Source organism: Pseudomonas sp. S31 (assembly GCF_016648105.1).
Taxonomy (GTDB): Bacteria; Pseudomonadota; Gammaproteobacteria; order Pseudomonadales; family Pseudomonadaceae; genus Aquipseudomonas.
The window spans coordinates 1-115,343 of the sequence record NZ_JACVVE010000003.1 but is presented as its reverse complement, the minus strand read 5'-3'; the positions used below and the strand labels follow the sequence as shown (position 1 = coordinate 115,343).

At 63.3% G+C, this 115,343-nt stretch carries 96 protein-coding genes, 2 tRNA genes, 2 pseudogenes and 1 riboswitch (1 of these 101 running past the window's edge); of the genes and pseudogenes, 37 read left to right on the top strand and 63 right to left on the bottom strand.

Annotated elements, in window-relative coordinates; translation table 11 throughout:
• A protein-coding gene (locus IAE37_RS04260; protein WP_201169699.1) for a DUF262 domain-containing protein crosses the window boundary here: on the top strand, positions 1–579 show its final stretch. 1,095 nt of this gene lie to the left of the window's left edge; only the last 579 of its 1,674 coding nucleotides appear in the window; its start codon lies beyond the left edge, outside the window; it ends in the stop codon at positions 577–579.
• Between the two features lie 185 nt (positions 580–764).
• Here the strand turns inward: IAE37_RS04260 and IAE37_RS29135 are convergent, their stop codons facing one another.
• Both IAE37_RS29135 and IAE37_RS04250 read right to left on the bottom strand, forming a co-directional pair.
• Positions 765–899, bottom strand: coding sequence for a type II toxin-antitoxin system Phd/YefM family antitoxin (locus IAE37_RS29135; protein WP_201169696.1), 135 nt, complete (start codon positions 897–899; stop codon positions 765–767).
• Between the two features lie 715 nt (positions 900–1,614).
• Positions 1,615–3,156 carry an AAA family ATPase gene (locus tag IAE37_RS04250; protein WP_201169676.1) on the bottom strand — a complete coding sequence of 514 codons (1,542 nt, stop codon included), beginning with the start codon at positions 3,154–3,156 and terminating at the stop codon, positions 1,615–1,617.
• A 481-nt stretch (positions 3,157–3,637) separates the two neighbouring features.
• Here IAE37_RS04250 and IAE37_RS04245 point away from each other — a divergent pair, with 481 nt between their 5' ends.
• Positions 3,638–4,456, top strand: a complete 819-nt coding sequence (locus IAE37_RS04245) for a hypothetical protein (RefSeq protein ID WP_201169663.1) — start codon at positions 3,638–3,640, stop codon at positions 4,454–4,456.
• 1 nt (position 4,457) lies between these two features.
• On the opposite strand, the gene IAE37_RS04240 is transcribed toward IAE37_RS04245, so the two are convergent.
• Positions 4,458–4,652: a hypothetical protein gene (locus IAE37_RS04240; RefSeq protein WP_201169661.1), complete on the bottom strand. Its 195-nt coding sequence runs from the start codon at positions 4,650–4,652 to the stop codon at positions 4,458–4,460.
• 432 nt (positions 4,653–5,084) lie between these two features.
• Between IAE37_RS04240 and IAE37_RS04235 the strand changes: the two genes are divergently transcribed.
• Genes IAE37_RS04235 through IAE37_RS04220 form a run of 4 tightly spaced genes read left to right on the top strand, consistent with a single transcriptional unit; the run spans position 5,085 to position 7,883 of the window.
• Complete coding sequence (locus IAE37_RS04235; protein WP_201169659.1) at positions 5,085–5,381, top strand: hypothetical protein; 297 nt, start codon at positions 5,085–5,087, stop codon at positions 5,379–5,381.
• Positions 5,378–5,968, top strand: coding sequence for a hypothetical protein (locus IAE37_RS04230; RefSeq protein WP_201169657.1), 591 nt, complete (start codon positions 5,378–5,380; stop codon positions 5,966–5,968). Before IAE37_RS04235 ends, IAE37_RS04230 begins: the two co-directional genes overlap by 4 nt.
• The gene (locus tag IAE37_RS04225; RefSeq protein ID WP_196169266.1) at positions 5,965–6,201 is read left to right on the top strand and encodes an ABC-three component system middle component 6; all 237 of its coding nucleotides are present in this window, start codon (positions 5,965–5,967) and stop codon (positions 6,199–6,201) included. The genes IAE37_RS04230 and IAE37_RS04225 overlap by 4 nt, the downstream gene beginning before the upstream one ends.
• On the top strand, positions 6,192–7,883 hold the full coding sequence (locus IAE37_RS04220; RefSeq protein ID WP_201169655.1) for a DUF2326 domain-containing protein: 1,692 nt from the start codon (positions 6,192–6,194) through the stop codon (positions 7,881–7,883). The genes IAE37_RS04225 and IAE37_RS04220 overlap by 10 nt, the downstream gene beginning before the upstream one ends.
• Positions 7,884–7,952: 69 nt before the next feature.
• Here the strand turns inward: IAE37_RS04220 and IAE37_RS04215 are convergent, their stop codons facing one another.
• Positions 7,953–9,584: an NAD+ synthase gene (locus IAE37_RS04215; protein WP_201169999.1), complete on the bottom strand. Its 1,632-nt coding sequence runs from the start codon at positions 9,582–9,584 to the stop codon at positions 7,953–7,955.
• 355 nt (positions 9,585–9,939) lie between these two features.
• Between IAE37_RS04215 and nadE the strand changes: the two are divergent.
• Positions 9,940–10,248: pseudogene (gene nadE / locus IAE37_RS04210) on the top strand (NAD(+) synthase); the annotation flags it as partial.
• Between the two features lie 115 nt (positions 10,249–10,363).
• On the opposite strand, the gene azu reads toward nadE, so the two are convergent.
• The gene (gene azu, locus IAE37_RS04205) at positions 10,364–10,813 is read right to left on the bottom strand and encodes an azurin (RefSeq protein ID WP_201169653.1); all 450 of its coding nucleotides are present in this window, start codon (positions 10,811–10,813) and stop codon (positions 10,364–10,366) included.
• A 350-nt stretch (positions 10,814–11,163) separates the two neighbouring features.
• Here azu and IAE37_RS04200 point away from each other — a divergent pair, with 350 nt between their 5' ends.
• Positions 11,164–11,751 carry a TIGR00730 family Rossman fold protein gene (locus tag IAE37_RS04200; RefSeq protein ID WP_201169650.1) on the top strand — a complete coding sequence of 196 codons (588 nt, stop codon included), beginning with the start codon at positions 11,164–11,166 and terminating at the stop codon, positions 11,749–11,751.
• 101 nt (positions 11,752–11,852) lie between these two features.
• Here IAE37_RS04200 and IAE37_RS04195 read toward each other — a convergent pair whose 3' ends face one another.
• The 8 genes from IAE37_RS04195 to rnr all read right to left on the bottom strand — a co-directional run bounded on the left by IAE37_RS04195 (position 11,853) and on the right by rnr (position 21,439).
• Positions 11,853–14,156, bottom strand: a complete 2,304-nt coding sequence (locus tag IAE37_RS04195; protein ID WP_201169648.1) for a YgiQ family radical SAM protein — start codon at positions 14,154–14,156, stop codon at positions 11,853–11,855.
• Between the two features lie 112 nt (positions 14,157–14,268).
• Positions 14,269–15,666 carry a replicative DNA helicase gene (gene dnaB / locus IAE37_RS04190; protein ID WP_201169645.1) on the bottom strand — a complete coding sequence of 466 codons (1,398 nt, stop codon included), beginning with the start codon at positions 15,664–15,666 and terminating at the stop codon, positions 14,269–14,271.
• A 113-nt stretch (positions 15,667–15,779) separates the two neighbouring features.
• Positions 15,780–16,226 (bottom strand): 50S ribosomal protein L9, encoded by a 447-nt coding sequence (gene rplI / locus IAE37_RS04185; protein WP_012316464.1) that lies wholly within the window; start codon positions 16,224–16,226, stop codon positions 15,780–15,782.
• 20 nt (positions 16,227–16,246) lie between these two features.
• On the bottom strand, positions 16,247–17,110 hold the full coding sequence (locus IAE37_RS04180; protein ID WP_201169642.1) for a hypothetical protein: 864 nt from the start codon (positions 17,108–17,110) through the stop codon (positions 16,247–16,249).
• A 33-nt stretch (positions 17,111–17,143) separates the two neighbouring features.
• The gene (gene rpsR, locus IAE37_RS04175) at positions 17,144–17,374 is read right to left on the bottom strand and encodes a 30S ribosomal protein S18 (RefSeq protein WP_003249563.1); all 231 of its coding nucleotides are present in this window, start codon (positions 17,372–17,374) and stop codon (positions 17,144–17,146) included.
• A gap of 28 nt (positions 17,375–17,402) precedes the next feature.
• Positions 17,403–17,828, bottom strand: a complete 426-nt coding sequence (gene rpsF / locus IAE37_RS04170; RefSeq protein ID WP_003249557.1) for a 30S ribosomal protein S6 — start codon at positions 17,826–17,828, stop codon at positions 17,403–17,405.
• A gap of 288 nt (positions 17,829–18,116) precedes the next feature.
• Positions 18,117–18,863, bottom strand: a complete 747-nt coding sequence (rlmB, locus tag IAE37_RS04165) for a 23S rRNA (guanosine(2251)-2'-O)-methyltransferase RlmB (RefSeq protein WP_201169639.1) — start codon at positions 18,861–18,863, stop codon at positions 18,117–18,119.
• Positions 18,860–21,439: a ribonuclease R gene (gene rnr, locus IAE37_RS04160; protein WP_201169637.1), complete on the bottom strand. Its 2,580-nt coding sequence runs from the start codon at positions 21,437–21,439 to the stop codon at positions 18,860–18,862. Before rnr ends, rlmB begins: the two co-directional genes overlap by 4 nt.
• A 273-nt stretch (positions 21,440–21,712) precedes the next feature.
• On the opposite strand from rnr, the gene IAE37_RS04155 reads away from it, so the two are divergent.
• The 4 genes from IAE37_RS04155 (at position 21,713) to IAE37_RS04140 (ending at position 24,804) form a co-directional block, all read left to right on the top strand.
• A tRNA-Leu gene (locus tag IAE37_RS04155) sits at positions 21,713–21,799 on the top strand.
• Between the two features lie 88 nt (positions 21,800–21,887).
• Positions 21,888–21,974, top strand: a tRNA-Leu gene (locus IAE37_RS04150).
• A gap of 251 nt (positions 21,975–22,225) precedes the next feature.
• Positions 22,226–23,239: an extracellular solute-binding protein gene (locus IAE37_RS04145; protein WP_201169635.1), complete on the top strand. Its 1,014-nt coding sequence runs from the start codon at positions 22,226–22,228 to the stop codon at positions 23,237–23,239.
• Positions 23,239–24,804, top strand: coding sequence for an ABC transporter permease (locus IAE37_RS04140; protein ID WP_201169625.1), 1,566 nt, complete (start codon positions 23,239–23,241; stop codon positions 24,802–24,804). The genes IAE37_RS04145 and IAE37_RS04140 overlap by 1 nt, the downstream gene beginning before the upstream one ends.
• Before the next feature lie 149 nt (positions 24,805–24,953).
• Here the strand turns inward: IAE37_RS04140 and IAE37_RS04135 are convergent, their stop codons facing one another.
• The 11 genes from IAE37_RS04135 to IAE37_RS04085 all read right to left on the bottom strand — a co-directional run bounded on the left by IAE37_RS04135 (position 24,954) and on the right by IAE37_RS04085 (position 37,234).
• Positions 24,954–26,246, bottom strand: coding sequence for an adenylosuccinate synthase (locus IAE37_RS04135; RefSeq protein WP_201169623.1), 1,293 nt, complete (start codon positions 26,244–26,246; stop codon positions 24,954–24,956).
• A gap of 55 nt (positions 26,247–26,301) precedes the next feature.
• Complete coding sequence (locus IAE37_RS04130) at positions 26,302–27,489, bottom strand: ATP phosphoribosyltransferase regulatory subunit (RefSeq protein ID WP_201169621.1); 1,188 nt, start codon at positions 27,487–27,489, stop codon at positions 26,302–26,304.
• Between the two features lie 290 nt (positions 27,490–27,779).
• On the bottom strand, positions 27,780–28,649 hold the full coding sequence (gene hflC / locus IAE37_RS04125) for a protease modulator HflC (protein ID WP_201169618.1): 870 nt from the start codon (positions 28,647–28,649) through the stop codon (positions 27,780–27,782).
• On the bottom strand, positions 28,649–29,827 hold the full coding sequence (gene hflK / locus IAE37_RS04120) for an FtsH protease activity modulator HflK (protein ID WP_201169616.1): 1,179 nt from the start codon (positions 29,825–29,827) through the stop codon (positions 28,649–28,651). Before hflK ends, hflC begins: the two co-directional genes overlap by 1 nt.
• 96 nt (positions 29,828–29,923) lie before the next feature.
• Entirely contained in the window at positions 29,924–31,225 is a 1,302-nt protein-coding gene (gene hflX, locus IAE37_RS04115) for a ribosome rescue GTPase HflX (protein WP_201169613.1), read from the bottom strand.
• A gap of 12 nt (positions 31,226–31,237) precedes the next feature.
• Complete coding sequence (gene hfq / locus IAE37_RS04110; protein WP_133324650.1) at positions 31,238–31,498, bottom strand: RNA chaperone Hfq; 261 nt, start codon at positions 31,496–31,498, stop codon at positions 31,238–31,240.
• Between the two features lie 95 nt (positions 31,499–31,593).
• Positions 31,594–32,565 (bottom strand): tRNA (adenosine(37)-N6)-dimethylallyltransferase MiaA, encoded by a 972-nt coding sequence (gene miaA, locus IAE37_RS04105; protein ID WP_201169997.1) that lies wholly within the window; start codon positions 32,563–32,565, stop codon positions 31,594–31,596.
• 1 nt (position 32,566) lies between these two features.
• Positions 32,567–34,471, bottom strand: a complete 1,905-nt coding sequence (mutL, locus tag IAE37_RS04100; protein ID WP_201169606.1) for a DNA mismatch repair endonuclease MutL — start codon at positions 34,469–34,471, stop codon at positions 32,567–32,569.
• Positions 34,468–35,901 carry an N-acetylmuramoyl-L-alanine amidase gene (locus tag IAE37_RS04095; protein WP_201169603.1) on the bottom strand — a complete coding sequence of 478 codons (1,434 nt, stop codon included), beginning with the start codon at positions 35,899–35,901 and terminating at the stop codon, positions 34,468–34,470. Before IAE37_RS04095 ends, mutL begins: the two co-directional genes overlap by 4 nt.
• Positions 35,902–35,912: 11 nt before the next feature.
• Positions 35,913–36,386 (bottom strand): tRNA (adenosine(37)-N6)-threonylcarbamoyltransferase complex ATPase subunit type 1 TsaE, encoded by a 474-nt coding sequence (gene tsaE / locus IAE37_RS04090; RefSeq protein ID WP_201169599.1) that lies wholly within the window; start codon positions 36,384–36,386, stop codon positions 35,913–35,915.
• Complete coding sequence (locus tag IAE37_RS04085) at positions 36,374–37,234, bottom strand: NAD(P)H-hydrate dehydratase (RefSeq protein WP_236409774.1); 861 nt, start codon at positions 37,232–37,234, stop codon at positions 36,374–36,376. The genes tsaE and IAE37_RS04085 overlap by 13 nt, the downstream gene beginning before the upstream one ends.
• A gap of 65 nt (positions 37,235–37,299) precedes the next feature.
• On the opposite strand from IAE37_RS04085, the gene queG reads away from it, so the two are divergent.
• Complete coding sequence (gene queG / locus IAE37_RS04080; protein ID WP_201169584.1) at positions 37,300–38,364, top strand: tRNA epoxyqueuosine(34) reductase QueG; 1,065 nt, start codon at positions 37,300–37,302, stop codon at positions 38,362–38,364.
• A gap of 114 nt (positions 38,365–38,478) precedes the next feature.
• On the opposite strand, the gene IAE37_RS04075 is transcribed toward queG, so the two are convergent.
• Both IAE37_RS04075 and orn read right to left on the bottom strand, forming a co-directional pair.
• A complete protein-coding gene (locus IAE37_RS04075; RefSeq protein ID WP_201169582.1) occupies positions 38,479–39,090 on the bottom strand; it encodes a trimeric intracellular cation channel family protein in 612 nt (203 codons plus the stop codon).
• Positions 39,091–39,181: 91 nt separating this feature from the next.
• Positions 39,182–39,724 (bottom strand): oligoribonuclease, encoded by a 543-nt coding sequence (orn, locus tag IAE37_RS04070; RefSeq protein WP_201169580.1) that lies wholly within the window; start codon positions 39,722–39,724, stop codon positions 39,182–39,184.
• A gap of 141 nt (positions 39,725–39,865) precedes the next feature.
• Between orn and rsgA the strand changes: the two genes are divergently transcribed.
• A complete protein-coding gene (gene rsgA / locus IAE37_RS04065; protein WP_201169578.1) occupies positions 39,866–40,897 on the top strand; it encodes a small ribosomal subunit biogenesis GTPase RsgA in 1,032 nt (343 codons plus the stop codon).
• Positions 40,898–40,936: 39 nt separating this feature from the next.
• Here the strand turns inward: rsgA and motB are convergent, their stop codons facing one another.
• Positions 40,937–41,980 carry a flagellar motor protein MotB gene (gene motB, locus IAE37_RS04060; RefSeq protein WP_201169576.1) on the bottom strand — a complete coding sequence of 348 codons (1,044 nt, stop codon included), beginning with the start codon at positions 41,978–41,980 and terminating at the stop codon, positions 40,937–40,939.
• 3 nt (positions 41,981–41,983) lie between these two features.
• Positions 41,984–42,835 (bottom strand): flagellar motor stator protein MotA, encoded by an 852-nt coding sequence (gene motA, locus IAE37_RS04055; RefSeq protein ID WP_201169574.1) that lies wholly within the window; start codon positions 42,833–42,835, stop codon positions 41,984–41,986.
• Between the two features lie 131 nt (positions 42,836–42,966).
• Between motA and IAE37_RS04050 the strand changes: the two genes are divergently transcribed.
• From IAE37_RS04050 to asd, 3 genes are read left to right on the top strand one after another with little or no spacing between them, the layout of a single operon-like run.
• The gene (locus tag IAE37_RS04050; RefSeq protein ID WP_201169572.1) at positions 42,967–44,502 is read left to right on the top strand and encodes an HDOD domain-containing protein; all 1,536 of its coding nucleotides are present in this window, start codon (positions 42,967–42,969) and stop codon (positions 44,500–44,502) included.
• Between the two features lie 44 nt (positions 44,503–44,546).
• On the top strand, positions 44,547–45,356 hold the full coding sequence (locus tag IAE37_RS04045) for a rhodanese-like domain-containing protein (RefSeq protein ID WP_201169571.1): 810 nt from the start codon (positions 44,547–44,549) through the stop codon (positions 45,354–45,356).
• A gap of 9 nt (positions 45,357–45,365) precedes the next feature.
• On the top strand, positions 45,366–46,229 hold the full coding sequence (gene asd / locus IAE37_RS04040) for an archaetidylserine decarboxylase (RefSeq protein WP_201169568.1): 864 nt from the start codon (positions 45,366–45,368) through the stop codon (positions 46,227–46,229).
• A 92-nt stretch (positions 46,230–46,321) separates the two neighbouring features.
• On the opposite strand, the gene serB is transcribed toward asd, so the two are convergent.
• Entirely contained in the window at positions 46,322–47,536 is a 1,215-nt protein-coding gene (gene serB, locus IAE37_RS04035; RefSeq protein ID WP_201169565.1) for a phosphoserine phosphatase SerB, read from the bottom strand.
• Between the two features lie 134 nt (positions 47,537–47,670).
• Between serB and IAE37_RS04030 the strand changes: the two genes are divergently transcribed.
• Complete coding sequence (locus IAE37_RS04030; protein ID WP_201169563.1) at positions 47,671–49,134, top strand: AhpA/YtjB family protein; 1,464 nt, start codon at positions 47,671–47,673, stop codon at positions 49,132–49,134.
• Between the two features lie 124 nt (positions 49,135–49,258).
• On the opposite strand, the gene IAE37_RS04025 is transcribed toward IAE37_RS04030, so the two are convergent.
• From IAE37_RS04025 to IAE37_RS03985, 9 genes are all read right to left on the bottom strand, one after another.
• On the bottom strand, positions 49,259–49,969 hold the full coding sequence (locus IAE37_RS04025) for a PqiC family protein (protein WP_201169560.1): 711 nt from the start codon (positions 49,967–49,969) through the stop codon (positions 49,259–49,261).
• Between the two features lie 176 nt (positions 49,970–50,145).
• Positions 50,146–52,404, bottom strand: coding sequence for a DNA topoisomerase IV subunit A (gene parC / locus IAE37_RS04020; protein WP_201169557.1), 2,259 nt, complete (start codon positions 52,402–52,404; stop codon positions 50,146–50,148).
• Between the two features lie 10 nt (positions 52,405–52,414).
• Positions 52,415–52,933: a retropepsin-like aspartic protease family protein gene (locus IAE37_RS04015; protein WP_201169554.1), complete on the bottom strand. Its 519-nt coding sequence runs from the start codon at positions 52,931–52,933 to the stop codon at positions 52,415–52,417.
• Complete coding sequence (locus IAE37_RS04010) at positions 52,930–53,916, bottom strand: esterase-like activity of phytase family protein (protein ID WP_201169551.1); 987 nt, start codon at positions 53,914–53,916, stop codon at positions 52,930–52,932. The genes IAE37_RS04015 and IAE37_RS04010 overlap by 4 nt, the downstream gene beginning before the upstream one ends.
• Entirely contained in the window at positions 53,913–55,817 is a 1,905-nt protein-coding gene (gene parE, locus IAE37_RS04005; RefSeq protein WP_136916861.1) for a DNA topoisomerase IV subunit B, read from the bottom strand. The genes IAE37_RS04010 and parE overlap by 4 nt, the downstream gene beginning before the upstream one ends.
• A 35-nt stretch (positions 55,818–55,852) precedes the next feature.
• On the bottom strand, positions 55,853–56,461 hold the full coding sequence (locus tag IAE37_RS04000; RefSeq protein ID WP_201169548.1) for a YqiA/YcfP family alpha/beta fold hydrolase: 609 nt from the start codon (positions 56,459–56,461) through the stop codon (positions 55,853–55,855).
• Between the two features lie 141 nt (positions 56,462–56,602).
• Positions 56,603–57,406, bottom strand: a complete 804-nt coding sequence (gene cpdA, locus IAE37_RS03995; protein ID WP_201169545.1) for a 3',5'-cyclic-AMP phosphodiesterase — start codon at positions 57,404–57,406, stop codon at positions 56,603–56,605.
• A 98-nt stretch (positions 57,407–57,504) separates the two neighbouring features.
• Complete coding sequence (locus IAE37_RS03990; protein WP_201169542.1) at positions 57,505–57,957, bottom strand: DUF1249 domain-containing protein; 453 nt, start codon at positions 57,955–57,957, stop codon at positions 57,505–57,507.
• The gene (locus IAE37_RS03985) at positions 57,948–58,565 is read right to left on the bottom strand and encodes an NUDIX domain-containing protein (protein WP_201169539.1); all 618 of its coding nucleotides are present in this window, start codon (positions 58,563–58,565) and stop codon (positions 57,948–57,950) included. The genes IAE37_RS03990 and IAE37_RS03985 overlap by 10 nt, the downstream gene beginning before the upstream one ends.
• Positions 58,566–58,749: 184 nt before the next feature.
• Between IAE37_RS03985 and IAE37_RS03980 the strand changes: the two genes are divergently transcribed.
• The gene (locus IAE37_RS03980; RefSeq protein WP_201169537.1) at positions 58,750–59,496 is read left to right on the top strand and encodes an RsiV family protein; all 747 of its coding nucleotides are present in this window, start codon (positions 58,750–58,752) and stop codon (positions 59,494–59,496) included.
• Here the strand turns inward: IAE37_RS03980 and cytX are convergent.
• Both cytX and thiC read right to left on the bottom strand, forming a co-directional pair.
• Positions 59,465–60,748 carry a putative hydroxymethylpyrimidine transporter CytX gene (gene cytX, locus IAE37_RS03975; protein ID WP_201169535.1) on the bottom strand — a complete coding sequence of 428 codons (1,284 nt, stop codon included), beginning with the start codon at positions 60,746–60,748 and terminating at the stop codon, positions 59,465–59,467. The genes IAE37_RS03980 and cytX overlap by 32 nt on opposite strands.
• A gap of 127 nt (positions 60,749–60,875) precedes the next feature.
• Complete coding sequence (gene thiC, locus IAE37_RS03970) at positions 60,876–62,756, bottom strand: phosphomethylpyrimidine synthase ThiC (protein WP_201169532.1); 1,881 nt, start codon at positions 62,754–62,756, stop codon at positions 60,876–60,878.
• Between the two features lie 157 nt (positions 62,757–62,913).
• Positions 62,914–63,020: riboswitch (TPP riboswitch) on the bottom strand.
• A gap of 160 nt (positions 63,021–63,180) precedes the next feature.
• Here thiC and IAE37_RS03965 point away from each other — a divergent pair.
• Positions 63,181–64,617: a TolC family outer membrane protein gene (locus IAE37_RS03965; protein ID WP_201169529.1), complete on the top strand. Its 1,437-nt coding sequence runs from the start codon at positions 63,181–63,183 to the stop codon at positions 64,615–64,617.
• Positions 64,618–64,647: 30 nt separating this feature from the next.
• On the opposite strand, the gene waaA is transcribed toward IAE37_RS03965, so the two are convergent.
• Positions 64,648–65,919 carry a lipid IV(A) 3-deoxy-D-manno-octulosonic acid transferase gene (waaA, locus tag IAE37_RS03960; protein ID WP_201169526.1) on the bottom strand — a complete coding sequence of 424 codons (1,272 nt, stop codon included), beginning with the start codon at positions 65,917–65,919 and terminating at the stop codon, positions 64,648–64,650.
• Positions 65,920–65,930: 11 nt separating this feature from the next.
• Complete coding sequence (locus IAE37_RS03955) at positions 65,931–66,821, bottom strand: LysR family transcriptional regulator (RefSeq protein WP_201169523.1); 891 nt, start codon at positions 66,819–66,821, stop codon at positions 65,931–65,933.
• 85 nt (positions 66,822–66,906) lie between these two features.
• On the opposite strand from IAE37_RS03955, the gene IAE37_RS03950 reads away from it, so the two are divergent.
• The 4 genes from IAE37_RS03950 (at position 66,907) to IAE37_RS03935 (ending at position 70,336) form a co-directional block, all read left to right on the top strand.
• Positions 66,907–67,239 (top strand): DMT family transporter, encoded by a 333-nt coding sequence (locus IAE37_RS03950; protein ID WP_201169520.1) that lies wholly within the window; start codon positions 66,907–66,909, stop codon positions 67,237–67,239.
• A 106-nt stretch (positions 67,240–67,345) separates the two neighbouring features.
• Positions 67,346–68,521, top strand: a complete 1,176-nt coding sequence (locus tag IAE37_RS03945; RefSeq protein WP_201169517.1) for an NAD(P)/FAD-dependent oxidoreductase — start codon at positions 67,346–67,348, stop codon at positions 68,519–68,521.
• Entirely contained in the window at positions 68,518–69,330 is an 813-nt protein-coding gene (locus tag IAE37_RS03940; RefSeq protein WP_201169514.1) for an aldo/keto reductase, read from the top strand. Before IAE37_RS03945 ends, IAE37_RS03940 begins: the two co-directional genes overlap by 4 nt.
• Before the next feature lie 37 nt (positions 69,331–69,367).
• Positions 69,368–70,336 carry a metal ABC transporter ATPase gene (locus tag IAE37_RS03935; RefSeq protein ID WP_201169511.1) on the top strand — a complete coding sequence of 323 codons (969 nt, stop codon included), beginning with the start codon at positions 69,368–69,370 and terminating at the stop codon, positions 70,334–70,336.
• A 30-nt stretch (positions 70,337–70,366) separates the two neighbouring features.
• Here IAE37_RS03935 and hldE read toward each other — a convergent pair whose 3' ends face one another.
• Both hldE and msbA read right to left on the bottom strand, forming a co-directional pair.
• The gene (gene hldE, locus IAE37_RS03930; protein ID WP_201169508.1) at positions 70,367–71,788 is read right to left on the bottom strand and encodes a bifunctional D-glycero-beta-D-manno-heptose-7-phosphate kinase/D-glycero-beta-D-manno-heptose 1-phosphate adenylyltransferase HldE; all 1,422 of its coding nucleotides are present in this window, start codon (positions 71,786–71,788) and stop codon (positions 70,367–70,369) included.
• 126 nt (positions 71,789–71,914) lie between these two features.
• Positions 71,915–73,723: a lipid A export permease/ATP-binding protein MsbA gene (gene msbA, locus IAE37_RS03925; RefSeq protein WP_201169500.1), complete on the bottom strand. Its 1,809-nt coding sequence runs from the start codon at positions 73,721–73,723 to the stop codon at positions 71,915–71,917.
• A gap of 174 nt (positions 73,724–73,897) precedes the next feature.
• Between msbA and IAE37_RS03920 the strand changes: the two genes are divergently transcribed.
• Positions 73,898–74,503: a toluene tolerance protein gene (locus IAE37_RS03920; RefSeq protein ID WP_201169497.1), complete on the top strand. Its 606-nt coding sequence runs from the start codon at positions 73,898–73,900 to the stop codon at positions 74,501–74,503.
• Between the two features lie 2 nt (positions 74,504–74,505).
• On the opposite strand, the gene IAE37_RS03915 is transcribed toward IAE37_RS03920, so the two are convergent.
• From IAE37_RS03915 to putP, 9 genes are all read right to left on the bottom strand, one after another.
• The gene (locus tag IAE37_RS03915) at positions 74,506–75,597 is read right to left on the bottom strand and encodes a glycosyltransferase (RefSeq protein WP_201169494.1); all 1,092 of its coding nucleotides are present in this window, start codon (positions 75,595–75,597) and stop codon (positions 74,506–74,508) included.
• Positions 75,598–75,642: 45 nt separating this feature from the next.
• A complete protein-coding gene (locus IAE37_RS03910) occupies positions 75,643–76,416 on the bottom strand; it encodes a glycosyltransferase family 2 protein (RefSeq protein WP_201169491.1) in 774 nt (257 codons plus the stop codon).
• A 64-nt stretch (positions 76,417–76,480) separates the two neighbouring features.
• The gene (locus IAE37_RS03905) at positions 76,481–77,437 is read right to left on the bottom strand and encodes a glycosyltransferase family protein (protein WP_201169487.1); all 957 of its coding nucleotides are present in this window, start codon (positions 77,435–77,437) and stop codon (positions 76,481–76,483) included.
• Positions 77,438–77,471: 34 nt separating this feature from the next.
• Positions 77,472–78,887, bottom strand: coding sequence for a PIG-L deacetylase family protein (locus IAE37_RS03900; RefSeq protein ID WP_201169995.1), 1,416 nt, complete (start codon positions 78,885–78,887; stop codon positions 77,472–77,474).
• The gene (locus IAE37_RS03895; RefSeq protein WP_201169483.1) at positions 78,884–79,780 is read right to left on the bottom strand and encodes an antimicrobial resistance protein Mig-14; all 897 of its coding nucleotides are present in this window, start codon (positions 79,778–79,780) and stop codon (positions 78,884–78,886) included. The genes IAE37_RS03900 and IAE37_RS03895 overlap by 4 nt, the downstream gene beginning before the upstream one ends.
• Positions 79,780–80,910 (bottom strand): glycosyltransferase, encoded by a 1,131-nt coding sequence (locus IAE37_RS03890; RefSeq protein WP_201169480.1) that lies wholly within the window; start codon positions 80,908–80,910, stop codon positions 79,780–79,782. Before IAE37_RS03890 ends, IAE37_RS03895 begins: the two co-directional genes overlap by 1 nt.
• The gene (locus IAE37_RS03885; protein WP_201169477.1) at positions 80,894–82,651 is read right to left on the bottom strand and encodes a carbamoyltransferase family protein; all 1,758 of its coding nucleotides are present in this window, start codon (positions 82,649–82,651) and stop codon (positions 80,894–80,896) included. Before IAE37_RS03885 ends, IAE37_RS03890 begins: the two co-directional genes overlap by 17 nt.
• A 121-nt stretch (positions 82,652–82,772) precedes the next feature.
• Entirely contained in the window at positions 82,773–83,609 is an 837-nt protein-coding gene (locus IAE37_RS03880; RefSeq protein WP_201169474.1) for a 23S rRNA (adenine(2030)-N(6))-methyltransferase RlmJ, read from the bottom strand.
• A gap of 185 nt (positions 83,610–83,794) precedes the next feature.
• Complete coding sequence (gene putP / locus IAE37_RS03875; RefSeq protein ID WP_201169470.1) at positions 83,795–85,273, bottom strand: sodium/proline symporter PutP; 1,479 nt, start codon at positions 85,271–85,273, stop codon at positions 83,795–83,797.
• Between the two features lie 354 nt (positions 85,274–85,627).
• Between putP and putA the strand changes: the two genes are divergently transcribed.
• Positions 85,628–89,581, top strand: coding sequence for a trifunctional transcriptional regulator/proline dehydrogenase/L-glutamate gamma-semialdehyde dehydrogenase (putA, locus tag IAE37_RS03870; RefSeq protein WP_201169468.1), 3,954 nt, complete (start codon positions 85,628–85,630; stop codon positions 89,579–89,581).
• Between the two features lie 148 nt (positions 89,582–89,729).
• Here the strand turns inward: putA and IAE37_RS03865 are convergent, their stop codons facing one another.
• A complete protein-coding gene (locus IAE37_RS03865) occupies positions 89,730–90,302 on the bottom strand; it encodes a hypothetical protein (protein WP_201169457.1) in 573 nt (190 codons plus the stop codon).
• A 214-nt stretch (positions 90,303–90,516) separates the two neighbouring features.
• Between IAE37_RS03865 and IAE37_RS03860 the strand changes: the two genes are divergently transcribed.
• The 8 genes from IAE37_RS03860 (at position 90,517) to IAE37_RS03825 (ending at position 102,238) form a co-directional block, all read left to right on the top strand.
• On the top strand, positions 90,517–92,319 hold the full coding sequence (locus tag IAE37_RS03860; protein WP_201169455.1) for an acyl-CoA dehydrogenase: 1,803 nt from the start codon (positions 90,517–90,519) through the stop codon (positions 92,317–92,319).
• Between the two features lie 32 nt (positions 92,320–92,351).
• Complete coding sequence (locus tag IAE37_RS03855; RefSeq protein WP_201169453.1) at positions 92,352–93,794, top strand: TldD/PmbA family protein; 1,443 nt, start codon at positions 92,352–92,354, stop codon at positions 93,792–93,794.
• Entirely contained in the window at positions 93,794–95,125 is a 1,332-nt protein-coding gene (locus tag IAE37_RS03850) for a TldD/PmbA family protein (RefSeq protein WP_201169451.1), read from the top strand. Before IAE37_RS03855 ends, IAE37_RS03850 begins: the two co-directional genes overlap by 1 nt.
• Positions 95,126–95,234: 109 nt before the next feature.
• Complete coding sequence (gene mdtD / locus IAE37_RS03845) at positions 95,235–96,662, top strand: multidrug transporter subunit MdtD (RefSeq protein WP_201169449.1); 1,428 nt, start codon at positions 95,235–95,237, stop codon at positions 96,660–96,662.
• 112 nt (positions 96,663–96,774) lie between these two features.
• The gene (gene dbpA, locus IAE37_RS03840) at positions 96,775–98,112 is read left to right on the top strand and encodes an ATP-dependent RNA helicase DbpA (protein ID WP_236409784.1); all 1,338 of its coding nucleotides are present in this window, start codon (positions 96,775–96,777) and stop codon (positions 98,110–98,112) included.
• A 130-nt stretch (positions 98,113–98,242) separates the two neighbouring features.
• Positions 98,243–99,424: an NAD(P)/FAD-dependent oxidoreductase gene (locus IAE37_RS03835; RefSeq protein WP_201169446.1), complete on the top strand. Its 1,182-nt coding sequence runs from the start codon at positions 98,243–98,245 to the stop codon at positions 99,422–99,424.
• Between the two features lie 83 nt (positions 99,425–99,507).
• On the top strand, positions 99,508–101,712 hold the full coding sequence (gene yccS, locus IAE37_RS03830; protein ID WP_201169444.1) for a YccS family putative transporter: 2,205 nt from the start codon (positions 99,508–99,510) through the stop codon (positions 101,710–101,712).
• Between the two features lie 73 nt (positions 101,713–101,785).
• Positions 101,786–102,238 carry a GNAT family N-acetyltransferase gene (locus IAE37_RS03825; protein ID WP_201169442.1) on the top strand — a complete coding sequence of 151 codons (453 nt, stop codon included), beginning with the start codon at positions 101,786–101,788 and terminating at the stop codon, positions 102,236–102,238.
• Between the two features lie 3 nt (positions 102,239–102,241).
• Here IAE37_RS03825 and IAE37_RS03820 read toward each other — a convergent pair whose 3' ends face one another.
• The 9 genes from IAE37_RS03820 to tkt form a co-directional block, all read right to left on the bottom strand.
• Positions 102,242–102,538 (bottom strand): winged helix-turn-helix domain-containing protein, encoded by a 297-nt coding sequence (locus IAE37_RS03820; protein ID WP_201169440.1) that lies wholly within the window; start codon positions 102,536–102,538, stop codon positions 102,242–102,244.
• Positions 102,539–102,550: 12 nt separating this feature from the next.
• Positions 102,551–103,051 (bottom strand): M48 metallopeptidase family protein, encoded by a 501-nt coding sequence (locus IAE37_RS03815; protein WP_201169438.1) that lies wholly within the window; start codon positions 103,049–103,051, stop codon positions 102,551–102,553.
• Positions 103,052–103,090: 39 nt separating this feature from the next.
• Positions 103,091–105,211 carry a putative bifunctional diguanylate cyclase/phosphodiesterase gene (locus IAE37_RS03810; RefSeq protein WP_201169435.1) on the bottom strand — a complete coding sequence of 707 codons (2,121 nt, stop codon included), beginning with the start codon at positions 105,209–105,211 and terminating at the stop codon, positions 103,091–103,093.
• Between the two features lie 223 nt (positions 105,212–105,434).
• Entirely contained in the window at positions 105,435–106,499 is a 1,065-nt protein-coding gene (gene fba / locus IAE37_RS03805; RefSeq protein ID WP_201169432.1) for a class II fructose-bisphosphate aldolase, read from the bottom strand.
• A 100-nt stretch (positions 106,500–106,599) separates the two neighbouring features.
• Positions 106,600–106,929 carry an MliC family protein gene (locus IAE37_RS03800; RefSeq protein ID WP_201169428.1) on the bottom strand — a complete coding sequence of 110 codons (330 nt, stop codon included), beginning with the start codon at positions 106,927–106,929 and terminating at the stop codon, positions 106,600–106,602.
• Positions 106,930–107,009: 80 nt separating this feature from the next.
• Positions 107,010–107,225 carry a hypothetical protein gene (locus tag IAE37_RS03795; RefSeq protein ID WP_201169425.1) on the bottom strand — a complete coding sequence of 72 codons (216 nt, stop codon included), beginning with the start codon at positions 107,223–107,225 and terminating at the stop codon, positions 107,010–107,012.
• 32 nt (positions 107,226–107,257) lie between these two features.
• Complete coding sequence (locus IAE37_RS03790; RefSeq protein ID WP_201169422.1) at positions 107,258–108,421, bottom strand: phosphoglycerate kinase; 1,164 nt, start codon at positions 108,419–108,421, stop codon at positions 107,258–107,260.
• Positions 108,422–108,433: 12 nt separating this feature from the next.
• Positions 108,434–109,495: an erythrose-4-phosphate dehydrogenase gene (epd, locus tag IAE37_RS03785; protein ID WP_201169419.1), complete on the bottom strand. Its 1,062-nt coding sequence runs from the start codon at positions 109,493–109,495 to the stop codon at positions 108,434–108,436.
• Positions 109,496–109,651: 156 nt separating this feature from the next.
• Positions 109,652–111,649 (bottom strand): transketolase, encoded by a 1,998-nt coding sequence (gene tkt / locus IAE37_RS03780; protein WP_201169416.1) that lies wholly within the window; start codon positions 111,647–111,649, stop codon positions 109,652–109,654.
• 280 nt (positions 111,650–111,929) lie between these two features.
• Here tkt and IAE37_RS03775 point away from each other — a divergent pair, with 280 nt between their 5' ends.
• From IAE37_RS03775 to IAE37_RS03765, 3 genes and pseudogenes are all read left to right on the top strand, one after another.
• On the top strand, positions 111,930–112,922 hold the full coding sequence (locus IAE37_RS03775; protein ID WP_201169414.1) for an ArsR/SmtB family transcription factor: 993 nt from the start codon (positions 111,930–111,932) through the stop codon (positions 112,920–112,922).
• 19 nt (positions 112,923–112,941) lie between these two features.
• Positions 112,942–114,132, top strand: a complete 1,191-nt coding sequence (gene metK, locus IAE37_RS03770) for a methionine adenosyltransferase (RefSeq protein WP_201169412.1) — start codon at positions 112,942–112,944, stop codon at positions 114,130–114,132.
• Positions 114,133–114,276: 144 nt separating this feature from the next.
• Positions 114,277–115,343: pseudogene (locus IAE37_RS03765) on the top strand (NAD-dependent DNA ligase LigB); the annotation flags it as partial.

The following is a 115,343-nucleotide window of genomic DNA, read 5'->3' as shown; positions in this document are numbered from 1 at the left end:
CGAGCAACGTTCAGAATCTACGAGCTGGCGGGCAGGGATAGCCGCCACAAGGTTGGGGAGTACATCCGTCTAGGTTATGAAATATACCGGAGCAATCTGGATAAAGATCAAATTCTCAGTGGACTAGAAAATCTTTCCAGGGGTTATTCGATTGACGAGGTTTTGAACAATATTGATTGGGTGAGCAGTTACGAAGGCTGGCAAAATCAGCTGCGCTATGTGATGTACCGTTATGACGAGCACCTAGCAAAGCTCGCGGGGCAGAAGCTCAATGAGAGTCAGTGGGGCAAGATATGGGAGCAGGATGCCGCTAACTCCATAGAACATATTGCGCCACAGAGCAGTGGAGTCGAGTGGACGCACCACCTCGGAAACCTGACGATGCTGCCGCCTGGAACAAATTCGTCACTCAAAGCGAAACCTCCGGTTGAAAAGCTCGACGTCTACCGAAGCTGCGGATTGATTGGGACGATTCATGTCGGCCACCAGATTCATGATGCTGGTTCTTGGACAGAAGATATGGTTTTAGCTCGAGCAAAAAGCATCGAGGATTTCATCAGGCTTGAATGGGCCGACTGATCAGGGTTTCTGTCACGTTAAAATAATGTTGAAGGCAATCGCTACTCCTATGTGGGGCTGCGTAAGCCGGACTGATAATAGGGAAATGTGTGGATGGATTTGAAGGTGGCCAGCATCTGCAGCCAGCCACCTCCATTTCAATTTTCGCCTCTCTACCTGGCTGGCGTACGAGCCACATCCTCGAGTCATTTGATTTCAAGCGGCTCAAGCTTGCAAACTGGCTTTCTATTCCTGGTGATCACGAACGAATTGCCTTGCTGCAGGAGCCTCATGAGCTGTCTGAAGCGCCTTCTCGCCTGCGTTAAGCTGACCACCTGCATCTCGACCTCTTCCTATTTATGCGTCCGTTCAGCGACATCTTGATCTCGAATGGCCGCTCACATAATGCGATCTCACAGTCATCGGCCTGTTACGCGTGTATCGTATGTGACCGCTCGGATATGCCCGCTGACGTGCTGAAGCGTCAGCCACTCAGGGAAGAAAGACATCGGCTGAGTGTGGCGTCGATAAACCTCGGGCTCATGCTGCTGTAGGTACACGGCAAGCAATTCTTCCGTCACCTCGAGTCGTAAACACGCCAACAAGCTTCGATGAGCCCCCTGTTTCGTCGAAGGTAATAGCGCCACAGCCAGCCGGGGTTCGGCGTCTCGCACTGAAAATTGGCCAGGGCAGGCGCTTCATCCAGCGATGCTTTGAACCCCTCTGCCCAGATCAGGAGCAGCAGCAGGGCCAGTCCTACTGCGGTCATCAAGGGCTTGTGATAGACCAATGAGTAGATCGCCGCCGGCGAAGCCCAGTCCCACATAATCCAGCCGAACAAGACGACGGGGATGAGGAAGAGCGGCGCCAGGAATAGACCTACCGCCAGGCCAAACCATGCACCAACAATTTCTGGCAGCTTCGATCAAACGTTCGGCATGTGCTTTCTCCGTCAATCACTCACTTCTGGACTTACGAGCGAATGGATCCCCTATCAAGCGGTCGCCCAGCTACTCCGGCGTGAACACGCTATACTCTTGAAGCTGGCCCGATTGTCTAAGGTAGCATGCCGGAGATAGTATCCTTCAACTCGTCAAACTCATCAGGGAAATTTCTATACACAACGCCGCACACAAGTATAAGGCATCGCTCCGGATCTAGATTTACTTGATCACTAAGTTCGGAAAACTCTTCATGCTTGCCCGCCTGCAATGCATACTCAACAATCGTCGCGGCGCGCTCAGGATCAACTCCTAGTGCCGCGCCTAGTTCTTCAGGCACTTCACCGCATTTTTGGAGAAGCCAAGCCTCCGGCCATGTATCTCCAGGGAGGTAACTTGTTCGAGCAAGTAGCCAATTGGTAATTTCTTCATCAATTCGCTCCGCCATGCTTTTTGCATGCTCAATATTTTTGGCTTGAAGCTTTCGTTGATCTGCATCGTAAACTGCTAATATGTTAGCATGTTCGTTTCTCAAAAAATTGGCCGCTAACTGTCTAGCCACAGCGGCAGCGGAGCCTATGCGGGTCAAGTTTATTCTGCTGCGAGTATTCCCATCCAAAACAGTTTCGATAATTACTTTTGCGACTGGATCTTCTACAAAAATTTCAAGCTCTTTTTCGCCAATTGCCCCCATCTTCGAGAAAGCAAACTCTGCTGAAACACCAGGCGTAATTTTAGTCTTACCTCCGTTTGACTCAATAAAAAACCTCGCATCGTCAGGAAGGCACTGAAATATCTGCTTTGAGTGGGTTGTGCATATGACTTGAGTGCCTGTACTCATGCACACTTCTTTTAGGCGCTCAATGAATAATCGCTGAGCCTTTGCATGAAGGCCAAGTTCAATTTCATCAAGGACTAACAAGGCGCCTTCACCAGAAGCATAAATAGTGGAGAAAATATCAAACAGGGCGTTTTCCCCAGCCCCCATATTAAAACCTGAATAAATCACATCGCCGACTTTCACAATTGGAAGTCCATACTTCCTGTATTCTAGCTGTCGATAGTCATCGTATCTTTTGCCAAGGACGTAGCCGACAGCGTCCTTAACCTTATTCTCCCATCCATGAACCCTCAAGTCCTTGAAGGAACGAGAATATGAACGGGACTGGCTGCGTTCAGCATGAGGAACGATACGCTCGATCCCTAAAAAGACCACCGTCCGCTTGATTCTGGTGTGATAGTCATTCCACTTGCCACCAGCCTTCTTCTTCCTTACTTGCGATGCAATCCCTATAGGGGAGCTTTTCCAATTATCATGAGCAAAGCTATACCAAATCTCCACCCCTGGCGGCGCAATTTCCTCAGAGTGCTGTACGAAAAAATCCGAAAAGGTATAGTAACTTCTGGTGCGTTTCGGAAGCTTGTAGCCGTCAGCCTTATTATGATAGGCGCATGAAGCAAGCGCCAACATTGTAGACTTTCCGGATCCATTGACTCCAGCAAAGGCTGTGATTGGATAATTAATATTAATTTTGAAGGAGGTCAGCCCGCGAATCCCACCCTTCGTGACGCTAATACTTCGAAGCAACGCCTTCGTATTGTCTTTACAAAACCACTTCCGCAATTTCTTATCGAGATTACTTTCCCTGTACTTCATTGGCTCTCCCAATGTGACTTTGCACTGACTGAAAAGCCAGGTGGCTTTTTGCTATACCTATCACATTTTCGGCAGACTATCGAGATGATGGCGATGCTTTCATTGATGCCCGGATCATAGGCCACGCGCCCAAAGAAAGGGCCCCAGAGGCGCGCTTGACGTTGCGGCAGACCATTCAGGTGATGTCTCAGATCAGAATCGCAAGCCGAGCACGCAATGCTAGACGCTGAGGATGGAAGCGCTCGGGCCTAAACCTGGCGCTGACAAGATTCGGTTCACGACAACCGTACTCCGAAGGCGAAAAGCAAAAAATACGCCCGATATAATGCCCTCATTTGGGAACATTAATCCTTTTATAGTCTTAATGTTCCCAAAAAAGGACGTTACGAGAAACAATGATTGGCAACACTAAAGATCAGACTGTCGCGCTCCACCTACAGCGGCCTACACTGAGGTTTTTGCTAAACCACAGGTAGCAACCATGTTAATTCTGGGCGAAATTCAACTGCGGGGATTTTTCAGTATTCAAACCGAGTTAGCGGAAAAAACTCTTAACTTCCGCCACCCGTATGATATTGATAGCAAGCGAAGTATGCGTCACGCCTGGCGAATGTTCGATGCATATATGACCCTTACCGGCTTCCACCCACACGCTATGTGCCTTGATGACCATGCAGGATTTAGAGGCTTTCTATGTAAAGCGCTCCAACTCACTGAAGATAATGCAAAGTCCTTCACTTGGCAGTTACTTCAAGATTTTGTTCTTGTGTGTTTTCTGGAAGAAAAAGAAGCCAACCTATTTCTGAGTATGCCTCAAGCTGAATGCAATGAAATATATCAAGAGCGAGAGCCTACCAAATGCCGCTTTTTACATTACCAATCCCTTTTCCCAACCTCGGATTCGAACGGTTTCATGTATGTAGATTTCGGATCTATAATGCACCTGCTCAGTAATGCCTTTTTCCATTGTCTAGGTAGGTTGCTTACTGAATACCTTGCACCGCTTCCTACTGTGCAGGCGGAGATAGATGCCCCGCTCATAATTGCTATAGCACAAGGCCTGCTATATGACCATCCCGGCGTAGACTTTTGTAAAATTCACCTTAACGCTACTGATTCTGCCGATTTCATTGGAAACGTCCGCGCCCATGCTGAATGGCGAATGCACAACGCAGGTTTCTTTCGTGGGGACGTTGCCATGAACTGGAAGTACCTATCGGCAGTGCTAATGAATTTCTTCGTGGCCAACAATATCTGCTGTCTCAATAAGGCTGGCCGCCGCATGCTTGCGCCCTACTAATTCAACGTTGCATTGCAATTCTACGCTTAGCGTCAACTGCTTTGATCAAATACTCAATGGCATTTGTTTGCAAACGTAGAGCCTTACGGCATCGTTCATGATCACGAGCGGAGCTAGCCGACAAGGCTTCAGCCTGCAAGGAATTGATTTCGAATTTGAGATGGGCAATGATTTTATTAACAAGACGTTCGCGCATATTACACCCCTTGATTGGTAATGGGTTACGTCACCCAGTGACTATGTAAGCTGAATCTAACAATGCAGTGTAGCTGCTGTAGACGATTGCGCTTGGCTTTAAGTGAGCTCGCCGGAAAACCCATAGGCCAGGAGCTCCATCTCGTCAGCAGCGCGATGTGGTGAGCCCCACCTATCCCGCCACTTGCTCCCCTGGCAAAGCGAATGGGTGTCCTGGCTCGAGCCGTCCCCTGCTCTGCTGAACCTCGATGCAGCCTTCAGGAAGGGCTTCAAGGCCTGATAGCCGCGTACGCAGGCCCTGGCCTCAGAAGCTGCATGATCCCGCATGCGCCGAGCCTTTGCGGCAGGAGCGCCTTGTGGAGCCGTAAGCGAAATCTGTAATATCACGCTGCTGGCACTCACTGACGAGTGACCGACTACCATGGAGAAAGGAATGTTCGGCTTCTTGAAGGTTATCGCAGGCGCAGGGGGAACATTCACAGCCCTAGGGGCGGCTATGTTCTACTCAATGTACGCCGGCTGGTTCAAGTCTGACTTGCTCAAGGGCCTGCCAAGCGAATCAATCTACAAGCTGTTCTTGTACTCCCTTGGAAGTTGTGTGTTCTGCTTTACTCTATTGGTGGCGCTGCAAGCGTTCAGCAGAAAACCGGCAATTTCAGCTTCGTCGGACAATAGTTCCACCACTGTTGTATCCACAGGTCGCGGCAGTGTAACTGTACATAAGCCATGAGCCTATTCACGCCGAATATTGACGCTCAGGCAACGAACGGTGGATTAACAGTTGTCAGCACGGGAAGCGGGGGTGTCACAGTAGCTGCATCCCCAGCGGCTATCTCCTCCCTACTAAATCCGCTTTTGATAAAAATCGTATCAACCCATACCCCGTATGATGAGATCGCCGACATCGAAATTGATTATCGTGGCATTGATGAAAAAATCGAGCACAACAATGTCACGGTTTATTCAGAAGTTATAATCGACAACGTGGGCTACATGGAGCTCATTGAAAGTCTGATTTTAACTATTGATAACGAAGATCCTGGCGCACAGAAGCGCTTCCTCTACGCCATCAATCAGAAGTACAAAATTGCGAGGCGCGAACTATTTATGCGCCAGAAAGAGAAGCCTGTTACTGATGAACAAAGGCTTAGTGCAGTCCGTCTAGGCTCGGACGAACTTATCTTGAAAGTATCCGAGCTCATTGTAGATATCAAGACAGGCTTTCACGGAATGCCATCCGAACTGGTCGAATGGGCCAGACAGCTGATTGTTTGCTACGGCTTCATTAACTGCAAGATTTTGGAGCCACCACAATGATTATTCAGAACACCAGTTCCCCGCTCAAAAGCCTTTACATTATTGGCGGTCGGATACTTATGGTTCTGAAATCTAGCGACCTTGGCGCCATGAGCCCCCTGGCACTCTTTGAAAGATACCAAGAAAAATTTGAGCGTGTTTCTTTTGCTTACATTCTGTACGCGCTCGACTGGCTTTACATCACTGGATGTGTAGAGCTGACGAAGCAAGGTGATATTTCTTTATGCAACTGATTAAGTTATCTGTATTTGATGGAAGCGAAGAAATACGTACCATTTCATTCAAGGAAGGAATGAATATAATTACCAACCTGGGCGAGACCGGAAATCAGATTGGTAAAAGTACGTCACTGCGCGCCCTCGCGTTTTGCTTAGGCAGTAAACCTGACCCTCTATGGAAAGATCCTGACAACAACAAGATCAACGAAAAAGTTAAAGAATTCCTTACCAAAGGGGACGTGAGGTTTGAGTTAGTGCTAAACATTTCGTCCATTAAGCACACTATTACTCGAGTCTTATCAAAAAAGATTGGTGCACGCGAGACCATCTCGGTTTCCAGCACCATTGATGGTATTGGGTACAAGAATGGCGCCTCTTTCGATAGAGAGCTGCCACGCTTGTTCGGTTACACAAGAGAACAACCAAAATTCGGATCAATTCGCAGCAAGTTTTTCAGAATCAACAGGCCGACAAGCAACAACTCGCTAAAATATTTGAACGTATTTACGAGCAACAACGAATACGACTTAATCTACGCATACCTTTTTGATTTCGAATTCATCGACTCCGTCCGGCAAATAAATTTGATTGAGCAACATATTCAGATTGAGGAAAGCCGAATTAAGACTCTTCTTGACGGAGCCGAACTTGAGTTCCGACTTGAAGAAATCAAAACAATTGAGCATAAGATAGCCGAATTGCAATCAAAGGAGGACGAATATGATCTTCTTGACTCTCAAAACTATGCCATTGCCGAACTCCGCGAATCACGCAGAAGTGTAGCAGCACTAACATCTCGAATCGTCAATCTGGAAACCAAGATCTACTACAACAACAAAACCATTGAACGATACAGAGACAATTCAGTAGAGATTAATGTAGGAGAAATAACCGCCCTATACAATGAAGCAAAATCTTTAGTACCAAACCTTAGCAAGACCCTAGAAGAGACCATTGAATTTCACAACTCAATAATGAGCCGTAAGGCAGCCTATGTTGAAGAGCTTTCTGCCGATACCGCCGATGAACTTGAGTCCCTAAGAAGCAGCCTGGCTCAACTGCTGATTGACGAAAAATCAATAGTTAAAGACCTTTCTAGGGATAGCCACTTCAGCGGTTTGATTTTGGCGGAGAAGCAACTGCAAGATTTACGCGAGGCCAAGGGGCGGCTCGCATACGTCACAAGTGAAATAGAGATCTCCACCAACAGAATTGCAGAACTGAAAAGCACAGTTGAAGACGTGAGACGAACTATTGCTGTGTACTATTCAGATCTGCATACCAAGCTTGAAATTTTCAATGAAGCATACACCGACATCACTGGAAGGCTTTTCATTAAACACCATAACGAGTTGGTAGTTAACGCCAGCCATAATGGCAAAGCGGACTTCACAATCGTGAACGAAGAAAAAAATACTGGCGACGGTGTTCCACGGGCTGCAGCAATGGCTTTTGACATGGCCTACGTGTATTTCGTTAATAAGTACAAATCAAAGCTGCTTGCCTTTACCGTCCAGGACTATCTAGAAGTGGTTGATGAGGACAAGCTCATCAAACTCTTCAGCTTCGCCAATGAGAAAAAAATTCAAACCATCGCCGCCATATTGAATGACAAACTTGATGGCTTTGACAAAAAATTCATTCAAGAGAATACCGTTCTTCGACTCACTAAAAACGAAAAATTCTTCAAGATTTAATTACACTGAACCGACGAGAAAAAGGGGCGCAAAGGCGCCCCTAGCATACCCAGTCAGCTGACTAAGGCATCAGTCTCCGATGCTCCAGCCAGAGGTGATTGGGTAACGCCGGTCACGACCGAAGCCACGCTCGGTGACACGCGGGCCCACAGCCGCCTGGCGCCGCTTGTATTCGTTCAGGTCGACCAAGCGAATTACCTTCCTCACAACCTCCTGATCGAAGCCCATCTCGGTGATGGCATCGGCAGACAAGTCCTGCTCGATGTACAAGCGAAGGATCTCATCGAGGACTGGGTATGGAGGCAAGGAATCCTCGTCCTTCTGGTCAGGAGCAAGCTCTGCAGAAGGTGGACGATCAATGACGCGCTGCGGAATGACGTAGCCCAGGGTGTTGCGGTATTCACAGAGGCGGAATACCAAGGTCTTTGGTACGTCCTTCAAGACGTCATAGCCACCCGCCATATCGCCATACAAGGTCGCATAACCGACCGCCATCTCACTCTTGTTGCCGGTCGTGAGAACGAGATAACGCTTCTTGTTGGAAATGGCCATGAGCATGGTGCCGCGACACCGGGCCTGGAGGTTTTCCTCGGTTGCGTCTTTGCCCAAACCCTCGAACATTGGCGCAAGCGTGGTCAGGAAGGCTTCTACCATGGATGCGATGGGCAGGACGCTGTACTTCACGCCCAGGATGTCGGCTTCCTCTTTCGCGTCGTCCTGGCTCATCTGGGCCGTGTAGTGATAAGGCATCATCACAGCTTCAACGTTTTCTGCACCCAGGGCATCCACAGCAACAGCTAGCACCAACGCCGAGTCGATGCCACCCGAAAGGCCGAGCACAACACCTTTGAAGCCGTTGCGCTGCACATAGTCCTTAACGCCAGCTACCAATGCCTGGTAGACGCTGGCCTCAAGGCTGAGAAGCTCGGTGGTCTGAGCCGGAACGGGCACCAAAGCGCCTTCCTTGATCTCAAACTCCGAAACGAAGAGGCCTTCCTCAAAAGCAGGGGCACGCTGAGTGACCTTTCCGTTCCCATCCACTACGAAGCTGTTGCCGTCGAATACCAGCTCGTCTTGGCCACCAACTTGGTTCACGTAAACCATAGGGATTGAGCATTCGCTGGCACGTGTCGCCAGGAGCTCCTCGCGTTCGGCCTGCTTTCCACGATGGAACGGCGAGGCGTTCAGGGTCAGCATGATCTGGGCGCCGGCATCACAAGCCTGCTTGAGAGGCTCAGAGAACCAGATATCCTCACAGATGGTAATACCGACCGGTACGCCGAAGAGATCAACTACGCACGGGCCACTGCCCGGCTCAAAATACCGTTTCTCATCGAAAACACGGTAATTAGGCAGGCGCTGCTTGTTATACCGGGCGAGCTCCTCGCCATCCGAAATCACGGCGCAGCTGTTGTAGCGAGCTCCGTCCTCAACCCAAGGGAAGCCAATTACGGTGACGATGCCTTTGACAGCTTCCTTGATATGCTGCAGGGCTTTTTCGATCCGGCTCTGCATGCTGGAGCGAAGGAGCAGATCCTCTGGTGGGTAGCCACAAAGGGTCAGCTCTGGAAACACGATGACCTGGGCTTTGAGGTCGTCGCGTGCCTTATGAACGGCTTCAATAACCTTCTCAACGTTGCCGTATACATCCCCGACGCGGATGTTCAGCTGGGCCATTACCACTCTCAAACGTTGCTCCATGGTTCCTCCAGAAATGCCTAGATCGAGATCGGCAAGATGCAACACTGTCCTGACATCTGCGATCAAGGAAGCACCATCTGAAGCTCCATGCTGAGCGCGGGGCTATCGGATTACTGCTAGCCATTACGGCTCATTGAACCTGGGTCAGGACTACCCGGAGGGTCGCGGGCATCTTGCGAACTAGGACATTATGCCCTAACCAAGCTCAGCCCCATCTAGCGAAACCGGAAGAAGCTCTAGGAGAGGACTCAATCCAGAATCCCCAGACTGTGCAGATACAGATTCTGCACAAGAGCCAAAATCGTCACTCACTGAGTCACTGCGCTGGATTGGGCACTATTTCGGGGGGAGGAATGTAACGGGCTTCTTTACCAAGTTCGGTGATGGCGCCTGCGACCTGGCCCCGCTGAGTGGGCTGGTGAAGAACCAGGTACGGGCGATCGCGCGCAGCTTCGGTGCGCCGGAGTCGCTGGTGGAAAAAGTACCGACCGCCGACCTCGAGGACCTCGAACCGGGCAAGCCGGACGAAGCTTCGCATGGCGTTACCTATGCGCAGATCGATGCGTTCCTGCATGGCCAGCCAGTTGACCAGGCAGCGTTCGACATCATCGTTGCTACCTACCGCAAGACCCAGCACAAGCGCGAACTGCCGTTCGCTCCTTGATCGGGCCTGTAGGAGCGGGTTCATCGGGGCGCCGAACCGCCGCGAATGCGATGGTAGATCCACCGACGCATTCGCGGGTAAACCCGCTCCTACAGGGGACGCCGTCGGGCTTGGATTACTTGACTACGACCTTGCCCTTCATCATCGAGATGTGGCCTGGGAAGGTGCAGAAGAAGCTGTAGTCACCACCGGCTTCCAGCTTGGAAGGGTCGAACTTCACTTCGGTTTCCTTCTCCGGCGCGCCGATCATCTTGGTGTGGGCGATGATCCCGGCGTTGTCGGCCTTGATGTAGTCCTTGTCCAGGCCCTGACCCATGCCTTCGGTGGCGATGCCCTGCATGTCGGCGGTCTTGCTGATGACCAGGTTGTGGCCCATCACGTTCTTCGGCAGGCTGCCGGAGTGGGTCAGTTTGACGGTGAATTCCTTGCAGCTCTTGTCGACGGTGATTTCCTTGGTGGTGTAGGACATCTGGTCGGTCGAGTCGACAGTTACCGAACACTCGGCTGCGAAGACGGAGGCGCTGGCGAGGGTCAGCAGGGATACCGCTACAGCTTTCGCAAACATCGTGAATCTCCTTGGCAGGGGTTTTTATCAATCGCAACACTGCCTGAAACCGCCACACCCCTGGGTGATGTGCATCAATGAGGTGTCAAGCGGCCAGCCAGTAGAATTGTTCAATCGATTGTATACAACCAATCTAAGGGCACATCATGCCCTTTTAATGGACGATGGGACAACCTCTCATTTAGGAGCAAGACCATGTCTCTGTCGAATTTCATGAACAGCCTGCTCGCTGCCTACGCCCATGGCACCACGGGTGCAAGCTGTGAATTTTCCCGCCCTGAGTGATATCCGCCCTTGGAAGCGAGGGGCATGCGCCGTACCCTGTCGCCCTGTGAGAAGGGAGATGAGCAATGCCTGTACGTTCCGTGTGTGTCTTCTGTGGCGCCAGCATCGGCGCCAACCCGGCCTACCGTGACGCCGCCGTCGCGCTTGGCCAGGCCATTGCCCGGCGTGGCCTGACCCTGGTCTACGGCGGTGGCGCGGTCGGCCTGATGGGCACCGTGGCCGACGCGGCGATGGCTGCCGGCGGCGAAGTGGTGGGGATCATCCCGCAAAGCCTGATGGACGCCGAGATCGGCCACAAAGGCCTGACCCGCCTCGAAGTGGTCGACGGCATGCACGCGCGCAAGGCGCGCATGGCCGAGCTCAGCGACGCCTTCATCGCCTTGCCGGGCGGCCTGGGTACGCTGGAAGAATTGTTCGAGGTGTGGACCTGGGGGCAACTCGGCTACCACGCCAAGCCGCTGGGATTGCTCGATGTGAATGGCTTCTACGAGAAGCTGGGTGGGTTCCTCGACCATATCGTCGAGGAAGGCTTCGTGCGGCCGCCGCACCGGGCGATGCTGTTGCTCGAGCAACAGGCCGATGCGCTGCTGGACGGGATGGACAGCTTTGTCGCGCCAGTGGCGCCGAAGTGGGTCGACAAGAAGCCGGATTGAACGCTGAGGAGCGGCCTCTGTAGGAGCGGGTCTACCCGCGAATGCGTCGTCGAATGCTACATCGCATTCGCGGGTAAACCCGCTCCTACAGGGTGCTCTATTCAGCGCGGGATGACTGGCTGGCGCGGCTTCTTGCCCTTGCCACCGCCACCCTTGGCCGCTTCCTTGCGCTCCTTGGCCGCCTGCTGGTTACGCGCAAACGCCTCGGCCTTGGCCTTCTCGCGCTTGTCCCATGGCTTGCTGCCATCGCTGGCACGCGGAGGCAGGCCGGTGTGCTGGGTGAGGATCTTCTGATCCTTGGCCACCTTGTGGCTACCGGCAGGCGTCGAGTTCTTGCGTCGTGCACTCTGGTACGTGTCGGTCTGCGGCTGGTGCAACGGAATCAGCTGGTGCTTGCCAGGCCCGATCAGGTCGGCACGGCCCATGCGCTGCAGCGCTTCACGCAGCATCGGCCAGCCCTTCGGATCGTGGTAGCGCAGGAACGCCTTGTGCAGGCGGCGCTGCTCGTCGCTCTTGACGATCTCCACCCCTTCGCTCTTGTAGGTGACCTTGCGCAGCGGGTTCTTGCCCGAGTGGTACATGGCCGTGGCCGAGGCCATCGGCGATGGATAGAACGCCTGCACCTGGTCGGCGCGGAAGCCGTTGCCCTTGAGCCACAGGGCCAGGTTCATCATGTCTTCGTCGGTGGTGCCTGGGTGCGCGGCGATGAAGTACGGGATCAGGTACTGCTCCTTGCCCGCCTCCTTGGAGAACTTCTCGAACATGCGCTTGAAGCGGTCGTAGGTCCCGATGCCCGGCTTCATCATCTTGTCCAGCGGGCCACGCTCGGTGTGCTCGGGGGCAATCTTGAGGTAACCGCCGACGTGGTGGGTGACCAGTTCCTTGACGTACTCAGGCGATTCCACCGCCAGGTCGTAGCGCAGGCCCGAAGCGATCAGGATCTTCTTCACCCCCGGCAGGGCACGGGCCTTGCGGTACAGCTCGATCAGCGAGCTGTGGTCGGTGTTGAGGTTCTCGCAGATGCCCGGGAACACGCACGATGGCTTACGGCAGTGCTTTTCGATGTCGTGGCTCTTGCAGGCGATGCGGTACATGTTGGCGGTCGGGCCACCCAGGTCGGAGACCACGCCGGTGAAGCCTGGCACCTTGTCACGCATCTCTTCGATCTCGTTCAGGATCGACTCGTGCGAGCGGTTCTGGATGATGCGGCCTTCGTGCTCGGTGATCGAGCAGAAGGTACAGCCACCGAAGCAGCCACGCATGATGTTCACCGAGAAACGGATCATCTCGTAGGCCGGGATGCGCTCCTTGCCGTAGGCCGGGTGCGGCACACGGGCGTAGGGCATGCCGAACACGTAGTCCATTTCCTCGGTGCTCATGGGAATGGGTGGCGGGTTGAACCACACATCCACCTCGCCATGCTTCTGCACCAGGGCGCGGGCGTTGCCGGGGTTGGTTTCCAGGTGCAGCACACGGTTGGCGTGGGCATACAGCACCGGGTCGTTGCGCACCTTCTCGAACGATGGCAGGCGGATCACCGACTTTTCCCGGGTCACTGCCGGGCTGTCGAGAATCTGCACGACCTTGGCTTCGTTCGGGTCCTCCACCTCGCCCTTGGCCTGCTCGATGGCGCAAGCCTGGGTGTCCTGGGTGTTGACGTACGGGTTGATGATCTTGTCGACACGGCCTGGGCGGTCGATACGGGTGGAGTCGATCTCGTACCAGCCTTGCGGGGTGTCACGGCGTACGAAGGCGGTGCCACGCACGTCGGTGATGGTCTCGATCCGCTCGCCGTTGGACAGGCGCTGGGCCACCTCGACCACCGCGCGCTCGGCGTTGCCGAACAGCAGGATGTCGGCGCTGGCATCGATCAGGATCGAATGGCGGACCTTGTCCTGCCAGTAGTCGTAGTGGGCGATCCGGCGCAGCGAGGCCTCGATGCCGCCCAGCACGATCGGCACATGCTTGTAGGCTTCCTTGCAGCGCTGGCTATAGACCAGGCTGGCTCGGTCAGGGCGCGAGCCGGCGAGGCCGCCGGGGGTGTAGGCGTCGTCGGAACGAACCTTCTTGTCGGCGGTGTAGCGGTTGATCATCGAGTCCATGTTGCCCGCCGCGACCCCGAAGAACAGGTTCGGCTCGCCGAGCTTCATGAAGTCGTCCTTCGACTGCCAGTTCGGCTGGGCGATGATGCCCACGCGGAAGCCCTGGGCTTCCAGCAGGCGGCCGATGATGGCCATGCCGAACGACGGGTGGTCGACGTAGGCGTCACCGGTCACGATGATGATGTCGCAGGAATCCCAGCCGAGCAGATCCATCTCCTCCCTGCTCATCGGCAGGAAAGGTGCTGGCCCGAAGCATTCGGCCCAGTACTTGGGATAGTCGTAGAGTGGTTTGGCTGCTTGCATGTCAGTGACCGGTTCTGGTGTGCAGGGAAATCGCGGGCGCGGAATATAGCACAAATTTTGACCAAATCCGACGATGGCGGTCGGATTCATGATGATCGACTGTAGGAGCGGATTATTCGTCGTCGTCGAAGTTGTACATGCCCGGCGCGAGGTTTTCGAAGCGGGTGTACTTGCCGATGAACGCCAGGCGCACGAAGCCGATGGGGCCGTTACGCTGCTTGCCGATGATGATTTCCGCCACGCCCTTGTGCTCGGTCTCGGGGTGGTATACCTCGTCACGGTAGACGAACATGATCACGTCGGCGTCCTGCTCGATCGCACCCGATTCACGCAAGTCGGAGTTCACCGGACGCTTGTTCGGGCGTTGCTCCAGCGAGCGGTTCAGCTGCGACAGGGCGATGACCGGGCAGTTGAATTCCTTGGCCAGAGCCTTGAGCGAGCGAGAAATCTCGGAAATCTCGTTGGTCCGGTTGTCACCGGCAGAACCCGGAATCTGCATCAGCTGCAGGTAGTCGACCATGATCATGGCGATATCGCCGTGCTCACGCGCCAGGCGGCGAGTACGCGCACGCATCTCCGAGGGGCTGATACCGGCAGTATCGTCGATGAACAGCTTGCGGTCGTTGAGCAGGTTGACCGCCGAGGTCAGGCGCGGCCAGTCGTCATCGTCGAGCTGACCGGAACGCACCTTGGTCTGGTCGATACGTCCCAGGGACGAGAGCATACGCATGATCAGCGATTCGCCTGGCATCTCGAGGGAGAACACCAGCACCGCCTTGTCGGTACGCAGCACGGCGTTTTCCACCAGGTTCATGGCGAAGGTGGTCTTGCCCATCGATGGACGACCCGCAACGATGATCAGGTCGGCGGCCTGCAGGCCGCTGGTCTTCTCGTCCAGGTCGGTGAAGCCGGTGGAAACCCCGGTGATGTCGCTATCGGAGTTGAACAGCGTGTCGATGCGGTCGATGGCCATGGTCAACAGTTCGTTGACCCCCACCGGGCCACCGGTCTTCGGCCGCGCCTCGGCGATCTGGAAGATCTGCCGCTCGGCATCGTCGAGGATTTCCTCGGCGTTGCGCCCCTGCGGGTTGAAGGCGTTGTCGGCGATATCGGTGCTGATGCTGATCAGTTGCCGCAGCGTGGCACGCTCGCGGATGATCGCGGCGTAGGCCTTGATGTTGGCCACCGACGGCGTGTTCTTGGCCAGTTCGGCCAGGTACGCCAAGCCGCCGACTTGGGTCGACAAGCCTTCCTTGTCCAGTTGCTCGTGCAGGGTGACGACGTCGAACGGCTGGTTGGCGTCGGCCAGCTTGTGCACGGCACGGAAGATCAGACGGTGGTCATGCCGATAGAAATCGCCGTCGGACACCTGGTCCAGCACCCGCTCCCAGGCGTTGTTGTCCAGCATCAGGCCACCGAGCACGGCCTGTTCGGCCTCGATGGAATGCGGCGGGACCTTGAGGGCGGCGGTCTGCAGGTCGAGTTGTTCGGGGTTGGTGATCTCGTTCATGGCCACGAAAGAATTCTGGAGGATGAAAAAGACAAAGGGCACGGCCTGCGAAAGACAGGACCGTGCCCGATGTTAACCGGCCAGGCCGCGAGCGGCCAGCCGATCAGCGCAGCTTAGGCAGCTACGACGACCACGCGTACGGTGGCTTCGACGTCGCTGTGCAGGTGCACGGCTACGTCGTATTCGCCAACCTGACGGATGGTGCCGTTCGGCAGACGAACTTCAGCCTTGGCCACTTCAACGCCGGAGGCGGTCAGGGCGTCAGCGATGTCGTGGGTGCCGATCGAACCGAACAGCTTGCCTTCGTCGCCAGCGGTGGCAGTGATGGTCACTTCCAGCTCGGCCAGTTGGGCAGCGCGGCTTTCAGCCGACGATTTACGGTCAGCAGCTGCTTTTTCCAGCTCGGCGCGACGCTCTTCGAACGCAGCCAGGTTGGCGGCGTTGGCAACGGTGGCCTTGCCGAATGGCAGCAGGAAGTTACGGCCGTAACCAGCCTTAACCTTAACTTTGTCGCCCAGGTTGCCCAGGTTAGCGACTTTTTCCAGCAGGATCAGTTCCATTTGGTAAAACCTCTTAACTTTTAACCTTCACCGTTCGCGGAGTCATTCCCCTCAGGGGACTTGCGACCGCGAAAATCAATCAGGCTGTCGACAATGGCCAGAACCACGAGCAACGGATAAATCAGCTGCATTACCAGCACCAGCGTCACGTACATGCCCACCAGCCAGAAACCGGCCAGTCGGCCCTGCGCCACCAGCCCGTGCATCAAAGCGACAGCGGCCAGGACGAGCACCAGGCTGGAAGCGGATGCCAGGACGATGAACTGCGGGCCGATGAACGGGCCCAACACCATCACTGCAACCAGGGCCAGCATGGCCACTCGCGGCAACTTCAGGGCGCGAAACTCGCGACCGAAGCCTCCAGGGTTGTACAACGCAGCTTGCCAATAACGCGCCAGCATCAACGCCAGCACGCTGAACAACTGCAACATCACCGCTGTGGAAGCGACCAGCACAGGGCCGATCAGCTCACCGGGAATCACCGGCTTGCCTTCGATCTGCGGCAGGGCTTTTACAAGCGCCTCGGCCAGCACCTCGAAGGTGTCGCGCAGCACCGTGTCCAGGATGAGGCTGTAGACCAACCCCAACACTACGCTGGACAACAACACCCGGCTCCAGGAATGCCCGGCTCGCAACAAGGCGGCCAGCCCCAGCGTACCGACGAACACCAGCAAGGTGCTCGGGTCGCCGAAGACCCAAATGGCCACCGCGGGCAAAAGCCCCCAGACGATGACCGTTGAAGCGTCCTTGAACCCGCGCCGCAGGAGCACGAGGCTCCCGGCAGCGGCACTCAACCAGAACAGCAGCGGTAATACCGCACTTGCAACCACCACCAGGGTGGCCTGCACACGACCGCGCATGATGAAATCAGCCAACGCTCGCATGCCTATCCCTTACTACTTGTCGACGACCCGGTCTCAGCGGCCGTGGCTGTCGGTGTAGGGCAGCAGGGCCAGGAAGCGGGCGCGCTTGATAGCGGTAGCCAGCTGACGCTGATAACGAGCTTTGGTACCGGTGATACGGCTTGGAACGATTTTGCCGGTTTCGGATACGTAAGCTTTCAGGGTGTTGAGATCTTTGAAGTCGATCTCTTTCACGTCTTCAGCAGTGAAGCGGCAGAATTTACGACGACGGAAGAAACGTGCCATGTAATAGGCTCCTCAAAAGGTCCGTGGATTACTCGTCAGCGTTATCGCTGGAGTCGCTGTCATTGCTGTCGTCGCCTTCGGCGGAGTCAGCATGCTCAGGACGCTCACGACGCTCACGGCGCTCGCTGCGGTTCTCTTCGGCCTTCAGCATCTCGGACTGACCGGTTACGGCTTCGTCGCGACGGATGACCAGGTTACGGATCACGGCATCGTTGTAGCGGAAGTTGTCTTCCAGCTCGGCCAGGGCCTTGCCGGTGCACTCAACGTTCAGCATCACGTAGTGAGCCTTGTGAACATTGTTGATTGCGTAGGCCAGTTGACGACGGCCCCAGTCTTCCAGACGGTGGATCTTGCCGCCGTCTTCTTCGATCAGCTTGGTGTAACGCTCAACCATGCCGCCGACTTGCTCGCTCTGGTCCGGGTGAACCAGGAAGATGATTTCGTAATGACGCATGAATGCTCCTTACGGGTTAGTAGTCTGCCAGCGAATCTGGTCAGACAAGGAGTGAATGACACTGTATGTCTTGCACGGAGGGGAGGCACATGTGCGCCTGCCAGCTCGGCAAGGGGCGCAATTGTAGAGAAGGCGGGACGGACAAGCAAGGTGATTGGCGATTATTTGAACAGCCGGAAACATATTCGCAAGCTTCCGGCCTTTTCGCGGGTAAACCCGCTCCTACAGGGGATTGCGTTCCCTTGTAGGAGCGGGTTTACCCGCGAAGAAGCCGGCACAGGCTATGGGTCAGCGCTTGGCCTGACGCTGGCGCACCGCCTCGAACAGGCACACGCCGGTGGCCACCGAGACGTTCAGGCTGCTGACGCTCCCGCCCATCGGCAGTTTCACCAGGAAATCGCAATGCTCGCGGGTCAGCCGGCGCATGCCCTTGCCTTCGGCGCCCATGATCATCACCAGTGGCCCGGTGAGGTCCTGCTGGTAGATCTCCTGCTCGGCCTCGCCGGCCGTGCCGACCACCCACAGGCCACGCTGCTGGAGTTTTTCCAGGGTACGCGCCAGGTTGGTCACGGCCACCAACGGAATCACCTCCGCCGCGCCGCAAGCCACCTTGCGCACCACCGGCGTCAGGGTCGCCGACTTGTCCTTGGGCACCACCACCGCCGTGGCACCGGCCGCATCGGCGGTGCGCAGGCAGGCACCGAGGTTGTGCGGGTCGGTGACCCCGTCGAGCACCAGGATCAGCGGCGGCGCCTCGGTGCGCTCCAGAAGCTCCTCGAGCATCAACTCACCCCATACCTGGCTCGGGCTGACCTCGGCGACCACGCCCTGGTGCACGCCTTCGACCCAGGCATCGAGTTCACGCCGTTCGGCCTGGCCGACCGCCACGCGATTCTCTGCAGCCAGTGCCAGCAACGCCTGGATACGCGGCTCGCTGCGCCCCTCCGACAACCAGATCTGCTTGACCCGTTTCGGATGGTGCTGCAGCAACGCCTGCACGGCGTGCACGCCGTAGATCTTTTCCAGCTGACTCATGGCTTGTTCTTGCTCTTGCGCGGCGCGCCGGATTTCGACGGGCCTTTACGGTGCTTGGTCGGCTTGGCGGACGACTTGCCAGCCTTGTCCGACTTGCTGCTGGCATGGCTACCGGTACGGGCCTCGCTCATCAGCGCTTTCTTCATTTCGCGACTCTTGCGCACTTCGGCATTGCGCTGCACGGCGTCCTTCGGGAAGTACGCCTCGGCGGTTTCGCTCTTGCGGCTGCGCGGCTTGGGTGTGGCCTTGGCCGGCACTTGCGGCGCGGGCTCGGCCTTTTCAGCGGCAGGCGCGGCACCACGCCCCTTGCGACCGACGGGTGCGGCAAGCTGCTTGTCGGATACTTCGAAGTCGATCTTGCGCTCGTCGAGGTCGACGCGCATGACCTTGACCTCGATGGTGTCGCCCAGGCGGAAGCTGCGGCCGGTACGCTCACCCGACAGGCGGTGATGCACCGGGTCGAAGTGGTAGTAGTCGCCCGGCAGCGCACTGACGTGCACCAGGCCCTCTACGTAGATGTCGGTGAGCTCGACGAACAGGCCGAAGCCGGTAACCGCGGTGATCACGCCTGGGAAGGTCTCGCCGACGCGATCCTTCATGAACTCGCACTTGAGCCAGTTGACCACGTCACGAGTGGCCTCGTCGGCGCGACGCTCGGTCATCGAGCATTGCTCGCCGAGCTGGTCGAGGGTGTTCACGTCGTACGGATAGATGCGCGCCTTGGGGATGCTCATCGCACCGGCACGCTTGACGTGCGGGGTATCGACCTTGGAACGGATGACGCTACGGATGGCGCGGTGCACCAGCAAGTCCGGGTAGCGACGGATCGGCGAGGTGAAGTGGGTGTACGCCTCGTAGTTCAAGCCGAAGTGGCCGTTGTTGTCGGTGCTGTACACCGCCTGGCTCAGCGAGCGCAGCATCACCGTCTGGATCAGGTGGAAGTCCGGGCGCCCGGCGATGCTCGCCAGCAAGGCCTGGTAATCCTTCGGCGACGGGTCTTTGCCCTTGTGCAGGGTCAGGCCCAGCTCACCGAGGAAGGCACGGAGTTTTTCCAGGCGCTCTGGCGGCGGGCCGTCGTGCACACGGTACAGCGAAGGCACACCGTGCTTCTGCAGGAATTCGGCGGTGGCGACGTTGGCCGCCAGCATGCATTCCTCGATCAGCTTGTGAGCGTCGTTGCGCACGGTCGGGCGGATTTCCGCGATCTTGCGCTGGTCGCCGAAGATGATGCGGGTTTCCTGGGTCTCGAAGTCGATCGCGCCACGGGCATGACGGGCATCGACAAGCACCTTGTACAGGTTGTACAGGTTCTTCAGGTCCGGCAGCACCGCGCTGTATTCCTCGCGCAGCGCCTTGCCCTCACGGGTGCGGGCGTGCTCGAGCATGCTGCTGACCTTGTTGTAGGTCAGCCGCGCATGGGAGTGGATCACACCTTCGTAGAACTGGTAGTCGACCATCTGGCCGGCCTTGTTCATGGTCATTTCGCAGACCATGGCCAGCCGGTCGACGTGCGGGTTCAGCGAGCAAAGGCCGTTGGACAGCTCCTCGGGGAGCATCGGCACCACGCGCTCGGGGAAGTACACCGAGTTGCCGCGTTGCTGGGCCTCGACGTCCAGGGCCGAACCCAGGCGCACGTAGCTGGAAACGTCGGCGATGGCCACGTACAGGCGCCAGCCACCGGAGAACAGGCGCAGCTTGCCCAGGGGTTCGCAGTACACCGCGTCGTCGAAGTCGCGGGCATCCTCGCCGTCGATGGTGACGAACGGCAGGTGACGCAGGTCGATGCGCTTTTCCTTGTCCTTCTCTTCGACTTCAGAGCGGAACTTGCGCGCTTCCTTGATCACGTCCTTGGGCCAGACATGCGGGATATCGTAGCTGCGCAGGGCGACGTCGATCTCCATGCCTGGGGCCATGTAGTTGCCGACCACCTCGACCACATCACCCTGCGGCTGGAAGCGCGGAGTCGGCCAGTGGGTGATCTTGATCTCAACGAACTGACCGATCTTGGCGCCGCCATTGCGGCCCGCAGTCACCAGCACTTCCTGCTGGATCTTCGGGTTGTCCGGGGTCACGTAGCCGATGCCGCCTTCCTCGAAGTAACGGCCGACCACGCTTTCATGGGCTCGGGAGATGACCTCGACCAGCACGCCTTCGCGGCGGCCACGGCGGTCGACGCCGGAGACCCGGGCCAGGGCACGGTCGCCGTCGAACACCAGGCGCATCTGCGACGGGCTGAGGAACAGGTCGTCGCTGCCGTCATCGGGGATGAGGAAGCCGAAGCCATCGCGGTGGCCGGAGACGCGGCCGCAGATCAGGTCCAGCTTGTCTACCGGGGCATAGGTGCCACGCCGGGTATAGATAAGCTGGCCATCGCGTTCCATGGCACGCAGGCGGCGGCGCAGGGCTTCGATCTGGTCTTCTTCGTGAAGACCGAACTCGGCCGCCAGCTCCTCGCGCGCGGCCGGTTCGCCACGGTCGGCGAGGCGCTGCAGGATCAGCTCACGGCTGGGGATGGGGTTGTCGTATTTTTCCGCTTCGCGAGCGGCCTCGGGATCGAGGGATTGCCAATCGGCCATCAGAAGGGGTTCACCTTGGGGTATATAGATAGGAATTCTGGCATAGACGTATTGAAACCGGAAATCTCGGCATTGGACAGCCCCTGAGGCATGTCCGGGCAGCGGCAATAGGCCTGTGGAATCAACAAGTTGAATTTTTTGAATTTTTTTTTGATCGGGGGCTTTACAGCCCTCGGGAGCGTCCGTATAGTGCGCACCACAACGACGGACAGCCGACGTTGTAGTTGAGATGAAACGCGATGTAAAGCATCATGTGACCTCGACGGAATGTGTGCCCAGGTGGCGGAATTGGTAGACGCGCTGGTTTCAGGTATCAGTGACTTAACGGTCGTGGAAGTTCGAGTCTTCTCCTGGGCACCAATGATTTTTCAAGTAATAGATGACCAAGGATCTATTACGACTGAGTGAAGCGAACGATAGTCGCCTTCTTCAGATGATGCAAAGCTTTGCCCAGGTGGCGGAATTGGTAGACGCGCTGGTTTCAGGTATCAGTGACTTAACGGTCGTGGAAGTTCGAGTCTTCTCCTGGGCACCATACAAAAACCCACTAGCTTGCTAGTGGGTTTTTCCTTGTCTGCGATTTTTATTCCCCCCTCCTGTGCCGGCCTTTTCGCGGGTAAACCCGCTCCTACATGCTCCTGTAGGAGCGGGTTTACCCGCGAAGGGACCAGTACAGGCTGCAACCCCTCGCTGCGCCCCATGAATTTCTCGTCACCCGGCCACTTGAGAACTGATTTCGTTTACCATTGTTGCCAAATATGTAGCCGTAAGCGAGGAAGTACCCGCATGACGATCCGCCCGCAACCGCTGATGCGCACCCTGGCCGCCGCTGTTCTGAGCCTGGTGATCGGCGCTCCGGCCGCCATGGCAGACGAGCCTGTCACGCTGACCATGTACAACGGCCAGCACAAGGAAATCGGCGAAGCCATCGCCAAGGCCTACGAGGCCAAGACCGGCATCCACATCAATATCCGCAAGGGCAGCAGCAACCAGCTCGCCAGCCAGATCATCGAGGAAGGCGATCGCTCGCCAGCCGACATCATCTATACCGAAGAATCGCCACCGCTGAACAACCTCGGCGAACTGGGCCTGCTGGCGAAGATCGACGACGCCACGCTGAACATGCTGCCCAAGGAATATGTAGCCGCCAACGGCACCTGGATGGGCGTGACCGCGCGGACCCGCGTGGTCGTGTTCAACCCGAAGAAGATCGACGAAAAAGACCTGCCAACCACGGTGATGGACTTCGCCAACCCTGAATGGGACGGCCGCGTCGGCTACGTACCCACCAGCGGCGCGTTCCAGGAGCAGGCCGTGGCCATCCTCAAGATGCACGGGCGCGAAGCCACCGAAGAATGGCTGACTGGCCTGAAAGCCTTCGGCAAGACCTACACCAACAACATGGTCGCCCTGAAGGCCGTGGAAAAAGGCGAAGTCGACGCGGTCCTGGTCAACAACTACTACTGGTACGCCCTGGAGCGCGAACGCGGCAAGCTCGACTCCAAACTGTACTACCTGGCCGATGGCGATGCCGGCAACCTGGTGACCATCTCCGGCGCCGCTGCGGTCAAGGCCAGCAAGCATCCGAAAGAAGCCCAGGCCCTGCTCAACTGGATGGCCAGCGAAGAAGGCCAGCGCGTGATCACCCAGACCACCGCCGAATACCCGCTGCACAAAGGCATGGTGTCCGACCGCGGCCTGAAGCCGTTCGAGGACCTGCGTCCGCCGAAGATCTCGCCTGCCGACCTGGGCAATGCCGAGGAAGCCGTGGAGCTTGAGCGCGAGGTCGGTCTGCTCTGATGACTGCCGCCCTGTCCGAACCGGTGCCGGTACGCTTCGTACCGCGCCGCAAGCGCCCCTCCATCTGGGTGGTGCTGCCCGTGCTGTTCCTGGTGGCAATGAGTGTGCTGCCGTTGCTGTACGTCGCCATGAAGGCCTGGGAAGCAGGCTGGCGCGAAGCGCTGCACCTGCTCTGGCGCCCGTTCGTATGGGGCCTGATGCGCAACACCCTGATGCTGATGGCCGGGGTGACGCTGACCTGCATGGTCGTCGGCCTGGCCCTGGCCTGGCTGCTCGAGCGCAGCAACCTGCCAGGCCGCCGACTCTGGGGCGTGGTGCTGTGCCTGCCGTTTGCCGTACCGTCGTTCGTCAGCAGCTTCACCTGGGTGTCGCTCAGTTCCGACTTCGAAGGTTTGGGCGGCGCGATCATGGTCATGGCGCTGTCCAAGTATCCACTGGTGTTCCTGCCGGTGGCGGCAACCCTGCGCAACCTCGACACGTCGCTCGAAGAGTCGGCGCGCACCCTCGGCTGCAGTCGCTGGGGCGTCTTCTACAAGATCACCCTGCCCCTGCTGTGGCCGTCGATGCTTGGCGGCGCCCTGCTGATCGCCTTGCACATGCTGGTCGAGTTCGGCGCATTGTCGATCCTCGGCCTGCAGACCTTCACCACGGCGATCTACCAGCAGTTCGAACTGGAGTTCAGCAACGCCAACGCGGCCATGCTCTCGGCCGTATTGCTGGCGCTGTGCTTGCTGATGCTGTGGCTGGAACTGCGCGTGCGCGGCAAGGCTCGCCACGTGCGGATCGGCCAAGGCGTGGCACGCCGCGGGCAACCGGTGCGCCTGCGCGGCTGGATGCCATTGGCGCAGCTGTTCTGCCTGGGCCTGGCGATCCTCGGCAGCGGTATTCCACTGGCCATGCTTGGCTACTGGCTTAGCGTTGGCTCGTCGGCCGCATTCCCCGTCGCGGCCATCGGCAAGGCATTGCTTACCTCGCTGTCAGTATCACTGGGCGGTGCCGGCTTCTGCGTGCTGCTGGCCCTGCCAGTCAGCTTCCTGGTGGTGCGCTACAAAGGCCGCCTGGCGATCTGGGCAGAGCGCCTGCCCTACCTGCTGCACGCCCTCCCCGGCCTGGTGATTGCACTGAGCCTGGTGGTGTTCTCCCTGCACTACGTACCCGCGCTGTACCAGACCACTGCGTTGCTGCTACTGGCCTATGCACTGCTGTTCCTGCCACTGGCCCAGGCACCGGTGCGCACGGCGCTGAACAAGGCTTCACCGACCCTCGAGGAGGCTGCCCGCACCCTAGGCGCCAACAGCTTCGCGGCATTCTGCCGAGTCACCCTGCCGATCATCTTCCCAGCTCTGGCGGCCGCCTTCGCCCTGGTGTTCCTCGACGCCATGAAGGAACTGACCGCCACCCTGCTGCTGAGCCCGACCGGCATGACGACCCTGGCCACCGAGGTCTGGGCGCACACCGCCAACGTCGAGTTCGCTGCGGCGGCGCCATATGCCGCGCTGCTGATCGTGGTCTCGGGATTGCCGGTTTATTTGCTGACTACGCGGATGTATTTGAACAAGGCGTGATGTGTTCGCCGCTGGTCATTTGGCGCCCATGATATCGAGCGCCGCGCGGGCGGCGCTCGATATCCGCCGCGCTGCAACCATCAAGGCGAGCCCAAAAAAAAGCCGCACCCCCTTGCAGGGACGCGGCGTCGGATCAGCCAGAGGGCAGATCAGGCAAACGGATGACGCAGCACGATAGTCTCGTTGCGGTCCGGGCCGGTGGAGATGATGTCGATCGGCGCGCCGATCAGCTGCTCGATGCGGGTGATATAGGCACGCGCATTGGCCGGCAGCTCTTCCAGGGTCTTGGCACCCAAGGTCGACTCGCTCCAGCCCGGCAGCTCTTCGTACACCGGCTGCAGGCCGATGTAGCTGTCGGCGTCGGTCGGTGCTTCGATCACTTCACCATTTTCATCTTTGTAGCCTACGCAGATGTTGATGGTTTCCAGGCCATCCAGCACGTCCAGCTTGGTCAGGCAGATGCCCGAGATGCTGTTGACGTCGATGGCGCGACGCAGGATCACGGCATCGAACCAGCCGCAACGGCGGGCACGCCCGGTGGTGGAACCGAACTCGTGGCCGCGCTTGGCCAGGGTGGCGCCGGTTTCATCGAACAGCTCGGTCGGGAACGGGCCGGAACCCACGCGGGTGGTGTAGGCCTTGGTGATGCCGAGGATGTAGTCGAGGTACATCGGGCCAACGCCGGAACCGGTGGAGATACCGCCAGCCGTGGTGTTGGAGCTGGTGACGTACGGGTAGGTACCGTGGTCGATGTCCAGCAGCGAGCCTTGGGCGCCTTCGAACATGATGTCCTTGCCGGCGCGACGCAGGTTGTGCAGCTCGGCGGTGACGTCGAGCATCATCGGCTTGAGCTGCTCGGCGTAGGCCATGCACTCATCCAGGGTCTGCTGGAAGTCGATGGCCGGCTCTTTGTAGTAGTTCACCAGCTGGAAGTTGTGGTAATCCAGCAGCTCGCCCAGCTTGGCGGCGAAACGCTCACGGTGGAACAGGTCGCCAATGCGCAGGCCACGACGCGCAACCTTGTCTTCGTAGGCTGGGCCGATACCACGGCCGGTGGTGCCGATCTTGGCTTCGCCACGGGCTTTTTCGCGAGCCTGGTCCAGAGCCACGTGGTACGACAGGATCAGCGGAGCCGCCGGGCTGATGCGCAGGCGCTCGCGCACCGGTACGCCCTTCTCTTCCAGCTTGGTGATTTCACGCATCAGCGCATCCGGGGCAACGACCACGCCGTTGCCGATCAGGCACTGCACGCCTTCACGCAGGATGCCGGACGGAATCAGGTGCAGAACGGTCTTCTCACCGTTGATCACCAGGGTGTGACCTGCGTTGTGGCCGCCCTGGTAGCGCACTACGGCGGCAGCATGTTCGGTCAGCAGATCGACGATCTTGCCTTTGCCCTCATCACCCCACTGGGTGCCCAGGACGACGACATTCTTACCCATAACACTTGTCCTCATTCACGCAAACTTGGTGCCGGCCTACTGCCGACGCAGAAACTCAATGGGTCAGCGGCAGAACTTGCCAGCGCCCGTCTTGCTGAATCAATTGCCGATCACAATCCGCCTCGAGAGCAGCACTCAACGGCTGGCCAGGCAAGGCCTGGACCACACGCTGGCCCTCGTTGCGCAACTGGCAGACCTGCTGCCAGAGGGCCGCGTCACCACTGTCGGGCATCCAGATGCCGCCAGTTGGCAATACGACCTCCGCTCGCCCCAGTGTGACCAGGGTCTTCAAATCCGTGGAGAAACCCGTGGCCGGGCGCGCCCGGCCGAAATCGGCGCCGATGTCATCGTAGCGACCGCCCTGGGCGATCGACTGGCCTTCACCCGGCACGAACACGGCGAACACCACGCCGGTGTGGTAGTGGTAACCGCGCAGCTCGCCGAGGTCGAAGTACAGGGGAAGATCCGGATAGCGCGACGCCAGGCGATCGGCGATCGCCAACAGGTCGTCCAGCGCCGCCAGCACGCTGGCCGGAGCACGCCCCAGGCGCACGCGGGCCTCGGCCAGCACTTCACGACCGCCGCACAGCTCGACCAGGGCGCGCAACATGTTGCCCAGGTCTTTCGGCAGGTCGGCGGTGAGCGCTTGCACTTCGTCGACCGACTTGCGCTGCAAGGCGTCGAACAGCTGCTGCTCGACTGCGCCGGAAAGGCCAGCGGCACGAGCCAGGCCGCGGTAGATACCGACGTGGCCGAGGTCCATGTGCACATCCGGCACGTCGGCCAGTTGCAGCGTGGCGAGCATCAGGCTGATGACTTCAACGTCGCTGGTGGGGCTGGCATCGCCGTACAACTCGGCACCCAACTGAATCGGGCTGCGCGAGGTGGACAGGGCGCGTGGCTGGGCGTGCAGCACGCTGCCGGCGTAGCACAGGCGGCTCGGGCCTTCACGGCGCAGGGTATGGGCGTCGATACGCGCCACCTGCGGCGTGAAGTCGGCGCGAAAGCCCATCAGACGGCCAGACTGCGGGTCGACCACCTTGAAGGTGCGCTGGTCCAGGTCCTGGCCAGCGCCGGTAAGCAGCGACTCCAGGTACTCGATATGCGGGGTGACGACCAGTTCGTAGCCCCAACTCTGGAACAGGTCCAACACCTGGCGGCGCGCGATCTCGATACGCGCAGCCTCCGGTGGCAGTACTTCCTCGATGCCATCTGGCAGCAGCCAGCGGTCTACCGTTGCCATTACGCCATTTCCCCTCTGGTCCGGGCGGCTTGCCAGCAGGCGAGCCGTCAGTAAAGCAGGCATTGGCGCACAGCAGCAGGCAGCACTGATCCCAGCGCCACCACCGTACCCAATACCCTCGAATTGCCTTGCGAGCTGACCAAACCGTCAACTGGCGGTTTGCCAATCAACCTTGCAGACGCAAAAAAGCCGGGAAATTTCCCGGCTGACTCATCATACACCCCTTTTCCTTCAGGATGCACCCCGCCTGGTGCATTAGCTGCCAGGCGGGGTGATTACCCTTCGGTCGGTCAGGGCTTGCTCTTGTCCATGAAGCGGAAGAACTCGTTCTTCGGATCCAGGACCAGCACGTCGCTCTTGCTGGAGAAGCTGTCGCGGTAGGCCTGCAGGCTACGGTAGAACGCATAGAAATCGGCGTCCTGGGTGTAGGCCTTGGCGTAGATGGCAGCCGCCTGGGCGTCGCCGTCACCGCGAGTCTCTTCCGCTTCGCGGTAGGCCTCGGCCAGCAGCACACGGCGCTGGCGGTCGGCGTCGGCACGAATACCTTCGGCCAACTCGTTACCTTTGGCGCGGTGCTCGCGGGCTTCACGCTCGCGCTCGGTGCTCATGCGGTCGAATACGCTGCGGTTGACTTCCTTCGGCAGGTCGATGGCCTTGACGCGTACGTCGATGACCTCGATACCCAGCTCCTTGTTGGCCATGCGGTTCAGCGAAGCGGTGATGTCAGCCATCAGCGCGTCACGCTCACCGGAAACCACCTCGTGCAGGGTGCGCTTGCCGAACTGGTCACGCAGGCCGCTTTCCAGACGACGCGAGAGGCGTTCGTCGGCGATCTGCTTGAGGCCGGACGTGGCGGTGTAGAAGCGCTCGGCATCCTGGACGCGCCACTTGGCGTAGGCGTCGACCATCACCGCTTTTTTCTCCAGGGTCAGGAACCGCTGGGTCGGGGCGTCGAGGGTCATCAGGCGGGCGTCGAACTTGCGCACCTGGTTCACGTAGGGAACCTTCACGTGCAGGCCCGGCTGGACATCGGCCTGGACCACACGGCCGAATTGCAGCAGCACCGCACGTTCGGTCTGGGACACGATGTAGAAGCTGTTCCAGGCCACGACGGCCAGCACCACTGCGGCGATCAGGGCGATCAGCGATTTATTGCTCATCAGCGGCTCTCCCTAGTACGCAGCGGCTGTTGCTGTTGCATGTCCTGCGCAGCACGAGCGGCCGCATCGTTGACCGATGGCGACACGCTGGCCGATGGCGTGGACGGGTTGCGGCTGCCTTCGACCATCTTGTCCAGCGGCAGGTAGAGCAGGTTGTTCTGCCCATCCTTGGTCGCCACCAGGACCTTGCTCGAATTGCTGTAGACCTCTTGCATGGTCTCCAGGTACAGGCGCTGACGGGTCACGTCAGGGGCCTTGCGGTACTCGCCGACCAGCTTGGTGAAGCGATCCGACTCACCCTTGGCGCGGGCGATGACTTCGTCGCGGTAGCCGTTGGCGTCCTCGATGATGCGCTGGGCCTGACCACGGGCCTCGGGCACCACGCCATTGGCGTAGGACTCGGCCTGGTTGCGGGCACGCTGCTCGTCTTCGCGGGCACGGATCACGTCGTCGAAGGCTTCCTGCACTTCACGCGGGGCTGCCGCGCTCTGTACGTTGACCTGGGTGACGGTGATACCGGTACGGTAGTTGTCGAGGAAGCGCTGCAGGCGTTCGCGGATATCCACGGCCATCTGCTCACGACCCTCGGTCAGTACCTGGTCCATCGAGGTGGAACCCACCACGTGGCGCAGGGCGCTATCGGTCGCATGCTGCAGGCTCACCTCTGGCTGGTCGACGTTGAGCACGAAGTCCTGCAGGTTGGTGATCTTGTACTGCACGGTCAGCGGCACCTCGACGATGTTCTCGTCTTCGGTGAGCATCTGCCCCTGCTTGGTGTAGGCACGCTCACGCGTGACGTTTTCCATGTACTTGCGATCGATCGGCGGGAAGTAGATGTTCAGGCCAGGACCGACCGTCTCATAGTACTTGCCGAAGCGCAGCACCACGGCCTGCTCCTGTTCGTCGACCACGTAAACGGCGCTGTACAGCCAGATCGCGGCCAGCACCGCCAGGCCTATGCCCAGCAGGCCGAAGCCACCGCCCCTGCCGACATTGCGGTCACCGCCGCCACGTTTCTTGCCACCACCGAACATGCCATTGAGGCTGTCCTGTAGTTTGCGGAAGGCCTCGTCCAGATCCGGCGGACCTTTCTTGTCACCACCGCCGCCGCCGCCACCACGGCGACCGCCCCAGGGATCCTGATTGTTCGAGTTGCCACCCGGCTCGTTCCAAGCCATAGCGCTCTCCATCTGATAAAGCAAAGACGCACCCACGGCGCGCCGTCCAATGCTACAGAATGCCTGTCACTGCTGCCCGGCCACCTCGCCGGGCATTTATTGCAAAGTGTGTTGCTGGACAAACACTTGCGGCTCCATGCCTTCGCGGCTGACCAGGCGATTCAGTTCGACCCTGGGCAGTCGCACGCTCAGCAGGCTGCGCCCTTCTTCGTCATGCTCTTCACTCTGCACCGCACCCAAAGCGAAGAATTGCGCGCGCAAGCGGGCAAAACGTTGCTCCAGGCACAAGGTGCCGACAAACAGATCATCCCCCAGCAACTCGGCGATCGCCTGGCCCACCAGCTCCAGGCCTCGACCATCGCGGGCCGAGACCCAGACCCGCTCCGGCTTGCCATCGGCATCGCGCTGGATCTGCGGCTCGACATCTTCGAGCAGGTCGAGTTTGTTATAGACCTCGAGGATCGGCAAGCCTTCGGCACCGATCTCGCTCAACACCGCCAGCACTTGCTCGATCTGTTCCATGCGCTCAGGCTCGTGAGCGTCGATCACATGCAGCAACAGATCGGCGTTACTGGACTCTTCGAGCGTAGCCCGAAATGCCTCGACCAGCTTGTGTGGCAGGTGGCGGATGAAGCCCACGGTGTCGGCCAGCACGATCGGGCCCAGGTCGTCGAGCTTGAGCCGGCGCAAGGTCGGGTCGAGGGTGGCGAACAGCTGATCGGCGGCATAGACCTCGGAGGTGGTCAGGGCGTTGAACAGGGTGGACTTGCCGGCGTTGGTGTAGCCCACCAGGGACACCGACGGGATCTCGGCGCGGCGACGGCCACGGCGGGCCTGCTCGCGTTGGCTGCGGACCTTCTCCAGGCGTGCCTTGATCTGGCGCAGGCGCACCCGCAGCAGGCGGCGGTCGGTTTCCAGCTGGGTCTCGCCCGGGCCGCGCAGGCCGATACCGCCCTTCTGCCGCTCGAGGTGGGTCCAGCCGCGCACCAGCCGCGTGCTCATGTGCTCGAGCTGGGCCAGTTCGACCTGCAGCTTGCCTTCATGGGTACGCGCCCGCTGGGCGAAGATATCGAGGATCAGCCCGGTGCGATCCAGCACGCGACACTCGAAGACACGCTCGAGGTTGCGCTCCTGGCTGGGCGTGAGGGTGTGATTGAAAATCACCAGGTCTACCTGTTCGGCATGGACCAGGTCATGCAGCTCATCGACCTTGCCACTGCCAATCAGGTATTTGGCGGAAGGCTGATGCCTCGTCACCGTGACCAGCGAAACGATGTCGGCACCGGCCGAGAATGCCAGTTCCTGAAACTCCTGCGGATCTTCGCGCGCCTCAGGGTTCTGACCTTCCAAGTGAACGAGCAGCGCCCGCTCACCACCACCGTGGCGCTCAAAGAACAATGCAGGCTCCTATCAGGCGTTGCCTGGCTCGCTGTCACCGCTGTCGGAATCGGACGGGCTTGGCAGGCGAACCGGACGGGCAGGAACCACGGTCGAAATGGCGTGCTTGTAGACCATCTGGCTGACGGTGTTCTTCAGCAGCACCACGAACTGGTCGAACGATTCGATCGAGCCCTGCAGCTTGATGCCGTTGACCAGGTAGATGGAAACCGGGACCTTTTCTTTTCTCAAAGTATTCAAGTAAGGGTCTTGTAGCGAATGCCCTTTTGACATATGCCGCACTCCTGTAAGGATCAATAGTAGAAATTCAAGGAAAATCGATAAATTAGGCCGCCCCTTCGCAAGAATAGACGGCAATCAGCAGGGACTCAGCTCAATATGGAGATGGCCCCAAGGTATTTCAAGGTGCGGGACAGATTGTCGCAGGCCAGGCTGTCGAGCCAGTAAGCGTCGGACCAACCACGCAACCAGGTGAACTGCCGCTTGGCCAACTGGCGAGTGGCAATGATACCGCGTTCTCGCATCTCATTCTCAGTCAGCTGGCCATCGAGGTAATCCCAGACCTGCCTGTACCCCACTGCCCGTATAGACGGCAGCGCGGCGTGCAAGTCACTTCTGGCGCGCAGTGATCGGACCTCGTCGACGAAGCCCTGTTCCAGCATCTGTGAAAATCGTAACGCAATTCGCTGATGCAAAATGTGACGATCTGTAGGAGCAATCGCCAAACTTGCGACAGTATAGGGCAAATGCCCGCCAGCGCCTGCGTCTGCGCCGCTACTTTCCGCGAATTGACGCCGGCGATGGGCTGTCATGCTCTGCCCGCTCACCCGGAACACCTCCAAGGCGCGGATCAGCCGCTGGGGGTCGTTGGGGTGGATGCGCGCCGCCGATTCCGGGTCGACCTCGGCCAGTTGCCGGTGCAATTCGCCCAGCCCCAGTGCCTCGGCCTCGGCTTCGAGTTCGGCGCGTACGGCCGGGTCGGCCGGCGGCATGTCCGCCAGGCCTTCGACCAGGGCCTTGTAGTACAGCATGGTGCCGCCCACCAACAGCGGAATGTTGCCGCGCGCGGTGATCTCGGCCATGGCCGCCAGGGCGTCCTTGCAGAACTGCGCCGCCGAATAGCTCTCGGCCGGGTCGAGGATGTCGACCAGCCGGTGCGGATGGGCGGCCAGCACCGCCTTGGACGGCTTGGCGGTACCGATGTCCATGCCCCGGTAGACCAGCGCCGAATCGACACTGATCAGCTCGCACGGCAAGGCCTTGGTCAGCTCGATGGCCAAGTCGGTCTTGCCGGCCGCCGTCGGGCCCATGAGGAATATCGCTGGAGGCTTGCCGCTCATTTCATCGACCGCGCAGGAAAAGTTTGTCCAGGTCATCCAGGCCCATCTGGGTCCAGGTCGGCCGACCGTGGTTGCATTGGCCGCTGCGCTCGGTGTTTTCCATGTCGCGCAGCAGCGCGTTCATCTCGGGGATGGCCAGGCGCCGGTTGGCACGCACCGCGCCATGGCAGGCCATGGTGCCGAGCAGCTCGTTGAGGTGCGCCTGGATGCGGTCGCTGGTGCCATATTCCATGAGGTCGGTCAGCACGTCCTGGACCAGGCGGTTGGCCTCGGCCTGCTTGAGCAGCGCGGGAATCTGGCGGATGGCCAGGGTTTCCGGGCCCAGGCGCTGCAGCTCGAAGCCCAGGCGCTGGAACCACTGGGCATGTTCCTCGGCGCAGTCGGCCTCACGCTGGCTCAGTGCCAGCGACTCGGGCACCAGCAGCGGCTGGCCGCTGAGGCCTTCGCTGGCCATGGCCACCTTGAGCCGCTCGTACATGATCCGTTCGTGGGCGGCATGCATATCGACCAGCACCAGGCCGACGGCATTCTCGGCAAGGATGTAGATGCCCTTGAGCTGGGCCAGCGCGTAGCCCAACGGCGGGATATCGCCCTGGCTTTCCGGCAGCGCCGTCGTGCCGGACCCCGTGGCGTCGTCGCCCAACGGTTTGTAGAACTCGCGGTAGACTGCCTGAGACTCGGCTGCCGGCAATGGCTGCGAAGGCCGCGGCGTGTACTGGTACTGATAGCCGGCGCCACTGCCAGCATTGGAAATGGCATGTTGCGGTGCTTGGGGCTGTTCGAGCACCGAGGCGGCCAGGCGCATCTCGCCCTGCGGCCCGAATTCACCGGCCTGCAAGCCGCTAGGCCTGACGATCTCGCTGGCTGCGGCAGGGGCTGCCAACTGGTCTTCCGGGCGCACGTCAGCCAGAGCGCGGTGCAAGGTACCGTAGAGGAAGTCGTGTACCGAGCGCCCCTCCCGGAAACGCACCTCGTGCTTGGTCGGGTGCACATTGACGTCGACGCCGGTGGGGTCGAGCTCGAGAAACAACACGAAGGTCGGATGCCGCCCATTGAACAGCACGTCACGGTAGGCCTGGCGCACCGCGTGGGCGACCAGCTTGTCCCGCACGGCGCGACCATTGACGAAGAAGTACTGCAGGTCCGCCTGACTGCGTGAGAACGTCGGCAGCCCAACCCAGCCCCACAAGCGCAGGCCGTTGCGCTCGACCTCGATCGGCAGCGCCTGCTCCATGAAACCGCCGCCACAGATGGCGCCGACACGCCGCGCCCGCGCCATGTCGTCGTGGGCCTCGTGCAAGCTGAGCACGGTCTTGCCGTTGTGGCGCAAATGAAACGCCACGTCGAAGCGGGCCAGCGCAAGGCGGCGGATCACTTCTTGCAGGTGATCGAATTCGGTTTTTTCAGCCTTGAGGAACTTGCGCCGCGCCGGGGTATTGAAGAACAAGTCGCGAACCTCGACCGAAGTCCCCACCGGGTGCGCCGCCGGCTGCACCCGCGGGGTCATGTCGCGGCCCTCGGTCTCCACCTGCCAGGCTTCGCTGGCGCTGGCGGTACGCGAGGTCAGGGTCAGGCGCGCCACCGAGCTGATCGAGGCCAGCGCCTCGCCACGAAAGCCGAGGCTCAATACGCCTTCCAGGTCTTCCAGCTCGCGAATCTTGCTGGTGGCGTGACGGGCCAGGGCCAGCGGCAGGTCGTCGGCGGAAATACCACCTCCGTCGTCCCGCACCCGCAGCAGCTTGACGCCGCCCTGCTCGACCTCGACATCGATGCGCCGGGCGCCGGAGTCCAGGCTGTTCTCCAACAACTCCTTGGCCACCGAGGCCGGACGCTCGACCACCTCGCCGGCGGCAATCTGGTTGGCCAGCCGCGGGGTCAGCAGCTGGATGCGCGCGCCACCACTCATTGCTGCGAGGCCAGGGTGGTGGCAGGAATATCCAGACGCTGGCCGACCTTGAGCTCGTCGCTCTTGAGGCTGTTGTTGCTGCGCAGGCTGGCCACGCTGACCTGGTAGCGCACGGCGAGCATTGCCAAGGTCTCGCCAGGGCGCACGGTGTGTTCACGCGGGCCCTGGGCGATCTTGCCACTGTCGCGCAGCCAGGCGATGTAGGTGCCCGGCGGCGGGTTCTGCTGGAAATACTGGCGAACGCCGGTATGGATCGAGCGAGCCAGCGCCTGCTGGTGGCTGCGGGTGGCCAGCTTGGCGGCCTCGGCGTTGTTCGAGATGAACCCGGTTTCGACGAGGATCGACGGGATGTCCGGGGATTTGAGCACCATGAAGCCGGCCTGCTCGACCCGCTGCTTGTGCAACGAGGTGATCCGGCCCATGTTGCCCAGTACCTTCTGCCCTACGTTCAGGCTCGAGCTCAGGGTCGCCGTCATCGACAGGTCCAGCAGCACGCCGGCGAGCATGCGGTCCTTGTCATCGAGGCTGACGTTGCCGGCCCCGCCGATCAGGTCGGAACGGTTTTCCGTGTCGGCCAGCCAGCGAGCGGTCTCGGACGTGGCGCCACGGTCGGACAAGGCGAACACCGAGGCACCGAACGCAGCGCGAGATGGTGCGGCGTCGGCATGGATCGAGATGAACAGGTCGGCGCCTTTCTTGCGGGCGATTTCGGTGCGCTTGCGCAGTGGGATGAAGTAATCGCCGGTACGGGTCAGCTCGGCGCGGAAGCCTTTCTCGGTGTTGATCTGGCGCTGCAGCTCCTTGGCGATCTGCAGCACGATGTCTTTTTCATGCTGGCCACGAGAGCCGGATGCGCCCGGGTCCTCGCCACCGTGGCCGGCATCGATGGCCACCACGATATCGCGCTTGCCGTTGGGCACCGGCGGCAATTTGATCGCCGGCTGGGCCGGCGTCACTGGCACCGCCGGGGTGGTCGCGGGCGTCTGCGTCGGCGTGGGTGCGGGCGTCGGGCTGCTGGCAGCGATGGCGTCGGCTTCCTGGTCGTACAGGTCGACCACCAGGCGATTACCATACTGGGCGTTGGGCGCCAGGGTGAAGCTCTTGGGCGTGACCGACTTCTTCAGGTCGACCACCACGCGCAGGTCGGTGGGCGTGCGCTGGGCAGAACGCACGCTGCTGATCGGGGTGTTGGAGGTGGAGACGTTCAGCGGCCCACCCAGGGTAGCGCCATTGATGTCGATCACCAGGCGATCGGGAGCCGTCAGGGTGAAGACACTGTGCTGCACCGGCCCTGACAGGTCGAAGACCAGCCGTGTGTTGTCCGGCGCCCGCCAAAGGCGCATGCTCTTGACTTGAGTGACGGCCAGAGCGTCAACGGTCACCGCTGTCAGCAGTAGCCCAACCACAGCGACCAGTGCGCGTATGCGCATACCTACCCCACTTACTGTTTATAGTATTCGGCCAGTGCCACGCACCAGGCTTCGCCGCGAGCCCCCTGCGGCGACAGGTTCAGCGAGCGTCCGCTCGCTTGGGGGCTTATGGTAATGGTCAGGTCGGGCTTTGGCAAAATGCCCGCACCCTTTTGTGGCCACTCGAACAGGCACAATGGGTCGCCTTCGAAATAATCACGGATGCCCATGAACTCCAGCTCCTCCGGATCGACCAGGCGATACAGGTCGAAGTGGAAGGCGCGAACGTCTCCGATCTCGTAGGGTTCTACCACGGTGAACGTCGGGCTTTTTACTGCACCAGTATGGCCCAGGCCGCGGATCAGGCCTCGCGAGAGCGTGGTCTTGCCCGCCCCCAGGTCGCCTTCCAGGAAAATCACGCCATGACCGCCGGTCACTTTGGCCATTTTATTGCCGAAGGCGACCGTGGCCGCTTCATCGGCCAGAAACAGGGTTAGCCCAGACACGCAGAATGCTCCTCCAACAACTCACGAATGATCGGCGCCAGGTCACCGGCTGCCAGCCCCCTACCCTTCACCCCCAACCGCTCGCCCGCGCAGGCGTGCAGCCATGTCCCCAGGCACGCTGCCGCCCAGGCATCCAGGCCCTGGGCCAGCAGTGCCGCCAGCACACCGGTCAGCACGTCGCCCAGGCCGGCACCGGCCATCGCCGGGTGCCCACGCTCGCACAGTGCCAGCTGGCCGCCGGGGTCGGCCACCAGGGTGCCCGCCCCCTTGAGCACGCAGACACTGGCATGGCGGCGCGCCAACTTGAGCGCCGCGCCCGCACGGTCGGCCTGCACCGCTTCGGTGGACACCCCGAGCAGGCGCGCCGCCTCTCCCGGATGCGGGGTGAGCACGCTGCCCGGCGGCAATGCCAGCGGTGTATGCGCCAGCAGGTTGAGCGCGTCGGCATCCCATACCTGCGGCCGTTCGGCGTCGGTCACCGCCGACAGCAGGCTGCGCCCCCAGGCCGCCTGGCCCAGGCCAGGGCCGACCACCAGCACCGTGGCACGCTCTAGCACGCCCATCAACTGATTGGCCGAGTCCACCCCCAGGCACATGGCTTCGGGCAGGCGCGCCAGGGCTGCGCCGACATGCTCGGGGCGTGTGGCCACGCTGACCAGGCCGGCGCCGCAACGCAACGCGGCCTCGGCACTGAGCAGCACCGCGCCGCCGGTCCCCAGGTCGCCGCCGACCACCAGCACATGGCCGAAATCGCCCTTGTGCGCGTCTACCGGGCGCGCCGCCAGGTGCGCAACGCTGAGGCTGCTGAGCAATCGTGGGGCGTGGCCGGGGTGTTTGGTCTGGGGCATAGGGTCAAAGGCTCCAATGTCTGGCAGAATTATACGCACCTGAGCCTGTATTGCCTTACCCATCCATGCCTGCTTGCACACCTGACCTCGCCAACCTGGCCCAATCGATCAAGGATTGGGGCCGAGAACTCGGTTTTGCCCACGTCGGCATCGCCGGGGTCGACCTTGGCGAGCACGAACACCACCTGCAACGCTGGCTCGACGCCGGCTACCAAGGCGAGATGGAGTACCTCGGCGCCCACGGCAGCAAGCGCGCGCACCCGGAACAGTTGATTCCCGGCACCCTGCGCGTGGTGTCGCTGCGCATGGACTACCTGCCTGGCGACACGCAGATGGCCCAGCGCCTGGCGCAACCAGAAAAGGCCTACGTCTCGCGCTACGCCCTGGGCCGCGACTACCACAAGCTGGTGCGCAAGCGCGTGCAGCACCTGGCCGACCGCATCCAGGAAGCCATCGGCCCGTTCGGCTACCGTGCCTTCGTCGACAGCGCCCCGGTACTGGAAAAGGCCCTGGCCGAACAGGCCGGGCTGGGCTGGATCGGCAAGAACACCCTGCTGCTCAACCGCAAGGCCGGCAGCTACTTCTTCCTTGCCGAACTGTTCGTCGACCTGCCGCTGCCACTGGACGAAGCCACCACCAGCGAGCACTGCGGGCGCTGCCAGGCATGCCTGGACATCTGCCCGACCCAGGCCTTCGTCGGCCCCTACGTGCTGGACGCCCGACGCTGCATCTCGTACCTCACCATCGAGCTCAAGGGCGCCATCCCGGTAGAGCTGCGCGCGATGATGGGCAACCGCGTGTTCGGCTGCGACGACTGCCAGATCGTCTGCCCATGGAACCGCTTCGCCAAGCACAGCAAGGAACAGGACTTCCAGCCGCGCCACGGGCTGGAGAATGCCGAACTGGCGGAGATGTTCCTGTGGGACGAGCGGACTTTCCTGCGCAAGACCGAAGGCGGGCCGCTGCGCCGGGCCGGCTATGAGCGCTGGCTGCGCAACCTGGCGGTGGGCTTGGGCAATGCGCCTTCGACGATACCGGTGGTGGAGGCTTTGAAGGCGCGGCGCGAGGATGCTTCGGAGCTGGTGCGTGAACACGTTGAATGGGCGCTGGCCCGGCATGGCCAGGTTTAGATCGCGCAGGTGCTGACAGGTGCTTGCCTCACATTTTTCAGCGCCCTTGAGATCGAGCGCCGCGCGGGCGGCGCTCGATCTCAAAACCAGCACAACACTTGAGGCGAAGCGCCCCTATTGCTGGTCGTTATAGTGAAACTTGGGCATTTCCCAATGGAAACGAATAGCCAGCAAGCGCAGCAGGAAGCCACCGAACAAGGTCAGCAGCATCGCCTGCTCCGCCGGCACCTTGAAATACACGCAGCCCAGGTAGAACCAAGCCGCCGCGAACGACACACTGGCGTACAGTTCGCGGCGAAACACCAGCGGAATATCGTTGCAGAAGATATCCCGGAGGATCCCCCCGAATACCCCGGTGATCACCCCGCTGAGCGAGGCCACCAGCATGCCCTGCCCCATTTCCAGCGCGGTCATGCAGCCGATCAGGGTGAAGGCCACCAACCCCAGGGCATCGAGCACCAGGAACAACGAACGCAGGCGGCGCATCATCGGCGCGATGAAGATCGTCAGCAGTGCCGCGCAACTGGTCAGCACCAGGTACTCGGGATGCTTCACCCAGGTCAGCGGGTAGTGCCCGAGCAGCACGTCACGCACCGAACCACCGCCCAGCGCGGTGATGCAGGCGATCAACACCACGCCGAACCAGTCCATGCCGCGACGCCCTGCGGACAAGGCACCGGTCATGGCTTCGGCGGTAATGGCGATGAGGTAGAGCATCAGCAACATGGCGCGGGTCCGTGCGGGAAAGGCGCGCAGTCTAACCAGTTGCCCCCGGCACCAAAAGGGGGCGCCAGCAGGAAAGCTGCGCCCTCTTGGGTCACACCTTGATGAAATGCTCGCGGTAGTGGCGCAACTCGGCGATCGACTCGCGGATGTCGTCCAGCGCCAGGTGGGTGCTGCCCTTCTTGAAGCTGTCACGCACCTCCGGCGCCCAGCGCGCAGCCAGCTCCTTGAGGGTGGAGACATCGAGGTTGCGGTAGTGGAAGTAGTTTTCCAGACCGCGCATGTGTCGGTAGAGGAAGCGGCGGTCCTGGCAGATGCTGTTGCCGCAGATCGGCGACTTGCCCTTCGGTACCCATTGCTCGAGGAAGGCGATGGTCTGCGCCTCGGCCTCGGCCATGCCGACCTGGCTTTCACGCACGCGCTGGGTCAGGCCCGAGGCACCGTGGGTGCGGGTGTTCCAGTCGTCCATGCGTGCCAGCACTTCGTCACTGTGGTGGATCGCGATCACCGGGCCTTCGGCCAAGGTGTTCAGCTCGCTGTCGGTGACGATGGTGGCCATCTCGATGATGACGTCGTGGTCCGGATCCAGGCCGGTCATTTCCAGATCGATCCAGATCAGGTTCTGTGGGTTCTGCATGAAGAGGCTCCTCGTATAGGCCGTCATATTAGCCTAGCGACGCCAGCCTGCGCATGCGCGGCGCAAAGGTAAGCAGAATGGTCGATGGGCTGGCGTGCTAAACTGCCTGCCGTTTTCAACTTGCCCCACCTTGGAAGGTCCATGGCCAAACGCCAGCTCAATCGTCGCCAGAACTGGCGTATCGAAAAAATCCAGAACGAACGCGCCGCTCGCGCCGCCAAACGCGAGCAGCACGTGCTGCAAGAGCTGGAGGGCGGCGACCTGGGGCCGGAGCAACTGGGCCTGGTGATCGCCCACTTCGGCGTGCAAGTGGAAGTCGAAGCCCAGGACGGCGAGTCGGCCGGCCAGGTTTTCCGCTGCCACCTGCGCGCCAACCTGCCGGCGCTGGTCACCGGCGACCGCGTGGTCTGGCGCGCCGGCAACCAGGGCATCGGCGTGATCGTCGCGCAGATGCCGCGCAGCACCGAACTGTGCCGGCCGAACAACCATGGCCAGCTCAAACCGGTCGCGGCCAACGTCGACTTGATCGTGATCGTCTTCGCCCCGGCCCCGGAGCCACACCCCAACCTGATCGACCGCTACCTGGTGGCAGCCGAGCACGCCGGCATCCGCCCGCTGCTGTTGCTGAACAAGGCCGACCTCATCGACGAGCAGAACGGCCCCGGCCTGCATGAACTGCTCGAAGTGTACCGCGAGCTGGGCTACCCGCTGCTGGAAGTCTCGGCTCACCAGGGCGATGGCATGCAACGCTTGCAGCAGATGCTCGATGGCCACATCAGCGTGTTCGTCGGGCAATCGGGGGTGGGCAAGTCGTCACTGGTCAACAGCCTGCTGCCCGAAGCGGGCACGCGGGTCGGCGACCTGTCCGAGTGGTCCGGCCAGGGCACCCACACCACCACGACCGCGCGCTTGTATCACTTCCCCAATGGCGGCGACCTGATCGACTCGCCGGGCATTCGCGAATTCGGCCTGGCCCACGTCAGCCGCGACGACGTCGAGGCTGGCTTCATCGAGTTCCGCGACCTGTTCGGCACCTGCCGCTTCCGCGACTGCAAGCATGACCGCGAGCCAGGCTGCGCCCTGCTCAAGGCCCTGGACGAGGGACGGATCAAACCGCAGCGCATGAACAGCTACCGTTCGATCATCGCCAGCCTTACGCAAGACAGCTACTGACGCAATTGGGGCGCGGAGCGGCCCCAATTATCACGTCTTCTACTGCCCCTTGGCCTCATCCATCTTCAACACGCCATCCTCGAAGATGTTCAGCTTCTGCCGCAGTTCGCGCGGCTGCATCGGCGTATCGCCCGCCCCTGGCGCCGCCGAGGCACCCGGTGCGGCAGGCGCCGCGGGGGGCGCGGCTGGCGGTGTCGCGCCAGGCGCTGCCGGCGACGGAGCCTGCGGAGTGCCTTGCTGGCCTTCGATATCGCGCTGGGCCTTCTTGGTCAGGACGATGATGTCGATGCGACGGTTCACCGGGTTGAACGGGTTCTTGCGGTCGAACAGCGACGACGAGGCGTAGCCGACCACCCGCGCCACCTGCTCGTCCGGGTAGCCCCCGGCAACCAGCGCGCGGCGCGCGGCGTTGGCACGGTTGGCCGACAGCTCCCAGTTGCCGAAGTCACCGGTACCGGAATACGGCTTGGCGTCGGTGTGACCACTGATGCTGATCTTGTTCGGCACCGCCTTGATGGTGTCGGCCATGGCCAGCAGGATGTCCTCGAAATACGGCTGCAGGCGCGCACTGCCGAGGTCGAACATCGGCCGGTTCTCGGCATCCATGATCTGGATGCGCAAGCCGTCCTGGGTGATCTCGAACAGGATCTGATCCTTGAACTTCTGCAGTTCAGGGTTTTCCTCGACCTTGTTCTGCAACTCCTGCAGCAACAACTCCAGGCGCTCGCGCTCGACCTGTTCGGCAAGGGTCTCGACCTGGTCCTTGTCCAGCTGCGTGCTGGTGTTGGGCGTAGGCTCGGACTTCTCTTCCGGGTTGATGGTCTTGTCCGGCGCAAGCTCGGGCGACCCACCCAGGTCGATGACGTAGGGCGTGCCGCTCTCGGAAAAGCCGATCGGGTCCTTGAAATAACCGGCAATGGCGATCTTCTGTTCAGGCGTTGCCGTGGACAGCAGCCACAGCACCAGGAAGAACGCCATCATCGCCGTGGCGAAGTCGGCGAAGGCGATCTTCCAGGCTCCGCCGTGATGGCTGGCGCCGAAGCGCTTGACGCGCTTGATGATTATCGGCTGATTGTTTTCCATGACTCAGCGACCACGAACCGCTTGTTCCAGCTCGGAGAAACTCGGGCGGTGCTTCGGGTACAGCACCTTGCGACCGAACTCGACGGCCAGCGATGGCGGCATGCCGGAAGCCGAGGCAACCAGCGAGGCCTTGATCGACTCGTAGAGGTTGATTTCTTCCTTGGCGTCGTGCTCCAGGCACTTGGCCAGCGGGCCGAAGAAGCCGTAGGCGGCGAGGATACCGAAGAAGGTACCGACCAGCGCCGCGCCCACGTGCAGGCCGATCGAGGCTTGGTCGCCATCGCCCAGCGAGGCCATGGTCACCACGATCCCCAGTACTGCCGCGACGATACCGAAGCCGGGCATGCCGTCGGCGATGCCATTGACCGCGTGCGACGGGTGCTCGAGCTCTTCCTTCATGTTCAACAGCTCCATGTCGAACAGGCCTTCGAGCTCGTGGGGCGCCATGTTGCCGGTGGACATGATGCGCAGGTAGTCGCAGATGAACGCGGTCATGCGCTCGTCGCCCAGTACCGCCGGGTACTTGGCGAAGATCGGGCTGGCCGCGGCGTCCTCGATATCGCTCTCGATCGCCATCATGCCTTCGCGACGGCTCTTGTTGAGAATCTCGTAGACCAGCCCCAGCACTTCCATGTAGTAGGTATGGGTGAAGCGCGAGCCGAACATCTTCATCGACTTCTTGATTACATGCATGGTCATGTAACCGGGGTTGGCCTGCAGGAATGCACCGAAGGCCGCACCGCCGATGATCAGCACTTCGAATGGCTGGATCAGCGCCGCAATCTTGCCGTGGGAAAGAACGTATCCGCCGAGCACGCTCGCGAATACGACGATGATGCCGATAATTTTAGCCATAGGTTCAAAGCACTTGCAGTCGTGGTCAGGGTCGGGGGACGGGAGCTTTAAAACTCTTCTTCTACTTATCGGCAGAACTGCGCCAGACTATAGCCACTAAAAGCGAAAAGCCAGTTCGGACTGATGTCAAAATGCCAATTGAAACCAAGGTACCTACTGAGACTCCGCGCACACTAAAGACCTGGATCACGGTACTCGACGGCATCCGCCTGCCGGTGCCGAAGTCCAGTTACGACCGGGTCATGGCGGCCATCAACGACAGCCGCCGCTCCCTGCGCGACATCGCCGAACTGATGCAGGACAGCCCAGCCCTGGTGCTCTCGGTGATGCGCGAGGCCAATCACCCCGGCAACCCGAGCCAGGCGGAGCCCGCCGAAAGCCTGGAAATCGCCCTGAACCGTCTTGGCCTGGCGCGCAGCCGCGAGCTGCTGATGCGCCTGCCCTCGGTGCCGGAAGACGACATACCGCCGGTGCTGCGCCAGTTCCTGCTGATCAGCCAACATGCCACGCAACAGGCCAACGGCCTGTTCGCCAGCCGCCTGGCACGCCTGTGGCAGGAAATCCACTGGGGCAGCCTGCTGTTCCTGGCGCCCCTGTGGCCGCTGGCCCAGGCCTACCCGAAACTGCTGGACGCCTGGGAGCTGCGAGTCATCCACAAGGGCGAGATCGCGGCAGACGTTGAGCAGGAGCTGTTCGGCGTGCGCATCTTCGCCCTGTGCCAGGCCGTGGCCGAGCATTGGCGCCTGCCACGCTGGGTGACCCAGGGCTACCGCCTGCTGCTCGAAGAGCGCGAGCAACTGGCCCTGGTGCTGAGCATCGCCCGCGACCAGGACCTGCTGAGCCAACAGCATCGCCTGGACGAAGAGCCGGGCCTGCGCCGCTGGTTCAACGAGCCGGCCAATACCGTGCTGCTGGCCAACAACCTGGCCCTGGCAGCCCAGGTGGGCTGGGACAACCCACACCTGCTGCGCTGGCAACTGCTGACCGCGCTGTACCTGCAGACCTCGCTGGAAGACGTGCAGCAACAGGTTCACCAACAAGCCGCGGCCAGCGCCCGGCGCCACGCCCGCCATGCCCTGTTCCACCCCGCCGAGGCATTGATCTGGCCCTGGGAGCAGCGCCGCCCGCACCCCGATATGCTCACCCCGCCGCCGCCCTCCAGCGAGGCGCTCGGCCGCTGGCGCAGGCTGTGCCAGGAACTGCTGTCCCAGCCCAGCCCGTTCGCCAACGTCGTGCACCTGGCCACCCATGCCCGCGAGGCCCTGGAAGCCTGTGGGATGCAGCGCATCATGCTGCTGAGCCTGGACAAGCCCAGCGATTACCTGCGCGTGCAGCAGATCGCCGGCCTGCCCAAGGAAGCGAGCAGCATCGCCCTGGACATCGAGCAGAACAAGCTGCTGCAGAAGCTGACGAGCAAGGCCGGCCAACTGCGCCTGACGCCCGACAACCACGCCCAGTTCTCGGCACTGCTGCCGGCCCCGCTGCGCGCGCTGTTCCACAGTGAGCACCTGTTGCTGCGCTCGCTCGCGGTCGGCGACCAGGTGCTGATGGTGGCGGTGGCCGACCAGGGCGGCAAACCGCTGGCCGATGTCAGCGTGCAGGCCTTCGGCAAAACGGTGCAATGCATCGAGCGGGCGCTGGCTGTGTTTGCCAACCGCAACGCCTGAGCCTTGCGCTACAATCGCCCCTCTTTCCACACTGGAGAACGTGGATGACTGATTTTTCCGGCCTGCCCCTGGTGATCGAGCCTGAGGACCTGCTGCCGCGCCTGGACTGCCCGCAGTTGATCCTGGTCGACCTGAGCAGCGCCAACCGCTATGTCAGCGGCCATATTCCCGGCGCCCGCTTCGTCGAAGGCAAACGCACCCAACTCGGCCAGCCCCCGGCCCCTGGGCTGCTGCCAGCACAGGCCGACCTGGAAAAACTGTTCAGCGAACTCGGCCACCGCGACGACGCCGTCTACGTGGTGTACGACGACGAAGGCGGCGGCTGGGCCGGGCGCTTCATCTGGCTGCTCGATGTCATCGGCCACAAGGCGCACCACTACCTCAATGGTGGCATCCAGGCCTGGCCAGCGGACAAACTCTCCACCGACGTCCCCGCCCCTGGCAGCGCCCCCGTTCACCTGCGCCTGCACAGCGAGCCAACCGCCACCCGCGAATACCTGCAAAGCCGCCTGGGCGCCACTGACCTGGTCATCTGGGATGCCCGTGGCCCGCAGGAGTACAACGGCGAAAAAGTCCTGGCCGCCAAGGCCGGTCACATCCCTGGCGCGGTCAACTTCGAGTGGACCGCCGGCATGGACCTCAACGACCACCTGCGCATTCGTGCGGACATCGCTGAAGTGCTCGAGCAACTGGGCATCACCCCCGACAAGGAAGTGATCACCCACTGCCAGACCCACCGCCGCTCCGGCTTCACCTACCTGGTGGCCAAGGCCCTCGGCTACCCACGGGTCAAAGCCTATGCCGGCTCGTGGAGCGAATGGGGCAACCACCCGGACACGCCTGTAGAAGTCTAAGGAACCTGAATGAAATCCCGTTTGTTCATCATCAGCCAGCACCTGCTGCCGCATCACCTGCTGTCGCGAATGGCCGGCTGCATCGCCGAGTGCCGGGCGCGCTGGTTCAAGAACGCCTTCACCGCCTGGTTCGCCAAGCGCTACCAGGTCAACATGAGCGAAGCGCTGGTCGAGGACCTCACCGCCTACGAGCACTTCAACGCCTTCTTCACCCGCGCCCTCAAGCCGGGCGCACGTCCGCTGGACGAAACCCCCGGGGCGATCCTCTGCCCAGCCGATGGCGCCATCAGCCAGCTCGGCGCAATCGAGCACGGCCGCATCTTCCAGGCCAAGGGCCACAGCTTCAGCGCCCAGGAGCTGCTGGGCGGTGACCCGGCCCTGGCCGCGCCGTTCATGGGTGGTGAGTTCGCCACCGTGTACCTGTCGCCCAAGGACTACCACCGCGTGCACATGCCGCTGGCCGGCACCCTGCGCGAGATGGTCTACGTGCCGGGCCGTCTGTTCTCGGTCAACCAGACCACTGCCGAAAACGTCCCAGAGCTGTTCGCCCGCAACGAGCGTGTGGTGTGCCTGTTCGATACCGAGCGCGGGCCGATGGCCGTGGTGCTGGTCGGCGCGATGATCGTCGCATCGATCGAGACCGTCTGGGCCGGCCTGGTTACGCCGCCCAAGCGCGAGATCAAGACCTTCCGTTACGACGAAGGCAGCCGCGCGCCCATCCACCTGGAAAAAGGCGCCGAGCTGGGCCGCTTCAAGCTGGGCTCCACGGCCATCGTGCTGTTCGGCCCGGAACAGGTGAAGTGGGCACAGACCCTGGGTGCAGGCTCGGCCGTGCGCATGGGTGAACTGCTGGCGACGCCTGAACAGGTCTGAGTGCTTGGCGTTGGCTTGCCTGCGCCTGTGAGACCGAGCGCCGCCCGCGCGGCGCTCGATATCATGCCCACCGACAACCCAGCGCCAAGCCCTTAAGCGCGCGCCTCGCGGTCGCGCAGGCCCAGCAGGTACAGCACGCCATCCAGGCCCAGGGTCGAGATCGCCTGCTTGGCCGATTGGCGCACCAGCGGCTTGGCCCGGAAGGCGACGCCCAGGCCGGCCAGTGCCAACATTGGCAGGTCGTTGGCACCATCGCCCACGGCAATGGTCTGCTCCAGCTGCAAACCCTCGTCGGCGGCCAGTTTCTGCAGCAGGTCGGCCTTGCGCTGGGCGTCCACGATGGGCTCCACAGCCACGCCGGTCACCTTGCCATCGACCACTTCCAGCTCGTTGGCGAACACGTAGTCGATACCCAGGCGCGCCTGCACCTGCTTGGCGAAGTAGGAGAAGCCACCGGACAGGATCGCGGTCTTGTAACCCAGGCGCTTGAGCTCGGCGAACAGGTTCTCGGCGCCCTCGGTCAGGCGCAGCGACGCCCCGATCTGGTCCAGCACGCCCACGTCCAGACCTTTGAGCAGCGCCATGCGCTCCTTGAAGCTGGCGCGGAAGTCGAGTTCACCACGCATCGCCCGCTCGGTGATGGCAGCGACTTGCTCGCCGACACCGGCGGCCTTGGCCAGCTCGTCGATGACCTCGGCCTCGATCAGCGTCGAGTCCATGTCGAATACCGCCAGGCGGCGGTTGCGGCGGAACAGGTCGTCCTTCTGGAAGGCGATGTCGATGCTCAGTGCTTCGGCCAGGGCGAAGAAGTCGCCACGCAGTGCCTGGGCGTCGCTCGGCACGCCGCGCACCGATATTTCCAGGGCGGCCTTGTTCGTCTCGGCGTGGCTATCCAGGGCGACACGGGCCGACAGGCGCTCGATGCGCTCGATGGTCAGGCCGTACTGGCTGATCACCGCACTCACCCGTTGCAGTTGCTCGGGGGTGATCTTGCGGCTGAGCAGGGTCACGATATGCCGCGCCTCGCCCTGGCCGTCGGCCCAGTGCTGGTAGTCGGCCTCGGAAATCGGTGTGTAGCGGGCCTGCAGGTTCAGCTCGTGGGCCTTGGCCTGCACGCTTTGCAGCAGCTGGGTGGCCACCTCGTTATCCGGGATGTCGACCAGGATGCCAAAGGACAAGGTGCCATGCATCACCGCCAGGCCGATGTCGAGGATGTTCACACCGCCCTGGAGCAGGACGCCGGTAAGGGCGGCAGTGAGACCGGGACGGTCCTCACCGGTGATGTTGATCAGGACGATTTCGCGCACAACCTGCTCCGACTTCGATGAAAAATGCGCATTCTACCGATTTTCCATGACCATCGGGCACCAACGATACTTTGCCGACAAATTCCGGCTCGCTATACTGCGCAACACTTTTCTGCCATTAAGAGCCGCGCTCTGTGAACCGGCCCACGCCCGTCAAGCCAGACAACTTCTTCCTAATGATCTTCCGTGCCCTGCGACAACGTCGTGTTCCCCTGGCACTGCGCATCGCCAGCACCAACATATTCCTGGTGGCGCTGGCGCTGGTGATCTATGCCTGCGTCATGGGCCTGCAGTTCAAGCAGGCCATGCATGAGCAGGCCGACGCCCTCGGCCAGAGCCTGACCACCCAGACCGCCACCTCGGCCACAGAACTGCTGGTGTCCAACGACATCCTCAGTCTCAACGTGCTGCTCGGCAACCTGGTGAAAAACCCCCTGGTGGCGCATGCGGCGATCTACAGCGTCGACAACCGCATTCTCGCCGAGGCCGGCCAGCGCCCGCGCAACAGCCTGCTGGGCGAGGCCGAAGGCCTGTACCAGACCAAGATCACCTTCCAGGACGTGACCGCCGGGCAACTGCGCATCAGCCTGGACATGAGCCAGTTCCAGCAACCGATGCTGATCAGCCTGCAGAGCATGGGCATTCTTGCCGCGATCCTGCTGGCCCTGGCCTTGAGCCTGAGCCTGCGCCAAGGTCGCCACATCACCACGCCGCTGCTGCAATTGCGCGTCTGGCTGCGCGACCCGCACCCTTACACCCCGGCCACCGACCGTCAGGACGAGATCGGCGACATCGCCCGCCAGTTGCACACGCGTCTCGCCCCGCCTCCACCACCGGAGCCAGAGCCGGAAGAGGAAGAATACGAAGACGACTTCGACGACCTGCACGACGACGCTCCCGCACCCAAGGCGGCGGCCCGGCCGAACACCGTTGCCCAGGCTGACGAGGACGACGACGAAGCCTTCGCCGGTTTGCTGGACAATGACGAACCCGCCGCCAAGACGGCCGTGGTCGAGTCGGACGAACCGCAGAACAGCGCCGTACTGGCCGTACAGCTGGGCTCCCAGGAGCAACTGCGGCGCCTGCCCCGCACCCGCCTGACCGAGCTGCTGGAGCGCTACCGCGACTGCCTGGAGCAGGCCGCCTCGCTGTACGACGGTGAAACCTACACGCTCAACGACGGCAGCACCCTGGTGCTGTTCCACAGCCGCGACAGTGGCGAGGACTACCTGACCAACGCCATCTGCTGCGGAGAGCTGCTGCGCGCCCTGGGCCACGCCCTGCAGATCGAGGTAGCCGACAGCGGCATCACCCTGCAACTGCAGCTGGGCCTGGTGCATGGCGACGACCTGCAGGGGCTGGAGCAGGTCGACCTGTTGATGACCGAGCAGGCCCAGGACGCTCTGGCCCTGTCGCAGCACAGCCGCAACCTGCTTCTGGTCGAGCGGCAGATCAGTGACGATAGCCTGATCCGCCAGCGCGCACGCATCCGGCCGATCGCCAGCCCCGAAGGCGCCTGCTGCGTGGAGCGGTTGATGGAGCCGTACCCATCGATGCTGGAACGGCAGCTGGCGCGGCTGGACGAGCGCCGGGCCTGACGTGGGGCCCTAGGGGCCGCTTTGCGCCGCATCCGGCCGGATGGGTTGCAAAGCAGCCCCAACTTTCACAGAACCCACAAAAAAGCCCGCGAATATGCGGGCTTTTTTGTGGGTAACGATTCGGTCAGAACCGATACACCTCCATGTCCGTACGAATCGGCGAAGCCATTGGAATCTTGGCCTTCTCCGGTTCCTTCTTCACCTGTTGCGGCGCTGCCGGCTTTTTCGGCGTTTCTTCAGCGATTGCCGGCTGGTTGGCCAGCGGCTTGACCGCAGTGCTCAACTGCTCGGCCAGCTTCTGCAGCAGTTGGCCCTGGGCCTGTACCTGCGACGATTCGCTGCCCTCGTGTTGCTGCTCGAGGTGCACGATACGGTTGTCACGCACGTGACCACGGCGATCGAGCAGACGCCACTGGGCATCGAGGATCGCAGGCTGGTTCTTGCCCGAGTCCAGGCGGGTGATCGACAGCAGGACTTGCACATCCGGGGTAAAGCCGGTGCTCGCCGGCGCCAGCACGACGCGCTGGCTGTCCAGGCGCCAAGCCAGTTGGCGCACCAGCAGCTGGTCGATATCCGACGACAGGCTACCCGCCCAGCGACCGTCGGTCGCCGAACTCAGGCTGCCATCGGCCTGACGCTGCAGGAAGGTTTCGCGTTGCAGGTAATCGGCAACCGAAACCGGGCCGAGCACCACGGCCATGCCAGCGCTTTGCGAAGGCTGGCCAGGATCACCGCTGTCGAGTTGGTACAGGGCGACCGGCTGATGCATGCTGCATCCGCCCAGCCCCAGCAAACCCGTCATCAACAGCGCAAATGGAAGGCGCAGGAATTTCATTCAACCCATCCAAGCGGTCGCCACCCGGCAAACCGCAGTGATACTAAATATCGATTCAATCGGGCACACGGCCACGCCGGCACCGCAAGGGCACTATCATCCGCGAAATAGCTGTCCGACTCCAGCATTTCCGCCTGGAACGACGCTGATATTGCCGTTCCAGGCGTTTGGCCAGATTACGCCGGGCCTTCCACCTGCAATCCATCGACCCGCTGGAAGCCGCGAGGCAGCTTGCTGCCGCGCCGACCCCGCTCGCCCTTGTAGTGCTCCAGGTCGTCGGGTTTCAGAGACAGCGTACGCTTACCGGCCTGCAATACAAGGGTCGCGCCCTCGCCGAGCACCGCCAGGTCGGTGACGTATTCCTCGCGGCTGGCGACCCGGTCGCCCGGCACGCCGATGATCTTGTTGCCCTTGCCCTTGCCCAGTTGCGGCAGATCACTGACCTTGAACACCAGCAGCCGGCCTTCGGTGGTGACCGCCGCCAGCCAATCCTGGTCACGGTTGGCCACCGGTCGGGGGGTGATGACCTTGGCGCCGTTGGGCAGGCTGAGCAGGCCCTTGCCGGCCTTGTTCTTGGCCTGCAGGTCCTCGCCCTTGACCACGAAGCCGTAGCCGGCATCGGATGCCACCACGTACAGCGCATCGTCTTCAGGCAGCAGCACGCATTCGAAGGTGGCCCCCGGCGGCGGCGCCAGGCGCCCAGTCAGCGGCTCGCCCTGGCCACGCGCCGAAGGCAGGCTGTGGGCTGCCAGCGAATAACTGCGACCGGTCGAGTCGATGAGTACGGCAAACTGGTTGGAACGCCCGGCAGCGGCGGCCTTGAAGCCGTCCCCGGCCTTGTAGGAGAGGCCGGTGGCGTCGATGTCGTGGCCTTTGGCGCAACGCACCCAGCCTTTTTCCGACAACACCACGGTCACCGGCTCGGTCGGCATCAGTTCGTTCTCGGACAGCGCCTTGGCCTCGGCACGCTCGACGATCGGCGAGCGACGGTCGTCGCCATAGGTCTCGGCGTCCTTGATCAGCTCGCTGCGCACCAGCTTGCGCAGCTTGGCGTCGCTGCCCAGCAGGGCGAGCAGCTTGGCCTGCTCCTTGAGCAGCTCGTCCTGCTCGCCGCGGATCTTCATCTCTTCCAGGCGGGCCAGTTGCCGCAGGCGGGTCTCGAGGATGTAGTCGGCCTGGATCTCGGTCAGGTCGAAACGGGCGATCAGGGCCTGCTTGGGATGCTCCTCGGTGCGGATGATGTGGATCACCTCGTCCAGGTTGAGGAACGCGGTGAGCAAGCCTTCCAACAGGTGCAGGCGCTTCTCGACCTTTTCCAGGCGGTGCTGAAGGCGGCGACGGACGGTACCGATACGGTACTGCAACCATTCCAGCAGCAAGGCCCGCAGGTTCTTCAACTGCGGCCGACCGTCGAGGCCGATGATGTTGACGTTGACCCGGTAGCTGCTTTCCAGGTCGGTAGTGGCGAACAGGTGCTGCATCAGCTCGTCGCCATCCACCCGGTTCGAGCGCGGGATGATGACGATGCGGCAAGGGTTCTCGTGATCCGACTCGTCGCGCAGGTCGGCGACCATCGGCAGCTTCTTGGCCTGCATCTGCGCGGCGATCTGTTCCAGCACCTTGGCCCCGGAGACCTGGTGCGGCAGCGCGGTGACGACGATGTCGCCGTCCTCGACGCGATACACGGCGCGCATGCGGATCGAGCCGCGTCCACTTTCGTAGATCTTGAGGATCTCCGCACGCGGGGTGATGATCTCGGCCTCGGTCGGGTAGTCCGGGCCCTGGATGTGCTCGCACAGTTGCTCGAGGGTGGCCTTGGGCTCGTCGAGCAGGCGCACGCAGGCGCTGGCCACCTCACGCAGGTTGTGCGGCGGCACGTCGGTGGCCATGCCCACGGCGATGCCGGTGGTGCCGTTGAGCAGGATGTTGGGCAGGCGCGCCGGCAACACGGCAGGCTCCTGCAGGGTGCCGTCGAAGTTCGGCACCCAGTCCACGGTGCCCTGGCCCAGCTCGCTGAGCAGCACTTCGGAGTAGCGCGACAGACGCGCTTCGGTGTAACGCATGGCGGCGAACGACTTCGGATCGTCCGGAGCACCCCAGTTGCCCTGGCCATCTACCAGGGTGTAGCGGTAGCTGAACGGCTGTGCCATCAGCACCATGGCCTCGTAGCAGGCCGAGTCGCCGTGGGGGTGGAACTTGCCGAGCACGTCGCCGACGGTACGCGCCGACTTCTTGTGCTTGGCATCGGCATCGAGCCCCAACTCGCTCATGGCGTAGACGATGCGTCGCTGCACCGGCTTGAGGCCGTCGCCGATATGCGGCAGGGCCCGGTCCATGATCACGTACATGGAATAGTTGAGGTAGGCCTGTTCGGTGAAGTCAGCCAGCGAGCGGCGTTCGACGCCGTCCAGGCTGAGTTCCAGTGAGTCGCTCATGCGGGCCTCGTCATTTCAGGTTCTGGCGCAGCAGCATGGTGCCGCCGCGCTGGGTAAATTCAAGTTGTTTCAGGGCGCTCATGCCCAGCAGCACGGTCTGCCCGTCCAGGCCGGGGACCACCAGGGCGCGCACGCCCTGCAGGTGGATATCGCCCAGTTGCAGGCTGTCCAGCCGCGTACGGTAGCCCTCGGTGCGGCCGTTGGCGGTACTCAGGATGACCGGGCTGCCACGCACCAGGTCCAGCTCGGCTGCCAGCTTCTCGGGGATGGCCACGTCGGTGGCACCGGTGTCGAGCATGAAGTGCACGACCTGGCCGTTGATCGCGCCGTCCAGCACGAAATGGCCCTGGCCATTGCCCAGCAGGCGCACCTCGATGAAGCCATCGCCATGCTCGGACTGCACCTGAGTATTGGGGTTGCGCTGGCGCTCTTCCCACTGGCCGAAAAAGCGCGTGGCGAGGAACAGCGCCGCCGCCCAGGCGACGATCATCAGTACCTTGCCGGCGCGCTTGCCTGCTGGCTGGGTCACGGCTCGGCGCTCCAACCACCCTCTGGCGCGGCAAAGCGCCAGACGATCGGCCGTGTCTCGCCGTCGGCGCGGTCGCCGTTGTTGTTGTCCAGGCCGATCCAGGCGCCCTTGGCATCGATCACCAGCGCCTCGGCCAGGCCGAACGGCACGTCGTAGCGGCGTTTGGGCACCAGGGCATCGGCGGCGTACGACCAGCAACGCTCCACCTTGCCGCTGTCGGCATCACGGCGGCAGACGCGAAAGGCGTTGCGCTCGAGGGTGAACAGCTTGCCCTCGAACCAGGCCAGGTCGGCGAAATCACGCGACAGCGCCCGTGGGTTGGGCATCTGCGGCGGCTGCATTTCGACACCGGCCTCGCTCAGCAGCACGCAGCTGCGCCCGCAGGTCCAGACCGACTGCTGGCGTTCGATCGCCACCAGCCCGCGCCGCTCACGCTCGGCCGCCAGCCACAGGCGGTCACCGGCCGGGTTGATGGCCAAGCCCTCGAACAGCGCGTTGAAGTTGAGCAACATGCCACTGGCACGTGCCTGACGCACCATCACCGGGTCGATCCTGAGCCAGTTGGGCTCGCCCTCGACCGGCAACTGCAGAACCGCCGCGTGGGCCTCGCTGACCAGGAAGATATTGCCCGCCTGGTCGCAGGTGATGCCTTCGAAGTCCAACTCACCGCCCCGCACGAACGCCGCGGCCCAATTGCGCACCTTCAGGCCCCACGGCAAGCCGCTCTCCGGCACCGGCGGCGAGGTGAAGGTCAAGGGCTGGGCACGCCATACCGCCGCCTGCTGGTCGAAGCGGTAGATGCGGTCGTCGTCGCGGTCGGACACGCCCCACAGGCCACCCCGGCACCAGGCCATGCCAGACAGGTTGCCGCCGCGCATGCCCTCGATGGGATGCTCGGCAGTGAGTTTGAGCTGCGGCCAATCGCCGGCTTGGCTGGTCAGCGCGACCAGGGCCAGGCAGAACGCGGACAACAGACGAATCAAACCAGGACCTCGGCCAGGTTGCCCTTGGTTTCCAGCCAGCTCTTGCGGTCACCGGCACGCTTCTTGGCCAACAGCATGTCCATGATCTCGGTGGTGCCCTGCAGGTCGTCCAGGGTGAGCTGGACCAGGCGCCGGGTGTTCGGGTCCATGGTGGTCTCGCGCAACTGTGGCGGGTTCATTTCGCCCAGGCCCTTGAAGCGGGTGACCTGCGGCTTGCCGCGTTTCTTCTCGGCCACCAGGCGATCGAGGATCCCATCGCGCTCGGCTTCGTCGAGCGCGTAGTAGATTTCCTTGCCCAGGTCGATGCGGTACAGCGGCGGCATGGCCACGTAGACGTGCCCGGCCTCGACCAGCGGGCGGAAATGCTGGACGAACAGCGCGCACAGCAGCGTGGCGATGTGCAGGCCGTCGGAGTCGGCGTCGGCGAGGATGCAGATCTTGCCGTAGCGCAGTTGCGACAGGTCGGTGGCGCCTGGGTCGACGCCGATGGCCACGGCGATGTTGTGCACCTCCTGGCTGGCCAGGACTTCACCGCCGTCCACCTCCCAGGTGTTGAGGATCTTGCCGCGCAGCGGCAGGATGGCCTGGAACTCCTTGTCCCGGGCCTGCTTGGCGGAACCGCCGGCAGAGTCACCTTCGACCAGGAACAGCTCGGCACGCATCGGGTCCTGCCCGGCGCAGTCGGCCAGCTTGCCGGGCAGCGCCGGGCCCTGGGTGACACGCTTGCGCTCGACCTTCTTGCTCGCCTTGAGGCGGCGCCCGGCGTTGCTGATGGCCAGCTCCGCCAGTTGCATGCCCAGTTCCGGGTGGGCATTGAGCCACAGGCTGAATGCGTCCTTGACCACGCCAGAGACGAACGCTGCGGCCTCGCGGGACGACAGTCGCTCCTTGGTCTGCCCTGAGAACTGCGGCTCCTGCATCTTCATCGACAGCACGAAAGTGATGCGCTCCCAGACGTCCTCGGGGGCCAGCTTGACCCCGCGCGGCAGCAGGTTGCGGAACTCGCAGAACTCGCGCATGGCATCGAGCAGCCCCTGGCGCAGGCCGTTGACATGGGTACCGCCCTGGGCGGTGGGAATCAGGTTGACGTAGCTTTCCTGGACGCTGTCGCCACCTTCGGGCAACCACAGCAGGGCCCAGTCGACAGCCTCCTTGTTACCGGCCAGGCTGCCGCAGAACGGCTCGTCGGGCAGGCGCTGGAACTCGCTGACCGAGTCGACCAGGTAGGAGCGCAGGCCGTCCTCGTAGTGCCACTCGACCTTCTCGCCGCTGGCCTTGTCCTCGAAGCTGACCAGCAACCCCGGGCACAACACGGCCTTGGCCTTGAGCACATGCTTGAGGCGGCTGATGGAGAACTTGGGCGAGTCGAAGTACTTCGGATCGGGGCTGAAGTACACGCTGGTGCCGGTGTTGCGCTTGCCGACCGAACCGACGACCTCCAGTTCGCTGGCCTTGAAGCCGTCGGCGAAGGTCATCTGGTATTCGTTGCCGTCGCGCTTGACGCGCACGCGTACCTGGGTCGACAAGGCGTTGACCACGGAAATACCGACGCCGTGCAAGCCGCCGGAGAACTGGTAGTTCTTGTTGGAGAACTTGCCGCCGGCGTGCAGCTTGGTGAGGATCAGCTCGACCCCCGAGACGCCCTCTTCGGGGTGGATGTCCACCGGCATGCCGCGGCCATCGTCGCTGACTTCCAGCGAGTGGTCGGCGTGGAGGATGACCTGCACCGAACGCGCGTGGCCAGCCAGGGCTTCGTCGACGCTGTTGTCGATGACTTCCTGGGCCAGGTGGTTGGGCCGGCTGGTATCGGTGTACATGCCCGGCCGCTTGCGGACCGGGTCGAGGCCGGAGAGGACTTCGATGGCGTCTGCGTTATAGGCGCTAGCGCTGGGATTGGCCATGGGTTCTCGTCGTCAGTCTGGTGAATGCAAAAGGGTCAAAATACAGAAAAATCGAGCGCCGCATACTGCCCGGGGGCAATGCCGGCAAAGGCCAGCAGCGCCGGCAGGCGTTCGGCGAAGCCCTGGAAACCATGATCGCCACCGGCCTGGATACGCAGGGCGCAACCGCGGTAGTACTGCTCGGCGTGGCGATAATCCAGGGTTTCATCCCCGGTCTGCAACCATACCTGGTAGCGGCTGGGGTCCGCAGGCGCCGCGACTTCGAGCTCGGCCAGGGCCTGCACGTGGTCCAGGGTCAGCTCCCAGGTTTCACCACTGTAGTGGTTGCGCTGGGTGCCGAGGTAGCCGTCGAAACGCTTGTGCGGGGTCACTGCCGGGTTGACCAGCAGGGCCTTGAGGCCATGGCGCTCGGCCAGATGGGTGGCATAGTAGCCGCCGAGCGAGCTGCCGACCAGCAAGGGCGCGTCGAGCTCGGCGATGCACGCCTCGAGCTGGGCGATGGCCTGGCGCGGGTGATGATGCAGCTCAGGCACACGCAACTGCCCGGCCAAGCCGAGCTGCTGCATCACCGCCGCGAGCTGGCGCGCCTTGGTCGACAACGGTGAGCTGTTGAAGCCATGGATATAGAGGATGGAACCCGACATGCTGCCCCCGGTGTCTGTGGCTTCGCGCCCCGACAGGCGGGCGCTGGGACGCGCAGTGTAGCGTGTTCACCGGGTTTTGAGGCCCGCTGGCCGATTTCGCAACAATTTCTTCAATGAACAGATATCCCGGTGGCAGCAGCTTCAATACCCTGGGCTGTTGAAGTCGAGCTTGAGCTCGAAGTCCCGGGCGCGCTCTATCCCGGTTTCCAGCCGACCATCGGCGTGCAGACGCAGCCAGCGATACCCCGGCAATTCCTCGCTCACCTTGAAGTCCTCGCTGCGCGGCGCGAACTGGATGCAGGTCGAGGGCGTAGCGAGCAATCTAACCCCCTCGCGCACTTCATCCCACTCCTGGTGGATATGCCCCCAGAGCAGTGCCTTGACCTGTGGATAACCCTTCAGGCGCGCCAGCAGTTGCTCGGCATTGCGCAGGCCAATCGGTGCGATCCAGGCGCAGCCGATGTCCACCGGCTGGTGATGGCAGCAGACCAGGCAATGGCGCCCACCTGCCGTGGCCAAGGCCTGGTCGAGCAGCGCCAGCTGGTCGGGTTGCAGCAGGCCGTGGGTGGCGCCGAGTACCGATGTGTCGAGCATCACCACACGCCAGGCGCCGATATCGGTGACCGCCTCGACCAGTTCCGGTGCGACCTCGGCCATGACCCTGGCCTCGTCGTGATTGCCCGGCAACCAGCGGGCCGGCGCCGCGAGTTCGCCGCTCAACTGGCGAAACGCCTCGTACGACGCCACGCTGCCATCCTGCGACAGGTCCCCGGTGCACAGCAGCAGGTCGATGCGCGGCTGCTCGCGTCGGACCTGGGCGACCACATGGCGCAGGCTTTCGCGGGTGTTGAGGCCAAGCAGGGTGCCGGCCGCATCGCCGAACAGGTGGGCGTCGGTCAGTTGCACGACGTGTACGGGGGCCTGGGATTGATCTGGTTGCGGCAACGGCCGTCTCCTCGAGCGGATTCAGCGGCAATTATGGCGAGGGAACGGTCTCCGGCAAACAGCCGGGGCCCCCTCTGTTACGAGTACGCCGTCACATTTCAGCGCACGCTTGCCAGTTCGTGACCACAGGCCAGGCAATGGCTCAGCCACTCGCCGAGGAACAGGTTGAGTTGGGCCTTCTCGTCGGGCTGGTGCATCGCATCATTGGGGTAGGGGTAGATACTGCGCAGGCGGCGGGCATGTTCGGCACCGACCACCTCGGCCATGCGTGCGTCATGGTACACCTGCACCTCCAGTTGCGGCACCGGCAGCCACGGCAGGCTGTGCTCCTGGCGCACGCGCAGGGTGGTGGTGTAGGGGCAGGCCAGCAGCACATCGAGCACCAGCACGCCGAGCATCTGGTCGCCCTGGGCCATGCCGATGCGCCGCGAGCTCTGGGTGGTACGCATGTCGGGGAGCAGGCGCATGAGCCGGGCATAGTTGGCCTCGCAGGCTGCTTGCAGCCCGGCCAGGTCGACCCGATAACGCTCACGCAGCAGGTTCACTTCCACATACCTCGGACTTCATCTTTGTTCAGCGCCAGCCACTGCAGGCCGATGATGGTCGCGGCGTTGCAGATGCGCCCATCACGTACCGCCTGCAGCGCGTCGTCGAACGACCACACGCGTACGCGGATGTCCTCGCCCTCTTCCTCCAGGCCATGCAGGCCGCCGGCGCCTTCGCTGCTGCAGCGGCCGAGGAACAGGTGCACGTATTCATCGCTGCCACCCGGCGAGGGGAAGTAGCGGGTCATCGGCCACAGGGCCGCGAAGGCCAGGCCGGCCTCTTCCTCGGCTTCACGGTGGGCGACTTCTTCCGGTTCCTCGTCCTTGTCGATCAGCCCGGCGACCATCTCGATCAGCCAGGGGTTGTCGACCTTGTCCATGGCGCCGACGCGAAACTGCTCGATCAGCACCACCTCATCGCGCAACGGGTCGTAGGGCAGCACGCACACCGCGTCGTGGCGCACGAACAACTCGCGGCTGATCTCGCGGCCCAGGCCGCCGGCGAACAGCTCATGGCGCAGGCGTACCTTGTCGAGCTTGTAGAAGCCCTGGAAGCAATTGGCCCGCTCGACGATCTCGACCGCCCTGGGCACCGAATTCAACGTATCCGACATGAAAATCCTCGCTACCTCGTTTACCGCATCGCGCCATCCTACTCTGCACGCTTTCACGTTTCACCCCCTTCGAGCAACCGTTCGCACGGTCGGGACAGCGCGCGTCTACTCTGTTAGCTTAGTGGCGAACTGAAGGCCGCGCAGACGGTCAAAGGCCGACTTTCCCTGTTCTGCAAGGATCATCATGACGCTCGTCAAACTGACTTCCGTGGCCGTGCTGGCACTGGCCCTGGGCGCCTGCCAGAGCCTGTTCACGCCCAATTACCGGGCCCCGCTCGAGGTCAAGCGCGACGCCTGGGAGCATGTCAAACCCGGCTGCAGCGAAAGCGACTGCCCGCTGGTGAACATCGACACCATCCACTTCCCGGCCCTGCCCAAACTCGACGGCATCGTCGAGAAGCGCCTGCTGCAACTGACCGAGGACAACCAGCACGGCACCACCCCGGCGACCCTGCAGGCCTACGAGCAGCAGTACCTGGCAAGCGCCGACAAGCGCAACAGCAGCTACCTGCAGGCCAAGGTACGCGAGCAGCATGACGGGCTGGTGATCATCGAGCTGTCCAGCTACCTCGACAGCGGCGGCGCCCACGGCATGCCCGGGCGTGGCTTCATCAACTATTCGCGCAAGCTGGACAAGGTGCTGACCCTGCAGGACATGCTGGTGCCCGGCCAGGAGGAGACCTTCTGGAAGACCGTCGAGGAGTCGCACAAGGCTTGGCTGATCAGCGTCGGCATGGACAAGGACGCCGAGTTCGTCAAGACCTGGCCATTCAAGCGCTCGCCGCACGTCGCCCTGACGTACGGCGCGGTGGTGGTCAAGTACGAAGTCTATGCCATCGCGCCCTACTCCATGGGCCACGTCGAGCTGAAGATTCCGTACCCGCGCCTCAACGGTGTGATCAAGCCCGAGCTGTTTCCCGGCCGCGGCTGACACTCAGTAACGCGTGCAGCACACCTGCCAGCAGCAAGGCTGGCAGGGTCGCACCGAAGTCCGGCGCCTGCGCGGCGATCAGGTGATACGCCGCCACCCCCACTGCCCAGGCCAGCAGCGCCGGCCAGTGCAGGCCCGCCACCTGTGCCGGCGCCCGACGTCGGCGCACCAGGTAATGGTCGACCAGTACCACGCCGAACAGCGGTGCGAACACCGAACCGATCAGCAGCAGGAAGTTCTCGTACTGGGCCAGCGGCGCCAGCAGGGCGATCAGGGTACACGACACACCGATCGCCAGGGCCAGGTGCTCGACCTTCAGACGTACCAGCAGCCCCGTGGAGACCGCCGCCGAGTGGATGTCGGCGAAGGCGTTCTCCGACTCGTCGAGCAGGATGAGCAGCAGCGGGATCCCCAGGCCGGCACCGGCCAAGGCCAGCAGCAGCGCATTGGTTTCGCCGTCTGCGGCGAAGGCCAGGGTGTAGGCCACGCCCAGGCTCATCAGCCAGGCATTGCCGATGAAGAAGCCCAGGGCAGTGCCACCGAACACTCGGCTGGCGCGCTGGCCGAAACGCGAGTAGTCGGCGATCAGCGGCAGCCAGGACAACGGCATGGCGATGACGATGTCGAAGCCTACCGCCAGCGACATCGAGCCATCCCCGGCGCGGTTCCACAGGGCGCTGAGATCGGCCTTGGCGAACAGGTTCCAGGTCAGCCACAGGCAGGCGCCGAGCAACAGCCAGATGCCCCATTTGCGCAGGACCTTGCGCACGAACGCCAGCGGTCCGCTGACCGCCAGCAGGGTGGCCAAGGCACCGAAGCACAGGGTCCACAGCAGCGGATTGCTCCAGGCACTGCCGTCGCCGAAGGCGCGCGCGCCCAGCAGGCTGGCGGCATCGCGCATGACGATGATCTCGAACGAACCCCAACCCACCAGTTGCAGCAGGTTGAGCAAGGCTGGCAGGCGTGCGCCATGGCTGCCCAGGGTCAGGCGCAAGGTGGCCATGGCCGACAGGCCGGTATCGCTGCCGACCACGCCGGCCGCGGCCAGCAGCAGCACGCCGACACCCGTGCCCAGGAGGATCGCCAGCAGCGCTCCGGAAAGGCCCAGGCCAGGCGCCAGCAAGGCACCGACCTGCAGGACCATGAGGCCGATGCCGAGGGAGAACCACAACGAGAACAGGTCGCGGGCGCCGAACAGGCGTTGGTCGGTGGGGACCGGGTGGTCGGGGGAGAAGTGGCTGGGGGTGGTCATCGGCGCGCTTACCAAAAGTCATTGTTGTTGGGAAAACCAGTAGGAGCGGGTTTACCCGCGAACGCGTCAGTGAATCCACCAACGCATTCGCGGGTAAACCCGCTCCTACAGGGGTAACGGTGACGCTTTACACTTTGTGGTAAAGCTGGCTGCCTTCCTGGCGGAACCGCTCGGCCTGCTCACGCATACCCTGCTCGGCCGTCACGTCCACGGTTTCGATCTTGGCGGCATACTCGCGCACTTCCTGGGTGATCTTCATCGAGCAGAACTTCGGCCCGCACATCGAGCAGAAGTGCGCGACCTTGGCCGATTCCTTGGGCAGCGTCTCGTCATGGAAGGCCCGCGCGGTGTCTGGGTCCAGGCCGAGGTTGAACTGGTCTTCCCAGCGGAATTCGAAGCGTGCCTTGGACAGCGCGTTGTCTCGAATCTGCGCGCCAGGATGCCCCTTGGCAAGGTCTGCTGCATGCGCAGCGATCTTGTAGGTGATGATGCCAGTCTTGACGTCGTCCTTGTTCGGCAGGCCCAGGTGTTCCTTGGGCGTGACGTAGCAGAGCATGGCGCAGCCGAACCAGCCGATCATCGCCGCACCGATGCCGGAGGTGATGTGGTCGTAGCCCGGGGCGATGTCGGTGGTCAGCGGGCCGAGGGTGTAGAACGGCGCCTCGTCGCAGCACTCGAGCTGCTTGTCCATGTTCTCCTTGATCAACTGCATCGGCACGTGGCCCGGGCCTTCGATCATGCACTGCACATCGTGCTTCCAGGCGATCTTGGTCAGCTCGCCGAGAGTTTCCAGTTCACCGAACTGGGCGGCGTCGTTGGCGTCGGCGATCGAGCCAGGGCGCAGGCCATCGCCCAGCGAGAAGCTCACGTCGTAGGCCTTCATGATTTCGCAGATCTCGTCGAAGTGCGTGTACAGGAAGTTTTCCTTGTGGTGCGCCAGGCACCACTTGGCCATGATCGAGCCGCCGCGGCTGACGATGCCAGTCACCCGCTTGGCGGTCAGCGGCACATAGCGCAGCAAGACGCCGGCGTGGATGGTGAAATAGTCCACGCCCTGCTCGGCCTGTTCGATCAGGGTGTCGCGGAACAGCTCCCAGGTCAGGTCTTCGGCGACGCCACCGACCTTCTCCAGGGCCTGGTAGATCGGCACGGTACCGATCGGTACCGGCGAGTTGCGGATGATCCACTCGCGGGTTTCGTGGATGTGCTTGCCGGTGGACAGGTCCATGACCGTGTCCGAGCCCCAGCGGGTGCCCCAGGTCAGCTTGGCCACTTCTTCCTCGATCGACGAGCCCAGGGCACTGTTGCCGATGTTGCCGTTGATCTTCACCAGGAAGTTGCGACCGATGATCATCGGCTCCACTTCCGGGTGGTTGATGTTGGCCGGGATGATCGCGCGGCCACGGGCGATTTCCTGGCGGACGAATTCGGGGGTGATTTCCTTCGGGATGTTGGCACCGAAGCTGTGGCCGGCATGCTGCTCGTTCAGCAGGCCGGCGGCGCGGGCCTCCTGCAGCTTCATGTTCTCGCGGATGGCCACGTACTCCATCTCGGCGGTGATGATGCCTTGGCGGGCATAGTGCATCTGCGAGACGTTGGCACCGGCCTTGGCACGACGCGGGTTGCGCACGTGAGCGAAGCGCAGCTTGGCGAGGTCGGCGTCGTTCAGGCGCTGCTGGCCGAAATTGGAACTCAGGCCGTCCAGGCGCTCGGTGTCGCCGCGGGCGTCGATCCACGCCGAACGCACGTCGGCCAGGCCCTTGCGCACGTCGATGATCACGTTGGGGTCGGTGTACGGGCCGGAAGTGTCGTAGACCAGCACAGGGGCATTGGACTCACCGCCAAAATCGGTCGGGGTGTCGTCCAGGCTGATTTCGCGCATGGGCACGCGGATGTCCGGGCGCGAGCCTTCGACATAGACCTTGCGCGAACGCGGGAACGGTTGCACGGATTGCTGATCGACTTGCGCCGACTCGCTGAGGTTGATCGTTTTTTCTTGTTTGCTCATCACAGGCTCTCCAGACAGCTTCCTAGCGGATGGAATGTCGGGGTGAACCTGAAAGGCACGAACGCACTCTGAGACGAGTGCAGTGCCGGATACGTGAAGTGCCTGAAGCTATTGAAAGCTGAGACATTCCCGGACCTGGCACAAGAGGCTCCCCGGGAAGGCGAGCAATCTTGTTCCCTACGCAGGCGCTAACCTGATCAGGTTCAACGGGATCCGCAACTTTGCGATCTCAGCCTTTGCTTCAAGGCACCCCGACAAGAACATGCGCAGTCTAGACTGGAGTGGTCGGCAAAGCCAAGCGGGTAAACCCGGCGCTGATGAATGGAACGCACTACGATTGTTGGCAACAGCACATGGCACTACACTGACCCGCTATTCCGTACTCAACAGTTCAGTAATTAAATTTCGTACAAGGATTGCCTCTATGCTGCGCAAACTTTCACTGGCGATAGCCGTGTCTTGTGCGTCCAATGGAATGGTCTGGGCAGCGGATGTGCCCACGACAGTCAAGACCGACCTGGTCAGCGTCTACCAGGAGGCTGTCGACAACAACGCCGACCTGGCGGCGGCTCGCGCCGACTATGGCGCCCGTCGCGAAGTGGTACCCCAGGCCAGGGCCGGCCTGCTGCCGAACCTGTCGGCCGGTGCCGAGATGATGAACACCCGCACCAAGCTCGACGAGCCGTCGATCACCTCCAACCGCAGTGGCAATTCATGGAGTGCGACCCTGTCGCAGCCGATCTTCCGTGCCGACCGCTGGTTCCAACTGCAAGCCGCCGAAGCGGTCAACGAACAGGCCGCACTGGAACTCTCGGCGACAGAACAGAACCTCATCCTGCAGACGGCGCAGAACTACTTCGCCGTGCTCCGCGCCCAGGACAACCTCGCCGCGACCAAAGCCGAGGAAGCGGCCTTCAAGCGTCAACTCGACCAGTCCAACGAACGCTTCGACGTGGGCCTTTCGGACAAGACCGATGTGCTGCAATCCCAGGCCAGCTACGACACCGCGCGGGCCAACCGGATCATCGCCGAACGCCAGGTGCAGGATGCCTTCGAGGCCTTGGTGACCCTGACCAACCGCGAGTACTCGGCGATCCAGGGCGTGGTCCACACCTTGCCGGTACAGGTGCCGACTCCCAATGATGCCAAGGCCTGGGTCGACACTGCGGCGCGGCAGAACCTCAATCTGCTGGCGACCAACCACGCCGTCGACGCCGCCGAGGAAACCCTGCGCCAGCGCAAGGCCGGCCATGCGCCGACGCTGGACGCCGTGGCGCGTTACCAGAAAGGCGACAACGACAGCCTCGGTTTCACCAACCCGGCACCGCAAACCGGCGTGCGCTATTCCGGCGACGTGGAGCAGACCAGCATCGGCCTGCAGCTGAACATCCCGATCTACAGCGGCGGGCTGACCAGCTCGCAGGTGCGCGAGGCCTACCAGCGCCTGAGCCAAAGCGAGCAGCAACGCGAAAGCCTGCGCCGCCAGGTGGTGGAGAACACCCGCAACCTGCACCGCGCCGTGAACACCGATGTGGAACAGGTGCAGGCGCGCAAGCAGTCGATCATCTCCAACCAGAGTGCGCTGGAGGCCACCGAGATCGGCTACCAGGTCGGTACCCGCAACATCGTCGACGTGCTCGATGCCCAGCGCCAGCTGTACACCTCGGTGCGCGACTATAACAACAGCCGCTACGACTACATCCTCGACAACCTGAGCCTCAAGCAGGCGGCGGGGACCTTGAGCCCACAAGACCTGCAGGACCTCAAGCGCTACCTGAAAGCGGACTACAACCCAGACAAGGATTTCCTGCCACCGGACCTGGCAGCAGCGGCGGCGAAGAATTTCGAGCGCAAGCCCTGAATGCAGCATTCGCTCCTACAGGAATCGCATTTAGGGCATCAATCGGCCCAGCCCATCCAGCAAGCGCTGCAACGCCCCCTGGTTGGCGCGCATCACCGCCCTGCCCGCCTCGCCCATGCGCCGCGCATCCTGCGGCAGCTCCACCAGCCGCCGCACAGCCTGGGCCAGGCCCTCGGCATCATCGATCTGCTGGAGTGCCCCCGCTTCACGCAACATCGCGCTGATTTCGAGGAAATTGAACACATGTGGCCCCATGATCACCGGCAACGCCAACGCCGCTGGCTCCAGCGGGTTATGGCCACCGGTGGCAACCAGGCTGCCGCCGACGAAGGCGATATCGGCCAGGGCATAGAGAAACAGCAGCTCGCCCATGGTGTCGCCGAGCAGCACCTGCGTCTGCGCATCCACCGCCGCACCCGAGGAGCGACGCACGGTGGCGAACTGATCGCAGCACAGGGTCTGCACCGCATCGAACCGTTCCGGATGGCGCGGCACCAGGATCAGCAGCGCATCGCCGTGCACCTGCAGCAACTGCCGGTGCGCTTGCAGGATCAGCGCATCCTCGCCCTCATGAGTACTGGCGGCGATCCACACCGGACGCTGGGTGGCGCCCCACTCCTCGCGCAGGGCGCGGGCACGGGGTAACAACTGCTCGTCGACCTTGAGGTCGAACTTGATCGAGCCGGTCACCTGCACGCACTCGGGCCGTGCCCCCAGGTCACGGAAGCGCTGGGCCTCGGTCTCGGTCTGCACCGCGATCAGGCTCATCTCGGCGAGCATCGGCCGGGTCAGCTTGGCGAAGCGCGCATAGCCGCGTGCCGAGCGCTCGGACAACCGGGCATTGGCCAAGGCCACCGGGATGCCGCGCTTGGCACATTGATGGATATGGTTGGGCCACAGCTCGGTTTCCATGATGATGCCCAGGCGCGGGCGGACATGGTCGAGAAAGCGCCCAGCGGCCCATGGCAAATCGTAGGGCAGGTAGCAGTGCTGGACCCGCGGCTCGTCGGCGAACATCGCGCGAATGCGCTCCGAGCCGGTCGGGGTCATGCAGGTCAAGGTGATCGGCAAGCCTGGGTAGGCCTTGAGCAGGGCGCGCACCATGGGCGCTGCGGCGATGCTCTCGCCCACCGACACGGCATGCACCCAGAGCCCTCCCTGCTGCATCGGCGGCAGGTTGCGGGCAAAGCGCTCGACGATGCGCTGGCGATAGGCCGGCGCCTTGCGCGCACGCAGGTAAAGGCGCAGCGCAACCAGCGGCAGGCCCAGATGGAAAAGCAGGGTATAGAGTGTTCTGTTCATGGCGGCGGAGTTTACCCGATCGCGCGCAGGTGCACCGCAAAGCGCTCGGCCAGCCACTGCGCGGCCGGCCCCAGCGGCTCGTCGCGGCGCCAGGCCAGCTCGACCACCAATGCCGGCGGGCGCCACTCGCAATCGAGCTCGACCATGTGCGCCTGGTAGGTGGGGTACTGCACCACATGGCGCGGCAACCAGGCCCAGCCCAGACCGCGCATCAGCAGCTCGGCCATGGCGTAGAAGCTGTCGGCGCGCCAGACCTGCGGGCTGGCCACCTCGCCGCCGGGGTAGCCGCTTTCCTGCGCGGTGACCAACAGCTGTCGATGCTGCGCCAACTGCTGGCAGCTGACCCGCCCACGCCCGGCAAGCGGGTGACCCACCGCGCAGACGGTGACCATTTCCACACTGCCCAGGGCACGCCGCTCCAGCGAGGCCGGCATGCGCTCGTGGTTGAAGAACAGCCCCAGGTCGGCACGGCGCTCCACCAGCTTGCGCGCGACATCGCCCTGGGCGCCGCTGGCCAGTTGCACTTGCAGGTAGGGATAACGGCTGGCCAGCTCGTCCAGGCTGTCGATCACCGGCTGGTAAGGCATGGCCTCGTCCTGGGCCACGCGCAGCAATGCTTCCTGGCCGCGCATCAAGGCCTGCGCCCGCCCTTCCATGCGCTCGCATTGGCGCAACAGTTCATGGGCATCCTCGAGCAGGGCGGCGCCGTTCTCGGTCAGTTTCGGTTGCCGTCCGCTGCTGCGCTCGAACAGGGCCACGCCGAGGTCCGCCTCGAGCAGGGCAATGGCATTGCTGATCGCCGACTGTGCCTTGCGCTGCTCACGGGCGACCGCCGAAAAAGAGCGCAGCTCTACGACACGCACGAAGGTACGCAACTGATCCAGATTCCACTGCTGAGGCATCGACCTATCTCCTATGCGGATAGGTAATGACTTTACCCCATCCGGGCAAGCGCTAGAATGCGCCCCAGTTACCGGAGATTCCATCATGAATGCCTACACCTACCTGGCCATCGCCATTTGCGCCGAAGTCATCGCCACTGCCTCCATGAAGGCGGTCAAGGGCCTGAGTACGCCGCTGCCGTTGCTGTTGATGGTGTGTGGCTATGCCATCGCCTTCTGGATGCTGACCTTGGTGGTGCGCAGTATTCCGGTGGGGATCGCCTACGCGATCTGGTCGGGACTGGGGATCGTGTTGATCAGCATCGCGGCGCTGGTGATCTACGGGCAGAAGCTGGACGTGCCGGCGATGCTGGGTATGGCGATGATCGTCGCTGGCGTGGTGGTGATTCAGTTGTTTTCCAAGACGGCGGGGCATTGAGGTCAGGGCCGCCAGGCGCTGCTTTGCGGCCCCAGATTGCTTAACTGACTGGCATTGGCCCCGACCCTGTATACTTGCCAGCTGTCCCAGTCTTCGAGGTACCCCCATGCCATCTGCCATTACCACCGACGTGCTGATCGTCGGCGCCGGCGTCGCAGGCCTCTGGCTCAACGCCCGGTTGCGCCGCCAGGGCTATTCGACAGTGCTGGTGGAACGCGCCAGCCTCGGTGGCGAACAGACGGTCAAGTCCCAGGGCATCATCCATGGCGGCACCAAGTACGCCCTGCATGGCGCCCTGACCGGTGCCTCGGAGGCCATCGCCGACATGCCGCGCCGCTGGCGCGAGGCCCTGGCCGGCAGTGGCGAACTGGACCTGCGCGGCACCCGGCTGCTGTCCGACGCCCACTACCTGTGGTCGCCCGGCACCCTGGCCGGCAACCTCACCAGCTTCTTCGCCAGCAAGGCCGTACGCAGCCGGGTCGAGCAGGTCAAGGGAGAACAACTGCCCCCCGCCCTGCAGGACCGCGCCTTCAAGGGCAAGGTCTATCGCCTTGCCGAGCTGGTGATCGACGTGCCCAGCCTGTTGGCCAACCTCGCCGACCTTGCCGGCGACAGCCTGCTGGCCGGCGAACACATCGAGCCACTGCGCGAAGACGACCAACTGGTCGGCTTGCACGTCGACGGCCGCGACATCCGCGCACAACGTGTCGTTCTGAGCGCCGGCGGCGGCACCGAAGACCTGCTGCACGCCCTGGGCTTGAGCCAGCCGGCCATGCAATTGCGCCCGCTGCACATGGTCATGGCCAAGGGACCGAACCTCAAGCCGTTGTACGCCCATTGCCTGGGCGGTGGGCCCAAACCCCGGGTGACCGTCACCACCCACCCGGCGGCCGATGGCCAATGGGTCTGGTACCTCGGCGGAGACCTCGCCGAGGCCGAGGGCGTGGCCCGTACGCCTGAGGCGCAGATCGCCGCCGCGCAAAAGGAAATCGCCAACCTGCTGCCATGGGTCGACCAGAGCCTGGTGCGCTGGGCCACCCTGCGGGTCGACCGCGCGGAGCCCGCGCAATCTGGCCTGGTGCGCCCGGACAACGCCTTCCTCGCCGAGCAGGGGCGCCTGCTGGTCGGCTGGCCGACCAAGCTGGCCCTGGCACCAGACTTCAGCGACCGCGTGCTGGCCAGCCTGGAGCGTGATGGTGTGCGCCCAGCCGCCCAGCCCGATCTCGGCGGCCTGCCGCGCCCGAGCCTCGGTGTGCCGGCCTGGGAGCAACTGCTGCCATGAGCCTGCCAACCCTGCACGACTTCCATCGGCCACTGGGCAGCACTGGCCTGGAGGTATCCCCGCTGGGCCTGGGCACGGTCAAGCTCGGCCGCGACCAGGGCGTGAAGTACCCCAACGGCTTCACCATCCCTGCCGATGACGAAGCGCGCCTGCTGCTCAACCAGGCCCGCGAGCTGGGCATCAACCTGATCGACACCGCCCCGGCCTATGGTCGCAGCGAAGAACGCCTGGGCCCGCTGCTGCGCGGCCAGCGCGAAGCCTGGGTGATCGTCAGCAAGGTGGGCGAGGAGTTCGAAGACGGCCATTCGCACTTCGACTTCAGCGCCGCCCACACTCGCCGCTCGGTCGAGCGCAGCCTGCGGCGGCTGGAAACCGACCGCATCGAACTGGTGCTGGTGCACTCCGACGGCAACGACCTGGCGATCCTCGAGCAGCAGGAGGTCTACCAGACCCTCGCCGAGCTCAAGCGCGAAGGCAAGATCCTCGGCTACGGGTTTTCCGGCAAGACCGCTGCCGGGGGCCTCAAGGCGCTGGAGCAGGGCGACTGCGCCATGGTCACCTACAACCTCAACGAGCAGGCCGAACGCCCGGTACTGGACTACGCCGCCGCGCACGGCAAGGCCATCCTGGTGAAAAAGGCCCTGGCCAGCGGGCACATCTGCCTGGCCCCCGGGGTCGATCCGGTGCAGGCCAGCTTCGAGTTGCTGTTCTCCCATCCGGGCGTCAGCAGTGCTATCGTCGGTACCATCAATCCGCTGCACCTGGCCCATAACGTGGCCACCGTCGCCCGTATCCTGGGCCAGCATTGATTCGCGCCCGCGGGCGCCCGACGCAAGGAGGAGCCTCGTGCCGCGAACGTTGATCCGCAAGAATCCGAGCAACTTCAAGACCTTGCCCCTGCACGTCGAGGCCACCCCCGAAGGGCTGGCCTACCAGAGCATCGGCATGCCGCTGAACTTCAGCCAGACCCAGCAACGCCGCCGCGCCATCGAACTGCCCGACGCGCAGCGGTTCGTTACCGAGCTGGCCAACCTCGGGGTTTCGGTCCGCCTGACCCTGCACTGGCAGAACCGCGACTACTGGGTGCTGGTGCGCCAGCGCCGCCAGGATCGCGGCGACGTGGTGCTGAAGCTGATTTCCGGCTATGTGCCCGCGCAGGAGTTGAACCTGCCGTTGCACACCGCAGTGCAGGAAGTCGCCGAGGAATGCCTGCTGGAAACCCCGGAAGGCTGGCTAGGCGGGCGCTTCAACGATACCTGGCTGCCGGCTCCGTATGCCGCTGCCCTGCATTACCGCGAGACGGCACCTTTCGTGCTGACGCCGCAGTCCGGCGCGGCGCGCCCCGTGCACTGCGCCAACCTGATGCTGCTGGAACGGCCACGAGCCTACGTGCACCTGCCGACGGCATCGCTGCAGCTGATCTACGACATGCGCTTGCAGGTGCCCCGGGAAGCCAAGAAGCTCAGCCTGTTCCATGTCGACGAACGCCTGGAAGGCGACCAACTGGTGGCACGGCTCAACCGCAAGCGCCCCGACCTGTACCTGATGCCCCTCCAGGACGGCCAACCGCTGGCCGAGCTGTACACCTTGCGCCAGGACGAACTGGTGCGCGCCAGCACGCGCGGGCTGTACCTGGCCGAAAGCTTCGCCCTGCAAGAAGGGTGGGTGGTGCGCGACGAGCGGGTGCGCTGGAAGGACTGGGTCAAGCAACAGGGACTGGAGGAGCACAAACCGGCCCGGGCCTCGCATCTGCAACGCTTCGGCGACAAGGCCCGGGCGCTGCTGGCGCGCGCGCGGACATCGCTGAACAAATGAACCTGGGGCGCGAAGCGGCCCCAGTCGTTATCAGTTCTTGCGAATTTTCTCGACGATGGCGGTGGTCGAGCTGTTCTCGACCAACCCCAGCACCTTCACGGTGCCGCCGTAGGACTTGACCAGATCGGCACCGACCACCTGCTCGATGCCGTAGTCGCCGCCCTTGACCAGCACGTCCGGCCTGACCTCGCCCAGCAGGTTTTCCGGAGTGTCCTCGGGGAAGCTGATGACCCAGTCGACCGCCCCCAGGCCGGCCAGCACGGCCATGCGCCGGTCGACGCTGTTGATCGGCCGGCCCGGCCCCTTGAGGCGGCTGACCGAGGCGTCGTCGTTGACCGCGACGATCAAGCGATCACCCTGGGCTCGGGCCTGCTCCAGATAGGTCACGTGCCCGGCGTGGAGGATGTCGAAGCAGCCGTTGGTGAAGACGATCTTCTCGTTGTGCGCACGCGCATCGTCGATCGCCAGCAGCAATTGCTCCAGGCCCAGCACCCCGCGCTCAGAGCCTTCCTCGCGCTGGATGGCCCGGCGCAGTTCCGGGGCGCTGATCGCGGCGGTCCCCAGCTTGCCGACCACGATGCCGGCGGCCAGGTTGGCCAGGGCCACGGCGTGTGGCAGGTCTTCACCGGCGGCGATGGCCACGGCCAGGGTGGAAATGACGGTATCGCCGGCACCGGTGACATCGAACACTTCACGGGCTCGCGCCGGCAGGTGCAGCGCCGGCTGGCCAGCACGCAGCAGGGTCATGCCGTGCTCGCCACGGGTCACCAGCAGCGCACCCAGGTCGAGGTCCTGCAGCAGTTGCAGCCCCTTGGCGACCAGCTCGGCCTCGTCGGCGCAACGGCCGACGATGGTTTCGAATTCGCTCAGGTTCGGGGTGATCAGGCTGGCGCCACGGTAGATGGTGAAATCCTTGCCCTTGGGGTCCGCCAGCACCGGAATGCCACGTGCCCGAGCAGCGCTGATCAGGCCCTGGGGGTCTTTCAGCGCGCCTTTGCCATAGTCGGACAGCACCAGCACCTTGACGCCCTCGAGCAGGCTGTCGACCTGGCTACCCAGCGACACCGCATCGGTGGCGAAAGGCTCTTCGAAGTCGATGCGCAGCAATTGCTGGTGACGGCTCATGACCCGCAGCTTGACGATGGTCGGCTGGTGCGCGATGCGCTGGAACAGCGAGCGTACGCCGGCGGCCTGCAGGCTGTTGGCCAGGCTCTCGGCGGCCTCGTCCTGGCCGGTGACGCCGACCAGCGATGCCGGCGCGCCCAGCGCGGCGATGTTCAAGGCAACGTTGGCCGCGCCGCCGGGGCGGTCCTCGATCTGATCGACCTTGACCACCGGCACCGGCGCTTCCGGCGAAATACGCGAAGTACCGCCATGCCAGTAGCGGTCGAGCATGACATCGCCGACCACCAGTACCGGGGCTTGATCGAAACGCGGCATGGACAACTTCATGGGCAACCCAAAAGAAATAATGAACAGGGGCAGGATATTAGCACAGGGCCGGGTAGGCCTTACGGCCAGATGGGCCCTGGCAAATTCCGGTGACAATCGGGGCCACACGGGCCCCGACTCGGTGCTTCAGGTGATGTCGGCCTTTTCCGGCTCGTCCAAGCCCATGGCGTGCAGGCGGGCGTAGTGACCGTTGGCCTGCAACAGCTCGGCATGGGTACCGCGCTCCACCAGGCGGCCCTGGTCCATGACCAGGATCTGGTCGGCCTTCTCGATGGTCGACAGGCGGTGGGCGATCACCAGCGTGGTACGGCCCTCCATCACGTGGTCCAGGGCGGCCTGGATATGCCGCTCTGACTCAGTGTCCAGGGCCGAGGTGGCCTCGTCGAGAATCAACAGCGGGGCGTTCTTCAGCAGCGCCCGAGCGATCGCCAGGCGCTGGCGCTGACCACCGGACAGCAGCACGCCGTTCTCGCCCACTTCGGTGTCGAAGCCCTTGGGCAGCTTGTCGACGAACTCCTTGGCATAGGCGTCGGCCGCTGCCGCTTCGATGTCCGCACGCGGGGCGCCAGCAAGATCGCCGTAGGCGATGTTGTTGGCCACGGTGTCGTTGAACAGGGTGACATGCTGAGTCACCTGGGACACATGGCGGCGCAGGTTGCGCAGGCGGTAGTCGGAAATTTCCAGGCCATCGAGCAGGATCTGGCCCTGGTCGTGATGGTAGAAGCGTGGAATCAATGCGGCCAGGGTCGACTTGCCACTGCCCGAGCGCCCCACCAGCGCGATCATCTGCCCAGGTTCGGCGACGAAGCTGATATCGCTCAGCACTTCACGGTCGGTGCCGGGGTAGCTGAAGCTCAGGTTGCGCACTTCCAGGCGGCCTTCCACACGCTCCTTCTCGACCGTACCGGTATCCACCTCGGGCGCCTCGTCGAGCTGCTCGAAGATGCTCTCGGCACCGGCCAGGCCCTTCTGGATGGTCGAACTGACCTCCGAAAGCTGGCGGATCGGCTTGGGCAGCAAGCCCGCGGCGGTGATGTAGGCCACTAACTCACCGGCCGACGAGTCGCCACGCATGAACAGCACCAGGAACATCAGCGCGGCCATGGCGGTGTAGATCACCAACTGCAGCATCGGCGTATAGAGCGCGCCGGTCTTGGTCATCTTGAGTTGCTTGTCGGTGTTGCTCTGGCTGGCACGCTGGAAGCGCTTCTGCTCGTAGGTTTCACCGCCGAAGCTGCGCACCACCCGGTAACCCTGGATGGTCTCGGAGGCGACATGGGTGACATCGCCCATGGCCACCTGGATTTTTTTGCTCTGCTTGCGGAATTTCTTGCTGGCCACGCTGACCATGATGGCGATGACCGGCAGGATGGCGAGCATCACCATGGTCAGCTGCCAGTTCATCCACACCAGGTAGCCAAACAGGAACACCACGGTCAGGCCTTCGCGGATGACCACCTTGATCGCATCGGTGGCTGCGCCGGTGACCATGGTCACGTTGAAGGTGATGCGCGAGATCAGGTGCCCGGAGTTGTGGTTGTCGAAGTAGCGGTTGGGCAGTACCAGCAGCTTGTTGAACAACTCCACGCGCAGGTCGTGCACCAGGCCAAGGGAGACCTTGGCCAGGAAGTAGTTACCCAGGAACGAGCCGAAGCCCTGCCAGGCGGCGATCAGGATGATCAGCAGCGGCACTGCCTGTAACAGCTGCAGGTCGCGCAGGTAAGGCACGTTGGGAAACAGGACCGCCTGCGGGTTGCTCAGGCCATCGACGAAATATTTGAGGATCCCGGCCAGCATCGGCTGGGTCGAGGCGAAGATCACGAAACCGACGATGCTCAGCAGGAAAATGCCGACATAGGGTTTCACGTAGCTCAGCAGCCGGAAATAGATCTTCAGGCTGGAGTTGTGCTCCGCCGGACGCGGTGTTTCGGCCATCATCGAGCTCGCTGTTCAGGTTGAACCGGAAATTTTACCACAGGCTTTCCCATCGGCACCCTTCCGACGGCATATCCGACCGTTAACGGTTCAGAGACGCTTTCATGGTACTGCGTCGTGATTTTCGGCATTATTGCCGGTCAATTCGCTTGCCAGACGACAAGGCCCCCATCCATGCAATGCTCCCGGCTACCTCAGGTCGACTTCGATCAGCTGACACTTGGCGCCCAGATTCTGGAGGCAGATAGTTACGGCGCCAAAGTCTACCTGCTTGGCGATGGCAATATCCTCAAGGTTTTTCGTCGCAAGCGCCTGTTTTCGTCCGCGCTGCTGCGCCCCTACTCGCAGCGGTTCATCGACAACGCCGCGCGCCTGGCGCAACTGGGCATTCCCACCCTCGAAGTCATCAGCCACCACAAGCTCGACCTGCCGGGCCGCACCGCGGTGCTGTACCGCCCGCTGCCAGGGCGGACACTGCTGCAGATGGCACGTGAAGAAAGTTTCAGCTGGGACGTCTATCTACCGCGGCTGATCGAGCTGATCCAGCACCTGCACCGCTCGGGGGTGTACTTCCGTTCGTTGCACCTGGGCAACGTGGTGGTGACGCCCGACGATCGCCTGGGCCTGATCGACGTCGCCGACATGCGCTTCCTGCGTGCGCCGTTGTCCGCCCGCATGATCCGGCGCAACGTGCAACACATGGTGCGCTACATCGAGCGGGAAAAACTCGGCGAGCGCTTTCCGCTCGCCGACTTCCAGGCAGCCCTGCTGGGCGTCTGAGGTCAATCGCGCAGCAGGCGTTCGGAACCTTCCTTGAAGGCTTGCCATGACTGCTCCGGCGCCAGGGCCTGGCGCTGCAGGCGCACCTGATCCTGGGGGATGAGGCCGACCGCACGCTGGATCTCACCGGCCCAGGCCTGGGCATCACCGATCGGCAGGTAACACCCAGCGTCCTGCAGTTGCTCGCGAAACACCGGCAATTCACTGCAGATCACCGGTACGTCGGCCAGCACCGCTTCCTGCACCACCAGGCCGAGGCCTTCGGCGCGGGACGGCACCAGCAACCAGTCGAAGGCGCGGTAGAGCTGCTGCATGTCCTTGCGGTGACCATGCAAGGTAATGCAGCCGGCCAGACCGCGCGCCTCGATGCACGCTTGCAGGCTGGCGCGCTCGCTGCCTTCGCCGAGCACGACCAGGCGAATTTCCGGATGCTGTGCATGGGCCAGGCCAAAAGCCTGGATCAGCATCTCGAAACCCTTGCTCTCGACCAGCCGGCCGACCGCACCGAACACCCGGCCACCTTCGAGGGGGAGCTCAAGCGCCTGGCGCGCCTGCTCGCGGCTCATCAGACTGGCGCCGAAGGCCCGCGGCTCGTGGGCCATGCGCAGGGTCTGCACCGGACGCTGCAGGAGTTCACCGAGATGCTCGGCCAGGGTCCGCGAAACCGCCGCCAGGGCCACGCGCTCCGCTGGCAGGCCGTCGATCAGGCGCACATCCCTGGCGCTCAGGCGCGTTTCACCATGGAACAGGACCTTGGCGCGCAGGTTCGGCAGGCGCTGCAACAGCGGCAGCACCATGCGCGCCACCCCCACGCCATCGATCAGCACCACATCGGCCTTGGCCTCGACCAGCGCCTTAAACAAGCGATGCCGCAGCCAGGGCCGCATCAGGCGCCACAGGCCGCGGCCCTTCAATGCCCGTTGCGGCATGCGCCATTCAAGCGTCGAGCCCAGGCCATGGCACAAGCCATGGCCGCTCAGCAGCCAGTTGCTGATCCGAGCGTCGGCGCCGACCAGCGACAGCACCTGCCGGTGCACCTTGTGCACGGACATGTACGGCGAGCCGCCCGCCCACATCACGTTGACTATGTTCATGGGGTCAGTGCCCCCTTCCCGCGCACGACAGGTGGGACAGCGTATTCATTGAACAAGAAGGGTGATTCCCGTACCGATCAGGGCGCCGACCACCAGCGTTGTCGCCAGTTTGATCCGATCGCGTTGACGCCGCTTGGTCTTGCGCTGGACTTCTTCCGGCAGGGTGACATGGCTGCCGAAACCAGTGTGCAACACCGCGTCACCTTCCAGGGTGACGGCCGTCAGCTGCAGCTCCGCATAACGGCGGGAGAGTGCCTTCTCTCCAGCATAGGCGGCAAATGGCGCGCAGCGCTGGTAATCACTCAAGCGGCGCAGGCCCGGGTTGAGCGAGAAGGCCTGCCATTCGGCCTTTTCGGAAAGCAGTGGGTAGCATGGCACGCCAGCGATGACCTGGCGGTCGCCCAGGTGGATGTAGGGGCTGTGCACCGCCAGGTCGTGGGCATAGCTGCGCAGCCAGACCTGCAGGAGGTTCGGGCTGGCCTCGAGAATCGCCCGCGAGTCCTCGACGAAAGCCTGGCGATAGAACTGCCAGTCATCCTCGCAATGGAAGATGTAGGGCGTCTTGACGTGGCTGTAGGCCAGGTCGATGGACGGCAGCTGGCCGAGCTTGGGGCGGTTGACGAAGACCGTGCAGTGGCCACGCCAGTGCTCGGGCACTGCCGCATGCACCGCATCGTCGCCAGAGTCCTCGGTGATGAACACCTCCCGCACGGGCGCCGTGTTGTAGCGATCGAAACTGGCCAAGGTCTCCTTGAGCAAGTCGAAACGGCCACAGCTGGTCACCACCAACGTGATGTCACTGTCATCAGAAAAACGCACGGACTCCCTCCGGTTACAGCAGGCGACTTTGTATACCCAGTCCATGGGCATCAAAGTACTGTTATCAGACCCCCAGGCGCAGGCGCAGCCGCTGCCAGGCCGAGAGTGGTGGATGCGGCCTCAGTTCAGGGCGCATGTGTTCGACGATGCTACGACCCACCTGGCCGAATGCAAACCGCGATACTGCCAAACGGCGACCGTTCTCTGCAATCTGCTGAGCCAGGTCTAAATCCGAACGGAGTGTACGAAGTTTCTGTTGTAGCGTCGGAATATCTTTGTAAAAAACGATGTTGTGCATGTCCTGCAAGCCCAGGGCACGGTTTTCCTCCTCGCCCTGGTCAAAGGCAAACAACACGCAACCGCAGGCCATGGCTTCGAAGTTCTTGATCATGTACTCGCCCATGCCGACGTCGGCACTGACGAAGAAGCGGATGCGGTTGAGGGTGTTGCAGTAGTCCTCGCCCGACTTGGTCTTGGTCACCACCAGGTTTTCCACGCGCCCCAGTTCATCGAGCAACGCCTTGCGGCCGCTGTAGGCGACGCTGCCGGTGCTGCCGACGAAGGCCAGTTCGATGTCGCGCTCGCGGCCCTGGTCAGCGAGCAGCTGTTCGTCGTAGCCCTTGGGCACGAACACCGCGTCGAAGCCCTCCTGGCGCAGGCGCTCGCTGACGTTGTAACCAGAGCTGATCACCCGCGCCCAGGGCATCTTGCGGTAGTGCGCGCTGAACTTGCCGGTGTACTTGCAAGGGATGTAGTTCTGATAGGCGTCGTGTTCGAGGATCACCAGGTTGGGTATGGTGCTGATGAACGACGCCTGGCGCATTTCCTTCTTGAACCGCAGGAAGAACAGGATGCGGTCGTAGCGCTCGACATCGACCTCGCGCTTGAAGTAGCGCCGTAGGTTGCGCTGGTCTTCATCGCTGACCCAGCGGATGTCGCACTCACAGTTGGCCGCGACGCCATCGTACAAACGGTCGAGGATCGCGCGTTGCTCCTCCTGCACCAGAAATAGGACTTTCATTGCGTTCCTTGGGCGCTCACGCCATCGCGGTCAATCAAAGATCGTTATTGAATTCACGGCGCCAGAAAAGTTCATGACGGCGTACAGCCTTGCGGAAAAATTCGTTCTCCCCGTAGGGCGACTGACGACGCCCAGCCAGCCAGCGCTGCAGCAGGCGGCGCAGGCGGCGCTTGAAGGGCGCCGGCGGCTGCAGGTCGTGCATCATGCCCAGGGCCATGGCCTTGTCGCGCTGGGTGGCGAGGTCCAGCACCAGGCTGCATGGCGCCCATGCCTGCGTGGCCTCGAGTTGCGGCGGCAAGGCCACGCCATCGCCGCTGTCGCCCATGGGCCAACGGTCGTTGTCGTGCAGGTGGTTGGCGTAGCACAACAGCGTTTGTGGCTGCCAGGCCAGGCCTTGCAAGGCCTCGAGCACCGCCGCCTGGGCGCAGATATGATCCGGGTGCGGGTCGAGTTGTGGGTGCGGCATCACCAGCACCTGCGGCTTGGCCAGCTCCAGCAGCGCCCGCAGGTCGGCCAGCAGGTTGTGCCAGGTGGGCGCTCCGTCGGCATCGCCTGGCAGCGGGAAGGGGTTGAACTGGCGGAACGTGCGGATATCGTCCAGCTCGGCCTCGCGAGAAGCGGCAGGCACATCGGGGGCCGCCTGCATCGCCGGCAGTTGCAGGCAGAAGTAGCCCAGCTGGATGCAGCGCGCCTCCGGCACACCGGCCCAGCGCGGCACCGCGATGCTATCCCAGGCGCGCAGGCGCCCCTTCAAGCGCGCAGCCTCGGCTCGCTCCAGTCCCATGTGCTGGTAGTGTTCGGCCTCGATTTCACCGGCAGTCAGGGTGACTACCCAGGTTTCCTCGGCCTGGCTGTACAGCCCATAAGCGGCCAGCTCGGCATCGTCGGCGTGCGGGGCGATGACCATTACCCGGCGGTGGCGCAGCTCGACGCTGGGCGTGACCCACAGGCGCGGCTCGCCGAGCAGGCGGCAATGGCGCCCCCGCAGGCGCAGCGCACCCGCCTGCAATGGCGCAGCCAGGCCGGTGAGGTTCAGGTAGCGCAGGCCATCGACGCCGCGTTCGAAGGTTTGCCGGTCGCCCTGGCCCCCGGCCAGCAGCTCGACCCGCGGGTCGAGAAAACGCCCCAGCCAATTGCTCTTCACCCGTAGCGCCAGGATCAGGGTCTCGTCGCCAGCGAGGGCCGCATCGGTCGTGAGCTTGCCATCACGCAGGCTCACGGCGGCTTCGACGCCGTGCTCGGCAAAGTCGTAGGCGTAGTCTTCGCCTGGCGCGTAGAACAGATGATCAGCGAACCAGGCCTCATGAGCGGCCCAGAGCACTGGCAGGAGCAACAATGGCAGCCACCACCAGCTGAACACGCCCAGCAGTACCAACGCCAGCAGGCCCGCGAGCAGGCCCAGGCGCTTGTTGCGCCGATGGCGCTTGAGCAATTGCTGCTTGCGGCTCACACCTGGAACACCGGCACGGGGTTGCACCAACGGTCCTTGTACTCGCGATCGGCACGGCCGAACGAGAACCGCAACGGCTTGCCGCGCGCCTGGGCATCCTCCCAGGCCGCCTGGGTATTGAGGAAGCTCAGCACGCTGCCAGGGCTGAAGGCCTTGGTTTCGGGGTCGACCCCGCCGTTGACGTACTCGACGCTGATCCACTCGGGCGCCTCGACCCGGTACACCAGCTGGATGGCAATGGCCTTGCCGTCGAGCAACAGCACCGAACCGATCAGCAATGAGCGCAGGCGCTCCAGCACCTCGGCCATGCGCTCAGCCCCGGTGGCCGGGAAGCCCCAGCGGCGCTGGAACAGGTCGCAGTACATCGCCGCGATCTCGGCGCTGGTGAAATCGCCGATGGGCTTGACCACCCCACCGGCTTCTTCCAGCAGGCGCAGTTCGCGGCGCTGGTTGTAGCGAAACTTCTTCGACAGGTCTTCATGGGCACGCGCCATGGCCAGTTGCTCGGCTTGCGGTTTGAGGCCGACGAAGCGCCCCTGGTTCAGCTCGGACAGGTAGCGCCCGGCATGGCGCAGCGGTGCGCCGGCCTGGGCGGCGGCAGGCAGGATGATCTCGGCATTGCCGAGGTCGAACAGGCCTTTCTTGCCAGCGCGCTTGAGCACCTCCTTGGACAGCGCCAGGTGGCGCCCCCAGGCGGGCAACGCGGCCTTGAGCTCGCCAGCCTGGTGCCAGCCCAGATAGCGCACCGGGATCTGGGCCAGGTCGGCCAACTGCTCTATGACCAGCGGATGGGTGGCAACACTGCCGCCAAACCTTGCCCAGGCATCGGCATAGGCTGGCGCATCGATCGGCGCCCAGCCCCGTTCGCGGAACGCTTGCAGACGATTGAGCATCAGGCCGGCTCCACCAGTGCGCGCACCTGCGGCAACTGCCAGAAGGCTTCGCGCACGGCGTTGTCGGAAAAACGCTCGTGCAGGCGCTGCAGCATGTGCTCGGCGCAGGCCTGGCGCTGCTCGGCATCCAGCCCGGCCATATGCGCCAGGCCCTGGGCCAGTTGCGCGGCATCGCCCAGCGGGAACAGCACACCAACACCTTCGACCACCTCGCGCGCACCGCCGCAGGCAGTTGCCAACAGCGGCACGCCGGCCACCATGGCTTCGAGCAGGACCATGCCGAACGGCTCATGGTCGGAGCTCAGGGCGAACACATCGAAGGCCCGGAAATAGCGCCGTGCATCCGCCACCTGGCCGAGGAAATCGACCTGGGCGGCAATCCCCAGTTCCGCGGCAAGGGCCTTGAGCTTGCCTTCCAGGCGCCCCTGCCCGAGTATCGCCAGGCGCGCGCCGGCCGGCAGCCCTGGGAGTGCCTGGGCAAAGCCGCGCAGCAAGGTGGCCTGGTCCTTGTCCGGATGCAATCGACCGACGTTGCCGACTACCCAGGCCTGCGCATCCAGGCCCAGGGCCTCCCGTGCCTCGGCACGGGGCACCAGGTTGGCCTGCAGCGCGGCGATGTCGATGCGGTTGTACAAGGTCTGGATACGCTCGCCAGGCCACTGCGGCAGGCAACGGCGCATGTCGTCACGCACCGCGTCCGACACACCGAGCAGGCTCAGGCGCTGGCGGAACAGATTGGCGAACAACCGGCGGCCCTTGCGCTGGTAGTCACCGAACGCATGATGCACGCCGATCACCGGCAGGCCGGTGGCCAGCAACGCCACGTAGATCGGCTTGAAGCGATGGGCGATGCAGAAGCTGAAATTTCGCTCGGCGGCGATCTTGCGCAGCGCGCGGATCGCCCCCAGCTTCAGGCCGCGAACGGCCTTGGAGCTGAACTCGAGGAACAGCACCTCGTCCGAGGCGCAGCCAGCGGCGACCTGCGGGTCGGCGGCGCCAGTGAGGAACACCGTGGTGACCTGGTAGCCGCTACCTTGGAACAGGCTGGCGTACTGACGGGCGCAGTCGAGGAAAGGCCCGTCATAGCCATGGCAGAACTGCAGGACGCTTGGCTCAGAGCGGCTGGTCATACAGGGCCGCGCCGTCCTTGACCACCAGGATGTCTTCCATGATCAGGTACTGCAGGTCCGAGCCGAAGAACATGTTCAGGGCATCGGTCGGCGAGCAGATCATCGGTTCACCACGACGGTTGAGCGAGGTGTTCAGCGACACGCCGTTGCCGGTCAGGTCCTCCAGCGCCTTCATCATGTCGTAGTAGCGCGGGTTGTACTCGCGCTTGAGCACCTGGGCGCGGGAAGTGCCGTCTTCGTGGACCACTTCCGGTACGCGGGTCTTCCACTCTTCGGCGACTTCGAAGGTGAAGGTCATGAACGGCGCTGGGTGGTCGACTTTGATCATCTGCGGCGCGACGGTATCGAGCATCGACGGGCAGAAAGGCCTCCAGCGCTCGCGGAACTTGATCTGCTCGTTGATACGGTCGGCCACGCCCGGCACGCTCGGGCAACCGATGATCGAGCGACCGCCGAGGGCGCGCGGACCGAACTCCATGCGGCCCTGGAACCAGGCCACCGGATTGCCGTCGACCATGATCTTGGCGATGCGCTGCGGGGTGTCGTCGAGCTTGCGCCATTTCGGCGCGTCCGGGTGACGGGCGCAGGCGGCGATCACATCTTCGTTGGAGTAGGCAGGGCCGAGGTAGACGTGCTCCATCTTCTCGACCGGCACGCCACGGGCGTGGGAAACGTAGGCCGCAGCACCGACCGCAGTACCGGCATCGCCGGACGCCGGCTGGACGAACAGCTCCTTCACGTCGTCACGGGCGATGATCTTCTGGTTGAGCTTGACGTTCAGCGCGCAGCCGCCAGCGAAGGCAAGCTTGCCGGTTTCACGCAGGGTGTCGCCCAGGTAGTGGTCGATCATCTGCAGCGCCAGCTTCTCGAACAGCGCCTGCATGCTGGCCGCGTAGTGGATGTACGGCTCGTCGGCGATGTCGCCTTCGCGCTTGGGGCCCAGCCACTCGATCAGCTTGGGCGAGAAGTAGAAGCCCTTGCCCTTCTCTTTATAGCGGCGCAGGCCGATGACGTTGGCGTACTCGGTGTTGATCACCAGCTCGCCGTTTTCGAAGCTGGCCAGGCGCGAGAAGTCGTACTTGCTGGCATCGCCGTACGGGGCCATGCCCATGACCTTGAACTCGCCATCGAGCATCTCGAAACCAAGGAACTCGGTGATCGCGCCGTACAGGCCGCCCAGCGAGTCCGGATCGAAGAACTCCTTGATCTTGTGGATCTTGCCGTTTTCGCCGTAGCCGAAGAAGGTGGTGGCGTACTCACCCTTGCCGTCGATGCCGAGGATCGCGGTCTTTTCCTGGAAGCCCGAGCAGTGGTAGGCGCTGGAGGCGTGGGCCAGGTGGTGCTCGACCGGCTCGATCTTGACCTTTTTCGGGTCGAAACCCAGTTGTTCCAGGCACCAGACGATCTTCTTGCGGTAGCGCTTGTAACGACGGTTGCCCATCAGGATGGCGTCGAGGGCGCGATCCGGGGCGTACCAGTAACGCTTGGCGTAGTGCCAGCGGGCCTTGCCGAACAGGCTGATCGGAGCGAACGGAATGGCCACCACGTCGACGTCGGACGGCTTGATGCCCGCCTGTTCCAGGCAGAACTTCGCCGACTCGTAGGGCATGCGGTTCTTCGCATGCTTGTCACGCACGAAGCGCTCTTCTTCGGCGGCGGCAATCAACTTGCCGTCGATGTACAGGGCCGCGGAAGGGTCATGGCTAAGGGCGCCGGACAGGCCAAGAATCGTCAATGCCAAGGGATGAGCCTCTTCATTCGGTAGAGATGCGCCAGCGGCCTCTTGGGCGGCCGGCGGCTAAAGAGCGGGATTATAACGCAAACAATGAGAGAGACACCGCATAACCTGTGGCAGCGCCGGGCTACTCGGCGATCAACCAGTCCATGCGGAAGCTGCCTGCGGTCTGCGCCAACTCCTTGGCCAGCCAAGGCAGCAGCTCACGCAGTTCTTCCTCCAGCCCCCAAGGCGGGTTGGCGATGGCCAGGCCGGAGCCGTTGAGGCCTTGCGGACTGTCCTGGTGGTGCACGTAGAGCTCGACCCGCAGCAGCTTGGGCGCACCGGTACTGGTCAGGTCCTGGTAGAAGCGGGTGAGCGTGCGCTGGTCCTTGATCGGGTACCAGATGGCCGCGACGGTCTGGCGCATGCGGCCGATCGCCTCCTTCATCGCCAGCGTGCAGCGCTTGAGCTCGTCGGCCTGCTCGAACGGCGGGTCGATGAGCATGATCGCGCGCTTCTCCTGCACGGGCAGCAGCGCCCGCGGCACGTGCCAACCCTCGCCCAGGTGCACGACCACGCGCGGATCCTTCTTCATGTTCTCCTTGAGCAGCGGCCCGTCCTCGGGGTGCTTCTCGTTGAGCAGTGCTCGGTCCTGCTGGCGCATCAGGCGCCGCGCAAGCTCCGGCGACCCTGGGTAGTAACGCAGCTCGCCATCGGCGTTCAGGCGCTTGATGATGCGCAGGTAGTCGGCGGTCATCGACGGCAGGTCATCGCGATTCCACAGGCGCGCTACGCCTTCGAGGTATTCGCCGGTACGAGTCGCCTGATCACCTTGCAGGTCGTACAGGCCAAGGCCGGCGTGAGTGTCGATGTAGGCGAACGGTTGTTCCTTGCGCGACATCAGGGCGATGAGGCGGGTCAGCACGATGTGCTTGAGGACGTCGGCGTGGTTGCCGGCGTGGAAGGCGTGACGATAGTTCATGGCAACTCCTGCGGGGAGGGCAAGTTTACCTTGCCTTGCCGGCGGAGTCAGGCCTGGCTGTCGACTGGCGGTGGCTTCTTCGCGGGCTTGCCCGCTCCCACAGGGATCGCACTAGCTTGAGCTTCAGTGCAAACCCTGTGAGAGCGGGCAAACCCGCGAAGCAGGCGCCACGGACTCAGCAGGTATTACTTGTCCGCGTGGTACGCCGCGTCAGCTTTTTCAAAGCGTTGCAGCATCGCCTGCGACGGGCTGCCCAGCTTGCTGACCAGCACGATGGCGATACTGGCGAGCAGGAAGCCTGGGATGATTTCGTACAAACCCCAGATATCGATCTGCTTCCACAGGATCACAGTCAACGCACCGATCACGATACCGGCCAGGGCACCGTTACGGGTCATGCCTTTCCACAGCACCGAGATCAGCACCACCGGGCCGAAGGCGGCACCGAAACCGGCCCAGGCATAGGCGACCAGGCCCAGCACACGGTTTTCCGGGTTGGCGGCCATGGCGATGGCGATCAGCGCAACGGCCAGCACCATCAGGCGACCGACCCACACCAGTTCGACCTGGGAGGCGTTCTTGCGCAGGAATGCCTTGTAGAAGTCCTCGGTCAGGGCGCTGGAGCACACCAGCAGTTGGCAGCTCAGGGTACTCATCACTGCGGCGAGGATGGCCGACAGCAGCACACCGGCGATCCACGGGTTGAACAGGATCTTCGCCAGTTCGATGAACACGCGCTCGTGGTTTTCGGTGACCGGCCCCGCCACCTCAGGGTGCGCGGAGAAGTAGGCGATACCGAAGAAGCCCACTGCACAGGTACCGGCCAGGCACAGGATCATCCAGGTCATGGAAATGCGACGGGCCTTGGCGATCGACTTGACCGAGTCGGCAGCCATGAAGCGCGCCAGGATGTGCGGCTGACCGAAGTAGCCAAGGCCCCAGCCCATCAACGAAATGATGCCGATGAAGGTCGCACCTTTGAGCATGTCGAAGTTCGCCGGGTTCTGCGCCTCGATCGCCAGGAAGGTGGTGTCGAAACCGCCAGTGGAGATCAGCACGATGATCGGGGTGAGAATCAGCGCGAAGATCATCAGCGACGCCTGCACGGTGTCGGTCCAGCTCACCGCCAGGAAACCACCGACGAAGGTGTAGGCGATGGTGGCTGCCGCGCCTGCCCACAGGGCCGTCTCGTACGGCATGTCGAAGGTGCTTTCGAACAGGCGCGCGCCGGCGACGATGCCAGAGGCGCAATAGATGGTGAAGAACACCAGGATGACGACGGCCGAAATGATCCGCAGCAGACCGCTGCTGTCTTCGAAACGGCTGGCGAAGTAGTCCGGCAGGGTCAGCGCGTCACCGTTGTGTTCAGTCTGCACGCGCAAGCGGCCGGCGACGAACAGCCAGTTCAGGTAGGCACCGACCGTCAGGCCGATGGCGATCCAGGCTTCAGACAGGCCGGAGAAGTAGATGGCGCCTGGCAGGCCCATCAGCAACCAGCCGCTCATGTCGGAAGCGCCGGCCGAAAGCGCCGTGACCACGCTACCGAGGCTACGACCACCCAGAATGTAGTCGGAAAGGTTCTTGGTGGAGCGATAGGCCGCGAAACCGATCAGCACCATTGCAGCGATGTAGATCACGAAGGTGATCGTCAGTGGATTGCCCATGCGTGTGCCCTGGCGTTTGTTTTTATCTCATGTGCAGCCGCGCGAGGCGGTTGCACCCAGGCGGCGCATCCTATGCAACAACTCAAATCTGGTGCAACCCTTTTTGAACCGTCAGTTGCACCATGCCGTGATTTTCCGAAATTACCTACTTTTTGCTCCTTAACGGAACAAAAAACACTTTTTTAAGAAAAAAACGCACTGAAATTGACCATTTCCAGGTTGTGGGTAAGTCGGCTGGACGAGTGAAACCCAGCCGATGAAAAATTCAGGTTGCACCTAGTTGCACCCGAAATCGCCTACAGCTAATCTTGGCGCCAGCTTAGGCCACAGCCGTGGCAATAACGAGGATAAGAAATGGCGACGACCACCCTGGGGGTCAAACTCGACGACCCGACCCGTGAGCGACTCAAGGCAGCTGCGCAGTCCATCGACCGCACGCCGCACTGGTTGATCAAGCAAGCGATCTTCAATTATCTGGAGAAGCTCGAGGGTGGTGCCACCCTGACCGAACTCAACGGTCATGCCAGCGCCCTGGCCGACGACGCCGGCGAAATCCAACCCGACCAAAGCCACCAGTGCTTCCTCGAATTCGCCGAAAGCATCCTGCCACAGTCCGTCCTGCGCTCGGCCATCACCGCCGCCTATCGCCGCCCCGAGCCTGAGGTGGTGCCGATGCTGCTGGAGCAGGCACGCCTGAGCGCACCGCTGGCCGAGGCCACCAACAAGCTGGCCGCCGGCATCGCCGAGAAGCTGCGCAACCAGAAGAGCGCCGGTGGGCGCGCCGGCATCGTCCAGGGTTTGCTGCAGGAGTTCTCGCTGTCGTCCCAGGAAGGCGTGGCCCTGATGTGCCTGGCCGAAGCCCTGCTGCGCATCCCCGACAAGGGCACCCGTGACGCCCTGATCCGCGACAAGATCAGCAACGGCAATTGGCAACCGCACCTGGGCAACAGCCCGTCGCTGTTCGTCAACGCCGCGACCTGGGGCCTGCTGCTGACCGGCAAGCTGGTCTCCACCCACAACGAAGCCGGCCTGACCTCCTCGCTCACCCGTATCATCGGCAAAAGCGGCGAGCCGATGATCCGCAAGGGCGTCGACATGGCCATGCGCCTGATGGGCGAGCAGTTCGTGACCGGCGAGACCATCGCCGAAGCCTTGGCCAACGCCAGCCGCTTCGAGTCCAAGGGCTTCCGCTATTCCTACGACATGCTCGGCGAAGCCGCACTGACCGAGCATGACGCGCAGAAGTACCTGGCGTCCTACGAACAGGCAATCCACTCGATCGGCAAGGCCTCCCATGGCCGTGGCATCTATGAAGGCCCGGGCATCTCCATCAAGCTTTCGGCACTGCATCCGCGCTACAGCCGCGCCCAGTACGAGCGCGTGATGGAAGAATTGTACCCGCGCCTGCTGTCGCTGACGCTGCTGGCCAAGCAATACGACATCGGCCTGAACATCGACGCCGAGGAAGCCGACCGCCTGGAGCTGTCCCTGGATCTGCTCGAGCGCCTGTGCTTCGAGCCATCACTGGCCGGTTGGAACGGCATCGGCTTCGTCATCCAGGCCTACCAGAAGCGCTGCCCTTACGTGATCGACTACGTCATCGACCTGGCCAAGCGCAGCCGCCACCGCCTGATGATCCGCCTGGTGAAAGGCGCCTACTGGGACAGCGAGATCAAGCGCGCCCAGGTCGAAGGCCTGGAAGGCTATCCGGTGTACACCCGCAAGGTGTATACCGACGTTTCCTACGTCGCCTGCGCACGCAAGCTGCTGGCAGTGCCAGAGGCCATCTACCCGCAGTTCGCCACCCACAACGCCCACACCCTTTCGGCCATTTATCATATCGCCGGGCAGAACTACTACCCCGGCCAGTACGAGTTCCAATGCCTGCACGGCATGGGCGAGCCTTTGTACGAACAGGTTGTCGGCAAGGTCTCCGAAGGCAAGCTGAACCGCCCCTGCCGCGTGTACGCCCCGGTCGGCACCCACGAAACGCTGCTGGCCTACCTGGTTCGTCGCCTGCTGGAAAACGGCGCCAACACCTCGTTCGTCAACCGCATCGCCGACCACTCGATCTCCATCCAGGAACTGGTCGCCGACCCGGTCGCCAGCATCGAGCGCATGGCCACCCAGGAAGGCGGCATCGGCCTGCCGCACCCACGCATCCCGCTGCCACGCGAGCTATACGGCAGCGAGCGAGCCAACTCGGCCGGCATCGACATGGCCAACGAACACCGTCTGGCGTCGCTGTCCTGCGCCATGCTGGCCACCGCTCACAACGACTGGAAAGCCGTCCCACTGCTGGCTTGCGCTGCTAGCGAAAGCGCCGCCGTGGCCGTGCTGAACCCGGCCGACCACCGCGACGTGGTCGGCCACGTGCAGGAAGCGACCGTGGCCGATGTCGACAACGCTATCCAGTGTGCCCTGAACGCTGCACCGATCTGGCAGGCCACGCCACCGGCCGAGCGCGCCGCCATTCTCGAGCGTACCGCCGACCTGATGGAAGCCGAGATCCAGCCGCTGATGGGCCTGCTCATCCGCGAGGCCGGCAAGACCTTCGCCAACGCCATCGCCGAGGTGCGCGAGGCGGTGGACTTCCTGCGTTACTACGCGGTACAGGCACGCAACGATTTCAGCAACGACGCCCACCGCCCACTGGGCCCGGTGGTGTGCATCAGCCCGTGGAACTTCCCGCTGGCGATCTTCACCGGCCAGGTCGCTGCCGCACTGGCCGCAGGCAACCCGGTGCTGGCCAAGCCGGCGGAACAGACTCCGCTGATCGCCGCCCAGGCCGTGCGCCTGCTGCTCGAGGCCGGTATCCCCGAAGGCGTGCTGCAACTGCTGCCAGGCCAGGGCGAAAGCGTCGGTGCCGGCCTGGTCGGTGACGAGCGCGTCAAGGGCGTCATGTTCACCGGCTCCACCGAAGTCGCGCGCCTACTGCAGCGCAATGTTGCCGGGCGCCTGGACAACCAAGGCCGGCCGATCCCGCTGATCGCCGAAACCGGTGGCCAGAACGCGATGATCGTCGACTCCTCGGCACTCACCGAGCAGGTGGTGATCGACGTGGTCTCGTCGGCCTTCGACAGCGCCGGCCAGCGTTGCTCGGCCCTGCGCGTGCTGTGCCTGCAGGAAGACTCGGCCGACCGCGTGATCGAGATGCTCAAGGGCGCCATGGCCGAAAGCCGCCTGGGTAATCCCGACCGCCTGGCCGTGGACATCGGCCCGGTGATCGACGCAGAAGCCAAGGCCGGCATCGAGAAGCACATCCAGGGCATGCGCGAGAAAGGTCGCTCGGTCTACCAGGTCGCCATTGCCGATGCCTCCGAGGTCAAACGCGGCACCTTCGTCATGCCGACCCTGATCGAGCTGGAGAGCTTCGACGAGCTCAAACGTGAGATCTTCGGCCCGGTACTGCACGTGGTGCGCTACAACCGTCGCAACCTCGACCAACTGATCGAGCAGATCAACGACTCAGGCTATGGCCTGACCCTCGGGGTGCACACCCGCATCGACGAGACCATCGCCAAGGTGGTGGAGAACGCCAACGTCGGCAACATGTACGTCAACCGTAACATCGTTGGCGCCGTGGTCGGGGTCCAGCCGTTCGGCGGTGAAGGCCTGTCCGGCACCGGCCCGAAAGCCGGAGGCCCGCTGTACCTGTATCGCCTGCTGTCGACCCGCCCGGCCGACGCGATCGGCCGTCACTTCCAGCAGCAGGATGGCGAAGGCCAGCCGGACCGTGCCCTGCATACCCAGCTGATCAAGCCACTGCACGACCTCAAGGCCTGGGCCCAAGGCAACCAGCAGACCGAGCTGGCCGAACTGTGCGAACAATTCGCCGGCCAGTCGCAGAGCGGCATCGCCCGCCTGCTGCCAGGCCCGACCGGCGAGCGCAACAGCTACACCATACTGCCGCGCGAGCACGTGCTGTGCCTGGCGGACAACGAGGCGGACCTGCTGGCGCAGCTTGCTGCGGTGCTGGCGGTGGGCAGTTCGGCGGTGTGGGTCGACGGCGAACTCGGCAAGGGCCTGCGCGGCCGTCTGCCGAAAGAGCTGCAGGCCAAGGTCAAGCTGGTCGCGGACTGGAACAAGGATGAAGTGGCGTTCGACGCCGTGATCCACCATGGCGACTCGGACCAGCTGCGCGACGTCTGCAAGCAGGTAGCCAAGCGTGCAGGCGCCATCGTCGGCGTGCACGGGCTGTCCAGCGGAGACCACCAGATCGCCCTGGAGCGCCTGGTGATCGAGCGTGCGGTGAGCGTGAATACCGCGGCAGCTGGCGGTAACGCGAGCTTGATGACTATCGGTTGATGGTTTGCGGTTGCTGACGGGAAAGGAGAGCTTCGGCTCTCCTTTTCTGTGGGCGCTCGCTTCAAGATATTCAGCGACAGTGCGATCAAGCCCCTCCCACGGCGCATTGCGGCCACGGATATCAAGGCCATGAATGCCCAGTCCGCATTCAAATGGTAACCAGATCGATACCCATCAAAAAAGCCAGAAGCGCGAGCATGACCATGCTTGGCCAAACCAGCAGGCCGCATGCCATCCACAGCCAGTTTGCAACAGTAAAATTTGAGTTTACCTTTCCGCTAACGTCTCCCTCTGAAGAGTTTATGGCCTTTTGCATGCTTACTACACACCAAGTATTCATTGCCGCCAAAAGAACCTGTAAAAATACGACAACAGGTAAATTGGGGTTAACAATCCCATGGGTCACATAAACAGGCAGCACGGCAGTAACTATCAAGCCCACGGTCAGTGCGAACGGCGACCAACGATACATGCATCCTGACTGCCGGAGCTTATTACCCACCCGCTTTAGCAGCGCGTACACAAAGAAAACAGCAAACAAAGCGCGCAGGATGGGCAACACACGCGCCCCCGCATATTTTCTTTGCAACACCCAACTTCGATAGAAGCAATAAAGCCAATACCACCCAAATGTAAAAAAGCTGACGACCGCAACTTTCCTCAAAGATACGACGAAAAACTGCTTTTGATCAGCATTCTGGAGCTGCTCTTGCTCTGACATCACGAACCACTCTTGTGTTAAAGAGCGTGACATTTAATAGCAACCGCCGCGGCAGAAATGCCATACCTTTCTGCGTCATAAGTCAGACTATTCTGATATCGGCACAATTCCGATACATGCAGGTCTGTGACCAGCCATCATCTGAATCAATAATGGTGTTGACGGCTGTGGCCCATACTTAGAATCAGCTAACGCCCGCCCCAGGACCGCCCCCATGCCCGAGACCCTACTCAGCCCCCGCAACCTCGCCTTCGAACTCTATGAAGTCCTCGACGCCGAGGCCCTGACCCAGCGCACGCGCTTCGCCGAGCACAGCCGCGAAACCTTCGACGCGGCGCTGACCACCGCACGCGCCATCGCTGAAAAACACTTCGCCCCGCACAACCGCAAGGCCGATGAAAACGAGCCGCGCTACGTCGATGGCCGCGCCGAGCTGATTCCCGAGGTAAAACCCGCCGTCGACGCCTTCCTCGCCGCCGGCTTCCTCAACGCCAACCGCGACTTCGAGGTCGGGGGCATGCAGTTGCCCAGCCTGGTGTCCCAGGCCTGCTTCGCCCACTTCCAGGCCGCCAACGCCGGCACCACAGCCTACCCGTTCCTTACCATGGGCGCGGCCAACCTGATCGAGAGCTTCGGCAGCGACGAGCAGAAACGCCTGTACCTGCAGCCGATGATCGAGGGCCGCTACTTCGGCACCATGGCCCTGACCGAACCCCACGCCGGTTCCTCCCTGGCCGATATCCGTACCCGCGCGGAGCCGGCCGATGACGGCAGCTACCGGCTCAAGGGCAACAAGATCTTCATCTCTGGCGGCGATCACGAGCTGTCGGAGAACATCGTGCATCTGGTGCTCGCCAAGCTGCCGAATGCACCCGCCGGAGTGAAAGGCATCTCGCTGTTCATCGTGCCCAAGTACCGGGTCAACCCCGATGGCAGCCTGGGCCGGCGCAACGACGTGCTGCTCGCCGGGCTGTTCCACAAGATGGGCTGGCGCGGCACCACCTCCACCGCGCTGAACTTCGGCGACAACGGCGACTGCGTCGGCTTTCTGGTCGGCCAGCCGCACCAGGGCCTGGCCTGCATGTTCCAGATGATGAACGAGGCCCGTATCGGCGTCGGCATGGGTGCGGTGATGCTCGGCTACGCCGGTTACCTCCACTCGCTGGACTACGCCCGCCAGCGGCCACAAGGCCGGCTGCCGGACAACAAGGACCCGCACAGCCCACCCGTGCCGATCAGCGAACATGCCGACGTCAAGCGCATGCTGCTGGCGCAGAAGGCCTACGTAGAAGGCGCCTTCGACCTGGGCCTGTACGCCGCACGGCTGTTCGACGACACCCACACCGCCGCGGAGCAGGCCGAGCGCCAGCAGGCCCAGGCGCTGCTCGACCTGCTGACCCCGATCGTCAAATCCTGGCCCTCGAAGTTCTGCCTCAAGGCCAACGAACTGGCCATCCAGATCCTCGGCGGCCACGGCTACACCCGCGAGTACCCGGTCGAGCAGTACTACCGCGACAATCGCCTGAACCCCATCCACGAGGGCACCGAAGGCATCCAGGCCCTCGACCTGCTCGGGCGCAAGCTGGCCCAGCACAACGGCGCAGGCCTCAAGCAGCTGATCCGCCTGATCGCCAGCACCGGCGAGCGCGCCAGCCATCACCCCAGCCTCGACGCCCTGCGCCAGCCGCTGGAGCAATTGGTCAACCGCCTGCAAGGCGTGACCCTGGCCCTGCTGGGCGACCTGGCCGAGGGCAAGGTCAGCGCGACGTTGGCCAATGCCAGCCTGTACCTCAACGCCTTCGGCCATTGCGTGATCGGCTGGCGCTGGCTACAGCAGGCGATTCACGCCGAACTCGGCCTGCTCGAGGGCAGCCCTGCTGATCGCGATTTCTACCTCGGCAAACTGCAAGCCGCGCGTTATTTCCTCACCTGGGAGGTGCCCGGCTGCCATAATGACCTGGCATTGCTCGAGGCTCGCGACGATACGTGCCTGGCCATGCAAGACGGGTGGTTCTAGGGGGGAGCCACCGTGTACTCGGAGATTCCCGCATGTTCGATTCCAGCGCCCTGCTGCGCCAGCGCTTCGCTGCGCTGCGCAGTACGGCCGATGTGTTTTCCCTGCGCCATGTGAAGCAGTCGCACCAGGCGTTGTGCGTGCGCCGCAATGTCGCCGAACCACCGATGTTCAGCCAGGACGAAGGCGCCATGCTGACCGCACGGGTCGCTGGCGTGGAGGCCTATGCGGCCACCGCCGACCTGTCGCAAGCTGGCCTGCAACGGGCGCTGGAGCAGGCCGAGGCACTGGCCCGGCAGATCGCCGCGCACAGTTTGCTCGACCTGCGCGCCCAGCCGGTGACCAGCGCTCGCCATGACCACCTCTCACCCAACCTCGACCAACCGCTGCCAAGCCTCGCCGATTGCCTCGGCCTGCTCGCCAGCGAGTCGGCCAGCGTACCCCGGGACAACCGCCTGGTAGATTGGCTGGCCAGCCTGGGCATGAGCCTGGTGGAACAGACCTACCTCAACTCGGCCGGTGCCGAACTGCGCCACGCCCAGCGCTTCCTCTACCCTGGGCTGAGCGTGACCGCCAGCGATGGCCAGGACAGCCAGAGCCGCAGCCTGGGCCTGAGCAATTTCGGCCAGCAAGGCGGCTTCGAGGTCGTCCAGCGTTGCGGCCTGGTCGGTGCCGCCGGGCGCATCGCCGACGAAGCCCTGCAGCTGCTGCTGGCGCCGAACACGCCCAGCGGCCCGCGCGACCTGCTGCTGATGCCCGACCAAATGATGCTGCAGATCCACGAGTCCATCGGCCACCCGCTGGAGATGGACCGGATCCTCGGCGACGAACGCAACTACGCCGGCACCAGCTTCGTCAAGGCCAGCGACTTCGGCCACCTGCGCTACGGCTCCGAGTTGCTCAACGTGACCTTCGATCCGACCCTCGAGGAAGAACTCGCCAGTTACAGTTTCGACGACGACGGCACGCCGGCCAGCAAGCAGTTCCTGATTCGCGACGGCCTGCTGGAGCGCCCGCTGGGCGGGACGCTGTCGCAGTACCGCTCGGGCCTGGGCGGCGTGGCCAACAGCCGTGCCTGCAGCTGGAACCGCGCGCCGATCGACCGCATGGCCAACCTCAACCTCGAACCCGGCGACCAGAGCCTGCAGCAACTGGTCGGGGGTATCGAGCATGGCATCCTGATGAGCAACAATCGCTCCTGGTCCATCGACGATGCGCGCAACAAGTTCCAGTTCGGCTGCGAGTGGGGCCAGCTGATCGAGGATGGCGAACTCAAGGGCATCGTCAAGAACCCCAACTACCGCGGCATCTCCGCGCAGTTCTGGCGCAACCTCGCCGCCGTCGGCGACCGCAGCACCTTCGAAGTGCTCGGCACGCCCAACTGCGGCAAGGGTGAACCCAACCAGGTGGTCCGTGTCGGCCATGCCTCGCCCGCCTGTGTGTTCCGCCAGATCGACGTATTCGGAGGAGACGCCTGATGAGCGCCACGCCACAACAATCCTTCGAGGCGATGGTCGAGGCCCTGCGCGCCGCCTTGCAGCCCGGAGAGCACTTCACCCTTGGCTACAGCGCCGAGCACTCGCAGTTCGTGCGTTTCAACCATGCCAAGGTGCGCCAGGCCGGCACGGTCGTGCAGGCCAGCGCGCAACTGCGGCTGGTACGGGACGGGCGCCAGGCGCAACAGCAGGTGACCCTGAGCGACGACGCGCAACTGGACGCGCAACGCCTCGATGACGCCTTGGCGCAATTGCGCCAGACCTTGCCGCTGCTGGCGCTCGACCCTTACCTGAGCCTGGACGACACCGCCTGGCACACCCATAGCCTGCAGCAACAGCCCTTGCCCGAACTGGACGAGGTACTGGCCTTGGTCGAGCGCGAGGCCGGTGACCTGGACCTGGTCGGCATCTATGCCGCCGGCCCGATCTGCCGCGGCTTCGCCAGCTCGTTCGGGGCCTTCGGCTGGCACCAGGCCAATAGTTTCAACTTCGACTGGAGCCTGTTCCACGACAACGGCCAGGCGGTCAAGGCCAACTATGCAGGCCAAGCCTGGAGCACCGAGGAGTTCACCGCGCGGCTGCGCCAGGCGCGCGAGCAACTGGGCTTCCTCGGTCGCCCCGCCATCACCCTGAAGCCCGGCAGCTACCGCGCCTACCTGGCGCCCGCGGCCATGGACGAAATCGCCGGCATGCTGTGCTGGGGCGCTTTCTCGGCACAAGCCTTGGCCACCGGTAACAGCGCCTTGCAGCGCCTGTACAATGGCGATGCCCGGCTCAGCCCCCTGGTCGGTTTCGCCGAGCAGGTCAGTGGCTCGTTGAGCCCGGCGTTTTCCGACGAGGGCTCGCCCCGTCTCGACGTGGCGCTGATCGACCAGGGCCAGGCCCGGGAAAAGCTGATCAGCGCCCGCAGCGCCGCCGAGTTCGCCCTCCAGGGCAATGGCGCCGACAGCTACGAATCGCCTTGTGCACTGAGCCTGGACGCAGGCAACCTGGCCAACGCGCAGATACTCGAACGGCTCGGTACCGGCCTTTACATCAGCAACCTCTGGTACCTCAACTACTCGGACCTGCCCGCCGCGCGCATGACCGGGCTGACCCGCTTCGCCACCTTCTGGGTGGAGAACGGCGAGATACAGGGGCCGGTGAGCACCATGCGTTTCGATGACAGCCTGTACAACCTGCTGGGCGGCGAGCTGGAAGACCTGACCCAGGAGCGCGAGATGATCCTGTCGACCAGCACCTATGGACAACGCAGTACCGGATCGAGTCATTTGCCGGGGGCGCTGGTCAAAGCGCTGACCCTGACATTGTGATTGGCATCGCTGGCCCTTTCGCGGCTAAAGCCGCTCCTACAGGATTTGTCCTGCTTCTGTAGGAGCGGCTTTAGCCGCGAATAAGCCGGCACCGACAAACGAGGACGTCATGCCTGAACGCACCCCGCTGGACCCTGTGACCGCCCGCTGGATCCCCTGGGTGGTCGCCATCGCCTTCTTCATGCAGTCCCTGGACGGTACCATCCTCAACACCGCGTTGCCGGCCATGGCCCGTTCGCTGGCAGAAGACCCGCTGCGCATGCAGGGCGTGATCATCGCCTACATGCTTACCGTGGCGCTGCTGATCCCGGCCTCGGGCTGGATCGCCGACCGCTTCGGCACCAAGCGCATCTTCTTCAGCGCCATCCTGCTGTTCAGCTTTGGCTCGCTGCTGTGTGCCGCCGCCAACAGCCTCGGTTTCCTGATCTTCGCGCGTATCGTGCAGGGCCTGGGCGGCGCGCTGATGCTGCCGGTCGGGCGCCTGGTAGTGCTACGCGCCTACCCGCGCACCGAACTGGTGCGGATCATGAGCTTCATCACCATCCCCGGTCTGCTCGGCCCACTGCTCGGCCCGACGGTGGGTGGCTGGCTGGTGGAGATCCTCAGCTGGCACTGGATCTTCCTGCTCAACCTGCCGGTGGGTGCCCTGGGCTGCTACGCCGTGTGGAAACTCATCCCCGACCTGCGCGGCGCCGAACGCACCACCTTCGATGGGCCGGGGTTCCTGCTGTTCGGTGCGGCGATGGTACTGATCACCATCGCCATGGAAGGCCTCGGGGAACTGCACCTGCCGCATCTGCGGGTGATGCTGCTGCTATTCGCCGGCATGGCCTGCCTGGCGGCCTACTGGCTACGCGCCGGGCGCGACCCCGAGCCCCTGTTCTCGCCCAGCCTGTTCCGCGTGCGCACCTTCGCCATCGGTATCCTCGGCAATCTGTTCGCGCGTCTGGGCAGCGGTGCCCTGCCCTTCCTCGTGCCGTTGCTGCTGCAGGTGGCACTGGGCTATTCGCCCGCCCAGGCCGGCATGAGCATGATTCCACTGGCGGCCGCCGCCATGCTTGCCAAATCCGTCGCCAGGCCGCTGATCGAGCGCTTCGGCTACCGCATCATCCTCACCACCAATACCCTGTTGCTGGGCCTGCTGTTGGCCAGCCTGGGGCTGGTGGACGAGCAGACCCCCTACGTCGTCCTGCTGATCCACCTGGGCTTGCTCGGGGCGGTCAACTCGATGCAGTTCACGGCCATGAACACCGTGACCCTGATCGACCTCGACGACGCCAGCGCCAGCAGCGGCAACAGCCTGCTGTCGGTGGTCGCCCAGTTGGCCCTGAGCCTCGGCGTGGCCTGTGCCGGGGCCCTGCTCGGCGGTTTCACCGCAGCGGGCGCCGCCGAGGGTGTAGAGACCACCCTGGGCGCATTCCAGCTGACGTTCGTGACCATCGGCATCATGGCGATGCTGGCGGCGGCGATCTTCCTGCAGCTTTCGCCGACAGACGGAAGGCGTGCCCGTCGTCCGGAAGCGCACATCGAATCGTAGGGCGAATGGCCATGAGGCTGGTAGACTGTGCGGCATTTTTCGCTTCGCACCGCAGGCCCGCCTCGTGACCACCGATTCCACCGCCTTTGCCACCCTGCCGCTGTCCGCTGCCATGCTGGCCAACCTGGACGCCCTCGGCTATGCCTCGATGACGCCGATCCAGGCCCAGAGCCTGCCGGTCATCCTAAAGGGCCAGGACCTGATCGCCCAGGCCAAGACCGGCAGCGGCAAGACCGCAGCCTTCGGCATCGGCCTACTCAACCCCATCAACCCGCGCTACTTCGGCTGCCAGGCCCTGGTCCTGTGCCCCACCCGCGAGCTCGCCGACCAAGTGGCCAAGGAGCTGCGCCGGTTGGCCCGCGCCGAGGACAACATCAAGATCCTGACGCTGTGCGGCGGTGTGTCGCTCGGTCCGCAGATCGCCTCGCTGGAGCACGGCGCGCATATCATCGTCGGCACCCCTGGGCGCATCCAGCAGCATCTGGACAAAGGCACCCTGGTGCTCGACGGGCTCAACACCCTGGTGCTCGACGAAGCCGACCGCATGCTCGACATGGGCTTCTTCGATGCCATCGCCAGCATCATCGGCAAGACCCCGTCGCGCCGCCAGACCCTGCTGTTCTCGGCCACCTACCCGGCCGGCATCGAGCAACTGGCCGCCGACTTCATGCGCAAGCCGCAGCAGGTCAAGGTCGAGAGCCTGCACACCGACAACCAGATCGAACAGCGCTTCATCGAGATCGACCCGCAACAGCGCCTCGAGGCGGTCACCCGCGTGCTCGGCCACTACCGCCCGCAATCCTGCGTGGCGTTCTGCTTCACCAAGCAGCAGTGCGAGGATGTGGTCGCCCACCTGACGGCCAAGGGCATCGTCGCCCAGGCCCTGCATGGCGACCTGGAGCAACGTGATCGCGACCAGGTGCTGACGATGTTCGCCAACCGCAGCAGCTCGGTGCTGGTGGCCACCGACGTGGCCGCCCGCGGCCTGGACATCGATGGCCTGGACATGGTCATCAACGTCGAGCTCGCCCGTGATGCCGAGATCCACGTGCACCGTGTCGGGCGTACTGGCCGTGCGGGCGAGAAAGGCATCGCCATCAGCCTGGTGGCCCCGGCCGAAGGGCACCGTGCCCAGGCCATCGAGGCCCTGCAGAAGAGCCCGTTGCGCTGGGACCAGTTGGACAGCCTGAAGAACAAAGGTGGCGAGCCGCTGCTGCCGGTCATGAGCACCCTGTGCATCGCCGCCGGGCGCAAGGACAAGCTGCGCCCGGGCGACATCCTCGGCGCGCTGACCGGCGATGCCGGGATCCCCGGCAAGCAGGTGGGCAAGATCGCCATCTTCGACTTCCAGGCCTTCGTCGCCGTCGAGCGCGCCTTGGCCAAGCAGGCCATGCAGCGTCTGAACAGCGGCAAGATCAAAGGCCGGGCGCTGAAAGTCCGTATCGTCTGACGCCTGGACAACATCCCTGTAGGAGCGGGTTCACCCGCGAATACGATGGTGCATCCGCGACCGTATTCGCGGGTAAACCCGCTCCTACAGGTTCGGCGTTCCAATTTTGAATCCAAACAGGTTTAACACCGTGCACACCACCGACGTGATCATCATCGGCGCCGGCGCCGCCGGCCTGATGTGCGCCCAGCTCAGCGCCCGCCGTGGCCGCCGGGTGCTGCTGCTCGACCACGCCAACAAACCCGGCAAGAAAATCCTCATGTCCGGCGGCGGGCGCTGCAACTTCACCAACCTGTACACCGAGCCCAGCAACTTCCTCTCGCACAACGCGCACTTCTGCAAGTCGGCGCTGGCCCGCTACACCCAGTGGGACTTCATCGAGCTGGTGGCCAAGCACGGCGTGCCCTACCACGAGAAGAAGCTCGGCCAGCTGTTTTGCGACAACAAGGCCAGCGACATCCTCGACATGCTCCTGGCCGAGTGCGACGAGGCCGGCGCCGAGCTGCGCATGCACACCAGCATCGAGCACATCGAGAAGACCGAGGCCGGCTACCTGTTGCAGACCAGCGCCGGCCCGTTCGCCTGCCAATCGCTGGTGATCGCCACCGGCGGCCTGTCGATCCCGACCCTGGGCGCCACCGGCTTCGGCTACCAGGTGGCCCGCCAGTTCGGCCACACGCTGCTGGCGACCCGCGCCGGCCTGGTGCCGTTCACCATCACCGAGCCCCAACTCAAGGCATTGTGCACCGAGCTCTCCGGCACCTCGCTGGACTGCATCGCCAGTTGCAACGGGAGCAGTTTCCGGGAAAACCTGCTGTTCACCCACCGCGGCCTGAGCGGCCCGGCGATCCTGCAGATCTCGTCGTTCTGGGAAGCGGGCGATACCCTGGAGATCAACCTGCTGCCCGACCGCGACGCGCTGCAGTGGCTGCAGCAGCAACAGGCCGAACGCGCCAACAGCGAGCTGAAGACCGTGCTCGGCGAGGTGTTCACCCGCAAGCTGGCCAACCTGCTGGCCGAGCAGTGGTTCGACTCGCGCCCGATGAAGCAGTACACACCGGCGGAACTGGCGCAGATCGCCAACCGACTGGCGGCGTGGCAACTGGTGCCGGCCGGCACCGAGGGCTACCGCACCGCCGAGGTGACCCTGGGCGGGGTCGATACCCGCGAGGTGTCGTCCAAGACCATGGAATCGCTGAAGAGCCCAGGCCTGTACTTCATCGGCGAGGTACTGGACGTCACCGGCCACCTTGGCGGCTTCAACTTCCAGTGGGCCTGGGCATCGGCCAACGCCGCCGCGCAGTTCGTGTAGAGTAGGATCATCGAGCAGCACGGAACGCTTCTTGCTGGTCCGTGCGCTCATGCATTCCATCGATCACTGCCCAGCAGGCCATCATGTCATCGAGCTCGTTCCGTCAGTCACTGCGTCGCCTGTGGGGCCAAGACAAGTTCAGCTACAGCATCCGGGTGACCATCGCCCTCACCGGCAGCCTGGCCCTGTGCTGGTACCAGGACGAGATGGCCCTGCTGATCCCGCTGTTTCTCGGCATCATCGCCAGTGCCCTGGCCGAGACCGACGACAGCTGGCAGGGCCGTCTCAGCGCCCTGGCCGTCACCCTGGTGTGTTTCGCCATCGCCGCCTTGGCCGTGGAGCTGTTGTTCCCCTACCCCTGGATCTTCGCCATCGCCTTGGCCCTGGCGGCCTTCGGCCTGACCATGCTCGGGGCGCTGGGCGAGCGCTACGGGGCGATCGCCTCGGCCACCCTGATCACCGCGGTGTACACCATGATCGGCGTGGACCAACGCGGCGGCCAGGTCACCGACTTCTGGCATGAACCGATGCTGCTGGTGGCCGGAGCCGCCTGGTATGGCCTGCTGTCGGTGCTGTGGCAGCTGCTGTTCTCCAACCAGCCAGTACAGCAGAGCCTGGCCAGGCTGTTCTACGAGCTGGGTAGCTACCTGAAGCTCAAGGCCAGCCTGTTCGAACCGATCCGCAACCTCGACGTCGAGGCCCGGCGCCTGGAGCTGGCGCAGCAGAACGGCAAGGTGGTGGCGGCGCTGAACGCTGCCAAGGAAATCATCCTGCACCGGGTCGGCAACAGCCAGCCGAACTCCAAGGTCAGCCGTTACCTCAAGCTGTACTTCCTGGCCCAGGACATCCATGAGCGGGTCAGCGCCTCGCACTACCCCTACAACGCCTTGACCGAAGCCTTCTTCCACAGCGATGTGATGTTCCGCTGCCAACGCCTGCTGCGCAAGCAAGGCGCCTCGTGCCAGGAATTGGCCCGCTCTATCCGCCTGCGCCAGCCCTTCGTACTGGCCAGCGGTTTCGCCGAAGCGCTGGAAGACCTGGACGCGTCGCTGGAGCACCTGCGCCTGCAGAACAACCCAGCCTGGCGAGGGCTGCTGCGCTCGCTGCGCGCGCTGGCCGCCAACCTGGCCACCCTTGACCGCCTGCTCGGCGCCGCCAGCAATCCCGACAGCCTCGCCGACGCCAGCGACAGCAGCCTGCTGGACCGCTCGCCGCGCAACTTCAAGGATGTCTGGACGCGCCTGCGCACCCAGCTCACGCCAACCTCGTTGCTGTTCCGCCACGCTTTGCGCCTGCCGCTGGCGCTGTCGATCGGCTACGGCATGGTGCACCTGATCCACCCCACCCAGGGCTACTGGATCATCCTCACCACACTGTTCGTCTGCCAGCCGAACTACGGTGCGACCCGGCGCAAGCTGGTGCAGCGGGTATTTGGCACGGCCATCGGCCTGACCGTGGGCTGGGCGCTGTTCGACCTGTTCCCCAACCCGATCATCCAATCGCTGTTCGCCGTGATCGCCGGGGTGCTGTTCTTCGTCAACCGCACCACCCGCTACACCCTGGCCACCGCCGCGATCACTCTGATGGTGCTGTTCTGCTTCAACCAGATCGGCGACGGCTACGGCCTGTTCCTGCCGCGCCTGTTCGATACGTTGGTGGGCAGCCTGATCGCCATCCTCGCGGTATTCCTGTTCCTGCCCGACTGGCAGGGACGGCGCCTGAACAAGGCCCTGGCCAATACCCTGGCCTGCGCCAGCGTGTACCTGCGCCAGATCATGCAGCAGTACGCCCATGGCAAGCGCGACGACCTGGCCTACCGCCTGGCCCGGCGCAACGCCCACAACGCCGACGCTGCGCTCTCCACCACCCTGGCCAACATGCTCATGGAGCCCGGGCACTTTCGCAAGGAAGCCGACGTGGGCTTCCGCTTCCTGGTGCTGTCGCACACCTTGCTGAGCTACCTCTCGGGCCTCGGCGCGCACCGCGACACGGCGCTGCCGGCCGAGGTCCAGGAACAGTTGATCGAGGGTGCCGGGCAGAGCCTGGCCAACAGCCTGGACGAGATCGCCAATGGCCTGGCGGCGCGCTTGCCGGTGGCCATCCACAGCGATGCCGAGGAAACCCTGGCCAACGAACTGGAGCAGATGCCCGAGGAACTCGACGAGCACCAGCGCCTGGTGCAGACCCAACTGGCGCTGATCTGCCGGCAGCTGGCACCGTTGCGAACCATGGCCGCGCACCTGATAAAAGAAAGCGCGCCGGCTGGCGCCGAACCTCGCACGACATGACATGACGCATTGATCCGCTCGTCGCCGTCGCACCGATTTGCGATGATCGATTATCTTTTCAGGAGCCACGCCAATGTCCGCCGACTGGATCTGCAAGCACCACACCGACCTGAGCAAGGAACAGCTCTATGCCATCCTGCAGTTGCGCACCGAAGTGTTCGTGGTCGAGCAACATTGCGCCTACCAGGAAGTCGACGGCCAGGACCTGACCGGCGACACCCTGCACCTGATGGGCTGGCAGGACGACCAGTTGGTGGCCTACCTGCGCCTGCTCGACCCGCAGTCCCAGGGCGGCGACGTGGTCATTGGCCGGGTGGTGACCTCACCCCAGGCGCGCGGCGCGAAACTCGGCCACCCGCTCTTGCTCAAGGGCCTGGAGGCCGCCGAACACTGCTGGCCCGGCACGCCGGTGTACCTGTCGGCGCAAGCACACCTGCAAGGCTTCTATGCCCAGCACGGTTTCGAAGTGGCCGGCGAGCAATACCTCGAGGACGGCATTCCCCATATCGGCATGCGCAAAGGCTGAGAATCAGGGATACCCCAGCACCTCGCGGATCTGCCGCAGGTGCTGGATGATCCACTGCTTGTCGATCGCCCCCCAGTCATGGATGCGGTAGTGCCCGGCATGGTTGCGCGCGCCTTCCTGCTGCTCGAATTCGCAGGCGATGTCCAGGTCGGCCAGTGCCAGGATGGTGTCCTGAGCGGTGCGCCGCGGCATGCCGGTGGCCTCCATCAGCGCCGGGACACTGGTGGCGGTCTGGCTGTCGATCAGCCAAGCCACGTACAGGCGCCGATAGAAACTGCTCTTGGTCTTGCTCACTTCCATGCTGCATGGTCCTCAAGCGTTGCCCGGCAACTCCCGATAGGTCAGGTAGACGCGCAGGTCGAATTCCAGTTGGTGGTAGTCCGGCTCCATGTGCTGGCAGAGCTGGTAGAACGCCTTGTTGTGGTCTCGCTCGCGCAGGTGGGCCAGTTCGTGCACCACGATCATGCGCAGGAACTGCGGCGCGGCGTCCTTGAACAGCGAGGCGATGCGGATTTCCTTCTTGGCCTTGAGCTTGCCCCCCTGCACGCGTGACACCGCGGTGTTCAGGCCGAGGGCGCGGTGGGTAAGGTCCAGGCGGTTGTCGAACAGCACCTTGTCGAGGCTTGGCGCACTGCGCAGGTACTGCTGGCGCAGGCACTGGGCGTAGTCGTACAGCGCCCTGTCGCTCTGCACCTCATGGCGTTCGGAATACCGACGTTGCAGGTACTCGCCCAGGCGATCGCTGTCGATCATCTGGCGGACCTGCTCCTGGAGGTGCGGCGGGTAGGCTTGCAGGTAGCGTAAGACGGTCATGGCCTGGGATTCGTCGATAACAGACGCGAGTTTATCCAACTACAGGGCCGGCCAGGAGAAAATCGGCGCAAAGGCACCGGCGTCGGTCGCGGTCATCGGGTGGGCCACCAGAAACCCTTGTACATAGCCACAGCCATTGGCCTTGAGCCAAGCAGCCTGGGCCAGGGATTCCACACCCTCGGCGATCACCGTGATGCGGTACTCGTCGCACAGGGCAATGACGCTGCGCAGCAACGCCGCGTCCGGCGCCGAGTCCGGCAATCGCTCCACCAGGTGGCGGTCGAGCTTGAGGGTATCGATGGGCAGGTCGCGGATCATCCGCAACGAACAGTCGCCCGCGCCAAAATCATCCAGCGCCACGCGCACACCCAGCGCACGCAGGCGATGCACCTGCTTCACTGCGGCATCGATGTTGTACATCAGCGAGGTCTCGGCAATCTCCACTTCCAGTTGCGCCGGCACCAACCCGCAAGCCTCGATCACCTGGCGCAGTTCCTCGGCCAGGTTGGGCATGGTGAATTGCGCCCGACTCAGGCTTATCCCCAGCACCAGATCCGCGGGGAAACGCTCGCACCAGGCCTGGCGCTGCGCCGCGCCCTGCCGGTAGATCCAGCTGGCCAGGCGGCTGATCAGCCGCGCCTCTTCCAACAAGGGGATGAACAAACCAGGCGGCACGTCGCCGACACTGGGGTGGTTCCAACGCAACAGGGCCTCGAAGCCACGCACGCGACCATCGGCAAAGCCCACCTGCGGTTGATAGACCAGGCTGAACTCGCGCTGCTCGATGGCACTGCGCACGCTGGTCTCGAGCATCAGCCGAGAGCGGGCCCGGCCGTTGAGCTCCTGGTCATAGAAGCGGTACTGCTGGCGCCCAGCCTGCTTGGCGGCGTACATGGCAGCATCCGCGGCGCGCAGCAGGCCTTCGACAGTGGCGCCGCAATCAGGATAGGTGGCGATGCCGATACTGACCCCAAGGCTCAGGTCCAGGCCATTGACCTGTTGGCACACCGACATGCGCTCGAGCAGTTTTTCGGCAAAACGCCCGGCCTGTTCGGGATAAGGCAGGCCGTCGAACAACGCGGTGAACTCATCACCGCCCATGCGCGCCAGCAACGCCTCGCTGCCGAGGCAATCCTTGAGCTGTCCGGCCACCCAGCGCAACACGTGGTCGCCGGTCTCGTGGCCTAGCGAGTCATTGATCCGCTTGAAGCCGTCCAGGTCCATGTACATCAGTGCCTGGGCCTTCTCCGAACGTTCGTTGCGCAGCAGCACGCTTTCGGCTGCCTGGTAGAAACCGCGTCGATTGAGCAGGCCAGTCAGGGGGTCGGTCACCGCCTGGTATTCCAGCTGCTGGTGCAGGTTGCGCACCGCCGACATATCGAGCACGGTGACCACCATGGCGCGCTGCTCGGCCGGCAAAGGCGCGCAAGAGAGCGCCACCGGCACCAGTTGGCCGCCATGGGTGCGAAAGTGGGCGTCGTGCACACGGAAAATCTGCCTGGCCTGGTAGGCGCCATGGAAATCCGACTCGCTCCACGAGCCACCGCCGGGCACCGGCAACAGGTCCAGCAGTTGGGCGCCCTGGAGCTGCTCCACGGGCGTTTCCAGCAACCTGCAGATCGCCGGATTGGCAAAGCCGATGACACCTTGCTCATCGACCACCAGAATACCTTCGGCGGCGTTCTCCAGGATCGACGCATTGAAGGCCCGCGCCGCCTCCAGCTCACGGGTCAGCCGCTGCAGCCTGCGCCGGTTGCGCTGCTGGTCGAGCAGGGCCTGGACCTTGGGCTTGAGGATCTGCGGATCGAACGGCTTGAACAGGTAGTCCACCGCGCCACTGGCGTAGCCCTTGAGCACGGCGGCGTCGGATTGCTCGTTGGCGGTGAGGAAAATGATCGGGGTGAGCTGGGTGCGCTGGCTGCCGCGCATCAACCGGGCGACCTCGAAGCCGTCCATCTCCGGCATCTGTACGTCCAGCAATACCAGGTCGACCTCAAATTCGAGCAGCGCGCTCAGCGCTTCCATCCCCGAGCTTGCGGTGACGACCTGCCAATCCTGACGAGCCAACAGGGCCCGCATGCTGATGAGATTCTCGGGGTAATCGTCCACCACCAGAAGGACCGAGCGGTTTTCCGGGGGGAGAGAGTTGGCGCCATCCATGCTGCATCTCTTGTTAGATCGACTTCGACTTGCAATTGGATCCGATTGATTACTCTAGCGCTGGCCAGGAAACTCGCAACGCAAAGAAGTGGCCATCAGCCATCAATCATGAAACTAGCCGACTAACGGTCGAGTTGCCAACCCATGTGCACCCGACAGCTTCTTGCGGGCGAAAAAAACCCGCATCGCTGCGGGTTTTCTTGGGTTCGAGCGGCAACGCCGATCAGTTGACCTTGGCGGCCAGCTCACCCTTGGCGTAACGCTGGAACATGCCTTCCAGGGAGATCGGCTTGATCTTCGAGGCATTGCCGGCGGTGCCGAAGGCTTCGTAACGGGCGATGCACACGTCACGCATGGCCTTCACGGTCTCGGCGAAGAACTTGCGTGGGTCGAACTCGCTCGGGTGCTGGGCCATGTAGCGGCGGATGGCACCGGTCGAGGCCAGGCGCAGGTCGGTATCGATGTTGACCTTGCGCACGCCGTACTTGATGCCTTCGACGATTTCTTCGACCGGCACGCCGTAGGTTTCCTTGATCTGGCCACCGTACTCGTTGATGATCGCCAGCCAGTCCTGCGGCACCGAGGACGAACCGTGCATCACCAGATGGGTGTCGGGGATGCGCTTGTGGATTTCCTTGATACGGTCGATCGCCAGGATGTCACCGGTTGGCGGCTTGGTGAACTTGTAGGCGCCGTGGCTAGTGCCGATGGCGATAGCCAGGGCGTCGACCTGGGTCTTCTTGACGAAGTCGGCGGCCTCTTCCGGGTCGGTCAGCATCTGGCTGTGATCCAGGATGCCTTCGGCGCCGACGCCGTCTTCTTCGCCAGCCTGGCCGGTTTCCAGGCTACCCAGGCAGCCCAGCTCGCCTTCCACCGATACGCCGCAGGCGTGGGCGAATGCCACGGTCTGCTGGGTCACGCGGACGTTGTAGTCGTAGTCGGACGGGGTCTTGCCGTCCTCTTTCAGCGAGCCGTCCATCATCACCGAGCTGAAGCCCAGCTGGATGGAACGCTGGCACACGTCAGGGCTGGTGCCGTGGTCCTGGTGCATGCACACCGGGATGTGCGGGAATTCCTCGATGGCCGCCAGGATCAGGTGGCGCAGGAACGGCGCGCCGGCGTATTTGCGCGCACCGGCCGAGGCCTGGACGATGACCGGGGAGTCGGTCTTGTCGGCGGCTTCCATGATGGCGCGCATTTGCTCGAGGTTGTTGACGTTGAAAGCTGGAACGCCGTAACCGAACTCGGCGGCGTGGTCCAGCATCTGGCGCATGCTAATGAGTGCCATTGTGTATCTCTCTCCCGACAAGCGTCGTTTGTTTCGTGCAAGCCTGCCGCAGGGGCGGTTGCTGTTCAAGTAGTGTGGGCCATCAACGCGGCCCGGCCAGTCACGGTGCCTTGCAGCCCCGCCCAATCAGATCGTTGGTCGCCACCCAGTAGACCAGGCCTTCCTCACCCTTGGTGTGGAAGGCCAGCACGCCGTCGCTGTAAAGCGCGCCGGAAGCGCCCGGCTCGGCCTTGAGCCGATAGACCTGGTCGCCGCCGCCAAGGCGGACATCGACTGCGTCACGTTGCGTATCGGCGAAACGCCAGAGCACTTCGGCCTGGCTGTCGCAGACCCAGCGGGTCCAGTCGTCAGCCGGGGCTTCTGGCGCCGGCTGCAGCAGCGAGCATCCTGCCAGTGTCGCCAGGGCCATGGAGGCCATCAGCGCTTTCATCACATTACTCCGCTGGGGGGCTGAGGTGCGGCCCCTGTGTTCAAGACCACCAAATGCCGATTAGGTTGCCCGATTACCGATCAAGGGCAACCTGGGGCCTGCCGCTGGTGTTCTTCGTCGTACTTTTCCAGGCCCTCCGGGCCCACGCGCTTGTTGATCACCGGCACCGTCTCGGCCTGCCACTGCGACTGGTAGCAGCCCCCCTTGGGCGGCTGCGCCGGGTCGTCGGCGGAAGGGCTGCTGGAGCAGGCGCCCAGCAGACCGGCGGTGATCATCAAAGGCAATAGCTTGACCATCAGGTCGCTCCGTTTGCCAGGCGCTGTCATTTTCAGGCCTTGGCCCGCTCTTCCAGGATTGCCACGGCTGGCAGGACCTTGCCCTCGACGAATTCGAGGAACGCACCACCACCGGTAGAAATGTAGGAGATATCCTTGCCAACGCCATACTTGTCGATGGCAGCCAGGGTATCGCCACCACCGGCAATGGAGAACGCGGCGCTGTCGGCGATGGCCTTGGCCAGCACTTTGGTACCGTTGCCGAACTGATCGAACTCGAACACGCCGACCGGGCCGTTCCACAGGATGGTCTTCGACGACTTCAACAGTTCGGCGAAGTTGGCCGCGGTCTGCGGGCCGATGTCGAGGATCATGTCGTCATCCGCGACGTCGGCGATGGCCTTGACGGTCGCTGCGGCGCTCTCGGCGAATTCCTTGGCCACCACCACGTCGACCGGCAGCGGCACGCTGACCTTGGCGGCGATGGCCTTGGCGGTATCGACCAGGTCGGCTTCGTACAGCGACTTGCCGACCGGGTGACCGGCTGCGGCGAGGAAGGTGTTGGCGATACCGCCGCCGACGATCAGCTGGTCACACACCGAGCTCAGGCTGTTCAGCACATCCAGCTTGGTCGACACCTTGGAGCCGGCGACGATGGCCGCCATCGGCTTGGCCGGTGCCTTCAGGGCCTTGCCCAGGGCATCCAGCTCGGCAGCCAGCAGCGGGCCAGCAGCAGCGACCTTGGCGAACTTGGCGACACCATGGGTCGAGCCTTCGGCGCGGTGGGCGGTACCGAAGGCGTCCATGACGAACACATCGCACAGGCCGGCATACTGCTGCGCCAGCTCATCGGCGTTCTTCTTCTCGCCCTTGTTGAAACGCACGTTCTCGAACAGCACCAGGTCACCGGCCTTGACCTCGACACCGCTGAGGTAGTCCTGGATCAGCGGTACGTCGCGGCCCAGGGCCTTGCTCAGGTACTCGGCCACCGGCTTGAGGCTGTTCTCGGCCGAGAACTCGCCTTCGGTCGGGCGACCCAGGTGCGAGCAGACCATGACCGCCGCGCCCTTTTCCAGGGCCAGCTTGATGGTCGGCAGCGCGGCCAGGATACGCGCGTCGCTGGCGACCACGCCGTCCTTCACAGGTACGTTGAGGTCTTCGCGAATCAGTACGCGCTTACCTTGCAGGTCGAGGTCGGTCATCTTCAACACGGTCATGAATGCAGTCCTTCAGGGCTGTTTGGTGCGGGTTGGGTGAACGACGTGCAGGTAGTGCTGTGCAACGTCGAGCATACGGTTGGCGAACCCCCATTCGTTGTCGAACCAGGCCAGCAGGTTCACCAGGCGAGGGCCGGAAACGCGGGTCTGGCTGGCATCGACGATCGCCGAATGCGGGTCGTGGTTGAAATCACAGCTGGCATGCGGCAGCTCGGTATAGGCCAGCAGGCCTTTCAGCGGACCTTCCAGCGCAGCCTCGCGCAAGACCTGGTTCACTTCAGCGGCGTTGGTGTCGCGTGCGGTTTGCAGGGTGATGTCCAGGCACGAGACGTTGACGGTCGGCACGCGTACCGCTTTGGCCTGGATTCGCCCGGCAAGTTCCGGAAGCAGCCGTTCGATGCCGCGCGCCAGCCCCGTCGACACCGGTATCACCGACTGGAAGGCCGAGCGCGTGCGGCGTAGGTCTTCGTGGTGGTAGGCGTCGATCACCGGCTGGTCGTTCATGGCCGAGTGGATGGTGGTGATCTGCACGTATTCGATGCCGAACGCCTGATCCAGCACGCGCAACAGGGGCACGCCACAGTTGGTGGTGCAAGAGGCGTTGGACACCAGGCGCTCGCTGCCGCTCAGGCAATCCTGGTTGATGCCGTAGACCACCGTGGCGTCTACATCGGCCTCGCTGGCCATCGGCTGCGAGAACAGCACCCGCGGTGCGCCGGCATCGAGGAAGCGCTGGCCATCGGCACGGGTGTGGTAGGCGCCGGAGCACTCCAGCACCAGGTCGATGTCCAGGGCGGCCCAGTCGACGCCCTCAGGGGTGGCACTGCGCAACACCTTCACGCAGTCGCCATTGATGTGCAGGCAGTCGCCATCGACCTTCACCTCACCGGGAAAGCGCCCGTGGGTGGAGTCGAAGCGGGTCAGGTATTCGATGCTGGCCTGATCGGCCAGGTCATTCAATGCGACGATCTCGAAACCGGCCTTCGCCCCTCGCTCGAACAGTGCGCGCAGGACACAGCGGCCGATGCGGCCGTAACCGTTGAGTGCAACTTTGTAGGGACGCGGGTGGGGCATTCGGCGCTCACGAATCAGATCTATTGTCGTCAGCCTGCGATAGTGGAGGCGCCGCCCCTATTCGCGGGCAAGCCCGCTCCCACAGGGCCGCATGCAACCTCTGTGGGAGCGGGCTTGCCCGCGAATCAGGGACGACACCGCCCGCAGATCTTTACATCAGTCTTCCAGCAGCTCTTCGGCAGTACCCAGGATGTTCTCCAGGGTGAAGCCGAATTCCTCGAACAGCGCAGCGGCCGGAGCCGACTCACCGTAGGTGGTCATGCCGATGATACGACCTTCGAGGCCGACGTACTTGTACCAGAAGTCGGCATGGGCCGCTTCGATGGCGATGCGCGCACCGACTTCGACCGGCAGCACGGACTGCTTGTAGCCGGCGTCCTGGGCGTCGAACACGCTGGTGCATGGCATCGACACCACGCGGACCTTGCGGCCCTGCTCGGTCAGCTGGGCTTGCGCCTGAATGGCCAGGCCCACTTCGGAGCCGGTGGCGATCAGGATCAGCTCAGGCTCGCCAGCGCAGTCCTTGAGCACGTAGCCGCCGCGCTCGATGTCGGCGATCTGCTGGGCGTCGCGTGGCTGATGCTGCAGGTTCTGGCGCGAGAAGATCAGCGCCGATGGGCCGTCCTTGCGCTCCAGGGCATGCTTCCAGGACACGGCCGACTCGACCGCGTCGGCTGGGCGCCAGGTGTCCAGGTTCGGGGTGCTGCGCAGGCTGGTCAGCTGCTCGATCGGCTGGTGGGTCGGGCCGTCTTCGCCCAGGCCGATGGAGTCGTGGGTGTAGACGTGGATCACCCGCTGCTTCATCAGTGCCGACATGCGCACGGCGTTGCGGGCGTACTCCATGAACATCAGGAAGGTGGCGCCGTAAGGCACCAGGCCGCCGTGCAGAGCCACGCCGTTCATGATCGCGGTCATACCGAACTCACGCACGCCGTAGAACACGTAGTTGCCGCTGGCGTCATTGGCTTCGACGCCCTTGCAGCCTTTCCACAGGGTCAGGTTGGAACCTGCCAGGTCGGCCGAGCCGCCAAGGAACTCGGGCAGCATCGGGCCGAAGGCGTTCAGGGTGTTCTGGCTGGCCTTGCGGCTGGCGATGGTCTCACCCTTGGCGGCGACCTCATTGATGTAGGCCTGGGCCTTCTCGCTGAAGTCGGCCGGCAGCTCGCCGCTGTCACGGCGCTTGAATTCGGCAGCCAGCTCCGGGTAGGCCTTGGCGTAGGCTTCGAAACGCTGGTTCCAGTCGGCTTCGGCCTTGGCACCGGCGGCCTTGGCGTCCCACTCGGCGTAGATCTCGGCAGGCACTTCGAACGGGCCGTAGTTCCAGTTCAGTTCCTTGCGTGCCAGGGCGATTTCGTCGTTGCCCAGCGGCGCGCCGTGGCAGTCTTCCTTGCCCTGCTTGTTCGGCGAGCCGAAACCGATGATGGTCTTGCAGCAGATCAGGGTCGGACGGTCGCTCTTGCGCGCCGTCTCGATGGCCATCTTGATCTCGTCGGCATCGTGGCCGTTGACGTTGCGGATCACCTGCCAGTTGTAGGCTTCGAAACGCGCCGGGGTGTTGTCGGTGAACCAGCCGTGCACTTCGCCGTCGATGGAGATGCCGTTGTCGTCGTAGAAAGCGATCAGCTTGTTCAGGCCCAGGGTGCCGGCCAGCGAGGCGACTTCGTGGGAGATGCCTTCCATCATGCAGCCGTCGCCGAGGAACACGTAGGTGTTGTGGTCGACGATGGTGTGGCCTTCACGGTTGAACTGGGCCGCCAGGACCTTTTCCGCCAAGGCGAAGCCCACGGCGTTGGCGATACCCTGGCCGAGCGGGCCGGTGGTGGTCTCGACGCCTGGGGTGTAGCCGTATTCCGGGTGGCCCGGGGTGCGGCTGTGCAGTTGGCGGAACGCCTTGAGGTCGTCGATCGACAGGTCGTAGCCAGTCAGGTGCAGCAGCGAGTAGATCAGCATCGAGCCGTGGCCGTTGGACAGCACGAAGCGGTCGCGGTCGGCGAAATCGGGGTTGCTCGGGTTGTGCTTCAGATAGTCGCGCCAAAGCACTTCGGCGATATCCGCCATGCCCATGGGGGCACCTGGGTGGCCGCTGTTGGCCTTTTGCACGGCATCCATGCTGAGGGCACGAATGGCGTTGGCACGCTCACGACGGCTGGGCATCGCTAATCTCCTGGGGCTTGAATAGGTGGTGATACGAAAAAAGGCGGCCATTTTCGCCCACAGGCGGGCCTCTGGGCAATGACGTATGGTCGCAGTCGGGGGATTTTCCTGTGTTTCACGCACATTTCGACACAAAACCGCAAGGATCGTGCGGTTTTATCGCGTGCCAGAACCGCATTCGAGGCCAACCCTGTTTCGTTCGCTCCATTGATCGCCCAATATCAAAACTTTTTGATATTGGCCTTGCCGGGGGCACGTTGCCTGTCTAGACTGCCGCGTCATGAACCTCCGTGCGCAACCCGTCCTCCAGCAAAGCGACGCACTGGCCGCCCTGTGCAAGGCCAGTGGCGACGAGTTGCGCCTGAATGTCCTGCGCGCCCTGGCCAGCGACTCGTTCGGCGTGCTGGAGCTGGCGCAGATCTTCGACGTCGGCCAGTCGGGCATGAGCCACCACCTCAAGGTGCTGGCCCAGGCCGAGCTGGTGGCCACCCGCCGCGAGGGCAACGCCATCTTCTACCGCCGCGCCCTGCCCGACAGCCTGCGCCTGGGCGGCCGCCTGCACGCGGCGCTGCTCGAGGAAGTCGACGAACTGGCCCTGGCGGAAGACGTCCAGGCGCGGATCGCCCAGGTGCAGCAGCGCCGTGCCGCCACCAGCCAGGACTTTTTCCTGCGCGTCGAGGAAAAGTTCCGCGCCCAGCAAGACCTGATCGCCGGCCTCCCGCAATACCGCGAGAGCCTCCTGGCCCTGCTCGACAACCTGAGCTTCGCGCCGAGCGCCAGCGCCCTGGAAGTCGGCCCGGGTGACGGCGGCTTCCTCCCCGACCTGGCGCGCCGCTTCGCCCAGGTGACGGCGCTGGACAACAGCCCAACCATGCTCGAATTGGCGCGCCAGGTGTGCGAGCGCGAGGGCCTCGATAACGTAAACCTGCAGTTGGCCGATGCACTGGGTGCAACGGATGTGCAAGCCGACTGCGTTGTGCTGAACATGGTGCTGCACCATTTCAGCGACCCAGCCCTGGCCCTGCGCCTGCTGGCCAAACGGGTGGCGGCGGGCGGCAGCCTGCTGATCACCGAACTGTGCAGCCATGACCAGAGCTGGGCGCGGGATGCCTGCGGCGACCTCTGGCTGGGCTTCGAGCAGGACGAACTGGCCCGTTGGGCCAACGCAGCGGGGCTCGCCCCCGGGGACAGCCTCTATGTGGGCTTGCGTAACGGTTTCCAGATCCAGGTCCGCCATTTTCAGCGGACGGCTGGCGACACTCACCACCGGTAAATTTTAGGAACCCGTCGAGATGAGCGAATACTCCCTTTTCACCTCCGAGTCCGTGTCCGAAGGGCATCCGGACAAGATCGCCGACCAGATTTCCGACGCGGTCCTGGACGCCATCATCACCCAGGACAAGTACGCCCGCGTTGCCTGTGAAACCTTGGTCAAGACCGGTGTCGCCATCATCGCTGGCGAAGTCACCACCTCGGCCTGGGTCGACCTGGAAGAGCTGGTGCGCAAGGTCATCATCGACATCGGCTACAACAGCTCGGACGTCGGCTTCGATGGCGCCACCTGTGCCGTGATGAACATCATCGGCAAGCAGTCGGTGGACATCGCCCAAGGCGTCGACCGCTCCAAGCCGGAAGACCAGGGCGCAGGCGACCAGGGCCTGATGTTCGGCTACGCCAGCAACGAGACCGACGTGCTGATGCCGGCGCCGATCTGCTTCTCGCACCGACTGGTCGAGCGCCAGGCCGAAGCGCGCAAGTCCAAGCTGCTGCCGTGGCTGCGCCCGGATGCCAAGTCGCAGGTCACCTGCCGCTACGAGAACGGCAAGGTGGTCGGCATCGACGCGGTGGTGCTGTCGACCCAGCACAACCCCGAGGTCTCGCAGAAAGACCTGCAGGAAGCGGTCATGGAGCTGATCGTCAAGCACACCCTGCCGGCCGAGCTGCTGCACAAGGACACCCAGTACCACATCAACCCGACCGGCAACTTCATCATCGGCGGCCCAGTGGGCGACTGCGGCCTGACTGGCCGCAAGATCATCGTCGACTCCTACGGCGGCATGGCCCGCCACGGGGGCGGCGCGTTCTCCGGCAAGGACCCGTCCAAGGTCGACCGTTCCGCCGCCTATGCCGGCCGCTACGTGGCCAAGAACATCGTCGCCGCCGGCCTGGCCGAGCGCTGCGAGATCCAGGTGTCCTACGCCATCGGCGTGGCCCAGCCGACCTCCATCTCGATCAACACCTTCGGCACCGGCAAGGTCTCCGACGACAAGATCGTGCAGCTGGTCCGCGAGTGCTTCGACCTGCGTCCGTATGCCATCACCAACATGCTCGACCTGCTCCACCCGATGTACCAGGAAACCGCTGCCTACGGCCACTTCGGCCGTACCCCACAGCAGAAGACCGTCGGCGACGACACCTTCACCACGTTCACCTGGGAGCGCACCGACCGCGCCCAGTCGCTGCGTGACGCTGCCGGCCTGTAATTTTCCTACAGCGGCCTGAGAAAGCCCCTGCCGAGTAATCGGCAGGGGCTTTTTCATGACATATGGGCTGACAAAGCCGCCGAGGCAACACGCGAACAGCGGCCTAGGCTGAGGGTTTCACCTCGCCACGCAAGGATGCTGGCCATGCCGCTGCTTCTGCTGTTCAGCCTTTTCCTGGTGCTGCCGCTCGCCAGCGCCCAAGCCGCACGATGCCCCGAATGGACACCGGCATACGCCGAGACCGAGGCGGCGAAACTGCGCGAAACCCTGGCCGATTGGGACGACCAGTACCATCGCCTGGGCATCGCCCAGGTCTCTGATGAGCTATATGACCAGAGCCACCAGCGCCTGCAATACCTGCAACGGTGCTTCACCCTCGCCGGCGCGTTGCCGCCCCTGGCTACTGCAGCGGGGGCGGTCGCCCACCCAGTCATCCACACCGGCGTGGGCAAACTGCCCGACGCCAAGGCCGTCGAACGCTGGATGGCCGGCAAAACCGGCGTCTGGATCCAGCCGAAAGTCGATGGCGTGGCCGCCACCCTGGTCTACCGCCAGGGCCGCCTGGTGCGCCTGCTCAGCCGCGGCGACGGCACCCATGGCCATGATTGGAGCCGCCACATCGACGACCTCGGCAACCTCCCTGGTCAACTGCCGCAATCCCTGGATCTGGTGCTGCAGGGTGAGCTGTACCTACGCCTGCAGGGGCATGTCCAGGCCGAGGCCGGCGGCGCCAATGCCCGCGGCAGCGTGGCCGGGCTGCTGGCCCGCACACGCTTGGGCGCAGAGCAAGGCAGGCGCATCGGCCTGTTCGTCTGGGACTGGCCACAGGGCCCAGACAATCAGGCCGAGCGCCTGGCCAAACTGGCAGCGCTGGGCTTTGCCGACAGCCTGCGCTACAGCACGGCCATCGACACGCCGCAGCAGGCCGAGCACTGGCGCCAGCATTGGTACCGGTCCGCACTGCCCTTCGCCACCGACGGCGTGATCCTGCGCCAGGACAGCCGGCCACCGGCCAAGCGCTGGCAGGCCCGTGCGCCGTATTGGATCGCAGCGTGGAAGTACCCATTTTCCCAGGCACTGGCCGAAGTGCGCGACGTGGACTTTCGCATCGGTCGCACCGGGCAGGTCACACCGGTGCTGAAACTGGTGCCGGTGCAGCTGGACGATCGCCATATCAGCCAGGTCAGCCTGGGCTCCCTGGCGCGCTGGCA

Coding starts and splice junctions, on each gene's coding strand:
- IAE37_RS29135 (WP_201169696.1), bottom strand. CDS start 899: ATGCAGGTGGTCAGCTTAACGCAGGCGAGAAGGCGCTTCAGACAGCTC.
- IAE37_RS04250 (WP_201169676.1), bottom strand. CDS start 3,156: ATGAAGTACAGGGAAAGTAATCTCGATAAGAAATTGCGGAAGTGGTTT.
- IAE37_RS04245 (WP_201169663.1), top strand. CDS start 3,638: ATGTTAATTCTGGGCGAAATTCAACTGCGGGGATTTTTCAGTATTCAA.
- IAE37_RS04240 (WP_201169661.1), bottom strand. CDS start 4,652: ATGCGCGAACGTCTTGTTAATAAAATCATTGCCCATCTCAAATTCGAA.
- IAE37_RS04235 (WP_201169659.1), top strand. CDS start 5,085: ATGTTCGGCTTCTTGAAGGTTATCGCAGGCGCAGGGGGAACATTCACA.
- IAE37_RS04230 (WP_201169657.1), top strand. CDS start 5,378: ATGAGCCTATTCACGCCGAATATTGACGCTCAGGCAACGAACGGTGGA.
- IAE37_RS04225 (WP_196169266.1), top strand. CDS start 5,965: ATGATTATTCAGAACACCAGTTCCCCGCTCAAAAGCCTTTACATTATT.
- IAE37_RS04220 (WP_201169655.1), top strand. CDS start 6,192: ATGCAACTGATTAAGTTATCTGTATTTGATGGAAGCGAAGAAATACGT.
- IAE37_RS04215 (WP_201169999.1), bottom strand. CDS start 9,584: ATGGAGCAACGTTTGAGAGTGGTAATGGCCCAGCTGAACATCCGCGTC.
- azu (WP_201169653.1), bottom strand. CDS start 10,813: ATGTTTGCGAAAGCTGTAGCGGTATCCCTGCTGACCCTCGCCAGCGCC.
- IAE37_RS04200 (WP_201169650.1), top strand. CDS start 11,164: ATGCCTGTACGTTCCGTGTGTGTCTTCTGTGGCGCCAGCATCGGCGCC.
- IAE37_RS04195 (WP_201169648.1), bottom strand. CDS start 14,156: ATGCAAGCAGCCAAACCACTCTACGACTATCCCAAGTACTGGGCCGAA.
- dnaB (WP_201169645.1), bottom strand. CDS start 15,666: ATGAACGAGATCACCAACCCCGAACAACTCGACCTGCAGACCGCCGCC.
- rplI (WP_012316464.1), bottom strand. CDS start 16,226: ATGGAACTGATCCTGCTGGAAAAAGTCGCTAACCTGGGCAACCTGGGC.
- IAE37_RS04180 (WP_201169642.1), bottom strand. CDS start 17,110: ATGCGAGCGTTGGCTGATTTCATCATGCGCGGTCGTGTGCAGGCCACC.
- rpsR (WP_003249563.1), bottom strand. CDS start 17,374: ATGGCACGTTTCTTCCGTCGTCGTAAATTCTGCCGCTTCACTGCTGAA.
- rpsF (WP_003249557.1), bottom strand. CDS start 17,828: ATGCGTCATTACGAAATCATCTTCCTGGTTCACCCGGACCAGAGCGAG.
- rlmB (WP_201169639.1), bottom strand. CDS start 18,863: ATGAGTCAGCTGGAAAAGATCTACGGCGTGCACGCCGTGCAGGCGTTG.
- rnr (WP_201169637.1), bottom strand. CDS start 21,439: ATGGCCGATTGGCAATCCCTCGATCCCGAGGCCGCTCGCGAAGCGGAA.
- IAE37_RS04145 (WP_201169635.1), top strand. CDS start 22,226: ATGACGATCCGCCCGCAACCGCTGATGCGCACCCTGGCCGCCGCTGTT.
- IAE37_RS04140 (WP_201169625.1), top strand. CDS start 23,239: ATGACTGCCGCCCTGTCCGAACCGGTGCCGGTACGCTTCGTACCGCGC.
- IAE37_RS04135 (WP_201169623.1), bottom strand. CDS start 26,246: ATGGGTAAGAATGTCGTCGTCCTGGGCACCCAGTGGGGTGATGAGGGC.
- IAE37_RS04130 (WP_201169621.1), bottom strand. CDS start 27,489: ATGGCAACGGTAGACCGCTGGCTGCTGCCAGATGGCATCGAGGAAGTA.
- hflC (WP_201169618.1), bottom strand. CDS start 28,649: ATGAGCAATAAATCGCTGATCGCCCTGATCGCCGCAGTGGTGCTGGCC.
- hflK (WP_201169616.1), bottom strand. CDS start 29,827: ATGGCTTGGAACGAGCCGGGTGGCAACTCGAACAATCAGGATCCCTGG.
- hfq (WP_133324650.1), bottom strand. CDS start 31,498: ATGTCAAAAGGGCATTCGCTACAAGACCCTTACTTGAATACTTTGAGA.
- miaA (WP_201169997.1), bottom strand. CDS start 32,565: ATGAGCGGCAAGCCTCCAGCGATATTCCTCATGGGCCCGACGGCGGCC.
- mutL (WP_201169606.1), bottom strand. CDS start 34,471: ATGAGTGGTGGCGCGCGCATCCAGCTGCTGACCCCGCGGCTGGCCAAC.
- IAE37_RS04095 (WP_201169603.1), bottom strand. CDS start 35,901: ATGCGCATACGCGCACTGGTCGCTGTGGTTGGGCTACTGCTGACAGCG.
- IAE37_RS04085 (WP_236409774.1), bottom strand. CDS start 37,234: ATGCCCCAGACCAAACACCCCGGCCACGCCCCACGATTGCTCAGCAGC.
- queG (WP_201169584.1), top strand. CDS start 37,300: ATGCCTGCTTGCACACCTGACCTCGCCAACCTGGCCCAATCGATCAAG.
- IAE37_RS04075 (WP_201169582.1), bottom strand. CDS start 39,090: ATGTTGCTGATGCTCTACCTCATCGCCATTACCGCCGAAGCCATGACC.
- orn (WP_201169580.1), bottom strand. CDS start 39,724: ATGCAGAACCCACAGAACCTGATCTGGATCGATCTGGAAATGACCGGC.
- rsgA (WP_201169578.1), top strand. CDS start 39,866: ATGGCCAAACGCCAGCTCAATCGTCGCCAGAACTGGCGTATCGAAAAA.
- motB (WP_201169576.1), bottom strand. CDS start 41,980: ATGGAAAACAATCAGCCGATAATCATCAAGCGCGTCAAGCGCTTCGGC.
- motA (WP_201169574.1), bottom strand. CDS start 42,835: ATGGCTAAAATTATCGGCATCATCGTCGTATTCGCGAGCGTGCTCGGC.
- IAE37_RS04050 (WP_201169572.1), top strand. CDS start 42,967: ATGCCAATTGAAACCAAGGTACCTACTGAGACTCCGCGCACACTAAAG.
- IAE37_RS04045 (WP_201169571.1), top strand. CDS start 44,547: ATGACTGATTTTTCCGGCCTGCCCCTGGTGATCGAGCCTGAGGACCTG.
- asd (WP_201169568.1), top strand. CDS start 45,366: ATGAAATCCCGTTTGTTCATCATCAGCCAGCACCTGCTGCCGCATCAC.
- IAE37_RS04025 (WP_201169560.1), bottom strand. CDS start 49,969: ATGAAATTCCTGCGCCTTCCATTTGCGCTGTTGATGACGGGTTTGCTG.
- parC (WP_201169557.1), bottom strand. CDS start 52,404: ATGAGCGACTCACTGGAACTCAGCCTGGACGGCGTCGAACGCCGCTCG.
- parE (WP_136916861.1), bottom strand. CDS start 55,817: ATGGCCAATCCCAGCGCTAGCGCCTATAACGCAGACGCCATCGAAGTC.
- IAE37_RS04000 (WP_201169548.1), bottom strand. CDS start 56,461: ATGTCGGGTTCCATCCTCTATATCCATGGCTTCAACAGCTCACCGTTG.
- IAE37_RS03985 (WP_201169539.1), bottom strand. CDS start 58,565: ATGTCGGATACGTTGAATTCGGTGCCCAGGGCGGTCGAGATCGTCGAG.
- IAE37_RS03980 (WP_201169537.1), top strand. CDS start 58,750: ATGACGCTCGTCAAACTGACTTCCGTGGCCGTGCTGGCACTGGCCCTG.
- cytX (WP_201169535.1), bottom strand. CDS start 60,748: ATGACCACCCCCAGCCACTTCTCCCCCGACCACCCGGTCCCCACCGAC.
- thiC (WP_201169532.1), bottom strand. CDS start 62,756: ATGAGCAAACAAGAAAAAACGATCAACCTCAGCGAGTCGGCGCAAGTC.
- IAE37_RS03965 (WP_201169529.1), top strand. CDS start 63,181: ATGCTGCGCAAACTTTCACTGGCGATAGCCGTGTCTTGTGCGTCCAAT.
- waaA (WP_201169526.1), bottom strand. CDS start 65,919: ATGAACAGAACACTCTATACCCTGCTTTTCCATCTGGGCCTGCCGCTG.
- IAE37_RS03955 (WP_201169523.1), bottom strand. CDS start 66,821: ATGCCTCAGCAGTGGAATCTGGATCAGTTGCGTACCTTCGTGCGTGTC.
- IAE37_RS03950 (WP_201169520.1), top strand. CDS start 66,907: ATGAATGCCTACACCTACCTGGCCATCGCCATTTGCGCCGAAGTCATC.
- IAE37_RS03945 (WP_201169517.1), top strand. CDS start 67,346: ATGCCATCTGCCATTACCACCGACGTGCTGATCGTCGGCGCCGGCGTC.
- IAE37_RS03940 (WP_201169514.1), top strand. CDS start 68,518: ATGAGCCTGCCAACCCTGCACGACTTCCATCGGCCACTGGGCAGCACT.
- hldE (WP_201169508.1), bottom strand. CDS start 71,788: ATGAAGTTGTCCATGCCGCGTTTCGATCAAGCCCCGGTACTGGTGGTC.
- msbA (WP_201169500.1), bottom strand. CDS start 73,723: ATGGCCGAAACACCGCGTCCGGCGGAGCACAACTCCAGCCTGAAGATC.
- IAE37_RS03920 (WP_201169497.1), top strand. CDS start 73,898: ATGCAATGCTCCCGGCTACCTCAGGTCGACTTCGATCAGCTGACACTT.
- IAE37_RS03915 (WP_201169494.1), bottom strand. CDS start 75,597: ATGAACATAGTCAACGTGATGTGGGCGGGCGGCTCGCCGTACATGTCC.
- IAE37_RS03905 (WP_201169487.1), bottom strand. CDS start 77,437: ATGAAAGTCCTATTTCTGGTGCAGGAGGAGCAACGCGCGATCCTCGAC.
- IAE37_RS03895 (WP_201169483.1), bottom strand. CDS start 79,780: ATGCTCAATCGTCTGCAAGCGTTCCGCGAACGGGGCTGGGCGCCGATC.
- IAE37_RS03890 (WP_201169480.1), bottom strand. CDS start 80,910: ATGACCAGCCGCTCTGAGCCAAGCGTCCTGCAGTTCTGCCATGGCTAT.
- IAE37_RS03880 (WP_201169474.1), bottom strand. CDS start 83,609: ATGAACTATCGTCACGCCTTCCACGCCGGCAACCACGCCGACGTCCTC.
- putP (WP_201169470.1), bottom strand. CDS start 85,273: ATGGGCAATCCACTGACGATCACCTTCGTGATCTACATCGCTGCAATG.
- putA (WP_201169468.1), top strand. CDS start 85,628: ATGGCGACGACCACCCTGGGGGTCAAACTCGACGACCCGACCCGTGAG.
- IAE37_RS03865 (WP_201169457.1), bottom strand. CDS start 90,302: ATGTCAGAGCAAGAGCAGCTCCAGAATGCTGATCAAAAGCAGTTTTTC.
- IAE37_RS03860 (WP_201169455.1), top strand. CDS start 90,517: ATGCCCGAGACCCTACTCAGCCCCCGCAACCTCGCCTTCGAACTCTAT.
- IAE37_RS03855 (WP_201169453.1), top strand. CDS start 92,352: ATGTTCGATTCCAGCGCCCTGCTGCGCCAGCGCTTCGCTGCGCTGCGC.
- IAE37_RS03850 (WP_201169451.1), top strand. CDS start 93,794: ATGAGCGCCACGCCACAACAATCCTTCGAGGCGATGGTCGAGGCCCTG.
- mdtD (WP_201169449.1), top strand. CDS start 95,235: ATGCCTGAACGCACCCCGCTGGACCCTGTGACCGCCCGCTGGATCCCC.
- dbpA (WP_236409784.1), top strand. CDS start 96,775: ATGCTGGCCAACCTGGACGCCCTCGGCTATGCCTCGATGACGCCGATC.
- yccS (WP_201169444.1), top strand. CDS start 99,508: ATGTCATCGAGCTCGTTCCGTCAGTCACTGCGTCGCCTGTGGGGCCAA.
- IAE37_RS03825 (WP_201169442.1), top strand. CDS start 101,786: ATGTCCGCCGACTGGATCTGCAAGCACCACACCGACCTGAGCAAGGAA.
- IAE37_RS03820 (WP_201169440.1), bottom strand. CDS start 102,538: ATGGAAGTGAGCAAGACCAAGAGCAGTTTCTATCGGCGCCTGTACGTG.
- IAE37_RS03815 (WP_201169438.1), bottom strand. CDS start 103,051: ATGACCGTCTTACGCTACCTGCAAGCCTACCCGCCGCACCTCCAGGAG.
- IAE37_RS03810 (WP_201169435.1), bottom strand. CDS start 105,211: ATGGATGGCGCCAACTCTCTCCCCCCGGAAAACCGCTCGGTCCTTCTG.
- fba (WP_201169432.1), bottom strand. CDS start 106,499: ATGGCACTCATTAGCATGCGCCAGATGCTGGACCACGCCGCCGAGTTC.
- IAE37_RS03800 (WP_201169428.1), bottom strand. CDS start 106,929: ATGAAAGCGCTGATGGCCTCCATGGCCCTGGCGACACTGGCAGGATGC.
- IAE37_RS03795 (WP_201169425.1), bottom strand. CDS start 107,225: ATGGTCAAGCTATTGCCTTTGATGATCACCGCCGGTCTGCTGGGCGCC.
- IAE37_RS03790 (WP_201169422.1), bottom strand. CDS start 108,421: ATGACCGTGTTGAAGATGACCGACCTCGACCTGCAAGGTAAGCGCGTA.
- epd (WP_201169419.1), bottom strand. CDS start 109,495: ATGCCCCACCCGCGTCCCTACAAAGTTGCACTCAACGGTTACGGCCGC.
- tkt (WP_201169416.1), bottom strand. CDS start 111,649: ATGCCCAGCCGTCGTGAGCGTGCCAACGCCATTCGTGCCCTCAGCATG.
- IAE37_RS03775 (WP_201169414.1), top strand. CDS start 111,930: ATGAACCTCCGTGCGCAACCCGTCCTCCAGCAAAGCGACGCACTGGCC.
- metK (WP_201169412.1), top strand. CDS start 112,942: ATGAGCGAATACTCCCTTTTCACCTCCGAGTCCGTGTCCGAAGGGCAT.